The following is a 113,817-nucleotide window of genomic DNA, read 5'->3' as shown; positions in this document are numbered from 1 at the left end:
CAGCAATCTTCCGATCCCGCCGCAGTTGCTGGTGGGCATTGAAACCGCCGACGACGCGGCCGTGTACCTGCTCAACGACGAGCAGGCCCTGATCGCCACGACCGACTTCTTCATGCCCATCGTCGACGATCCCTACGACTTTGGACGCATTGCCGCGACCAACGCCATCAGCGATGTGTATGCCATGGGCGGCACACCCATCATGGCGCTGGGGCTGGTTGGCATGCCGATCAACGTACTGCCGCTGGAAACCATAGGCGCCATCCTGCGCGGCGGCCAGGACGTGTGCCGCGATGCCGGCATTCCGATTGCCGGCGGTCACACCATCGATTCGGTGGAGCCCATTTACGGCCTGGTGGTGCTGGGGCTGGTGCATCCCTCGCGCGTGAAGAAGAATTCTGGCGCGCGGGCGGGCGATGTGCTGGTGCTCGGCAAGCCGCTGGGCGTGGGCATTCTCTCGGCGGCGCTCAAGAAAGAGCAGCTCAGTGCCGAGGGTTACGCACAGATGATTGCCACCACCACCCAGCTCAACAAGCCCGGGATCACGCTTGCACAGATGGACGGCGTGCACGCGCTGACTGACATCACCGGCTTTGGACTGCTCGGTCACGGATTGGAGCTGGCGCGCGGCGCGAAGCTGAAGATGGAGTTGCAGATGGACCGCATTCCGCTGCTGCCCGGCGTGCTGGAGTTGGCCGCGCAGGGCATGGTGACGGGCGCCTCAGGCCGCAATTGGGCCAGCTATGGCGCCGAAGTCAGCCTGTCTGCCCAGATCAGCCCCGCCCAGCAAGCGCTGCTCAGTGATCCACAAACCAGTGGTGGCCTGCTGGTGTCCTGTGATCCAGCCATTGCTGACGATGTGTTGGCCTGCTTTCACACCCAGGGCTTTGCCGACGCGCGGGTGATTGGTCATATGTCATCGGGCAGTGGCGTGGCAATTGTCTAGTTTCATCTAGTTTCGCCTCCGCTCGCCATGCGGAACCCTGGCCTGCTTCGGGATAACACCGTCACAAAGCTGTCAGCTAGCCTTCTATAGTCCTTTATAGAATCCGCTCCACGCACACCCGCATCCGGCACGCCTTCTCACCAAGAAGGCCGTCGGATGCTTTTCATGCGTGGACATTTTTCCTTGGGAGCACCATGCAAAACCTTCTCTCGCTGTCCCGCCTGATTGACACAATCAGCACCTGGATCGGCAAACTCACCATGTGGCTGATTCTGGCGACCACCCTGATCAGCGCTGGCAACGCCATCGTGCGCAAGGCCTTCGACACGAGTTCCAATGGCCTGCTGGAAATCCAGTGGTACCTGTTTGCAGCCGTGTTCATGCTGGGTGCAGGTTACGGGTTTCTTCGCAACTCGCATGTCCGCATTGACTTCATCTCCTCACGGCTGTCCGACCGCATGCGCAACTGGATCGACCTCCTGGGCATTGTGTTTGTGTTGTTCCCGTTCTGTATTCTGATGGTGACCTTGAGCTGGCCTTTCTTCATGGGCGCCTACAGCAACGGCGAAATGTCGCAAAACGCTGGCGGTTTGATCCGCTGGCCGGTCTACCTGCTGGTGCCAGTCGGCTTCACGATCCTGGCGATTCAGGGCATCTCTGAACTGATCAAGCGCATCGCCTTTCTGCGCGGCGTGATCGAGGACCCGATTGGCGGCGAATCTGCCAAATCGGACGAGCAAAAACACATTGAAGAGCTGGAGCGCATTGCCGCTGCCCGCCTGGCCGGAGAAAAATAAGATGGAAACCACCTTTCTGGCACAGAACTTTGTGCCCCTCATGTTCGCCGGCCTGTTTCTATTGCTGCTGACCGGTTTTCCTGTCGCCTTCGGGTTGGCCGCCACCGGTCTGGCTTTCGGTTTTATCGGTATGGAGGCGGGCCTTTTTCCTGCCACCCTCTTCCAGGCGCTGCCCTCGCGCATTTTCGGCATCATGCAGAATGACACGCTGCTGGCCATTCCCTTCTTCACCTTCATGGGCATCATCCTGGAACGTTCGGGCATGGCCGAGGACCTGCTGGAAACGGTGGGCCAAGTGTTCGGCCCGCTGCGCGGCGGCTTGGCAATTGCCGTGATTCTGGTGGGCGCGCTGCTTGCCGCGACCACCGGCGTGGTTGCCGCTGCCGTGATCTCGATGGGCCTGATCTCCCTGCCCATCATGCTGCGTTATGGTTACAGCCGCGTTATCGCGACTGGCGTGATTACGGCCTCGGGCACTTTGGCTCAGGCCATTCCACCCTCGCTGGTGCTGATCGTTCTGGCCGACCAGCTGGGCCGCTCGGTGGGTGACATGTACTCGGGCGCGCTGGTGCCTGGCCTGTTGCTGGTTGGCCTGTACATTGTCTTCATCGTCGTGGTTTCCTTTGTCAAACCGGCCATGGTACCGCCGCTGCCGGTCGAAGCGCGCATCTACAAGGAGCCGGACGGAGCCTCGGGGCACAAGTCGCTGATGTTCCTGGTCATCCTGTGCGCGGTTGCCGGCATGGCTTGGGCCCAAGTACACAACGCCGTGCTTACCCCACTGCTCGAGCGCCCCTTGCCTGCGCCCGGCGATGAAATTGTCATCCTGTCAATGACGCTGGCTTCCCTGCTGGGTCTGGCCCTGGCCATCATCAACCGTGTCACCGGAATGGGTCTGCTGTCCAAACTGGCCGAGCGCGTGACCTTTGTGCTGATGCCGCCGCTGATCCTGATCTTTCTGGTGCTGGGCACCATCTTTCTGGGCGTCGCGACGCCGACCGAGGGTGGCGCCATGGGTGCTTTGGGGGCACTGATCCTGGCCATCGGCAAACGCCGCATGGACAAGTCCTTGCTCAAGCAGGCGCTGGAAAACACCGCCAAGCTCGCTTCCTTTGTGATGTTCATCCTGATCGGCTCCACCGTATTCAGCTTTACCTTCAATGCCGCTGATGGTCACTTCTGGGTGGAACGCCTGTTCGAGGGTGTCCCGGGCGGTGCCTGGGGCTTCCTGATTGTGGTCAATGTGCTGGTGTTCATTCTGGGCATGTTCATCGACTTCTTCGAGATCGCTTTCATCGTGATTCCGCTGCTGGCGCCGGTGGCCGAGAAAATCCTGCCGGGCCTGGTCCCGGGCATGACCGCCGATGACGCGATGATCTGGTTCGGCGTGATCATCGCCATGAACCTGCAGACCTCGTTCCTGACACCGCCCTTCGGCTTTGCCCTGTTTTACCTGCGCAGCGTGGCGGCGAAGTTCGACTACCGCGACCGCGTCACCGGCGCCACCATTCCAGCAGTGACCACGGCCCAGATTTACAAGGGTTCGATTGCCTTCATCATCCTGCAGCTGATCATGGTGGCCGCCATCATGATCTTCCCCAGCCTGGTGACAGGTGGCATTGAAAAGGTAGACAAACTCAATGCCGATCAGGTGCTGGAGCAGCTGCAAATGCCGAAATCGGAAGAAGAGATCAAGCAAGAGGCCGAGGAGGCCGAAGCGGCTCAGACGACCGAAGAGGCTGGCAAGGAAGAAGACCCGATGAAAGCCCTGGAGGAAGCCACGAAGCCGAAGGATGCGACGAAGCCATAAACTCCGGCTCCCCTGGCTTTCTGAAGAGGCTCGCGCATGCGAGCCTTTTTTTTGCTGTCGCTGGCTGCAATTCAGGGGCACGCGCAAAGGTTGATGCCGCGATATCCCTGGGCTGACGATGGACGCTGGCATTGCCAGAGCAGCAGTCCATGCCCCAGAACCCTGGCCCTGACCCTGACCCAGCCGGGGCCCCCTTCTTGGGCCAGCCATAAAAAAACCCCGCCGGAGCGGGGTTTGGACAGACCAGCTGGACTTACAGCTTCTGGCCCTGCATGAACTGGTCGAAGCGCATTTCCGTGAACCGGAACCACAGGTTCTGGTCCTTGCGGAAGGCAGCGTAGTCGGCGTAAATCTTCTTCCAGTCGGGATTGCTGTTACCGATCTCGGCATAGAGGGCCATCGACTCCTTGAAGGCCGCATCCATCACGGTTTTGGGGAAAGGCAGGACCTTGGTTTTGGCCGCCACGAGCTGTTTGAGCGCCTCGGGGTTCCTCGCGTCGTACTTGGCCTGCATGTCGGTGTGCGCGTAAGCGGCAGCAGACTCCAGGATAGCCTTGTTCTCGGCGGACAGCTTGTCATAGGCAGTCTTGTTGACAAAGGCGTCCAGCTGCGGACCACCTTCCCACCAGCCAGGGTAGTAATAGAAAGGCGCGACCTTGTTGAAGCCCAGTTTCTGGTCGTCGTAAGGTCCCACCCACTCGGCGGCGTCAATGGTGCCCTTCTCCAGCGCCTGATAAATCTCGCCGCCGGGGATGTTTTGCGGAACGGCACCCATGCGGGTGAGCACCTTGCCGGCGAAGCCGCCGACCCGGAACTTCAGGCCCTTGATGTCGGCAACGCCCTTGATTTCCTTGCGGTACCAGCCGCCCATCTGTGCGCCGGTGTTGCCCATGGGGAAGTTGACGATGTTGTACTTGCCGTAAAACTCGCGCATCAGTTTCAGGCCGTTGCCCTGGTACATCCACGCCGTCATCTGGCGGCTGTTGAGGCCGAAGGGAATGGCACATCCCAGAGCGAAAACGTCGTTCACGCCGAAGAAATAGTAGGGCGCGGTGTGGACCATTTCGGTCGTGCCCTTCTGGATGTTGTCGATCATGCCGGCAATCGGAGGCATCAGCTCGCCACCAGGGTGCACGGAGATCTGGAACTTGCCGCCAGACATTTCGCCCACTTTTTTCGCAAAGACTTCCGCAGCACCGTAAATGGTGTCGAGGGCTTTCGGAAAGCTCGATGCCAGGCGCCAGCGAATGGCTTCCTGGGCATGCACGGCCGGTGCTACGCCAGCGGCAAGCACACCGGCAATACCGGCATTTTTGATAAGAGAACGACGATCCATGAATAGACTCCAGGTGATTTGAGGGAGCACGGCTTATGACCGGGCCTTCAACTTTTGAAAGTTGCCCTTAATTCTAGAACTCGCTTTTTGCAGCCTAAGGGCGGGTTTTCCCTGCGGAAAACGGCCTTTCAAACACACAGTCAGCCAGTTGTCAGCCCGCCTCATTCAAAGCTTTTGGCTCTGCATGAAGCGGTCGAAAGTCGACTCGGTGAAACGGAACCAGAGGTTCTGATCGCCCCTAAAACGGGCGTAGTCTGCATACAACCGACGCCAGTTGGGATTGCTCACCGACAGCTCCGCGTAAAGCGCCATGGACTCCTTGAAAGCCGCGTTCATCACGTCTGGAGGGAAAGGCCTGAGCTTGGCGCCGGCCCCGACCAATTGCTTGAGCGCCGTCGGATTCCGGGCATCGTATTTGGCCTGCATCTCTACATGGGCTGCCGCACTGGCGATTTTCACGATCGCCTTGTTGACACTGCTCAAGGCCTCATAGGCCTTGCGGTTGATGTAAAGATCGAGCTGCAGGCCACCCTCCCACCAGCCAGGGTAGTAGTAGTTGGGTGCCACCTTGTTGATGCCCAGCTTCTGATCGTCGTAGGGGCCTATCCATTCGGCAGCGTCTATGGTGCGCTGCTCCAGCGCCTGGTAGATGTCGCCGCCAGCAAGGGTCTGCGGAACGGCACCCATGCGCTCGATGACCTTGCTGGTAAAACCACCGACACGGAATTTCAGGCCCTTCATGTCCGAAAGCGAGCGGATCTCCTTGCGGAACCAGCCGCCCATCTGCGCACCAGTGTTGCCGCAGGCAAAGTTGATGATGTTGTACTGCGCGTAAAACTCGCGCATCAGCTTCAGGCCGTTGCCCTCGAAAGTCCAGGCAGTCATCTGCCGGCTGTTCATGCCAAAGGGGATGGCACCGCCGATGGCGAAAGTCTCGTCCTTGTCCGCAAAATAATACGGTGCAGTATGGGCCGCCTCAATAGATCCGCTGCGCACGTTGTCCAGGACATCGAAGGCCGACATCAGCTCGCCAGCCGCATGCACCGATATCTCGAACTTGCCGCCGGACGCCGCTCGCACATGCTGGGCGAAACTTTCTGCCGCGCCATAAATCGTGTCCAGCGACTTGGGGAAACTGGATGCCAGGCGCCAGCGGACCGATGCCTGGGCCAGAACGGCAGGCGCCACGCCGGCCGCAAGCACACCGGAGATGCCGGCATGTCTGATCAGGGCTCGACGATTCATGAAACACTCCGAAGGGGAAAACCGGTCTGTGTGAACAAGCAAGCGTCAGCGCAAGATTGCGACACATCGCCTTGCCGCGATTGTAGAAAGCCACGAGCACACACCCTCACGGGTTTTCCCGCGCGCCCCACATGACAGGCGCATGACAGGCGCATGAGGCCGCGCGAGCAGGATTCGCGGCTAGCCGACCGACTTCAATACCGGTTTTGATGCCTTGCCGGGCAGGGGCACTGCGGCAAAACGCGAACTGATCGCGCGCTCGATACCGGCGGCATCCAGCCCCTGCATGGACAGCAGCTTGGCCGGATCACCGTGCTCGGTGAAGATGTCCTGAAGGCCCAGTTGCAACAGCGGCCGCACCACGCCGGCGGCCTGAAGCGCCTCACTGATGGCACTGCCCGCGCCGCCCATGATGGCGCCCTCTTCCACCGTGACCAGCGCATCGTGACTGGCGGCGATCTTGAGCAGCAACTCGGTGTCCAGCGGCTTGGCCCAGCGCATGTTGACCACGGTGGCGTCCAGCTTCTCCGCCGCGTCCAGCGCCGGATACAACAGGGTACCGAACGCAAGAATGGCCACGCCCCTGCCTTCACGCCGCACTTCACCCTTGCCAAAAGGCAAGGACTTCAAACCAGACTCCGGCTCCACGCCGGCACCAGCGCCGCGCGGGTAGCGCACCGCCACCGGATGGCTCTGCTCGAAGGCCGAGCTCAGCAACTGACGGCACTCCTTCTCATCAGCCGGGCAGGCCACGCTCATGTTGGGAATGCAGCGCAGATAGGGAATGTCGTAGGCACCCGCATGCGTGGGGCCGTCAGCGCCGACGAGGCCCGCACGGTCGAGTGCAAACACCACCGGCAGGTTCTGCAGCGCCACATCGTGGATGAGCTGGTCGTAACCGCGCTGCAAAAAGGTCGAATAAATCGCGACCACCGGCTTGAGGCCTTCGCAGGCCATGCCAGCTGCAAAAGTGACGGCATGCTGCTCGGCAATGCCGACGTCGTGGTAGCGCTCCGGGAAGCGCTGATGAAACTCGACCATGCCCGAGCCTTCGCGCATGGCGGGCGTGATGCCGACCAGTCGCTTGTCCTGCTCGGCCATGTCGCACAGCCAGCGGCCAAAGACCTGGGTGAAGGTCTGTTTGGCCGGCGTCGCTGCCTTCTGCAGGCCGGTGGCCGGGTCGAATTTGCCGGGCCCGTGGTAGGCAATCGGGTCCGCCTCGGCGAGCTTGTAGCCCTGTCCTTTTTTGGTCACCACATGCAGGAACTGCGGCCCCTTGAGATTACGCAGGTTCTCCAGTGTGGGAATGAGGGACTCGAGGTCGTGCCCGTCAATCGGGCCGATGTAGTTGAAGCCGAAGTTCTCGAACAGCGTGGCGGGCACAACCATGCCTTTGGCGTGCGTCTCCAGCCGGCGTGCCAGTTCAAACAGCGGCGGCGCCACGCGCAGCACCTGCTTGCCCACATTCTTGGCCGATGCATAGAAACGTCCGCTCATCAACTGGGCCAAGTAACGGTTGAGCGCACCCACCGGCGGGCTGATGCTCATGTCGTTGTCGTTCAGCACCACCAGCAGCTTGCACTCATCGTGCACGCCGGCATTGTTCAGTGCCTCGAAGGCCATACCTGCGCTCATTGCGCCGTCACCGATGATGGCCACCGCATGCCGGTCTTCGCCTTTTTGCTGCGCCGCCAGCGCCATGCCCAGCGCCGCCGAGATGGAAGTGGAAGAGTGCGCGGTGCCAAAGGTGTCGTAGGGGCTCTCGTCGCGGCGCGGAAAACCCGCGAGGCCACCCAGCTGGCGCAGGCTGCCCATGCGCTCACGCCGGCCGGTCAAAATCTTGTGGGGATAGGTCTGATGGCCCACGTCCCACACCAGCCGATCTTCCGGCGTGTTGAAGACGTAATGCAAGGCCACGGTGAGTTCGACGGTGCCCAGATTGGAGCTTAGATGGCCTCCGGTCTTGGACACGTTGTCCAGCAGGCAGGCACGCACTTCGTCGGCCACGGCCTTGAGCTGGGTACGCGGCATGCGGCGCAGGTCGCCGGGGCTTTGGATGGTTTCGAGCAGCGGATAGGTCATGGAATGAAAATTGACAGGCCTTGATCAGCGAATATTCAGCAAAAAAACAGATGTGACCAGCGCGTTAGCCCTAGTGTGCGTTGAGTTGTGTCCCCGAGGCATCAATGGGCGCGGTTGACCAGCATGTCGGCCAGCGCACGCAGGGCATGGGTGTTCCCGAGTCCGGTGGCATCGAGGCTGGCCAGCGCCTGCGCCAGCAGCTGCTGCGCGTAGGCCCGGGAAGCATCCAGTCCCATCAGCGACACGAAGGTGGGCTTGTCCTGGGCGGCGTCCTTGCCAGCGGTCTTGCCCAGGGTGGCGGAATCGGCGACCACATCCAGAATGTCATCGACCACCTGAAAGCTCAGGCCCACCGCAGCGCCGTACTGGCCCAGAGCCTCCTGTGCGGCGGGACTCACCTGCCCGCAGGCAGCGCCCATCAGCACGCTGGCCTGCAGCAGCGCCCCGGTCTTGAGTCGGTGCATTTCATGGAGCTGCTTTGAGTCCAGCGGTTTGCCGACGCTGGCCAGATCAATCGCCTGCCCGCCGGCCATGCCCTGATAGCCCGCCGCCTTGGCCAGCATGCGGCACAGGCGCGCCTGGGTAGCGGCATCGACTGATCCGTCGTCAGGCGTCAGCAAATCAAACGCCAGGGCCTGCAGGGCGTCACCGGCCAGCAAGGCCTGGGCCTCGCCAAACTGCACATGCACCGTGGGTTTTCCCCGACGCAACACATCGTTGTCCATGCAGGGCATGTCGTCGTGCACCAGCGAATAGGCGTGAATCAGCTCCACGGCACACGCGGCGCGCAGGGCGGCCTGTGTGTTGCCGCCCACCGCGTCGCAGGCGGCCATGACCAGCAAAGGCCGCAGGCGTTTCCCGCCATCGAGCACCGCATAGCGCATCGCGTCACCGAGGCCTGCCGGTGCGTCGCTCGGTGCGACCCAGCGCGACAGGGCCTGCTCGACCGTGGCCAGCTGCTGAGCGCTCCACGCGCCAAGGGCGAATCCGGGGAATGTCTCGGGAGCGTTCAAGCGATGGTCTTTCGGGGTTATTGAATGAATTCGGCGTGCTGTCGGAAGGCGCTATTCCTGGGCCCAGGGCTTGAGTTCCGCGCCCTCCAGCACCTTGACCTGGGTCTCCACCGCTTCCAGCTGGTCGCGGCAGAACTTCAGTAACTGCGCGCCGCGCTGATAGCCGCTGAGCAGCTGGTCTAGCGGCAACTGGCCCGACTCCAGACCACTGACCAGCTGCTCCAGTTCGGCGAGCGCCGCCTCGTAGGTCGCTGGCAGCGGCCGCGCAGCAGCGGCTGGCGCAGAGGTCGGCTGGGATGAGTTGGAAGAGGCGCTTTTGGGCATGGCAATCCGGGGTTGACTTTGATTTTAGGCGCTTGGCGGCGGCCCGGCGGCTTCCCGCCGGCGCCACGGGCAATAGGCTGCTGGCAGCACGGCCTCCAGCCCCCCGCGGGGGTACAATTTTGGGTGCGCACTGACCCGGTGGCGCCCCCTGTGGGGCCCGCCCAATTTGCGTTTTTCTGCTTTGCCTGACCGGCGCCTGCCGGCTGGCGTGTCCATTGAAATTACATGCCAGATCTCAGCCTTCGCCTGCTGCAGGCCACCAGCCAGCTCCCCATCTCCAGTTACTTCGACGCCAGCTTGTTCGATCGGGAGCAGCAAAAGCTCTTCGCCCGCGGGCCGCGCTACCTCGGGCACGAACTGGCTGTACCGCAGATGGGCGACTACTACGCCCTGCCGCACGAGGGTGAAGGTCGCACCCTGGTGCGCAACAGCGGCGGGATCGAGCTGATCTCCAACGTCTGCCGCCACCGCCAGTCCACCATGCTGCAGGGGCGTGGCTCGCTGGGCAGTGGCCCGGCCAGCAACATCGTGTGCCCACTGCACCGGTGGACCTACAACACCTCGGGCGAGCTGATTGGTGCGCCGCACTTCGAGATTGACCCCTGCCTGAACCTGAACCGCTACAAGACCACCACCTGGAACGGGCTGGTGTTCGAGGACAACGGGCGCAACATCAAGGCCGAGCTGGATGGCATGCTCACCCTGCCCGACCTCGACTTCACCGGCTACCAGCTTGACAAGGTGCACCTGCACGAGTGCAACTACAACTGGAAAACCTTCATCGAGGTCTATCTGGAGGACTACCACGTCGGCCCGTTCCACCCGGGTCTGGGCGCCTTTGTGACCACCGATGACCTGCGCTGGCAGCTGGCACCCCACTACTCGGTGCAGACGGTGGGCGTGTCCGACAAGCTGGGCAAGCCCGGCACCGACACCTACAAGAAATGGCACGACGTGGTGCTGCAGTACCGCAAGGGCGAGCCGCCCAAGTACGGCGCCATCTGGCTCACCTACTACCCGCATGTGATGGTCGAGTGGTACCCGCATGTGCTGGTGGTCAGCACGCTGCACCCACAGGGCCCGGACAAGACGCTTAATGTGGTGGAATTTTTCTACCCCGAGGAAATCTGCGCCTTCGAGCGCGAGTTCATCGAAGCGCAGCAGGCCGCCTACATGGAAACCTGTGTGGAGGACGACGAAATCGCCCTGCGCATGGACGCTGGTCGCAAGGCCCTGATGCTGCGCGGCGACAACGAGTTCGGCCCCTACCAGAGCCCGATGGAAGACGGCATGCAGCACTTCCACGAGTGGTACCGCCGCGAGATGGGTGCAAGCAAGACCACGCAGATGATCTGACGTGGTGCGGACCGCCTCGCCCCCAGCAGCGTTGAGCGCCCGGGGGATATTCCCCCTGCTCTCCCTCCGCTGAGACGCTTCCCCATGCAAGCCGTCTGGATGATCCTGTCCGCTTTCCTGTTTGCCACCATGGGGGTGTGCGTGAAGTACGCATCGGAGCACTTCAACAGTGCCGAGCTGGTGTTTTACCGGGGCGTGCTGGGCATCGTGTTCATGGCGGCCTATGCACGGGCCCGCGGCGTGACGCTGGCCACCCGCTACCCGGCCATGCACGCCTGGCGCAGCGTGATCGGGGTGATGTCGCTCGCAGCCTGGTTTTACGCCATCGCTCATTTGCCGCTGGCCACCGCGATGACGCTCAATTACATGAGCAGCGTGTGGATCGCGGCTTTTCTCGTCGGCGGCGCACTGATGCTGGGCAAGGCCGGACAAAAGGGGCCAAGTCAGGGACCGCTTGTCGTAGCGATTCTGGCGAGCTTTGTCGGCGTCATCATGCTGCTGCGACCGGCCATTGACCAAAACCAGACTTTTGCGGGGCTGGTCGGATTGATGTCCGGCTTGGGCTCTGCCTTTGCCTACATGCAGGTCATGGCTATCTCGCGCATGGGCGAGCCTGAAACGCGTACCGTGTTTTATTTTGCCGTTGGCACGGCAGTGGCAGGTGGGCTGGGCATGGGGGTGATGGGCGTCACGCCGTGGAACTGGCAGCACGCGCTGTGGCTGCTGCCCCTGGGGCTGCTGGCCTCGCTGGGCCAGCTTGCCATGACCAAGGCGTATTCGATGTCGGAAAACCATGGCGGCACGCTGATGGTGGCCAACCTGCAATACTCCGGCATCGTGTTCGCGGCGATTTACAGCCTGATTCTTTTTGGCGACGATATTCCCCTGATCGGCTGGGCTGGCATGGCACTGATCATCGTCAGCGCGATTGCAGCCACGGTGCTGCGCGCCCGGGCGGCACCGAACGCACCCGCCGAAGAGCACTGATGTCGCTGCGATACGCAGCCTGACTTGTCAAAGGAGTTCCGAGATGACGTACACCACCCTAATTTCTGCTGAGGCACTGCAAGCCCTGATGGCCAGTGGCCAGCCCCTGCGGGTGTTCGACTGCACCTTTGACCTGATGAAGCCGCAGTTGGGCCAGGCGCAGTACCTGGAGGCCCATATTACCGGCGCGGTGTACGCCAACCTCGACACCGCGCTGAGCGCCCGCCACGGCGTGAACCCCGCCAAGACCGGTGCCGAGGCGCTGATCACCGCGACCGGCGCCGACGCACCTGCGTCGGGTGGCAGGCACCCACTACCCAACCGGGAGAAGTTCGCCATGTGGCTGTCCAGCGTGGGCTTTGGCAATGACATGCAGGCGGTGGTCTATGACCGCAACGGTGCCAACTACTGCGGCCGCCTCTGGTGGATGCTCAAGTGGGCTGGCCACGAGCGCGTGGCGGTACTCGATGGCGGCTTGCAGGCGTGGCAGGCCGCAGGCGGCGCTGTCAGCCATGGCGAGGAGCCGGCGCATTTCCAGGCCAACTTTCTGCTGTCGCCGCCGCTCGCCAAGCTGGTGGATGCGGATGCGGTGTCGCGGGAACTGGGTCGCCCCACCCAGACCGTGATCGACGCTCGGGCCACACCCCGCTTCAAGGGCGAAGTGGAGCCGCTTGACCCGGTGGCCGGCCACATTCCTGGGGCGCTGAACCGCCCGTTCAGCCAGAACATCGGCCCCGACGGCAAATTCAAATCTGCTGGTCAGCTCAAGGAAGAGTTCGACGCACTGCTGGGCGGTCGTGACCCGGCCACTGTGGTTCACCAGTGCGGCAGCGGTGTGAGCGCGGTGCCCAACCTGCTGGCGATGGAAATCGCGGGCCTGGGTACTTCTGCGCTGTACGCCGGCAGCTGGAGCGACTGGTGCAGCGTGCCAGACCGGCCTGTCGCCAAGGGCTGATCTGCCGCGCCAGGCAGAGCCGCCTGGCGATCAGTGCTGGTGCGCGAAGCCGCTTACCAGCATCACCATGCCGATGCCCACCGCCAGCCAAGCGATCTGGGCCGCTGTGGCACGGGCGCTGACGCGTTTTTGCAGCTGCGGGATCAAATCGGCCAGTGCCACGTAAATGAAGCTACTGGACGCCACGATCAGGAAGAACGGCAGGTAGTCGTAGAGCTGCTCCACCAGCGCGTAGCCCACCACACCGCCCAGCGCCGTCACCGCACCTGCCAGCGACACCTTGATCAATGCGGCCCGCCGGTTGTTGTTGGAGCTCTGCCGCAACACCACCAGATCGCCCATGTGATGCGGCACCTCATGCACCAGCACCGCCAGCGCCGCCACAAAGCCCAGCCGCAGATCGGCCATGAAGGCCGAGGCGATCAGGATGCCGTCGCCGAAGGCATGTACGCTGTCGCCCGCCAGGATGGCCCAGCCGCCTGACTTGCTGCCATGGGCGTGATCGTGTCCATGATCGTGTCCATGATCGTGAGCATGAACGTGCGCATGGTCATGCCCGTCCCCGCCACTGCCGTGGTGCTCATGCCCGTGGTGCCAAAGCTCGGCCTTGTCGAGCAGGAAGAAAAACACCAGCCCCGCCAGCAGTACGGTGAACAGCTCGTGCGCGCTGGCCTGGGCCTCAAAAGCCTCGGGCAACAAATGCATGAAGGCGGTGGCCAGCAGGGCACCAGCCGCGAGGCTGAGCATGTGCTGCGTGTAGCGAGCCAGCAGGCCGAAGCTGAGTAAGGCCGCCAGCCACACGCTGCCAATGCCTGCGAGCAGGGTGCCGGCCAAAATTGCAATCAAAGTCATGGCTGTTTGCTGATGTCCATTTGCTGATGTGAGTCATGGGCCCGGCACTTGCTGAGCCCCCTTACGCCGAAACCGAAGTGCCTGAAAGCGCATCAAAAGCGCCAAGGCAACAAAGAAACCCCGCAACCGGTAAAACCGATTTGCGGGGTTCTGGTTATCTTATCAAGCGTGTCAAGGGGGGCTGACGCAAAACCGTCAGCGCCCTGGATGCCTCGGCTTGGAGCGGCTTATTTGAAGCCGACGCGGTCCAGCATCTGCTGCACTTTGGTCTGGTTGGCACCGATCACGCTGACCGGGATGGTTTCGCTCTTGAACGAGCCGCCGCTCATGGCCTGCAGCGCCGGGTTGGCCACCTTCACGCTCGGTACCGTGGGCCACTCGTTGTTGCCGTTGGCGAAATAGTCTTGCGCCTGCGGGCTGGCGAGGTATTCCAGGAATTTGACCGCGTTGGCCGCATTCTTGGCATTCTTGGCCACGCCGCCACCAGCGATGTTCAGGTGCGTGCCCCACGAGGCCTGATTGGGAAACACCACGCCGACCTTGTCTGCAATGGCTTTGTCTTCAGCGCTGGTCGAACGCAGGATGCGCGCCATGTAGTAGGTGTTGGTCACCGCAATCTGGCATTCGCCCGAGGCTACGCCCTTGATCTGGTCGGTGTCGCCGCCCTTGGGTGCGCGGGCCAGGTTGGCTACGAGGCCCTTGAGCCATTCTTCGGCTTTTGCCGCACCCAGATGCTCGGTCACGGCGCCGAACAGGCTCAGGTTGTAAGGATGAGAGCCGGATCGGATGCACAGCTTGCCTTTGTTTTTGGCATCGGCAAGCTCTTCGTAGGTGTCCACGTCTTCGCGTTTGACACGCAGCTTGTCATAAACCACCACACGGCCGCGGGTGGAAAAACCGAACCAGGCTGTGCCAGCGCCGGTTGCCGGGGCACGGTACTGCGCGGGGATGCTGCTTTCGAGCAGGCTGGACTTGACCGGCAGGAACAGCCCGTCCACTTCAGCCTTGTAGAGGCGCGCGGCGTCCACCAGCAGAATGACGTCTGCCGGAGAGGCGGCACCTTCGGCTTTCAACCGGGCCAGGATGCCGGCGTCATCGGCGTCTACGCGGTTGATCTTGATGCCGGTGGCTTTGGTGAAGTTGCTGTACAGCGCTTCATCGGTGGAGTAGTGACGCGCCGAGTACAGGTTGAGCACCTGTTCCTGGGCCATCACACCGCTTGCAGCGATCAGGGCCAGCGAAGCGGAAAGCACGAGTTTTTTCAGCATGATGGTCAGTGGTGAAGTGGATGATGTCCGCATCTTAGCATACAAATGCGAATCATTATCAATTGCACTAACTCTGTGCGACTGAGGGGTGTTCCCGGCCAGGCAAGGTCTGCGTTGCCTGACCTGCTGCATTGCCGTGCACACAGGGCAGCTGGCACAGCTCGCGCTGCGCCGCCACGCATTGGCGGTTGAAGGTGACCACATGATCCACCTGGGCGCGAATGCCGATCCACTCGCCGATCCGGTGGTCGTGGTGGCTGGGCACCAGCGCCAGCACGGTTTCGCCACTGGCCAGGCGCAGGGTGTAGAGAAACTCCGAGCCACGGAAGGCCTTGCGCAGGATTTCGGCTTTCACCGGGGCGTCATCGTCGTGCACGATGTCGTCGGCCCGCAGCAGCACATCGCACGCCTGCCCTGCCCCTGCGTCGTCTCGGTCACCGGCTGGCGAGCAGTTCAGCGGAGCCGCGGCCAGATCCGTCAGATCGCCCAGTGCGGTGTGCACCACCACCTGGTTGTTGACCGAACTGACCGTGGCGGGCGTGAACACACCGTGGCCGATGAAGTCCGCCACAAAGCGCGTCGCAGGGCGGTGGTAGAGGTTGTAGGCGCCATCCCACTGGTGCAGCGTGCCGTCGTTCATCACGCCGATCACGTCGCCCATGGCGAAGGCCTCCAACTGGTCATGCGTGACGAACAGCGCCGTGGCGTGGGCGGCTTTGAGGATGCCGCGCAGCTCATGCGCCAGGCGTTCACGCAGGTCCACATCGAGGCTGGAAAAAGGCTCGTCGAGCAGCAGCAGGCCAGGCCGGGGGGCGAGCGCACGCGCCAGCGCCACACGCTGCTGCTGGCCGCCTGAAAGCTCATGCGGGTGGCGCCTGTGGGCGTTGTCCAGCCCCACCAGCGTCAGCATCTCCTGCACACGCGCCTTGCGTTCGGCGGCTGGCAAATGGTGGATGCCAAACGCCACGTTGTGCGCCACGTCCATGTGGGGAAACAGCGCATAGTCCTGGAACACCATGCCGATGCGGCGCTGCTCGGGTGGCAGGTGCAAGGCGGCACCGCTGACCAGTTCACCACCCAGACGGATTTCGCCACCCGAGACCCGCTCCAGCCCCGCCACCGCGCGCAGCAGTGTGGTCTTGCCACAGCCAGAAGGGCCAATCAACACCCCGAGGTCGCCCTGCGCCAACCCGAGCGACACGCCCGCCACCGCCGCCTGACCACGGCCGGGGTAGGTCACCTGCAGGTTGGAAACCTCCAGAAAATGCTCTCGGCTAGGGGGCTGGCTCTGCGCTTGGCTCATGATGCTATTGTAGATGCGTACAATTCTCATTTGTATCCAGAGTGACATGGGCTTCGGGCAGGTAATGCCTTGCGCCGCCTGACCGTCTGTTTCCCTGAACCGTGCCCGGCACGGCCTTCCGACCCCCAATTCACCCGAGCAAGCCACCGCCCATGCGTTTTGTCTCCCGCGCCTGCCTGCTGCTGCTGGCCTGCCTGATCGCGCTGCCGGTCATGGCGGTGTTGGCATCGTGGTTCCAGTGGAACGCCGAAAGCGGCCAGATCCTTAGCGAAATGGCCCAGACCGTGTTGCCAGAGTACGCATGGACCTCACTGCGCCTGTGCCTGATGGTCGGCGTGGGCGTCGCGGTGGTCGGCAGCGCCACCGCCGTGGCCATCACGCTGTTTGATTTTCCGGGCCGGCGTGTGCTGGAGTGGGCACTGCTGCTGCCGCTGGCCGTACCGGCCTACGTGGTGGCCTATGCCTATACCGACCTCCTGCAGTTCGGTGGCCCGTTGCAAACCGCCGTGCGGGCCGCGACCGGGCTGGAAGGCCGGGTGTTTCCCGAGGTCCGCAGCCTGGGCGGCGCCGTCTGGGTGTTTGTGTTTTCGCTCTATCCCTATGTGTACGTGCTGGCCCGTAGCGCACTCAGCGAGCGCGCCGCCCATCTGATGGAATCCGCGCGGCTGCTGGGCGCCACGCTGCCTCGGCGCATCCGGGCGATCGCCTTGCCGCTGGCCCGCCCTGCGGTCGCGGCCGGCGTGGCGCTGGCACTGATGGAGACGCTGGCCGACTTTGGCGTGGGCAGCTACTTTGGCATCCAGACGCTGACCACGGGCATTTACAAGGCCTGGCTGTCGATGGACAACCGCATCGCCGCCGCCCAGCTGGCCACCCTGCTGCTTCTGGCTGTAGTGATCCTGCTTCAGCTGGAGCAGCGCGCCCAGAAGCGCATGCGCTTCGCCAGCAAGACGGGCCATGCCGCAGCCAACGAAGCGCGACCGGTCGCCCTGCGCGGCCGGGCTGCCGTGCTGGCCTGGCTGCTGTGTGCCGTGCCGGTGCTGGCCGGTTTCGTGCTGCCGGTGGCTTTCATGTTGCGCCCACTGACTGCCGACTGGGCAGTCCTTCCGTGGGACTCTTTTGTCAAGTGGTCGCTCAACAGCATCTTCCTGGGTGCCGGTACCGCCGCGCTGGCCTGCGCCGTGGCGCTGGCACTGGCGTTTGGCCAGCGCACACAACCGAGCCGGCTCACGCGCAGCGTGGTGCAACTCGCCAGCCTCGGCTACGCCGTGCCCGGCGCGGTGATTGTGGTTGGCTTGCTGCTCCCGGTCGGCTGGCTGCAATCGGTAGCGCCGCAAACCGGCATCGGCTTCTGGGTCACCGGCACGGTGCTGGGCATCGTCTGGGCGTACCTGGTGCGCTTTTGCGCGGTGGCGCTGCAGTCAGTGCAGAGTGGCTATGCGCGCATTCCGGCCAGCATGGACGATTCAGCGCGCATGCTTGGTGTGCATGGAGCGGCCCTGATGACCCGGGTGCACTGGCCGCTGCTCAAGCGCAGCACTGCTGCAGCCGGCCTGCTGGTGCTGGTCGATGTGATGAAGGAGCTGCCGGCCACGCTGGTGCTGCGCCCCTTCAACACCGACACGCTGGCGGTGGTGGCCTACCAACTGGCACGCGACGAGCGCCTGGGCGAAGCCGCCTTGCCATCGCTGGCGCTGGTGCTGGTGGGTCTGATCCCGGTGATTCTGCTGAGCAGGATGCTCAACGCGCGCGCATCGAACTGACGGGCACCATAAAAAAAACGGCACACCAGACCACAGAGGTCCGGGGTGCCGTCAGGCTGAGGTGCCGATCAACGGCACCGTCAGGATTTTCAGGCCACGCCGTGGGTCTTGAACCACTCCAGCGCACGCTTGAAGCCATCGTCAGCCGCTTCCTTGCGGTAGCTCGGACGGTAGTCGGCGTGGAAAGCATGAGGCGCTTGCGGGTACACCACGAACTGGCTGGCTTTCGCTGCCTTGTTGCCCTTGTCAGCAGCGGCGGCCAAGGCGTCTTTCATCTCGTTGACGGTGGTCAGTGGAATGCCGGTGTCCTGACCGCCATACAGGCCGAGCACCGGCGCGCTGATGGAGCCTGCCAGTTCCACCGGGTGCCTGGGCGTCACCGCCGTCGAGGCGCCCACCAGACGGCCGTACCAGGCCACGCCCGCCTTCACGTTCTTGCTCTGCTGGGAGTACAGCCAGGTGATGCGGCCGCCCCAGCAGAAACCGGTGATGCCCACCTTCTTGGTGTTGCCACCGTTGGCGCCGGCCCATTTGACGGCGCCGTCAAGGTCAGCCATCACCTGTGCATCGGGCACCTTGGAGACGATCTCGGCGATCAGCTTGGCCACTTCGTTGTAATTGCTGGGGTCGCCCTGGCGCGCAAACAGTTCGGGCGCGATGGCCAGATAGCCCGCTTTGGCAAAGCGGCGAGCGGTGTCGGCGATGTACTCGTGCACGCCGAAGATTTCCTGGATCACCAGGATCACGGGCAGATTGGTCTTGCCGGCCGGCGCTGCAAAAAAGGCCGGCACCTTGAAGCCGTTGACTTCATACGTGGTCTCGCCGGTGCGCAGCCCGTCGGAGGAGGTTTTGATGGCCGTTTGCGCCATGATGGGCATGGCTGTCGCGGCGTAACCCACGCCCAGCGCAGCTTTCAGGGCGGTGCGGCGACTGGCGCCGGCCTCGGTGGACTGGCCGGGCAACAGTGAGTCGAATTCACTGCGTTGATTCTGGTCGAGCATGGAAAATCCTTCGGGATCGGGTGGTTGGAGGAAACGGAAACGACGAAACGGCAGCCGTTGGCCTGCCTCAAACCTTAGTAGTCTATGCGGTCACAAAAGTTTTTGCCAGTACAAGGAAATACCGGTCAGTTTTCAGGTGATGCCCGGGGGGAACTGCCGGGGCCGCGACGGCCGCCCGTCAATTGGCTTAATCCATGGTCTTTATTAATGGGCCTTATCCCAGTTGGGCCCGAACCCGATTTCCGCAAGCAGGGGCACTTTCAGGTCAGCCACGCCCGCCATCAGCCGCGGAATTTCGGTTCGTACCCACTCGACTTCCGCTTCAGGCACCTCGAACACCAGTTCGTCGTGCACCTGCATGATCATTTTGGTGGCGCGCTTTTCGTTGTCGAGCACCTGTTGCACCTTGTTCATGCTGAGCTTGATCAGGTCGGCTGCCGTGCCCTGCATGGGCGCGTTGATGGCAGCCCGCTCGGCGCCGCCGCGACGTGGGCCGTTAGGTGAGTTGATCTCGGGCAAATACAGGCGCCGGCCAACGACGGTCTCGACATAGCCCTTGCTCTTGGCCGACAGCCGGGTTTCATCCATGTAGCGCTTCACCCCCGGGTAGCGCTGGAAGTACTTGTCGATGTAAGCCGCTGCGGCCTTGGTCTCGATACCGAGGTTGCGCGCCAGGCCAAAGCTGCTCATGCCGTAGATCAGCCCGAAGTTGATGACCTTGGCGTAACGGCGCTGCTCGCTGCTGACTTGGTCCACCGGCACACCGAACACCTCCGCAGCGGTGGCGCGGTGCACATCCAGACCGTCGGTGAAGGCGTGCAGCAAGGCCACGTCCTCGCTGATGTGGGCCATGATGCGCAGCTCGATCTGCGAGTAGTCGGCGCTGGCGATCACGCTGCCGGTAGGCGCCACAAAGGCTTCGCGGACACGCCGGCCCTCGGCCGTCTTGACCGGAATGTTCTGCAGGTTCGGGTCGTTGCTGGACAGCCGGCCCGTCACCGCCACCGCCTGCGCATAGTGGGTGTGCACACGGCCGGTGCGCGGATGCGCCAGCTGGGCCAGCTTGTCGGTGTAGGTGCCCTTGAGTTTGGACAGCCCCCGGTGCTCCAGAATTTTCGCGGGCAGCGGGTAGTCTTCTGCCAGCTTTTCGAGCACTTCCTCGTCGGTGCTGGGTGCGCCGCTGGGCGTTTTCTTCACCACCGGCAGGCCAAGCTTGGTGAAGAAGATCTCGCCAATCTGCTTGGGGCTGCCCAAGTTGAACGGCTGGCCGGCCAGCTCATGCGCCTCGGTCTCCAGCTGCAGGATGCGGGCACCCAGTTCGCCGCTCTGTTTGGCCAGCGTCGGGGCGTCAATCAGCACGCCGTTGCGCTCGATGCGGTACAGCGTTTCGCTGCTCTGCATTTCCAGCTCGTAAACGAAACGCAGCTTGTCGTCGGCTTGCAGCTGCGGCCACAGCACGCGGTGCACGTCCAGCGTCTGGTCCGAGTCTTCACACGAATACTCGGCCGCCTTGGCGATATCGACCTGGTTGAACTTGATCTGGTGCACGCCCTTGCCGCACAGGTCTTCGTAATTGATGCCGCTGCGTCCCACATGCCGCTCAGCCAGACTGGCCAGACCATGCGGCTTGTGCACTTCGAGCACATAGCTCTGCAGCATGGTGTCGTGAACATAGCCCTGCACCTCGATGCCATGGTTGGCAAACACGTGGCGGTCGTACTTGACGTGCTGGCCGAGCTTGGCTTTGGCGGGGTTCTCCAGCCAGGGCTTGAGACGCGCCAGCACCTCGTCACGCGGCAGTTGCGCCGGTGCATCGGGGTAGTCGTGCGTCAGCGGAATGTAGGCGGCCTCGCCGGGCGTCACACTGAAGCTGATGCCCACAATCTGCGCCTGCATCTCGTCGAGCGAGGTGGTTTCGGTGTCCAGGGCCACCAGCTCGGCGCTGTCGAGCCTGGCCAGCCACGCGTCAAATGATTCCCAGGTCAGCACCGTGTCGTACTTCAGGCTGGACACACGCGGTGCCACCGGCAGTGTCGATTCGCTGATCTCTGCCGGTTCGTCAAACAGCCCCGGTGAATGGCTGGCCGAGGGTTTTGCAGAGTCTTTGGGAGCGCTCTTTGCAGCAACTTCAGCAGGCTCGGCGCGCGCCGATTCATCCCCGCCCAGCGACCGTACCAGACCCTTGAAGCCGTAGCGCTCACCGAAGGCTTTGAGGGCCTCACCATCCATCGCGCCGATGCGAATCGCATCCAGCGCCGGCAAGCCGTCGATGTAGCCGTCGAGTTCGCAATCGGTCTTGATCGTCAGCAAAGCCCGCCCCTGGGGCAGCCAGTCCAGCGCCTTGCGCAGGTTTTCGCCCGCCACGCCCTTGATCTCGCCAGCCCGTGCCACCAGTGCATCGAGCGAGCCGTATTCCTGTAGCCACTTGGCCGCCGTCTTGGGACCAACCTTCTCGACGCCGGGCACGTTGTCCACCGCGTCGCCGACCAGCGTCTGGTAATCCACCATCAGCGATGGCGGCACGCCGAACTCGGTGGTCACACCGGCGACGTCACGCCGCTTGCCGTTCATGGTGTCGATGATGGTGATGTGCTCGTTGACCAGCTGGCTCAGGTCCTTGTCTCCGCTAGAGACAATCACCTCGATGCCCTGATTGGCGGCCGTGACGGCCAGCGTACCAATCACGTCGTCGGCCTCGACACCAGGGACGTCGAGCACCTTCCAGCCCAGAATGCGCACCACCTCGTGGATCGGCTCGATCTGCGCGCGCAGGTCGTCCGGCATGGGCGAGCGGTTGGCCTTGTATTGCGGGTACAGCGCGTCGCGGAAGGTCGGGCCTTTGGCATCGAAAACGCAGGCCACGTAATCGGCCCGCACCTCCTTGCGCAGGCTCTGCATCATGTTGATCATGCCGCGGATGGCGCCTGTGGCCGGACTGGTCGGGTCGCCTGGCACGGCCCGCAGGTCGGGCATGGCGTGAAAAGCGCGGTACAGGTAGCTGGAGCCATCCACCAACAGCAAGGTTTTCTTGTCGGAACTCATGCTGGCATTGTCAGGGATATCCGGGGCCCTGTTCCGGGGGTGAGCCCACCCAAACCAGAGGGCGGCCGATCCATGGCCACAGGTGGCAGGCCAGCCTACAATGCAGGCATGAAGACCGCTCCACGCACCCTGCTCCGCCTTCCGCTGCTCGCAGCGTTCGCACTCGCGTCCATGGCGTCTGTAGGGGGTGCATGGGCACAGGCACCGGTACCAGCACCAGCACAGGCGCCCGCCAGGGCGGCGGTCACCCCGGCCGCAGACGCACCGGCCCCCAGCAGCGCTGGCAAGGCGAATCAGACCATCAAGCGCATTCGCACCGAAGACGCCGGCTCGCGCATCGATGAACTGCGCGTGGGCGGCGAAACCCAGCAGATCACCGTGCAGCCCAAGACCGATGTGCCTGCCTATGAGGTCAAGCCAGCCGAAGGCGCCCGCGGAACCGCACCGGCAGCTGCTGGCGGCGAAACCAACGGCAAGCGCGTCTGGAATTTCCTGAAGTTCTGAGCGTCGCGCGTTCGACCTTCGTTTCTCCTTCAGCTTCCGGATTTCCCCGCTCCCCCGTTCAGGATTCAGTTTCAGGCATGGCCGTATTCACCGAAGTCTCGTTTGACGAGGCTGCCGCCTTTCTTCACACACTCGATCTGGGGCAATTGCAGGCCATCCAGGGCGCATCGGGCGGCATCGAGAACACCAATTACTTTGTCGACACCGACCAGGGTCGGCATGTGTTGACGCTGTTCGAACGGCTGACTTTTGAGCAACTGCCCTTTTACCTGCACTTGATGAAGCATCTGGCCGGCCGCGGCATTCCGGTGCCCGACCCGGCAGCCAACGCCAGGGGCGAGATTCTTCACCGACTCAAAGACAAGCCCGCCGCCGTGGTGAACCGGCTGCGCGGCCACAGTGAACTGGCACCCACCACCGCCCATTGCGCGGGCGTGGGCGAGATGCTGGCCCGCATGCACCTGGCAGGCCTCGATTACCCGCGCCAGCAACCCAACCTGCGCGGCCTGCCCTGGTGGAACGAGACCGTGCCGGTGGTCCTGCCGCACATCACGCCCGAGCAGCGCAGCCTGATTCTTGGCGAGCTGGCCTACCAGAACCACATTGCCGCCTCATCGGCCTACCGCAGCCTGCCGCGTGGCCCGGTGCATGCCGACCTGTTCCGTGACAACGTGATGTTTGAAGATGGCCAGCTCACCGGCTTTTTTGACTTCTACTTCGCCGGCTGCGACACCTTCCTGTTTGATATCGGCGTGTGCCTGAACGACTGGTGCGTGGATCTGGACACCGGTGCACTTGCAGCCGACCGGGCCCAGACCTTTGTGTCTGCCTACGAAAGCGTGCGACCTCTCACCGCACAGGAGCGCACCTTGCTGCCAGCCCTGCAGCGCGCTGGCGCCCTGCGTTTCTGGATTTCGCGGCTGTGGGACTTTCATCTGCCGCGCGAAGCGGCGGTGCTGAAGGCGCACGACCCCACCCATTTCGAGCGCGTGCTGCGTCAGCGCCAGTTGCAGCCTTTCATGCTGTAACGGTTCGCCGGCCAACCATCAGGCAAACTGGAGGGTTGCGACTTCTGGTCTGCCGTGCCTCGGCCGGAACCAAATCGGCCTCCACCACACCAACCAGTTCCCACCATGAAACTCAACATCGTTCCCGCCCGCACCGGCCTGGTCTGGGTCAAATTGGGCATCAAGACCTTTGCCCAGCAGCCACTGGCCATGACGGGACTGTTCTTCATGTTCATGGCGATGCTCTCGCTGGCCAGCCTGTTGCCGTTTCTGGGGGCAGCGCTCGCGCTGGCGCTGCTGCCTGCAGCCACACTGGGGCTGATGGCCGCCACGCAGGAGGCGACCAAAGGCAAGTTCCCGATGCCGTCCATCCTCATCAGTGCCTTCCGTGCCGGGCAGCAGCGGGTGCGGGCCATGATGGTGCTGGGCGCCCTGTACGCGGTCGGGTTCCTGGCACTGATGGCGATTTCGGCGCTTTTTGACGGTGGCCAGTTTGCCAAGCTCTATCTGGTGGGCGGAAAAATCACAGAAGACATGGTGAGGCAAGGCAATTTTCAGGCGGCCATGTGGGCATCCATGCTGCTTTATCTGCCGCTGTCCCTGCTGTTCTGGCACGCGCCTGCACTGGTTCACTGGCACGGCATTTCGCCGGTCAAGAGCCTGTTCTTCAGCCTGATGGCCTGCTACAAAAATTTTGCCGCGCTCACCGTGTTCGGTCTGGCATGGGTGGGCGTGTTTGTCGGTGCGGCCATCGTCGTCGCGCTGCTGTCGATTGCACTCGGCAACCCGACGTTTGCCACACTGGCCATGTTCCCGATTGCACTGGTGATCGTGGCGATGTTTTTCACCTCGATTTACTTCACGTTTCGTGATAGCTTCGTGGCCACGTCTGACCAGCCCCCTGAAGACGCACCTGCGACAGCGCAATAAACCAGCGCCATCAACCCGGGAGACCCTGCATGACCCAGCACCTGCTGCGAGGCCGCGACGAAAAAGAAGTTCTGTGGTTCCAGCGGCGCGACACCTTGCGCGCCGCTGCGGCCTGGCTGGCGATGGGGGGTCTGCCGGCGGCCATCGCGCAGCAGCGCAGCAACATCGTGGAGCTCAGCGGCGATGCTTTGCTCAACGGCAACCGGCTGGTACCCGGCCAGACGATACAAACCGGCGACCAGATCCAGACCGGGCCGGGTTCTCGCCTGGTGTTTGCGCTGGGCAATGCGTCGTTTCTGGTACGGCAGAACACGCGCATGACGGTCGAGCGGGGCAGCACGCTCCGCGCGGTCAGCATGCTGCGCATCCTGACCGGCGCCGTCGCCAGCGTCTGGAACAAGGGCGGCAGCCGCAGCATCATCACGCCGACGCTCACCGCCGGCATACGCGGCACCGGGGTCTACACCGAGATTCCCCCTGGCGAAGACCGCACCTATTTCTGCAACTGCTACGGCACCGTGGACCTTGACGCCGGCGGCACCAAAGCCGTGTCGCGGTCGGACTACCACCAGTCGTTCTGGGCCGAGGCGCCTGCTGGCGCGACGCCCGTCATCCGTCCCGCAGGCTATCTGAACCACACCGACGAAGAACTGGAATTGCTGGCTGGGCTGATCAACCAGCGCACCTACTGGCAAGTCATGGGCCGCAAAGGCACACCCGACGGCAAAGGCACCATGGGTTACTGAGGTATCGAAACCGCCGGGCTACAGCTGGCGTATCCACCGGGTAAGCTGCGCAGCAAATGGCTGGTCACACGGCCAGCTTCCTAGCCCCGGTTTCTGTTCTTGCCCACAACGCCAACGCCTTTGAAGGAGAGTTTTCATGCCCGCTCCAACGCATCGCACCACTTCCCCGGCGCCGCACCGCGCCTGGATGGCCTGCGCCCTCGCAGCCACCCTGCTGGCCGGCCCGGCCATGGCTGCCGACGGCTGGACTTCCGCACCCGCGGCAGAGCCTGCCCCGGCGGCCAAGCCCGACCGCATGAGCGCAGCGCGAGACGCGGTCCGCGCTGGTGACTGGCGCAAGTCGATTGCCGAACTGACGGTGGAAGTCCGCGAGCGACCGGGCAACGCCGATGCCCACAATCTGCTGGCCTACTCCTATCGCAAGCAGGCCACGCCCGATCTGCCCAAGGCTTTCGAGCACTACAACACCGCGCTGAAGCTGAACCCCAAGCACAAGGGTGCTCACGAGTACATCGGCGAGGCTTACCTGATGTCCAAACAGCCCGCCAAGGCCGAAGAACACCTGGCGCAGCTCAAGCTGATCTGCGGCAACGATACCTGCGAGGAATACGTTGACCTGGCCAAGGCAGTGGCCGACTACAAGGCCAAGAACAAGTAAGTACCCACGGTGACTGCGGCGAGGCCGCGGTCACACCACCGTGAGTTTGGCCACGCTCAGGGCCAGCCACTTCACGCCGTGCCGGGTGAAGTTGATCTGTGCACGCGCGTCGTCGCCACTGCCTTCCAGCATCATCACCTTGCCCTCGCCGAACTTGGCGTGAAACACATTCATGCCGCTCTTGAGGCCGTGCGCTGGCTCGTTTTTCTGCGGTGGAACCGGCGGGTTGGCAAAGCGCTCGCCGCCGCCTGCCCGTGAAGAAAACACGCTGCTGGCCCAGTCCCCACGCCCGCCCGATGCGCCAGTGTGGCCAGCACCGCGCCAGCCGTCTGAGCTGCCGCCCAGGCCGGATGCGAAGCCCTGGTTCTTCGGCGTGATCCATTTGAGCGCCGCTTCGGGCAACTCGTCGAAAAACCGGCTCTTGAGGTTGTAGCGAGTCTGCCCGTGCAGCATGCGCGTCTGGGAATGGCTGAGGTAGAGGCGCTTGCGGGCCCGGGTGATGGCCACGTACATCAGGCGGCGCTCTTCCTCCAGCCCGTCGGGGTCGCTCATAGAGTTCTCGTGCGGGAACAGCCCTTCCTCCAGACCGGTGATGAACACGCAGTCAAACTCCAGGCCTTTCGACGAATGCACCGTCATCAGTTGCACCGCATCCTGCCCGGCCTGGGCCTGGTTATCGCCCGACTCCAGCGCGGCATGCGTGAGGAAAGCCGCCAGCGGCGACAGTGTTTCGCCGGTTTCCATATCGGGTGCCAGCGCTTCGGGCAAGGGTTCGTCGATCACCGGCGACGCGGCATCCAGCCCCTGGCTGGCCGGTGACTGCGTGATCGCTCGCGGGGTCACGCCACGGCCGCCCAACTCATCGACCGGCAGCGCCACCGCGTCCCGGCCAAAACCTTCCTGGCTGACGAAGGACTCGGCAGCGTTCACCAGCTCGGCCAGATTTTCCAGCCGGTCCTGGCCTTCCTTGTCCAGCTTGTAGTGTTCTTCCAGGCCGCTGTGCTGCAGCACGAGCTCAATGATTTCGCGCAGCGTGGCGCCGGTGGTCTGCTCGCGCAGCACATCCAGCTTGGCCACAAAGGCGCCGAGGTTGGCGCCAGCCTTGCCGGGCACGGCGCTCACACCATCGTGCAGCGAGCAGCCCGAACTGCGCGCCAAGTCCTGCAACTGTTCGATGCTGCGCGCGCCAATGCCGCGCGGCGGGAAATTGACCACACGCAGAAAGCTGGTGTCGTCGTGCGGGTTCTCCAGCAAGCGAAGGTAGGCCAGCGCATGCTTGATCTCGGCACGCTCGAAAAAGCGCAGGCCACCGTACACGCGATAAGGCACGCCGGCATTGAAGAGCGCAGTTTCCATCACGCGGCTTTGCGCATTGCTGCGGTAGAGCAGTGCGATCTCTTTGCGTTCGCTGCCATCACGCACCAGTTGCTTGACCTCGTCAACAAACCACTGGGCTTCGGCAAAATCGCTGGTCGACTCATAAACCCGCACCGGCTCGCCGGGCCCGGCCTCGGTGCGCAGGTTCTTGCCCAAGCGCTTGCTGTTGTGGCTGATCAGCTCGTTGGCCGAATCGAGAATGTTGCCGAAGCTGCGGTAATTGCGCTCCAGCTTGATCTGCTGCTGCACGCTGAACTCGCGCACAAAGTCGGCCATGTTGCCAACCCGCGCGCCGCGAAAGGCGTAAATGCTCTGGTCGTCATCGCCCACTGCCACGACTGACCCACCTGGCATGCCCGCGCTCGCCGGCGCGGCATCGGCGCCCTGCCCGGCCAGCATCTTGATCCACGCGTACTGCAGCTTGTTGGTGTCCTGGAACTCGTCGATCAGGATGTGACGAAAGCGCCGCTGGTAGTGCTCGCGCACGGCGGCGTTGTCACGCAGCAGCTCGTAGCTGCGCAGCATCAGCTCGCCGAAATCGACCACACCTTCGCGCTGGCATTGCTCTTCATAGAGCGCGTAAATTTCGACCTTCTTGCGGCTTTCCTCGTCACGCGCCGGAATGTCCTTGGCGCGCAGGCCGTCTTCCTTGCTGCCGGCAATGAACCACATCAGCTGCTTGGGCGGAAAGCGCTCGTCGTCGATGTTGAACTGCTTGCACAGGCGCTTGATGGCCGAGAGCTGGTCCTGCGTGTCCAGTATCTGGAAGGTCGAAGGCAGGTTGGCGAGCTTGTAATGGGCGCGCAAAAACCGGTTGCACAGGCCGTGAAAGGTGCCGATCCACATGCCGCGTACATTGACTGGCAGCATGGCCGACAGGCGGGCCAGCATTTCCTTGGCGGCCTTGTTGGTGAAGGTCACCGCCAGAATGCCGCCGGGCGACACCTGCCCGGTCTGCAGCAGCCAGGCGATGCGGGTGGTCAGCACCCGCGTCTTGCCCGAGCCGGCGCCCGCCAGGATCAGGGCGTGGGTGGCCGGCAGGGTCACCGCCGCAAGCTGCTCCGGGTTAAGATTTTGTAAGAGCGGAGAGTTTGGCGCGACTGCTGAAGACATCCCTCATTGTAGAAAGTGTGGAAAGCCCCGATGAACACCTTGCGCACTTCCGCTTCAACCCTGATCGGTACCCTCGCCCTGGTCGCCCTGACTGCCATCAGCACGGGCGTGAACGCCCAATCCTTCTGCGCCAGCGACGGCCAGGCGCAGCCAGTGCAACTGATGGAGCGCTTCATCAACGCCGATTGCGCCAGTTGCTGGATCGCGCCCGACACGCCGAAAGCCGCCGCGAATCAGGTGGCACTGGACTGGGTGGCACCCGGTAGCAAGGGCGAGGACGCGCCGCTGTCTGCGGTGGCAACACGCGATGCGCTGCTGCGCCTGCAGGCCCTGCGGCAAAAGCTGCCGGCTAAAACCAGTACCGCCGTACGAACCGTAAAGCCTGTGCAAGGCAGCGCGCTGCGTGTTTCGCATGGCACACCGGTCGCCGATTACGTGGGCGCCTCCATCGAGCTGCAACCCATTCCCAAGAGCGCCAAAGGCCAGCAATGGACTGCCTGGCTGGCGCTGGTGGAAACACTGCCCGCAGGCACCGAGGGTTCACCCACAGAGCGCAACCTGGTCCGCAACCTGCTGCAAACGCCGTTTGACGGCCGCAAACCACTGGCTGCCGATGCACCTGACCGATTTTTCGAATCCCGTGCCATGAACATCCCGCCGGGCGCCAAGTCGGAGCGGCTGCGCGTGATTGGCTGGGTGGAAGATGCCCGCGGGCAGGTGGTGGCCGCCGCACAGTCGCGCTGCGAGACTACCAACTAGGGCCCGTTAACGCTATTTTTGCAAGATGCGTTGCGAGTCAAAAAGGCGATGGGCTAGGCGCAAAACGCCGTCGGGGTACGCCCCCGACAAGGCTTTGCAACGCCGCCCAGTGTCTTTTTGATCACAACCCGGAGGGAACGGCATGAAAGCCGCGCCACTCGGCGTTGCACGGCTTGCCCAGACGCCCGGTCTGGGCTGCGCCCTGCGCCTTGATTGGCACCGCTTTCATGCCGTTCGCATTTGCAAAAATAGCGTTAACAGGCCCTAGGCCATCGCGCAACCCATATAAAGGCTATACGACAGGCGCAATCCCACACCGGGCCGCACAGGCCTAGAATCAATCACCGGGCCCAAGCAATTGCGCCCGGTTTTGTTTTTGCGCTTTCCCCGCACACGGGACAGCAGCGCATCACAGCACCGGACCAGTCCAAGCGCCTTCTGTTCATCAACAGTTTTTCAGGAGCTTGGGATCATGGAAATTTTTGACTACGACAACGTCCTGCTGCTGCCGCGCAAATGCCGCGTGGACAGCCGCTCGGAATGCGACGCCGGCGTGACGCTGGGCGGGCGCACCTTCCGCATTCCGGTGGTGCCGGCCAACATGAAAACGGTGGTGGACGAGTCCATCTGTACCTGGATGGCCCAGGCCGGCTACTTCTACGTGATGCATCGCTTCGACCTGGACAACGTGCAGTTCGTCAAGGACATGCACGCCAAGGCTGTGTATGCATCAATCTCGCTGGGCGTGAAGAAACCCGACTACGACACGGTGGACCAGCTGGTCGCCGCCGGCCTGACACCCGAATACATCACCATCGACATCGCCCACGGCCATGCCGACAGCGTGAAGAACATGATCGGCTACCTCAAGCAGCACATGCCGAAAGCCTTCGTGATCGCCGGCAACGTGGCCACACCCGAGGCCGTGATCGATCTGGAGAACTGGGGCGCCGACGCCACCAAGGTCGGCGTGGGCCCGGGCAAGGTGTGCATCACCAAGCTCAAGACCGGCTTTGGCACCGGTGGCTGGCAGCTCAGCGCGCTCAAGTGGTGTGCCCGCGTGGCGACCAAACCCATCATTGCCGACGGCGGCATCCGCAGCCATGGCGACATCGCCAAGAGCGTGCGTTTCGGCGCCACCATGGTGATGATCGGCTCGCTGTTCGCGGGCCACGAGGAATCACCCGGCCGCACGGTCGAGGTGGACGGCGAACTGTTCAAGGAGTACTACGGCAGCGCCAGCGACTTCAACAAGGGCGAGTACAAGCACGTCGAAGGCAAGCGCATCCTGGAGCCGATCAAGGGCAAGCTGGCCGACACGCTGCGCGAGATGGAGGAAGACGTGCAGTCCTCCATCAGCTACGCCGGCGGCACCCGGCTGATGGATATCCGCAAGGTCAACTACGTGATTCTGGGCGGCGACAACGCGGGTGAGCACCTGCTGATGTGAGGCATTGACTGCCGTGGCATCAGGCGCTCACTGGCGCAGGTCTGTCACGCCGTCTTTCCGATCAGATCCATCGCCAGCTGGTGCAAGCGGTGTGGCGACTGCGCCAGCGCATCGACCACGCTGAAGTGGTCCAGCCCCAGCAGGGCTTCGCGCACCGGCACCGTCTTCGGTCCCCAGGCTTTCTCGATCAATACGTTGTGGCGCAGGAACTCGTCGCTCTCGCTGGCGCCTGCCACGGTGTAGAGCAAACCGCGCGGTGGCGCTGGCATCCAGGCCGGGCTGGCCTGCAGCACCTGCTGCGGCGTCAAGCGCAGCGAGTCCTTGAGAAAAGGCGTGTGCATCACCGGCTCAAGATCGTAGAGGCCGGAGATCGACAGCGCGTTCTTCACCAGGTCTTTGGGCAGGTCCTTTGCATGCTGTGGCCACAGGCAGGCCAGCATCATCGCGGCCAGATGCCCGCCTGCTGAATGCCCGACGACGGTGATGCGGTTCGGGTCACCGCCGAATTCGGCCACATGCCGCCATGTCCATGCCAGCGCACGCACCATCTGCAGGGTGATGTCGGGGATCGTCACCGCCGGGCACAGGTCGTAATTGGGCACCACCACGCACACGCCGGCCGAGGTGAAGGCTGGCACGACAAAAGAATGATCCGCCTTGTCGAGTGAGCGCCAGTAGCCGCCGTGAATGAACACCATGACCGGTGCGCCCCGCGCGGCTGCTTTACCGGTGGGGGCGGCGGGAAACACGTCGAGCTTCTGGCCTGCGCTGTCGCCGAAGGCCACGTCCAACGTGCACGGCTGCGAACTGCGCACCGCTGCGGAGCTTTCCTTCCAGCGGGTGAAGTAGGCGGCATGCTCCGGCACAAGGGCGCGGTTGTTGTACATGCGGTCCAGCCAGGCGGGGTCGTAAGCGGTCATCGGGTCTCCTGAATCCTGAAGTTTGATGGGTGGCGGTCGGCGAGCAACCGCAACCGCCTTATCTTGTCACACGACTTGTCACGCGATCCACCAGATCGCATGGCCACGGGTAAACCCGCAAACCCCTGCATTGAGCACACTGTATTCTGTATACAGAGATGACTTCATGACACCGCTCACCCAAATTGAAACCACGCCCGATCTGGTGGACCAGGTCTATCGCAGCCTGCTGGACGCCATCAGCGAAGGCGTGATCACGCCTGGCACCCGCCTGACGCAGGAAGACATTGCCGAGAGTCTAGCCGTGTCCCGCCAGCCGGTGCTGCAGGCCCTGCGGCTGCTCAAAAAAGACGGTTTCGTGCTGGACGCACCCGGCCGTGGCGTGCTGGTGGCGCCACTCAACGTGGGCTGGCTGGCGCAGATTTACCAGGTCCGCAGCGCGCTGGATGCGCTGGCCGCGCGACTGGCCGCCCGCAGCCGGGCCCAGCTGGACCCGGCACTCATCACACGCGGACGGGCCGCCGCACGCGGCGACAACGTCAAGGCCATGATGACCGCCGACGCCGACTTCCACGGCGCGATCTACACCGCCTCGGGCAACCCGCTGATCGCCCAGAGCGCGCAGCTGCACTGGCACCACATCCGCCGGGCCATGGGCGCGGTACTGCAGGTCTCGACCATGCGCGAATCGATCTGGGATGAGCACGAGGCGATTGCCAGGGCAATTGCCGCCGGCGACGAGGACCGCGCCGAATCCATGATCCGCCAGCACGGGGAAGACGCCGGCTACAACCTGGCCCGTCTGCTCACCAGCGCGCTGCAACAGCCAGCACAAGCGGCCCCCTGAACACCAACACACCAATACGCCACCACACCACACACCAGGAGACACCATGCGACTCACCCCCGAACAATTGGCCGAATTCGACCGCGAGGGCTACCTCTTCTTTCCCGGGCTGTTCACGCCAGAAGAGACACAGACACTCAACGAAGCGGTACCGGAGCTTTACAGCCGGCGCGAGGCCTACAACGTGCGCGAAAAAGGCAAGGACGCCGTACGCACTAACTTTGCGGCGCACATGTACAGCGAGCCCTTCGCCAAACTGGGCCGCCACCCGCGCATGATCGAGCCGGTGGAAGACCTGCTTGGCGAACAGCTCTACATGCACCAGTTCAAGATCAACGGCAAGATGGCCTTCGAGGGCGATGTGTGGCAGTGGCACCAGGACTACGGCACCTGGCTGAACGACGACATGATGCCCACCGAGCGCGCGATGAACGTCGCGATCTTTCTCGATGACGTGACCGAGCACAACGGCCCGTTGATGTTCATCCCCGGCAGCCACAAAAAGGGCGTGGTCGATGCGAAACACGACCTCACCACCACCAGCTATCCGCTGTGGACGGTCGACAACGACCTGATCCGCCAGCTGGTGCAGCGCGCTGGCGGCAAGCAAGGCGGCATCGTCAGCCCCAAGGGCCCGGCTGGCTCGATGATTCTTTTCCACTCCTGCCTGGTGCACGCCTCGGGCAGCAACCTCTCGCCTTTCAACCGGGTGAGCGTTTACCTAAGCCTGTGTGCGGTCAGCAACCACATCTGCCGCCACAAGCGGCCGGAATACATCGCGCACCGCGACTTCACCCCGATCACCACGCTGCCGGACGATTGCCTGTTGAAGGACTACCCGGTCGATCTGCCCTGGAAAAACGGCATTCCCGCGAGTGCACTGCAGACCTCGATGGAAGAAATTGCACCGGAGCGCAAGGCAGCTTGACATGGCTCCCCCCGTTGCCGCTCACTTCGTGTAGCAGCCTCCCGCTCAAGGGGCATCACCAGTGGCCTGGCAGAGCCAGTTCCACGGTGATCGCACGGCAGGATTTACACACCACATCAACGTCCAGGTTGCGCAGAGCGCATCAGAGAAAGTGACATGAACCTTTACACCAAACTCCAGCAACGCGCCGCAGGCGGCAAGCCCGTCCGCATCGGCCTGATTGGCGCCGGCAAATTCGGCTCCATGTACCTCGCGCAGGTTCCGCGCACACCGGGTGTGCATCTGGTCGCGATTGCCGACCTGTCACCCGCCGCCGCAAAGGTGAACCTCGCGCGCGTCGGCTGGGACCCGGCCATGACGCAGGCCGAATCGGCGCAAGCCGCCATCAAGACCGGGGCGACCTGGATCACCGACGACTGGCAGGCGGTGGTGACGCACCCGCAAATCGACATCATCGTGGAGTGCACCGGTAACCCGATTGCAGCGGTTGAGCACTGCCTGAAGGCCTTCGCCCATGGCAAGCATGTGGTCAACGTGACGGTGGAGGCCGATGCCTTCTGCGGGCCACTGCTGGCGCGCAAGGCGGCCGAGGCTGGCGTGGTGTATTCGCTCGCATTCGGCGACCAGCCTGCGCTGATCTGCGATCTGGTGGACTGGGCCCGCACCTGCGGCTTCCCGGTGGTAGCCGCTGGCCGTGGCCACAAGTGGCTGCCGCACTTCAGCGAATCCACGCCCGACACCGTGTGGGGCAACTACGGCCTCACGCCCGAACAGGCCACGCGCGGCGGGCTCAACCCAAAGATGTTCAACAGCTTTCTCGATGGCTCCAAGCCGTCGATTGAATCCACCGCCGTGGCCAACGCCACCGGCCTGACGGTACCCAGCAACGGCCTGCTCTACCCACCGGCGAGTGTGGAAGATATTCCGTTTGTGACCCGACCCATCAGTGAAGGCGGCGTGCTGGAGCGCAAGGGCATGGTGGAAGTGATTTCCTCGCTCGAAGCCAACGGCCGCAAGATTCCCTACGACATCCGCATGGGCGTCTGGGTCACCGTGGAAGCGGAGACCGAGTACATCAAGAACTGCTTTGAGGAATACAACGCCCACACCGATCCGAGCGGCCGTTACTTCACTCTGTACAAGCGCTGGCACCTGATCGGGCTGGAAGTCGGTGTGTCAGTGGCCAGCGTGGCGCTGCGCGGCGAGCCTACCGGCGTCGCCACCTGCTGGAACGCTGACGTGGTGGCCACCGCCAAGCGCGACCTGCAGCCGGGCGAAATGCTGGATGGCGAAGGCGGCTACACCGTGTGGGGCAAGCTGCTGCCCGCTGCCACCTCGCTGAAGATGGGCGGGCTGCCGCTGGGTCTGGCGCATCAGGTCAAGGTGGTTCGGCCGGTGAAGAAGGGCCAGAGCTTGTCGTGGGCCGATGTGGCGATGGACACGCAGACCGACGCGTACAAGGTGCGCCACGAAATGGAAAGCATGTTCTCGCCTGCGATGAAGAAAGCGGCCTGAGCCAGACTCCACCACCCGACCTGACCGGCTGCAAACGACAGGACGCCTTTCCAGCCGGTTCAGGTTGGTTCAGGTCAATTCACTTCTTACTTTTCGTCAGGCTGGACAGAAAGCTGCCTGACAGCCTTCGCTGTAGGCGTGCGCCATGATGGCGTGCCATTCGGAATGAAACAACATGACCACTGCACGTGACTCCCAACCACTGACCATTGCTTTTCTCGGAACCGGCGCCATGGGCCTGCCCATGGCGCGTCGCCTGTGCGCAGCCGGCCACGCACTTCAGGTATGGAACCGCTCCATTGACAAGGCGGCGCCATTGGCAACGCTGGGCGCAACGGTTCACTCTGAAGCCCGGCACGCGGTAGCCGATGCCGACATCGTTGTGGCGATTCTCGAAAACGGCGCCGTGGTGGAAAACGTGCTGTTCGCGCAAGGCGTGGCCGCCGCGATGAAACCGGGCTCGCTGTTCATCGACATGGCCTCCATCAAGCCCCGCGAAGCCCGGGACCACGCGGCGCGCCTGGGCGCAAGCCATGTCGCGCATCTGGATGCCCCAGTGTCCGGCGGTACCGGCGGCGCCGAGGCTGGCACGCTGGTCATCATGGTCGGCGGTAAGGCCAGCGAGTTTGAACGCGCCCTGCCCATCTTCCAGGTGTTTGGCCGGGCCACGCACGTCGGGTCGCACGGCGCGGGCCAGCTCACCAAGCTGGCCAACCAGATGATTGTGGGCATCACCATCGGCGCGGTGGCCGAAGCGCTGCTGTTTGCCACCAAGGGTGGCGCCGACATGGCCAAGGTCAAGGAAGCCATCACCGGCGGCTTCGCCGACAGCCGCATCCTGCAGGTGCACGGCCAGCGCATGGTGGAGCGCGACTTCGCGGCGCGTGCCCGCCTGTCCATCCAGCTCAAGGACATGCGCAACGCCCTGGCCACAGCCGAGGAAATCGGCTTTGAAGCACCAATCACGCAACTCTTTGAGCAGCTCTATGCCGACGGCGTGGAGCACGGCCTGACCGACCTGGACCACTCGGGCCTGTTTGTCGAGCTGGCCAGCCGCAACGGCATGAACTAAACACGAATCGGGTCACGCTTTCAGCGTGCCCCGTGCGGCGCTTCAGTACCCCAGCATGTTGCTGCGCACGTGCACCAGATGCGCCATGCACAGCGACTTGGCCTGATCGGCATCGCGCTGCTTGAGCGCCGCTACCAGCGCCCGGTGCTCCTGCTGGTATTCCAGCCGACGCTCGGGCGTGGCGCTGCGGCGCTTGAGCATGCCCCACTCGGCTTCTGAGCGGGCCTGGTTCATCAGCTGAAACACGCTGGCCACAAACGTGTTGTGCGCCGCCTCGGCAATCACCTCGTGCAGCCGGCTGTCCCAGTGCTCGAAATCCTCCAGCGTGGTCGCCGCTTCAGCGCGGGTGCAGCACTCGTCCATTCGCACAAAATCTGCCGAGGTGGCGTTGCCAATCACCATGTCGATGATCGCCGGCTCCAGCACCAGACGCGCACTCATCAGGTCGGCGGGGCTGGTGGCGCTGCCTGCACTTCCAGCGCCGGTGTCTGGCAGCGTGCCGAGCAGTTCCGTGATGCGTTCGCTGACATAGGTACCACTACCCACCGTCTGTGTGATCAGCCCACGCGCCTTGAGCGCGGCCAGCACCCGGCGCACAGCCGAGCGGCTCAGTCCGCTCTCGGCACTGAAGTCACGTTCGGTCGGAATGCGGTGGCCCGCACGCCAGCGGCGTGACTTCAGGTTTTCCAGAATCGATTCCTGCAGGGCCAGGGCGTGGTCGGTGGTTCGCATGGGCTCAGAGGTGAACAGTTCAAGCCGGCCATCCAGAAGGAGGGCTGGGCCCCCAAAAGGCCGGCAGTTCAGACAAATTGGTTGTTATTGGTTCGACATTTTGCGTAGCAATGAGAGCTTTCTCCTCAGTGTTTTCCCGAGAATGCCCTTACTGACGCATTCAATTGGTTGATTATTGGGTGATTTTGGGTGAAATTACCAATTCTGCTTTTATCCCCACAAGGAATCACTTTGCGTCTCGCTACCTTTCAATGGAACGGACAACGCCATGTCGGTGTCGTCGCCGCCGATGGCCAGTCCGTGACACCGGTCCGGATGGACCCCCAACAAGCCCAGCGCGGCGTGCTCGCGCTGATCGGACCTGACGGCGATCTGGTGCTGCCAGATAGTGGTGGAGGCCGTGGCACCCCCCTGGCCATCAGCGATGTGCAACTGGAAGCACCCGTGCCCGTGCCCCGCCGCAATGTGTTCTGCGTGGGCCGCAACTACCACGCCCATGCCAAGGAACTGTCGGGCTCGGTCTTCAAGAACAACAACACCAACCCGGAAGCCTGGCCCATCGTCTTCACCAAGGTGCCTGAGTGTGTGGTCGGTCCCTCGGCCGATGTGACCCTGCCGGTCGGCGTGTCAGAGCAGATTGATTACGAATCGGAGCTGGCCGTGGTGATCGGCCGTGGTGGCCGCAACATCGCCCGCGACAAGGCCATGGGCCATGTGTTCGGCTACACCATCGTCAACGATGTCACGGCACGTGACGTGCAGATGCGCCACTCGCAGTGGGATCTGGGCAAGTCGTTCGACACCTTCTGCCCGATGGGTCCGTGGGTTGTCACCGCCGACGAACTCGATGGCACCAATACCCGCGTGCGCGGCTGGGTCAATGGCGAGCTGCGCCAGGATGCGCTGACCACCGACCTGATCTTTGATATTCCGACGTTGATTGAGACCTGCTCGCGCGGCATCACGCTCTACCCCGGCGACATCATTGCCACCGGCACGCCTGCTGGCGTGGGCATGGGTCTGAATCCGCCGCAGTACCTCAAGGCCGGCGACGTGGTCCGCATTGAAATTGATGGCATCGGCAGTATCGAGAACCGATTCGTTTGAATTCACTGCGTGACCTACAACCGAATACCCAAAATAAACAAAAGGAAAAAACAAGAATGAGCAATGTGACATGGACCGGCGGTGTTGAACACTGGACCCACAAGGACACCCCCGAAGGCAAGGTGAAACTCTTTCTCTGGGAGAAAAAAGCCTCGCCGAAAGTACCCAAACTCGGCACGATTTTCTTTGTGCATGGCTCGTCGATGGCATCGCAGCCGACGTTTGACCTCCATGTGCCGGGCCGCCCCTGGTCATCGGCCATGGACTGGTTCGCCGACAAGGGCTTCGACACCTGGACCATGGACAACGAGGGTTACGGCCGCTCGGACAAGGACCGCAACATCAACTTCGACATCAGCAACGGCGCCGATGACCTCGCCGCCGGCACCGAGTACGCGATGAAGGTCTCCGGCGCCACCTCGCTGCTGATGTACGGCATTTCGTCGGGCGCGCTGAAGGCCGGCCTCTTCACCGAGCGCCATCCGGAACGCATCGCCAAAGTGGCACTTGATGCTTTTGTATGGACTGGCAAAGGCAGCCACACGCTGGAGCAGCGCAAGAAAAAACTGCCGGAGTTTCTGGCCAAGAACCGCCGCCCCATTGACCGCCCCTTCGTGCACAGCATCTTCCAGCGCGACCATCCCGACACGGTGGAAACAGCCGTGGTCGAGGCCTTTGCAGACGCCATCCTGACGCTGGACGACTCCATGCCCACCGGCACCTATGTGGACATGTGCTCCAAGCTTCCTCTGTTGGACCCGAAAAAGCTGACGGTGCCCACCATCATCCTGCGCGGCGAGTACGACGGTATCGCCGGCATGGACGACCTGATTGACTACTTCAAGCTTCTGCCCAACATGAACAAGCAGTTCAGCGTGATGCGCGGCATTTCACATGCCAGCTTCCAGCAGAAGAACTACATGATGGTCTATCAAATCCTGCACAGTTTCTTCACCATGCCCGATCCTGTTTATAAAGGCTGAACCACCATGAAATTCATCTTTCGCTCCGTTCTTGTCGCCGCTGCCCTGTCACTGTCTTCGGCAGGCGCCTTCGCCCAGGCCTATCCCAACAAGCCGATCAAGCTGATCGTGCCCTTCGCACCTGGCGGTTTCACCGACGTCGTGGCCCGTATCCTGGGGCAGAAGCTGTCGGTCTCGCTGGGTCAACAGTTCGTGATCGAGAACAAGGCCGGCGCCGGCTCCACCATCGGCACCGACTTTGTGGCCAAAGCTGCACCTGATGGCTACACGCTGGTGATGGTGTCGACCACCCACGTCATCAGCCCCTGGATTTACAAGAACATCCCGTACGACCCGATCAAGGGCTTCACGGTGGTGACCAAGCTGGTCGACTCCCCTTACGTGCTGCTGGCCAACCCGAAAGTGCCGGCCAAGAACGTGCAGGAACTGATCGCACTGGCCAAGGCTGCACCTGACACGATTCACTACGCATCGTCTGGCAACGGCAGCTCCCAGCACCTGATGGGTGGCATGTTTGCGGCAATGACCGGGGCACCGCTTAAGCACGTGCCGTATCGCGGCAGCAGTGGCGCAGCCAACGACCTGGTTGCAGGCGTGGTGGAAACCAGTTTTGCCGGTGTGCCCAACGCACTCGCACAGGTGCCCCAGGGCCGCCTGAAAGCGCTGGCCGTGACGACTGCCAAGCGCATTCCGCAGCTGCCCGATGTGCCCACGATGCAGGAAGCCGGCGTGGCAGGTTACGAGGCTTCGGTCTGGCTGGCCTTGCTGGCACCGGCCGGCACGCCACGTGACATCGTGAACAAGCTCAACTCGGAAATCGCCAAGGTCATGGCCGAGCCCGATACCAAGAAAGCCCTGTATGACGCCGGTGTGGACCCCACACCTTCCACGCCTGAAGCCATGTCTGCCTACATGGTCAAGGAAATGGACCGCTGGGGCAAAGTGGTCAAGGAGATAGGCATCAAGGTTGAGTGATCTCCCGCCAGGAATAAAAAAAGCCGCTGCAGGTTAGAGCCTGCAGCGGCTTTTTTCTATGCTGTGACCGCCAAGGCAGTCAACTGTTGCTCAGGACAGATCAGTCACGCACAGGTTTGGAAAACTTGCCAGCTTTCTTGGCAGCATCGCGCGGCACAAACACCTTGCCGGCAGGCTTGGCTGGCCTGGCAAAAGCCGGCTTGCGGTCCGCAAAGTCAGGGCGCGGTGCAAAACCGTCGCGGTTGCCGAAGCCGCGGTCATCACGTGGTGCAAAGCCAGCGTTGCCGCCGCCGAAACCACGGTCGTCCTGACGGCGGGGACCGCGGTCATTGAAACCGGAACGGTCTGCGTACTGATGGCCTTGCGGTGCCGGAGGACGGCCCTGAAAAGACGCGCTGCGGTCATCACGGTTGCCGCCGAAGCCGCCACCCGCGCCACCGAATCGGTCGCCACCACCAAAGCCACCGGCCGGCTTGCGGCCTGCATAGCCACCACCGCCGCCGAAGCTGCGACCACCACGGTCATCACGTCCGCCGCCGAAGTTACCGCGAGGGCGATCTGAAGTCGGGGCAAAGCGCTGCTGCGGCTCGAGACCGGCAATCACGCTGGGCTTGAGGTTCTGCTGCATGTAGTGCTCGATGTCCTGGATCTTGCGGCGATCACGGAACTCGGCAATCGTGACGGCCGAGCCTTCACGACCAGCACGACCCGTGCGGCCAATGCGGTGCACATAGTCTTCCGATTTCATCGGCAGGCCGTAGTTGATCACGTGCGTGATGGTGGGTACGTCCAGACCGCGGGCGGCCACATCGGTGGCCACCAGCACCTGCACGCGGCCATCGCGGAACGCCATCAGGCGGCGGTTGCGCAGGCCCTGACCGAGCGCGCCATGCAGTGCCACGGCACTGAAGCCTTCCTGCACCAGATCGTTGGCCAGGCCGTCACATTCCACCTGGGTGCAGGCAAAAACAATCGCCTGGTTCATGGTGGTGTCGCGCAGCAGGTGATCGAGCAGCTTGCGCTTGTGGGTCATGTTGTCGGCCCACAGCAGCGACTGCGTGATCGAGGTGTGCTTTTCGTGCGGCGAGTCGATCTCGACGCGCTGCGGCGTGCGCATGACGCGCGTGGCCAGTTGCATGATGCGCGGCGCAAACGTGGCGCTGAACATCATGGTCTGCTTGCGCTCGATGGTGAGCTGGTTGACTTCGGTCAGGTCATCGGCAAAGCCGAGGTCCAGCATGCGGTCGGCTTCGTCCACCACGAGGAATTGCACCTGGTCCAGCTTGATCTGCATGCTGCGCTGCAGGTCCAGCAGACGGCCGGGCGTGGCCACCACGAGGTCGGCGTTCTGCAGCTTGGCGATCTGCAACTGGTAAGGAATGCCGCCCACCACGTTGGCGATGCGCAGGCCGCGGCAATGACGCACGAGGTCGATTGCGTCGGCGCAGACCTGCTGGGCCAGTTCGCGTGTGGGGCACAAAATCAGGGCACCAGGCGTGGCAGCCTTGAAGTTGCGCGGGCTGGTCGGGTCCTTGCGCTTGGGTTTTTTCAACGGTGGCTCGCCACGTGCAACGGCTTCGGCGCTCAGGCGCTCGAACTCGGCGCGCTCATGGCGCTCGGCTTCTTCCTGTTGCTTCAGCAGGGTGTGCAGCACAGGCAGCAGGAAGGCGGCGGTCTTGCCACTGCCGGTCTGGCTGGACACCAGCAAGTCAGTGAACTTCGCTTTGGGATCGGCCTTGACGTCGTGATCCAGGGCTTGCATGGCCTTGGGGATGGTCGCCATCTGCACGGCGGTCGGCTGGGTGAAACCCATGTCGGCCACGGCCTGCAGCAGTTCCTTGGCCAGGCCCAGCTTCACGAAGCCGTTCGGCTCTGCGATGACGGCATCAAGAGACGTCGGCGCTTCCGTCGAATCGGTCTCACCAGAAAAATCCGGTACGGCATGGAAAGACGCCTCAGCAGCGTCGGATGAAATGGTTTCGGGCAAAAAGTCGCCGCGAGTCTCAAAAGAATCGGTCATGTTTTTCTCACTGATCACCTGCGCGCGTCTCGGCCGGCTTAAAAGCCATCAAGCCAGAAAGACTGCAACAGGACAACTCAACCCTCCGCGTGGCGGAAGGCTTCGTTCGTGGTTAATAAAACATCAACCATCAAACGAATATGCGGTTCAGCTGGTAATTCAGCGTGAAGCGGTGACTCCGAAGGTGGAGTCCAAAAGTGTGAGGTAGATGTACAAATGCTGCGCACCCCTGTGCGTCTGCAAGCCCATGATTATGCCATGCTTTGCGGGTTTTCACCAAGCACTCATTTCACGGGACGGAAAGAAGAGCCCTCGGAGCCTTCCGACCAGCGGTTGGCGATCACTTCAGGAAGTGTTCGCGGTAGTGCTCCAGTTCGTCAATGGACTCGTGCACATCGGCCAGCGCCGTATGACTCTGGCGCTTCTTGAAGGCGCTGTAGACCTCCGGGCGCCAGCGCTTGGCCAGCTCCTTGAAGGTGCTCACATCGATGTTGCGGTAATGCAGGAAGGCTTCGAGGCGGGGCATGTACTTCACGAGAAAGCGGCGGTCCTGGCTGATGGTGTTGCCGCACAGCGGCGAAGCGCCTTTGGGCACGTACTGCGCCAGAAAGGCCAGCAACTGCGCCTCGGCCTCTTCCTCAGTCACGGTGCTCGCCTTGACCTTGTCGATGAGCCCACTGCGGCCGTGCGTGCCCTTGTTCCAGGCGTCCATCTGGTCCAGCAGTTCATCGCTCTGGTGGATGGCGATCACCGGGCCCTCAATGCGCGGCGTGAGTTGCGGCCCCGTCACAATGACGGCGATCTCGATCACACGCTCTTTTTCCGGGTCCAGCCCGGTCATTTCGCAGTCCAGCCACACGAGGTTCTGGTCGGATTTCTTCAGTACGGTTTCAATTTCAGGCATCTTGCGATTCTCGCCGATAGCCTAAACTTCACTTCATGCCCGACATGCCGCCCAACTACTCTCTTGCATTCACGCTGGTGTTTGCGAGCTTGATCGTCCTCGGACTGATCACCCGGTTCTACCTGGCCACCCGACAAATCCGCCACGTCGCACGCCACCGTGACGCGGTACCGGCGGCCTTTGCCGCCAACATCACGCTGCAAGCCCACCAGAAAGCGGCGGACTACACCATCGCCAAGACGCGCTTCGGCCTGCTGGAAACCGCGTTTGCATCGGCCGTATTGCTGGGCTGGACACTGCTGGGCGGCATTGACGCATTGAACGGCGCGATTGCCGAGTCAGGCATCGCCGCCTATGGCCCACTGCTTCCGCAGCTGGCGCTGCTGGCCGCTTTTGGCCTGATCAGCGGCCTGCTTGACCTGCCGACGGCGCTTTACAGCACCTTCCGAATTGAAGAGCGATTTGGTTTCAACAAGATGACGCTGCGGCTGTGGGTCACCGACCTGCTGAAATCCACCGCGGTGGGCGTGGTGATCGGCCTGCCCATCGTGGCGCTGATTCTCTGGCTGATGGGCAGTGCCGGCAGCCTGTGGTGGCTGTGGGCCTGGGGTGCCTGGATGGGTTTCAACCTGCTGGTGCTGGTGCTTTACCCGACGGTGATTGCACCGATGTTCAACCAGTTCAAGCCCCTTGACGACGAGGCGCTGAAGGCCCGTGTGACGGCGCTGATGACGCGCTGCGGCTTTGCCGCCAAGGGACTGTTCGTGATGGACGGCAGCAAGCGCTCTGCACACGCCAATGCCTACTTCACCGGCTTTGGTGCTGCCAAGCGAGTGGTGTTCTACGACACGCTCCTCAAGCAGCTCGACCCCGATGAAGTCGATGCGGTGCTGGCCCATGAACTCGGTCACTTCAAGCACAAGCACATCATCAAGCGCATCGTCGCCATGTTCGCCATGAGCCTGGCCGGCTTTGCCCTGCTGGGATGGCTCTCGTCACAGGTCTGGTTCTATACCGGCCTGGGTGTCACGCCGAGCCTTGCGGCCGCCTCGGGCGGGACCCCGAACGATGCACTGGCGCTGCTGCTGTTCATGCTGGTGGTGCCGCTGTTCAGCTTCTTTATCTCCCCGGTGTTCGCGCAGTTCTCCCGCAAGCACGAGTTTGAAGCCGACGCCTACGCCGTCTCGCAAACCGATGGCTCGGCGCTGCAAAGCGCGCTGCTCAAGCTCTACCAGGACAACGCCAGCACGCTGACGCCTGACCCGGTCTTCGTGAAGTTCTACTACTCCCACCCACCAGCTTCCGAACGGCTCGGCCGCATGCTGTCCTCTTCCCCTTCTTCCTCCTCAGCTTCCCCCGCCACCCCATGAGCAACCCTGTCCACCAGAACCGCCGCGCCCTCAGCGCGACCGAAATCGTCACCCAGCTGAGCAAGCTCAACGGCGAGCAGGCACTGGGCTGGCGCCTGATCGACGGCGCGTTGGAGAAGACCTTCCGCTTCAAGAACTATTACGAGACGATGGCCTTCGTCAACGCCATTGCCTTCATTGCCAATGCGGAAGACCACCACCCCGATCTGGCGGTGAGCTACAGCCAGTGCACCGTGCGGTTCAACACGCACGACGTCAAAGGTGTGTCGGTAAGCGACTTTTTCTGCGCGTCCAAGGTTGACGCGCTGCTGGCTTGAGCAAACCCGCTCGGCCCTCTGCAGCGCCCGTAGCGGGTACCCTGCCCGGTCTGGTGGTTGCCGGTTTCGGCCGGCACGTGCTGGTGGAAACGCCGTCCGGCGAACGCGTCATCTGCCACCCTCGCGGCAAGAAAAGCCAGGCGGTGGTGGGTGACCGGATCCGCTGGCTGCCTTCGGAGGACGAAGGGACGATTGAAAAAGTCGAGATACGCGACAACCTTTTTTATCGGCAAGACGAACTGCGCACCAAGTCGTTTGCAGCCAACCTCGATCAGGTGCTGATCCTGATGGCAGCCGAGCCAGAGTTCTCGGAAAGCCAGCTCACCCGCGCGCTGATTGCCGCCGAGGCGGAGCGCATCGCCCCCATCATCGCCCTGAACAAAAGCGACCTGACTGAGCCCTTTGCCCGCGCATGGGACCGTCTCGCACCCTATCGGCAGATGGGCTACCGCATGCTGAAACTGGCCATCAAGCCGAAAAGCCAGCCATCGACCGACATGGCTCAGCAGGCCCAGCACACCGAGCTGATGCAGTTGCTCCAGGGCAAAAAAACGCTGGTGCTAGGGCCCTCAGGCGCCGGCAAGAGCAGCCTCACCAATCTTCTGGTGCCCGAGGCCAAGGTCCTCACTGCCGAGATTTCGCAGGCACTCAACTCCGGTAAACACACCACCACCAGCACCACGCTGTACTGGCTGGATGCCGGTCGTACCACCGCGCTGATCGACTCACCGGGTTTTCAGGAGTTCGGTCTGCATCACATCGACCCGATGCAACTGGCGGGCTACATGCCGGACCTCAAAGCCCACGCGCAAGCCTGCAAGTTCTACAACTGCACGCATCTGCATGAGCCGGGTTGTGGGGTGATTACCAACGTGAACGCGGCGCCAGGCATCAGCGTCATCAGTGGTCATCGCTATCGCCTGTACGGCGAGTTGTTTGCCGAGCTGTCGCAGTCGCGGTACTGAGCCAGCGGTCCGCTCTGGTGCGCTATCCCAGCAAACGCGCCAAGGTCAGCAGCGCTAGCAGCACCATCCAGAGCACCACCGAACGCCAGACCAGCCCCACGATGCTGCGCAGATGCGCGACCTCGGGCTCACGACCGGGCGTGGTCTCGGTGACCGCCGGGCCATCCAGTGCGTTCAGGCCCTCCGCCTGAAAGGCCTGTGAGGCGTCGGGCGAGAAAGCCGGCTTCAGCACCTCACCACCGAGGCGCACGTTCACCGCGCCCGAAGTGGCCGCAAGGATGATGCCGTCGTTGTGGCTCTCTGCTGCCATTGGCTCAGCTACCTGCAGGCGCTGGGTGTAGTTGCGCCACGCGTCGATGGCATCCTCAAAGCTCCCGACCACGGCAAAACCCAGCGAGGTGACCCGTGCAGGTACAAAATCAATCATGCCCCAGGCCTGGCTGGCCACCTGCTGCAGTGCCGAACTGGCGCCCTCGCCGGCCGCCGCCGCAGACTGCCGCTTGTAGGCCCAGTAGCGCGACACAAACTCGCTCATGCGGTAAAAAACAGCGCCCGCAGGCCCCAGGCCCAGCGCCGCCAGTACCGAAAACCAGCCCAGCACGCCAAACACATGTCTGTGTGCGGCCAGTACCGAATACTCGATCACGTGACGGACGATCTCGCTGCGTGGCAACTCACTGGCATCGACCTGACGCCACTGGGCCAGCAGGTCGCGCGCGGTGGTTTCATCGCCATCGTCGAGGGCGTCACGGATGTCGGTGAAGTGGTGACTGAACTGCCGGAAGCCGAGGGTGACGTACAGGATTACCACGCTCCAGACAAATGCCAGCAAAGGGGTCACGGCCCAGAGCAGCCAGTGGATGGCCAGGGTCATCAGCGCCGGCACCACCACAGCCACCGTCCACGCGATCCAGCCGTGATGCGGCTTGCCAGCATCCAGACTGCGATTAGTCCAGCGCGCCCAGGCCCGAAAACCCGCATGAACCCAGTTGCCCCGGGCCAACGGTCGGGCCTGTTCCACCAGAAGCGCAAACAGCACTGCTAAAAAACTCATGGTTAATGATACTGCCCTGGATCAATAGGCCCCCACGGTCGCTCACTTCGTGTAGCTCCCTGGACGTGCCCACGCCTGAGGCGTGAGCTCTTCCTCCCGTCCAAACCTGCGCAGGCAGGTTTGGAGCCGCAGTCGTCAGCCCCTCGGGGGCCGTCCGCCTGCGGCCCGGCAAAGCCGGTTCCGCGGCTCCGCTGGCTTTTAAGACTCCACAAAGACCGCTGTGGCTGGTCTTCACCAGCAGGCGCCGCGGGACTGGCTCCGCCAGACCGCAGGCGCCGCCCCCTTGAGGGGGGAACAGCCTACACGCAGTGAGGCTGGACGGGGGTGTTTATCTATGCACTGAGGAAGCGATAGAGATTGCGCAGCATACCCGCCGTAGCGCCCCAGATATAGCGCTCGCGAGACTCTGCGTCCTCGCCGCCCGGGGTAGGCTCCAGATAAGGCATCGACAGCCATTGCCTCAGCACGCCATCGAACTCCACCTCGTGGCGGCGATGGTGAGCAGGGTTCATCAGGTACCACAAGGGCACCTCGAACACATCGGCCACCTCACCGGGGTTGGGCTGCAACTTGAACCCCGGCTCCACCAGCGCCACCACCGGCGTGATGATGAACGCTGTGCCCGTGACGTAAGTCGGCAACGTGCCCAGCACTTCTACATGCGCGGCAGGAAGGCCGATCTCTTCGCGCGCCTCACGCAAGGCGGTGTCGATAGCATCACGGTCGGCATCGTCCGTGCGGCCGCCCGGTAGTGCGATCTGGCCCGAATGGGTGGAGAGGTTGGTGGTGCGCTCGGTGAGCAGCAAGGTGAGTTCGTCACGCATGACCAGCGGCAACAGCACGGCCGCCAGTGCAGGCGTGCGGTCGGTGAACTTCTTTTCCACGCTGTGCTCAGGCGTCCAGACCGGGGGGTGGCGAAAGCGGTCACGAAGAGCCTGCGGCTGCAGCCGGTCGGCCGTGACGCCTTCCAAGTGGGCATCGGTGCCCAGCACGGGGATGCTGCGCGGATCGAATTTGGGCAGGGGTTTGGAAACGTTCATCAGTCCTCCAGATTAGCAGGCATCCCGTGACCGGAGTGGATCGGAGCAGACATGAAAAAGCCGCCTCGAGGGCGGCTTTCAGGGAACGCGCAAGTGGGCTCAGGCTGCCTTGGCGCCCAGCTTTTCCTTGATACGTGCCGACTTACCGCTGCGGCTGCGCAGGTAGTACAGCTTGGCGCGGCGCACATCACCACGGCGCTTGACTTCGATGCCGGCAATCAGCGGGCTGTAGACCTGGAACGTACGCTCCACGCCTTCGCCATTCGAAATCTTGCGCACGATGAAGCTGGAATTGAGGCCGCGATTGCGCTTGGCAATCACCACGCCTTCAAATGCCTGCACGCGCTTGCGGTTACCTTCAACCACGTTCACGCTCACGATGACGGTGTCACCAGGTGCGTACACGGGGATGGTCTTGTTGAGACGGGCAATTTCTTCCTGCTCAAGGGTCTGGATCAGATTCATGGTTGTTTCCATTTCACTTTTTCGTTCATTCACGCGCTACGCTAAAGACCGCAATTCCAGGGACTTCCGGGGAAGTCGCTCATGGTCGCAGTGGCCGCCAGAGGATCGAAAAGCCTTTGATTATAGCAATTCGGGCACTTGCCGGGCAAATCAGCCCGGGATTTGGGGCAAGCCCGCCAGAAAAGCCTCGTCCTGTGCGGTCAAAACACCACGGCTGCGCGCTTGTTGCACCAGTTCGGGGCGCCTTGACTGGGTAAAAGCCAGCCGTTGCTCACGCCGCCAGCGTTCAATGTGCGCATGGTTGCCGGACATCAGCACCGGTGGAACCACATGCCCGCGCCAGGCCTCGGGGCGGGTGTAGTGCGGGCAGTCCAGCAGTCCGTCGAGCGCGGGATTGAAGCTGTCCATCTGGTGGCTGCCTTCGTCGTTCAGTACACCGGGCTGCAGTCGGGCCACAGCGTCCAGCAGCGCCATCGCGGCAATTTCGCCACCTGACAACACGAAATCACCCAGACTGATCTGCACGTCGACATGGTTATCAATGAATCGCTGGTCCAGCCCCTCGTAGCGGCCGCAGATCAGCACCGCACCGCCACTTGCCGACCAGCGCTCCACCGCAGCATGGCTCAGCACCTCGCCCACGGGGGAAAAAAGCACGGTTGGCGCCGGCTCGGAGCCCGCCCCGGCACGCTCAGCGCGCGCGGCGTCCAGACACAGGGCCAGCGGCTCGGCCATCATCACCATGCCAGGCCCGCCGCCGAAGGGGCGGTCATCCACGCGGCGGTAGCTGCCATCGGCAAAATCACGCGGGTTCCACAGCTTGACCTCGACCTGACCCGACTCATAGGCGCGGCGCGTCACGCCGCACAGCAAAAACGGCGCAAACAGTTCAGGGAAGAGGGTGATGACGTCAAAGCGCATGGTGGAACCGCAATTTAGCACTGGCTTTGCAAAGCACTGCGTGCCCAGCACGCACGACGCCCGAATGCAGTGTCAGTAATCAGGCTGCCAATCGACGGTGATGCGCCGGGCCGGCAGATCAACGTTGTCGACGTAGACCGAAACAAACGGAATCATGCGCTCGGCAGCTGCGCTGGAGCCGTCTTCGCGGATCACGCTGTACTCCACACACAGCACCGACTGCGGGCCGGTGGTCATCAGATCGCGCACGGTGCCCAGAACCACGCCTTCGCGGTTGACCACATCGAGGCCAATCAGGTCGACCCAGTAGTACTCGTCTTTGGAAGCGGCCGGGAAAGCACTGCGCGGCAGGAAAATGCGCGTCCCGCGAATCGCTTCGGCGACGTTGCGGTCGTCCATGCCAGCAAACTTGGCGACGACGGAATCGGAATGGGTTTTGACCTCCTCCACCTGCACGGACTGTGTGCCGGAGAAAGCCGAAAAGCCGGGCCTGAATTTGGCTTCAGGCGCCTCCAGAAACCAGAAGGGGGCGGTGAACAGGGCAGCCGGGTCGGTGCTGTGGGGCAGGATTTTCACCCACCCTTTCACTCCCCATGCGTCCAGGACGCGTCCGACTTCAATCGCATCGTGCGGCAGGCTTGAGGGGCTCAAACCCGCCGACGACTTGAGGCCGGACGACATCAGGACTTCAGGCTGCCTGGCGCTCAGGCGGCCTTGGCGGCGCCTTGCTTGACGAGGCGCTCGACGGTCGGCGAAGGCTGGGCGCCCACACCGATCCAGTGGGTCAGACGGTCTTGCGCAATGCGCAGGCCTTCTTCGCCACCTTTGGCGATCGGGTTGTAAAAACCGATGCGTTCGATGAAACGGCCATCGCGGCGAACACGTTTGTCAGCCACAACGATATTGAAAAAAGGACGGTGCTTGGAACCGCCGCGGGAGAGTCGAATGACGACCATGATTTATCCTTCGGGTGGGGGGACAGCCTATCAAATAGCCCTGAAGGCCTTGGAGACACGAACCCCGGAATGTTCTGCAGCGCTTGAGACACACGACATGGCCACCCGGCCAGCGAATTGCTGCAAAGCCTGAGATTATAGCCCGGCGGTGCGTTTTTCCACAAAATCGGACTGTCCCCGCCGTACGGACCCCCACAAACAACCCTCGCGAACCTCACCATGCCTCTGATACGCCCCAGCCAGGACCAGGATATCCCGGCCGTCACCGCCATTTACGCCCACCACGTCCTGAATGGCACCGGTACGTTTGAAACCGAGCCCCCCAGCGCAGCCGACATGACCAACCGGCGCGCCGACGTGCTGGCCAAAGGCTTGCCCTACCTGGTGGTGGAGCAAGACGGCGAGGTCATTGGTTTCGCCTATGCGAACTGGTTCAAGCCGCGGCCCGCCTACCGTTTTTCGGTGGAAGACTCGATCTACATGGCGCCCGGCCTGCACCGCAAGGGCCTCGGGCGCGCCCTGCTGGCAGAGCTGTTGGCGCGGCTGGAAGCGGCGGGCATCCGCAAGGCCATGGCGGTCATCGGCGACTCGGCCAATGCCGGCTCGATCGGTGTTCACCGCTCACTGGGCTTTACCGAGGTCGGCACGGTCAAGTCCTGCGGATGGAAGTTCGGCGCCTGGCGCGACATTGTCATCATGGAAAAAACCCTCGGCGCGGGGGATGCCAGCCCCCCTGAACAAGCGGGTTAATGCGCCAAGGTTTGATAATCAGGCGATGACATCCCCATCCACCCTGCCACTTGCCCCGGCGCACGCTGCCATCAAAAACAAGACGGTCACCACATGGCTGGCTTTCATTGGCGGTCAACTCGGCCTTCACCGCTTTTACCTGTTCGGCATGCGCGATGTGTGGGCCTGGTTGCACCCCGTGGCCGCCGCACTGGGCTGGTGGGGCGTGATTCGTGTGCGCACCTACGGCCAGGACGACCAGTTGGCCTGGCTGCTGGTTCCCCTGCTGGGCTTTACGGTCGCAGCAGCAGCACTGACGGCCATTGTTTACGGGCTGACCTCGGCGGAGAAATGGAACGCGCGTTACAACCCCGGCCACCCCGACTCGCGCGCTGGCCATACCAACTGGCTGACCATCGGTGCCGTGGTGTTCGCCCTGCTGTTCGGCACCATTTCAATGATGTCCAGCATTGTGTTCAGCTTCCAGCGCTACTTTGAATACCAGGTGGAAGAAGCACGCAAGATCAGCCAGTGATGGAGTCAACAGGTCGAGCGCCGGCAGGCCGAGGAATTGGTCACGAAATTCGTCAGAAATGCGTCAGTTGCAAGTCTCAACGCGCGCGCTTGCCAAAAAGGCTACGCATAAATACCAAGTGCAAGCGTTGGTTTAATGGGTCGTAATACAGTCAGTCTCGCCTATGTCGGCATGACATGCTGGCGCGGGTTCGTCAACACATGCATCAACACTGTTGAAACCCGTCGCCATATTCAAAGGAACTGACAACATGAAAACCAACCGCAGAACATTCGTCGTGCACACCCTCACCGGCGCTGGCGCCCTTTCCGCCATGAGCCTGGCGGGCGTCGCTCACGCACAACCCATGTTGGCCGAAGCCGATGCACAGGCTGCAGCCCTGGGTTACAAGGCTGACGCCACCAAAGTCGACAAGGCCAAGTTCCCCAAGTACGCCGCTGGCCAGCTGTGCAACAACTGCGCGCTCTATCAGGGCAAGGTCACTGACGCCGCTGCAGGCTGCCCGCTGTTCGCAGGCAAGCAGGTCGCCGGCAAAGGCTGGTGCAGCGCCTACGCCAAGAAGGCCTGAGGCCACGGCTGCGCAGGGGCTGGCGTCACAACGCCGGCGCCTGCATGAAGGCGCTTACAAAAAGGGCTGTGCATCGTGCACAGCCCTTTTTTCTTGTGTTCCGCTGATGTTCCGCTGATCGCTGACTGGTCAGAACAGGTAAAGACTGAACCAGTAGGCGACGGCAGCGACAAACGCGGAGGCGGGGATGGTGAAAATCCAGGCCCAGACAATGTTGCCCGCCACGCCCCAGCGAACCGCAGATGCGCGCTGCGTGGATCCGACCCCCACAATCGCGCCAGTGATGGTGTGCGTGGTAGACACTGGAATGCCCAGTGCGGTGGCGAGGAACAGCGTCAGCGCCCCGCCCGTTTCGGCACAAAAGCCACCCACGGGCTTGAGCTTGGTGATTTTCTGACCCATGGTTTTCACGATTCGCCAGCCTCCAAACAGGGTGCCAGCCGCGATGGCCACATAACAAACCACGATGACCCACGATGGCGGCAAGGGGTCTGAAGCCGCCGTGTAGCCGGTAGCGATCAACAGCATCCAGATGATGCCGATGGTCTTCTGGGCATCGTTGCCGCCATGCCCCAGACTGTAGGCACCGGCAGACACCAGCTGAAGGCGCCGGAACCAGCGATCGACCTTTGAAGGGGTGGCACGCCGGCAGACCCATGACACCCCCACCATCATCAGCGAGCCCAGCAGGAAGCCGAGCGTCGGGGAAACGAAGATAAAGGCCACGGTTTTCATGACACCGCCGGCGAGCAGGGCCTGGGTGCCGGACTTGGCGATCACGGCGCCAACGATGCCACCAATCAGCGCATGCGAAGAGCTGCTCGGAATGCCGTAATACCAGGTGACCAGGTTCCAGGTGATGGCACCGACCAGCGCGCCGAACACCACGTGGATGTCCACCACACCAGGCTGCACGATGCCTTTGCCCACGGTGGCCGCCACACTCAGATGAAAAACGAAGATCGCAATCAGGTTGAAAAAGGCCGCAAACATCACGGCCTGCCCCGGCTTGAGCACCCCGGTGGAGACCACCGTGGCAATGGAGTTGGCCGCATCATGAAAGCCATTCATGAAGTCGAAGGCAATCGCCAGGATCACCAGCAACACCACAATCCACAGCGCTGCCTGCATTGTTTCCATCGCGTTCAGCCCAGGATCAGGAGTTCTCGAGGACGATGCCCTCGATCAGATTGGCCACATCCTCACATTTGTCAGTGATGGTTTCGAGCAGTTCGTAAACAGCCTTGAGCTTGATCACCTCACGCACATCGGGTTCCTCGCGGAACAAGCGGCTCATGGCAGAGCGCATGACCCGGTCGGCGTCCGACTCCAGCTTGTCGATCTCCTCGCAGGTCTTCAGCGCCGCTTCGGCCGTGGCGGGGTCGCTGACCTTGCCAATCAACCCCACAGCATCCTTGAGGCGCTCGCAGCATTTCACGCTCAGATCCGTGAGGCGCGTGATTTCTTCCGTCATGTGGCGCACGTCATAGAGCGCCATCGTTTCCGCCGAGTCCTGAATCAGGTCGGCCACATCGTCCATGGTGTTGATCAGCGAGTGAATGTGCTCGCGATCAATCGGCGTGATGAAGGTCTTGTGCAGCATGCGGTTGACCTCCTGCGTGATGCGGTCCGCCGCGCGCTCGGCGTTGTCAACCTCACGGTTGAACGCCTCGCGTTTTTCCACATCGCTGTAGTTGGCCACCATGTTGGAGAAGGCCCGCGCAGCCTCGACGATCCGGTCAGCATGCTGATTGAACAGCTCGAAAAAATTGCCTTCGCGGGGCAACAACTTGCCAAACAGCATGGAATCTCCTGAAATTTGTCTGAAATATGACAATTTAATGACAGGCGGGAGTTTAACCGTGCCCCAGCACGCGCTGCACCATCACCGCCGCCACTAACCCACCAGTGTCAGCACCAGCGTCAGCGTGCCGAGCGCCAGCACCGTGGAAACCACCACGCTGGCGGTCGTCAGCTCTTCGGCCACCTTGTAGCGCTGGGAAAACAGGAACACGTTGGCACCAATCGGCAATGCGGCCGCCAGCACCATGACGTTCATCGGCAAACCCGTCACGCCGAGCAGCTTGCACAGGCCGAACACCAGCAACGGGTGCAACAGGTTTTTTGCAGCAGCAAGCGCAAGCGCGGGTCGCCAATGCACACCCACTGGTGTGTTGGCCAGCGTCACCCCCACCAGCACCAGAGCCAGCGGACCGAATGCGGTCGCCAGCAGCTCAAGCGGTTTGTCAATCACGGCGGGCATCACCCAGCCTGTCTGCGCAAACAGCAGCCCGGCCATGATGGGCAGCGGCACGGGGTGAAGCAATGAACTGCGAATGGCCATCAGCACCGTCTTGACCGGATGCGGGGGCGCCTCGGCTGAATCAGGCGCTCCTTGGCGGGCCTCCCTGGCCACAGCCAGCTCCAGCACCACGGTGGCACTGGTCAGAAGTACCAGCGAGTGCACCGACACCAATGTGAAGAGCGTCACCAGCCCCTGCGGTCCGTACATCAGGCCAATCAGCGCGATGCCGATCATCACGGTGTTCGAGAACGTACTGGCCAGCGCCAGCACGGCCGCGCGGCGATTGAAGCCCTGCACCAGCAGAGTACCGCCGAACAGGATGGCCACTGCGAGGAAGTAAGCGAGCACTGGCCGAAAATCCAGCTGCTCCACACGCACCTTGCTCATGGTGCGGAACAGCAGCGCGGGTGTCAGCAACAGAAAAATCAGGTTGGAAAGATCCCGGATCGCCACCGGCCTGATCCAGCTGGCGCGGCCAGCGATGAATCCGCAGGCTATCAACAAAACAATCGGGCACAGGGAGACAAACACCAGCGAATTCATCGTGCGATCTTAGAGCCTGTCCGCCACGCGGCCCCTGACCCATGAGCTGCGATGAACTGCTGTGGCTGGCCATGACCTGACGAACGGAACCCGGTATGCATCAGCGGTATAAAGGGCAGATGAACACGACGACTCCTGCCTCCACGCCACCAGTACAACGGCCCACCCATCTGCGCAGTCATTGCTACCACGGGCTGGCACCCGGCCCAAGGCTGCTGGTGACCGGCGCGGTGCACGGCAACGAGACCTGCGGCACCCGCGCCATCCTGCAGCTGCTGCAGGACATCGACGCGGGCGCCGTGGCGATTGAACGCGGCACCGTGACCTTTGTGCCGGTGACCAACCCCCTGGCCTTCCAGCTCGGCCAACGCGTAGGTGACCGCAACCTCAACCGCAACATGGCCCCCAGCGCGATTCCGCAGGATTTCGAGGACCGCATTGCCAACGTCCTGTGCCCGCTGCTCGATGCACACGATGTGCTGCTGGATTTGCATTCTTTCCACACCGGCGGCAGCCCGTTCGTGATGATCGGCCCGCAGAACAACAGGGGCACGCTGGAGCCTTTCTCCCATGCGGCCGAAGAGATGCAGCTGGCACTGCACACCGGCCCGTACCGCATCGTTGAAGGCTGGCTGGACACCTACGCGCGTGGGGTTCAGCGCCGTGCAGCAGCACCGTCGCCGGCCAATGGTGTTCGAGCCCAGACCCTGGTAACCAACCCCAACTACGGCGTCGGCACCACGGAATACATGCGTTCACGCGGTGGCTATGGCGTCACGCTGGAATGCGGTCAGCATGATGACCCGCAGGCGGTGGGGGTTGCACGCCACGCCATCCTGCAGACGCTGGCGCTGCTCGGCATCAGCAACGGGACTCTGTTGCCAGAGCCCGCATCGCGCGAGATTTTGCGGCTGGTGGATGTGACTGACCGCGAGCACACCGGCGACCAGTTCACGCGCGAATGGCGCAGCTTCGATGCGGTGAACGCGGGCGACGTGATCGGCACACGCCACAGCGGTACACCGGTCACAGCACCGGCGGACGGTTTTGTGGTGTTCCCCAACCCGCGCAGCGAGGTCGGACAGGAGTGGTTCTACTTCGCCCAGCGCAGGGCCTGACTGCTCGCCGCAACCGATTCACGCCTTGACGCGTGAGGCGAAGGTCTTGCGGAATTTCTCGACCTTTGGCCCGACCACAAACGCGCAATAGCCCTGATTGGGATTGTTCTCGAAGTAATCCTGGTGATAGGCCTCGGCTGGCCAGTAGTTGGCCAGCGGTTGCACCTCGGTCACGATGGGTTTGCCGAACAGCTTGTTGTCGGTGGCTTCGCGGATGAAATCCTCAATGACCGCCTTTTGCTCCTCGGTGCTGTAGTAGATGCCGCTGCGGTACTGCGTGCCCGCGTCGTTGCCCTGACGGTTCAGGCTGGTCGGGTCATGAATTACGAAGAAGATCGCCAGAATTTCCTTCAGCGTGATCTCGGCCGGGTCGTATTCGAGCTTGACCACCTCGTTGCAGCCGGTGCGGCCGGTGCAAACCTCTTCGTAGCTGGGGCGTGCAGCCTGGCCGTTGCTGTAGCCCGACTCGACGTCGGTCACACCGCGAACCTTGACATACACCGCCTCGGTGCACCAAAAGCACCCACCGCCCAGGGTGATGGTCTGGAGACCGGTTGGAGGGCTGCTTTGAGGGGATGAGGACATGGAGATCTCTGCCTTGAAGGGTGAATGATGAAGTGAGTCGCTGAATTCACAAGAATCTTACGCGTCAGGTCTTGTCCATGACACCAGCGGGGTAGGCTCTTCAGGCCAAGACTCTCTCAGCGGAACCCGCTTGCGGCGCTACTGCCTGCACAGCTTTTACAAAGGCATGGAGCGCAGCACCCGCACGCACCGGCTTCCATAGGCAATGGGTGTCATACGGCGTGGTGATTGAAGCGAGCGGCACAAAGGCTGCGCCTGCCAGTGCCGACTGCCGCAGCGCCGCCGGCACCAGTGCCACGCCCATGCCCTGCGACACCAGCGAGACCACGCTGAGCCAATGCTGCAGTTCATACCGAATCTGTGGATAAAAACCCGCGTCGGCACACATCGAGACAATGCGGTCGTGGTAGTCGGGTGACACATCGCGTGACACCACGGCGAAGGGCTCACCCTGCAACTGGGCGACCGAAACGCTGCGCTTGCGCGCCAGCGCATGGCCTGCCGGAACACAGCAGACAAAGCGCTGGCTGGCCACCAGAATCTGCGACAGCTCCGGTGGCACCCGGGTGGTGTGCACAAAGCCCAGGTCCAGCCGGTCATGGCTGAGCTCGATCAACTGCTCTCTGGAGCTCAGCTCGCGCAGCATCAGACGCAGATGGGGGTGCTGCACCTGAAAGCGCTCCAGAATTTTCGGCAGGCCGCTGTAGAGCATGGTGCCAGCAAAACCAATGGTGAGGCTGCCCGCCAGTCCCTCGCCCACATCCCGAGCATGGCCGGCCGCCTGGGCCGCACGGTCCAGCAGCGCGCGCGCCTCGGGCACGAAGGCGCGCCCGGCGGCCGTGAGCTGCACCGACTTGCTGCTGCGCACGAACAGCTGCGTGCCGACCGAGGCTTCGAGCTGCTGGATGTTGAGCGACAGCGGCGGCTGTGAAATCGACAGGCGCCGTGCTGCCCGGCCGAAGTGCAGCTCCTCGGCCAGAACCAGAAAATAGCGAAGGTGCCTGAACTCCATCAATACAAATTTTATATCGTTGAATCGTTATTTGATATTAGACAAGTATTCATGCATGCCCAACAATCCAGCGGCTGGCACCTGTTGCCGGCCCAAGGCCTACACTCTGGCCACGCGCCCCCGAGACACAAGGAAACACCCCATGAGCACCCGATTCAACTGGCAAGACCCGTTTTTCCTGATGGAGCAACTCAGCGATGACGAACGCGCCATTGCCGAAGCCGCGCACACCTTCTGCCAGGACAAGCTGCAGACCCGCGTGCTGATGGCTGCCCGCCATGAAAAGTTTGACCGCGAGATCATGAACGAGGCCGGTGCCATGGGTTTTCTCGGCTCCACCATCGACGGCTATGGCTGCGCCGGCCTCAGCTACGTGGCCTACGGCCTGATCGCCCGCGAAGTCGAGCGTGTGGACAGCGGCTACCGCAGCGCCATCAGTGTGCAGTCCTCGCTGGTGATGCATCCGATAAACGCCTATGGCAGCGAGGCGCAGAAACAGAAGTACCTGCCCAAGCTGGCCACTGGCGAATGGGTCGGCTGCTTTGGCCTGACCGAACCCAACCACGGCTCCGACCCGGCCAGCATGCTGACGCGTGCCAAGCCAGTCGATGGCGGCTTCGTGCTGAAGGGCGCCAAGATGTGGATCACCAACAGCCCGATTGCCGACGTGTTTGTGGTCTGGGCGAAGCTGGAAGACCCGGATGGCAAAGTCGGTGGCCAGGAAAGCATTCGCGGCTTCATTCTTGAAAAAGGCATGAAGGGACTGACGGCGCCCAAAATCGAAGGCAAGATGAGCCTGCGCGCCTCCATCACCGGCGAGATCGTGATGGACGATGTGTTCGTGCCCGAGGCCAACCTGCTGCCGAATGTGAGCGGCCTGAAGGGCCCCTTCGGCTGCCTGAACAAGGCGCGCTACGGCATCGCTTGGGGCGCCCTGGGTGCCGCAGAAGACTGCTGGTTCCGCGCCCGCCAGTACACCCTGGACCGCGTGCAGTTCGGCCGCCCTCTGGCGCAAAACCAGCTGATCCAGAAGAAGCTGGCCGACATGCAGACCGAGATCACCCTGGGCCTGCAGGCCTGCCTGCGCGTGGGCCGCTTGATGGACGAAGACAAGGCTGCACCCGAGATGATTTCGCTGATCAAGCGCAACAGCTGTGGCAAAGCACTCGACATTGCCCGCATGGCGCGCGACATGCACGGCGGCAACGGCATCCACGACGAATACCATGTGATCCGCCACATGATCAACCTCGAAACCGTGAACACCTACGAGGGCACACATGATGTGCACGCGCTGATCCTCGGCCGGGCCCAGACCGGTCTGCAGGCTTTTTATTGATTCCGGCCCAAGCCAACCGGCGCGACTGACCTGCTGACAAGACACCATTCCGCATGGAATTCGGCGCGCTCAAACCTGTTCTGACAGCGCTGGCCATGCCGCCCACGTCGCTGCTGCTGCTCGCGGCCATGGGGTTGTGGATGGCCCGCCTTAAGTGGCGTGGCGGGTGGGCGTTGACGGCGCTGTCGGGGCTGCTTCTGGCGGTGCTCAGCTGCCATGGCAGCGCCGTCTGGCTGGCCCGGAACGCCTTGCCGCAATTCCCACCACTGACCCTGCAGGCGCTGCAGACCAGCAAGGTGCAGGCCATCGTGGTGCTGGGTGGCGGTGCACTGCCGGAGGCGCCCGAGTATGGCGACAGCCAGCCCAACGCACACACGGCCGCGCGCCTGCGCTACGGCGTGTGGCTGGCGCGCCAGTCTGGCCTGCCGGTGGCCTTCAGCGGCGGCTATGGCTGGGGAGCCAACGGCAAGCAGGGGCAGCCGGAAGCCGATGTGGCGGCCCGGATGGCGCTGCAGGATTACGGCCTGCGCCTGCGATGGAGTGAAAGCCGCTCTCGCGACACCCACGAGAACGCACAGTGGCTGGCGCCGCTGCTCCAGCGCGATGGGGTACAACGCATCGCCTTGGTCACCGACGCTTCGCACATGCCCCGTGCAGTGCGGGCCTTCGAGCGCGCCGGGCTGGTGGTGGTGGCCGCACCAGTGAGCTACACCCTGCCGCAGCGACGCGATCTGCTCGAGTGGATTCCCTCGGCCAGCGGCTTGCTGGCCTCGCGCCAGGTGCTGCACGAGGTGCTGGGCTGGTGGGTAGGGCGACTGATTCTCGTCTGACGCGCCCAGCCCACCCCACCCCAGCCCAGCCAGGCTTCCTGGCTTTACAGGGCTTTTACCCACGTCGGGCCTCGACGTCCCTCAGTCCGTGTAGTCTCGCCGGGTACCTTGTCCGGTCGGGTTGACGGTCCCGAACCTGCAAGATATATTACTAACCAGTCAGTCATTAACTATGCCTCTTTCCAAATTCTTTTGCGACAACACCGGCAGTGCCACCGCCAAGCGCGAACGCCGCAAGGAGGCGCGCCCGGGGGAATTGCTCGACGCGGCGCTGGACCTGTTTGTGGAAAAAGGCTTTGCAGCCACCCGCTCAGAAGAGGTCGCCGCCCGGGCCGGCGTCTCCAAAGGCACCCTGTTTCTTTATTTCCCCAGCAAGGAAGAACTGTTCAAGGCCGTCGTGCGCGAGAACATTTCGGGCCGCTTTACCGAATGGCGGGCCGAATTGGATGTGTTCGAGGGCAACACCGCCGAGCTGTTGACCTACTGCATGACCAGCTGGTGGGAGCGCGTGGGCGCCACCCGCGCCTCAGGCATCACCAAACTGATGATGAGCGAGGCCTGCAACTTCCCCGAACTGGCCGCTTTTTATCAGCAGGAAGTCATCCTGCCGGGGCAGACGCTGATCCGGCACATCCTGCAGCGCGGCATTGACCGGGGCGAGCTGGAACCCATGGACCTCGACTACGCGATCTACGCCGTGATTGCACCGATGATCTTCCTGATTCTGTCGAAGCACTCGGGCGGTGTCTGCGTGCGGGCCGACATGAATCTCGACCCAGCCCAGTACATCCAGTCGCAACTGCGCACCATCCTCTACGGGCTGAGCACACCCCCCGCCCGGGCCCAGCGGGCCCCCTTGCCGGAAGTGTCGACGACCGCGCCACAGCCCAGGAAAGCCAGGCCATGACCAGCCGGACGAAATGGATTGTGGGGGCGCTGGTGCTGCTGTTGATTGCCGGCGGCGTGGTGCGCGCGTTGTCGGGCCGGCAGGCGCAGAAACAGGCGCTGGCCGATGCCAGTGCAACGAAAGACATCGGCTCGGTGGAGCTGGCCGACACCGATCTGGTCAAGGCCAGCACCCGCGAACTGATTCAGGGATTGCCGATTTCGGGCGCTCTCAAGGCGGTGAATTCGGCCGTCATCAAGGCGCGCGTCGCCGGGGAACTGAAAGACCTCAAGGTCCGCGAAGGCGATACCGTCAAGGCCGGCCAGGTGATTGCGCGCATCGACGACGCCGAGTTCCAGTCACGCATGCGCCAGGCGATGCAGCAGGCCGAGTCGGCGCGGGCGCAGGTCGATGTGGCGCAGCGCCAGTACGACAACAACAAGGCCCTGGTGGACCAGGGCTTCATTTCAAAGACCGCGCTGGACACCTCGCTGGCCAATCTGAATGCCGCGCGGTCCAGCTACCAGGCCGCCGTAGCCGGCACCGATGTGACGCGCAAGTCGGTGCAGGACACCGTGCTCCGCTCACCGATTGATGGACAGGTCTCGCAGCGCCTGGCCCAGCCCGGCGAGCGCGTGGGCGTGGATGCCCGCATCGTCGAAATCGTGGACCTGCGACAGCTGGAACTGGAAGCGGCACTGAGTGCAGCCGACGCCATGGACGTGCGGGTTGGCCAGAAGGCCGACCTCCAAATTGAAGGCAGCCGCCAGACCATCGAGGCCACGGTGGTCCGCATCAACCCAGCCGCGCAGGCCGGCAGCCGCAGCGTGTTGGCCTACCTCGGCATCAACAACGCCAACGGCCCGGCAGGCGCGCCCAGCGGCTTAAGACAAGGGCTGTTTGCACAAGGCACGTTGGGCACTGCCCGCAGCCAGCTGCGCGTGGTGCCGGTCACTGCGGTGCGGACTGACAAGCCCTCGCCTTATGTGCAGACGGTGGAAAACGGACAGGTCGTTCACCGCACCGTACAAACCGGCCCCCGCGGCACCGTCGCCGGCAGCGCAACGTCGGCCGCAGAGCCGGTGGTCAGCGTCACCGGACTGGCTGAAGAAGCGCTGGTGATCCGCGGCGCCATCGGCGCACTGCGCGAAGGCACCAAGGTCCGCGTCACGGCGCTCACCGCTGCACCTGCAAAGCTGCCCGCACAACTGCCTGCCAACGGCAAACCCGCCCCCTGAGCCACCACCAGCATGTGGTTCACCCAGGTCAGCCTCAGGAACCCGGTCTTTGCGACCATGGCCATGCTGGCCATTGTGGTGCTGGGTCTGTTCTCCTACCAGCGCATGCAGGTGGACCAGTTTCCCAACATCGACTTTCCTGTCGTAGTCATCACCGCCGAATACCCGGGCGCCTCACCGGAAATTGTCGAAAGCGAAGTCACCAAGAAGATTGAGGAAGGCGTCAACTCGATTGCCGGCATCAACGCGCTGACCTCGCGCAGCTACGAAGGCCAGTCGATTGTCATCATCGAGTTCCAGCTCTACATCGACGGTCGCCGTGCCGCAGAAGACGTGCGCGAGAAAATCTCGGCCATCCGCCCCACCCTGCGCGACGAAGTGAAAGAGCCGCGCGTGCTGCGCTTCGATCCGGCGAGCCGTGCGATCTGGTCGATTGCGGTGTTGCCAGCGACAAACTGGCAAACCGCGGGGCAGGCTGCAGCGCCAGCGATGTCAGCCATAGAACTGACCAACTGGGCTGACCAGGTGCTGAAGAAACGGCTGGAAAACGTCCGCGGTGCGGGCTCGGTCACGCTGGTGGGCGGCACCAAACGCGAGATCAACATTTATCTGAATCCGCAGGCCATGGAGTCGCTGGGCGTCAGCGCCGAGCAGGTGGTGAACGCGGTGCGCAATGAAAACCGGGATCTGCCGGTCGGCGCTGTGCGCTCGCTGGACCAGGAGCGCGTCGTCAAGATCGACGCGCGCATGCAGAGGCCCGAGGATTTCGGAAAGATCATTGTCGCGCGCAGAGGGGCCGCCAGCGGCAATGCCATCACGCTGGATCAGGTCGCACGTGTGGCCGACGGCGCGCAGGAGCTTGAGAGCCTGGCCCTCTACAACGGCCAGCGCACCTTGTTGCTGACGGTACAAAAGGCGCAGGACGAGAACACCATCGCCGTGGTGGATGGCCTGAACCAGGCGATCACGGAGCTCCAGTCGCAATTGCCGCCCGGGATCCGGCTGGAGCTGATTGCCGACGGCTCCCGGCCGATCCGCGTGGCGGTCGAAAACGTGCGCCGCACGCTGATCGAAGGCGCGCTGCTCACAGTGCTGATCGTGTTCCTGTTCCTCAATTCGTGGCGCTCCACCGTCATCACCGGGCTGACGCTGCCGATCTCCATCATCGGCACCTTCCTGTTCATGAACCTGTTCGGCTTCACCATCAACATGATCACGCTGATGGCGCTGTCGCTGTGCGTCGGCCTGCTGATTGACGACGCCATCGTGGTGCGGGAAAACATCGTGCGCCATGTGCAGATGGGCAAGACGCCGTATCAGGCATCGCTCGATGGCACGCAGGAAATTGGCCTGGCCGTGCTGGCCACCACGTTTTCCATCGTCGCGGTGTTCCTGCCGATCGGCTTCATGGGCGGCATCATCGGCAAGTTCTTTCACGAGTTCGGCATCACCATCGTGGCGGCGGTGCTGATCTCGATGTTTGTCAGTTTCACGCTGGACCCGATGCTTTCCAGCGTCTGGCATGACCCGTCGATCAAGGCGCCTGGCGACGAAGGCCAGCCCGCCGGAAAGCCCAACCTCTACGACCGCACCATCGGCCGCGTCACCGGCTGGTTTGACCGCGCCACCGAATCCCTGGGCGACAGCTATCAGGGCATCCTGCGTTGGTCGCTGGCCCACAAGCTGACCACGCTGGCGGCAGCTGTGGTGATTTTTGTGACCAGCATTTTCATGGTGCCACTGCTCGGCACCGAGTTCGTGCCCAAGGCTGACTTCTCGGAAACCACCGTCAACTTCTACACGCCAGTTGGCTCTTCGCTGGAAGCCACCGAAGCCAAGGCGCGCCAGGTCGAGGCCATCATCCGCGAGCTGCCCGAAGTGCGCTACACCCTGGCCACCATCAACACTGGCAATGCACAGGGCAAGATGTATGCGAGCCTGTATGTGCGGCTGGTGGACCGCAAGGCGCGAAGCCGCAGCGTGGACCAGATGTCGGCCGTGCTGCGCGACCGGCTCAAGGAAGTGCCCGGCATCACCGTCACACAGGTGGGCCTGCTGGACGCGGTGGGGGGCAACAAGCAGGTTGAGTTCTCGCTTCAGGGCCCGGACTTGAGGGAGCTGGAACGCCTCGCAAGACAAGTCACCGAGAAGATACGCACCATCCCCGGCCTGGTGGATCTGGACTCCAGCGTCAAGGCCGACAAGCCGGTCGTGCAGATTGATGTGCGCCGTGAGGCAGCGTCTGACCTGGGCCTTTCGGTCTCGCAGGTGGGCGACGCGCTGCGCACGCTGGTGGCCGGTGAAACCGTAGGCAACTGGCGCGCACCGGACGACCAGACCTATAACGTCAACGTGCGTCTGGCCCCGGACGCGCGTACCGCGCCGCAGGACCTCGAACGCCTGCCCCTGATGACTGGCACAGCCACCAATGCCGACGGCAGCCGCAGCATCGTGCGCCTGAACCAGATCGCCAGCGTGAAGGAATCGACCGGTCCCAACCAGATCAACCGGCGAGACCTCGCACGCGAAGTGGCGGTCAACGCCAATGTGTCCAACCGCTCGGCTGGCGAGGTGTCGGCAGACATTCGCAAGGTGCTCGACAGCACCGCCCTGCCCCCCGGTTACCGCTACCAGTTCAGCGGCTCGACCAAGAACATGGCCGAATCCTTCGGCTACGCGGTGTCGGCACTGGTGATGGCAGTCCTGTTCATTTACATGATTCTGGCCAGCCAGTTCAAGAGCTTTCTGCAGCCGATGGCACTGATGACCTCGCTGCCGCTCACACTGATCGGCGTGGTGCTGGCGCTGCTGATGTTCGGCTCGACGCTCTCGATGTTCTCCATCATCGGCGTGGTGATGCTGATGGGTCTGGTGACGAAAAACGCCATCCTGCTGGTGGACTTTGCGATCCGCATGCGGGCCGATCAGGTGGATGTGGATGGGCACCGCCTACCCGGCATGGAGCGCAGCGAAGCCCTGCTGCACGCTGCCAAGGTTCGGCTGCGCCCCATCCTGATGACCACGCTGGCCATGATTTTCGGCATGGTGCCGCTGGCCTTCGCCCTGACGGAAGGCTCCGAGCAGCGCGCGCCCATGGGGCAGGCCGTGATCGGCGGCGTGATCACGTCGTCGCTGCTCACCCTGGTGGTGGTGCCGGTGACGTACTGCTACCTCGATGATCTGGCGCAATGGTTCAAGCGGCGGTTTGGCACGCCGACGGCCGTGGACGCATCCCCCGCCGTGGCCACTGCTGCCGTCACGTCCGACCGCTAAAATTAAGGGTTTATCTCCATGTCACACGCAAGCCGCGAAGCCCCTGTTGCCCATCCGGCAGTGGCATCGCCATCACACAGATCACACAGGTCCACCATGAACTACGAACAAGCCCGTTTCAATATGATCGAACAGCAGATCCGCCCCTGGGAAGTGCTGGACAACCAGGTGCTCTCGCTGCTGGCCGTGGTCAAGCGCGAAGACTTCGTGCCACCTGCCCACAAGGCGCTGGCCTTTGTCGACATGGAAATTCCGTTGCCTCCACAAACCAACCTCAGTCAGTGCATGCTGGCCCCCAAGGTCGAGGCACGCATCCTGCAGGAACTGGCCGTGCAGAAGCACGAGAAGGTGCTGGAAATCGGCACCGGTTCGGGCTATTTCGCCGCCCTGCTGGCGCACCGAGGCCAACAGGTGATCTCGCTGGAGATCGACCCCGCTCTGGCCCAGATGGCGCGGGACAACCTGCAGCGCGCCGGTATTTACAACGCCGAGGTGCGCACGGGTGATGGCGCGGCCAATCTGGCGCAGGCGGTTTCCAGCAACGACCCGCTGCGTGGCCCGTTTGACGTGATCGTGCTCAGCGGCTCGGTGGCCGAAGTACCCGCTTCGCTGCTGTCCATGCTGAAGGTGGGCGGCCGCCTGAGCGCCATCGTCGGCTCCGAGCCGGTGATGCGCGCCACGCTGGTGACCCGTGCCGGCGAAGACGCCTGGCGCACCACACAGGCCTGGGACACCGTGGCCCCACGCATGTTGAACTTTCCTGAGCCTTCACGATTCAGTTTCTGAGCCGCCCTGCAATGCCATCGTCCCCGAGTCGCCACTGAAAGCACCCACCATGATTGACCAACTGAGCCCCTCCGACTTCCCGGCCTGGCGCGACAGCGCTGCGGCAGGCGCACTGCCGGTGGTGCTGGATGTGCGTGAGCCCTGGGAGCTGCAAACCGCTTCGGTGCGTGAAGACGGCTTTCGCCTGGTGCACATCCCGATGCGCGAAGTGCCGGCCCGCTTGGCAGAGCTGCAGGCGGCCGCCGGCGGTGACCAGCCGCCCATCGCCTGCCTCTGCCACCACGGCATGCGCAGCCTGCAGGTGGCCAACTACTTGGTGCAAAACGGCTTCACCGCGGTCGTCAATCTGCAAGGCGGCATTGACGCCTGGTCGCAGCAGCTGGACCGCTCGGTTCCCGTCTACTGACACCACAGACCGACGCCAACGATTTTCTGATTCACTCATCTTCAGGGACCTCCATGACCACGCCAAGCCTCACCCCGGTGCGACATCCCCCGACGATCTGGCCTCTATCCAGCCGGCGTCCCCTGTCGATGGCGCTGGCTGCCGCTTGGCTGACGCTGGCCTCCGGCGCCCAGGCGCAAAGTCTGGTCGAGCTGTACGAGTCGGCCCGTTCCTTCGATGCCACCTACCAGTCGGCCAAGCTGCAGTACGACGCGAACCTCGCCAGGGCCGAACAGGCCAAGGCTGGCATCCTGCCCACGGCAGGCATTTCTGCGAATGCCACGCGCATCGGATTCGAGAACACCAACCCGGTCACCAACCAGAACTTCAACCAGCAAGGCGCCACGCTGACAGCCACCCAGCCGCTGTACCGGCCGGGGAACTGGGCGACCTACGAGCAGGGGCTCAAGCAGGTGACGCAGGCCAAGGCGCAACTCGACGCCGCCGAGCAGGACCTGATCGTGCGGACCAGCCAGGCCTACTTCGATGTGCTGGCTGCGCGGGACACGCTGACTTTCGTGCAGGCCCAGAAGGCCGCCGTGGCCGAGCAGCTGGCCTCGGCCAAGCGCAACTTCGAGGTGGGCACCTCCACCATCACCGACACCCGCGAAGCGCAAGCACGCTACGACCTGGTGATTGCCCAGGAAATTGCAGCCGAAAACGATCTGCGTGTGAAACGCATCGCCCTCGACCAGCTGGTGGGCAGGCAGGAGTCGCAGCCACGGCCGCTGCTCGCACCGGTGGTCCTTCCCACAGTGACGCCTGCCGATGTGAATGCCTGGGTGCAGCAATCCGATGGCGCGCACCCGAGCATCCGGCAGGCGCTCTCCAGCCTCGACATTGCCGAGCTGGAAGTCAAAAAGGCCGAGGCGGGTCACAAGCCGACACTGGACGTGACCGCCAGCTACAACGCCACGCGCAACCCCAGCGGCTCAGCGCAGAACGGCATCACCTCGCGAACCAACACCAGCAGCGTCGGTCTGGTGCTCAACGTGCCGCTGTTTGCGGGCTTTGCGACGCAGAATCGCGTGCGCGAAACGCTGTCCCTGCGCGACAAGGCGCAGAGCGATCTGGAAGGCGCGCGCCGTACCGTCGCACAAGCCACGCGCACCGCCTACTTCGGCGTTCTCTCCGGCCAGGGGCAGGTGAAGGCGCTGGAGGCCGCCGAGCTGTCCAGCCAGAGCGCGCTCGACGCCAACAAGCTCGGCTACCAGGTCGGTGTGCGCATCAACATCGATGTGCTGAACTCGCAAAGCCAGTTGTTCCAGACCAAACGTGACTTGGCTCAGGCCCGCTACAACGTGTTGCTGGGCGACCTGAAACTGCGCCAGGCCAACGGCACGCTGCAGCCGGAAGACCTGCAGAAAATCAACGCTTTGCTGGTCAAATGACACGATCCTGTATTGCCTGATGTTTGCCTGATGTCTTTGTCTGCTGTCCCCCTGCCGATTGAGGCAGAGCGCGTTGTCGAGCCGCCCCGCCACATACCCCTGGGCCCCAGCTTTGAGCTTATTGAAGAGACCACCTGGGAAGCGCTTGCTGCATCAGGGCGCCAGTTGCCCTTCGCGCAGCCCGTGCTGGTCAAGGGCGGCGTGAAGCACTGGCCGGCCTTCCGCCAGTGGTCTTTCGAGCACCTCGCCACGGTCTGTGAAAGCGGTGACTCCAAGGCACCAGTCAAATTCACCGATGGACTGGTTGAGCAGGGTGTCACCAAAGGTCGCCCCTTTCTGCCGGTGGCACCTTACCTGCGCGAGCTTGGCAAGGCCGCGCTGAAGCCAGCCGACCCCGAAGCGGGACTGTTACCCGTGGCGGAGTTGGCCCGTCTTCGCAAGCAACCGGGCGAGCGCTTTCACCTGAACTGGGGCCACATGCAATCGTTCCGGCCGACCACGCTCTATCTGGCGCAGTGGGACATCCTGGAGCACTTTCCGGCGCTGCGCAAAGACCTGCTGATCAAGAGCCTGTGGCCAGGCCGCCGCCTGACCTGGGAGTATGTGTTCCTCGGCCCGTCGAACACGGTGACCGGTCTGCACAACGACTTTCCGCACAACTGGTTCTGCCAGATCACCGGCACCAAGGAGTTCATCCTGTTCCCGCCCGACCAGCGCGCACACATGTGCCCGGCCAAAAAATACGACTGGGGCGCGACGCTGAGCGACATCAATGTGTCGCGACTGCATGAGCAGCCCCGCGAAGAGGCCGCGTTCGAAAAAGCGCATGGCTTCTACGCCCGGGTGGAAGCGGGTGATGCGCTCTTTGTGCCCCGCCGCACCTGGCACTCGGTGGTGTCACGCGAGCCCTCCATCAGCCTGGGCATGTTCGGGCTCACGCCGTCGGAAGTCGCCACCGGCGGCGCCTGGGCCACGCTGCGCGACTGGGCGCACCACTTGCGGCTGTATGCCTGGGGCAATTGCACCTGCCACCAGGTGCTGCCGGGCCGTGGGGGCCAGTAGAGCCAGCGTCAGGCCTGAAGCTGCTTCAGGTCAACCCACAGCCTTGAGAACACATTCGCCCAATGGTCACGCGCGGGCTGCCGGTAGAGCTTGATGCTGGGGTACCAGGGGCTGCCCTCCCGCTCCAGCAGCCAGCGCCAGTCTGGAACAAATGCCACCATGACCCAGGTGGGCCGACCCAATGCGCCGCTGAGATGGGCCACGCTGGTGTCCACCGTGAGCACCAGGTCCATCAGCTCGCACAGCACGGCAGTGTCTGAGAAATCCTTCAACTCATCACCGAGATGCAGGATGTGGCTGTGCCGCTCCAGCGTGAGCCGGTCCGCCGGGCGCACGTCTTTCTGCAGGCTCACATACTGGTGGTTCACCGGCAGATGCGGCACCAGCGCCGACAGCGCCATGCTGCGGTTGCGGTCATTGCCCTGCGTGGGGTTGCCGCTCCAGACCAGCCCGATGCGCAGCCGGGTCTTGTCACCCGTCCGCCGGTCCAGCTCCGCGCGCCAGTGCGCCACCTTGCGCGGGTCTGCCTGCAGGTAGCGTGGCGCCGACGGAATGGTATCCATGTCGGTGCCAAAGGCCTTGGGCAGACTGAGCAGTGGACAGTAAAGGTCAAAGGGCGGCAGCGGTTCGCCTTTCACGACAATGCGCGACACGCCCGCAAGATCCTTCAGCACCGAAGCCAGTGAAGGCGGTGCCTGCAACACCACGGTGGCGCCGCGGGCCGACAGCAGGCTGGCATAGCGCGAAAACTGCACAAAGTCGCCAAAGCCCTGCTCACCCACCAGAAGAATGGTTTTCCCCTCGACCGGCTCCCGCCCGCTCCAACAGGGTTGCGCAAAGGCTGGCCGGTAAGGCGCCGAGGCCGGAAGGCGCCAGCGCCACTCATACAGATCCCAGCCCTGCAGCAGCTTGCCCTGCAGAAGCAGCGTCAGCGACTTGTTGAGCATCGCTTCCGGGTAGTCGGGTTGCAGTGCCAGTGCCTGGTCATAGCTGGCCACGGCTTCGTCCAGCCGCCGCAGTTCGTACAGGCAGATGCCGCGGTTCACAAAGGCATCGGCGTAGCCGGCGTTGTACCGGATCGCCCGGTCGTAGCTGGCCAGGGCGTCTTCGAGGCGATTCAATTCGTACAGCGCCACCCCTCGGTTCAGACAGGCCTTTGCGTAATCGGGCTTCTGGGCGATGGCGAGGTCGTAGCTGGCGACCGCTTGCTCTGGCCGCTTGAGTTCCCGCAGCAGGTTGCCGCGGTTGAAGTGGGCGTCGGGGTAGTCGGGCCGGATGCTGACGGCCGTGTCGTAGGCGGCCACAGCTGATTCGGGTTGCTGCAAGTCCCGCAGCACCGCGGCGCGGCGAAAGTGCGTCTCGGCGTCCTGCGGTCGCAGTGCCAGGGCGCGGTCATAACTGGCCAGCGCCGCCTGGTGTTGGCCCAGTGCGCGTAAGGCCTGTCCGCGATGAACATGCGCGTCGACAAAATCCGGCTTGAGCGCAATCGCCTGCTCGTGGCTCGCCAGCGCCGCGTCGTGCCGGCCCAGTTGTGCCTGTGCCAAGCCGAGGTTGAAGTGAAACGAGGCATCGCCGGGCTGAAGCGCGATGGCGCGGTTGATGGGTGCAATCGCATCGGCAGCCCGCCCAGTCTGAAAAGCCACTACACCCGACAGGTGGAGCGCGTCCACATGCTCGGGGTGAATCTGCAGGATGTCCTGGTAAAGCGTTCTGGCTTCTTCAAATCGGCCCTGCTGCTGAAGCAGCAGGCCCTGGCGAACCCTGGCATTCAGTTGCGCCAGCAGCGGAGCAGGCACGAACACCACCCGGGGCCGGGCCGCCGGAATCACAGGGGTCACAAGGGTCACAGGAGGGGTCGCGCCGGGAGACATATTTGGACTTGCCATCTGATACCAATCCGTGTGCCGATGTGTGTGTCGATCTGTATGCCGATCTGTGTCAAAACCTGCCGCTCATTTTGCCGCTGTAACCGGCGCGGGAAACACCTGTATCAACGAACCACGGCTGGCTGCTGCGCACTGCCCGCTGCCCGGTCCAGATAAACCTTCAGCGCCGCCACGGTTCTCACCGTGGCGCCCCGGTGGTGCGCCGCAAAGGCCAGCCCGGCGCGGGAGGCACGTTTCTGCGCCGCCGGATCAGCCACCAGCTGCAGCGCGCCCTGCAGCGCCGCTTCCATGTCGCCTACCCGGAACGCAGCGCCTGTCGATTCGGCCAGCTCTGCCGCATCAGCGAAATTGAAGGTGTGCGGGCCCATCACCACAGGGCAGCCGCAAGCCGCCGCCTCAATCAGATTCTGCCCACCCACTGGCGCAAAGCTGCCGCCCAACAGCGCCACCTCGCTCAGAGAATAGTAAAGCGCCATCTCCCCGAGCGAGTCGCCCAGCCACACATCGGCCGCCATCGCTTCATGGTCTGGCGCAGGGCCATCGATCCACGCAGAGCGCCGCGACACGGTGAGCCCGCGCGACTGCGCCAACGCCGCCACTTCATCAAAGCGCTGTGGATGGCGTGGCACCACCAGCAATACGGGCCGGTCGGCCGCGTTTGACAGGGTGGTATTTTTCATGGCGTCAAGCAGCAGGGCCTCTTCGCCTTCGCGGGAACTGGCGAACATGAGGACGGGGCGCGTCGGCATCTCGCGCCACGCTGTGCCCCGCGCGCACTGCGCGGCATCGGGCGTGGCATCGAACTTCAGGTTGCCCAGAATGCCGGTGACATGCGCGCCGGCCTGACGGAAGCGCCGGGCGTCGTCATCGGTCTGCGCGTACACCGCCGTCAGCGCGCCATAGGCCGGCATTGACAGTGGCGCCACCCGCAGCGCCTGCAGCAAGGACTTTTCGGACAAACGGCCATTCACCAGCACCAGAGGCACCGAACGCTCCGCCGCCACGGCCACCAAGTTGGGCCAGATTTCGGTTTCCATCAGCAAGCCGACGCGGGGCTGGAAGTGGGCCATGAAACGCCGCACCGCGCCCGCGCTGTCCCAGGGCTGCCAGACCTGCACGTCACCGGGCTGCAGCAGGGCTGCACCTTCGCTGCGCCCCGTGGCGGTTCCGTGGGTGAGCAGGATGCGGATGCCCGGTTGCTGCTCGCGCAAGCCCTGCAGCAGAAGGCTAGCCGTGCGGGTTTCACCCAGCGACACAGCGTGCACCCACACCAGTTCCGAGCGGCTTTCTGCCGGCTGCGTGTAATGCCCGAAGCGCTCTTCCACACCGTGCAGATAGCCCGGCTCGGCCTGGCCGCGACTGGCCAGCTTGCGGCGCAGCAGCGGCTGGCCCAGCCACATCAGCACCGAATAAAGGCGCAAGGCGATGGCACTCATCACGCCGATGCCTTCCCGCCTTGCACAGCGCGGCAAGTCTGCCATGCCTGCCAGGCCGAATCGACCGTCGGCACCGGCTGGGCATACACGCTGAGCTGCCGGCCGCTACCCACCGCCTCGCCGGGGCCGGTGCGCCACGCAGTATCAAAGTTGTAGATCTGCACATGCGGCAAATCCAGCGCGACCGCGATGTGGCTCACGCCACTGTCCACGCCGATCACGCCGCTGCTTCTGGCCAGCTGTGCCGACAAGGCATCGAGCGCCAGCAGGGGCCACACCATCACAGGTACCTGCGCCATCCCCCGATGAACACCCGCATGAATGCCATCACGAATGGCTTCGCTGGTGGCCAGCTCCCGTGGGTTGCCGTGCGCCAAGGCCACAGCAAAGCCGTCAGCAATCAACCGCTCAGCGAGTTGCACCCAATGCGCCAGCGGCCACTCCTTGTCGGCGCGCGAGGTGCCATGCACCAGTACCACGGTGGGCCGGGAAGCGTCGGCAGTAATCAAGGCCGTCCGGATCGGTTTGAGGCCAAAGTGGGCCGCGCCCTGCAGCGTGTAGCCCAGCGCACGTGCAGCCAGCTCGCGTGAGCGCTGCACGGCGTGGATGTGCGGCGTCATGTCAATCGCCACATCGGCCACCCAGCGCGTGGGCGCCTCGTAGCCGGAGCCCTCGGTCTGGTTGGCGAGGGCGTAACGGCGGCCAGCCGGCGCCAGTGCGGCTACGCGAGCCACCAGTGCGGACTTGGTCAGGCCCTGCAGGTCAATGACCGCGTCGTAGCGCGTGCGCTTCAAGTCATGGCGGAAGTGGCGCCACTCGGCGCGCGTGGCCGATGTCCAGAAGGACTGGCGCCAGCGCCGTATCTCACACGGAATCACGCGGTGCACGCCAGGGCACATCGCAAGCAGCGGCGCAAACGATTTTTCCACCACCCAATCGACCTGCGCTCCCTGCAGCGCCACGTGGATGTCCTGCACCACCGGCAGCGCATGCACCACATCGCCGAGCGATGACAGTTTGACCAGAAGAATTTTCACAAGTGCTGTGTCGTGATCGGCGTCAGTGAGCAGGTGCCGCAAAGTTGGCGTCCGGCTTCACCGTGTGCAGCAGTGCCAGCATGTCGGCCTGAATGCGCGCCAGCGCTTCCGGCGTGTGGCCTTCAAAACGCAGTACCAGCACCGGTGTGGTGTTGGAGGCGCGGATCAGCCCAAAGCCGTCTGGCCAATCGACACGTACGCCGTCAATCGTTGACATTTTGGCGGGCGCCGCAAAGCGCGCCGCCTTGGTCAGTGCGTCCACCACCATGTGCGGCTCGCCTTCCTGGCAGGGCACGTTCAATTCCGGCGTGCTGAAACTCGTCGGCAAGGCATTGAGCACTATGCTTGCATCTGGCGAGCGGCTGAGAATCTCCAGCAAACGGGCACCGGCATAGGTGCCGTCGTCAAAACCGTACCAGCGCTCCTTGAAGAAGATGTGGCCGCTCATCTCGCCACCCAGCGGCGAATCAACTTCCTTCATCTTCGCCTTGATGAGCGAGTGGCCGGTCTTGAACATCAGGGGTACGCCGCCGGCCGCCTCGATCTCCGGCGCCAGACGCTGCGAGCATTTCACATCGAACAGGATGGTGCCTCCGGGTACACGCGAAAGCACATCGCGGGCGAACAGCATCATCTGCCGATCCGGGTAGATGTTCTGGCCGTCCCTGGTGACAATTCCCAGCCGGTCACCGTCGCCATCAAAGGCTAGACCCAGTTCCGCGTCACTGGCTTTCAATACGTTGATGAGATCCTGCAGGTTCTCGGGCTTGCTCGGGTCGGGGTGGTGGTTGGGAAAGTTGCCGTCCACATCGCTGAAGAGCTCGGTCACCTCGCAGCCGAGCGCGCGGAAAATCGCCGGCGCCGAGGCACCCGCAATGCCGTTGCCGGAGTCGATCACGACCTTCATCGGCCGTGCCAGTGTGATGCCGCCCACAATGCGCTCGCGGTAGGCCTGCTCCACGTCGAATGCGGTGATCTGCCCGGCCTTGTGAGGCTCTTGAGGCACGGTCCAGTCCTCTGCCTCGATGGTCCGTCGCAGAGCTTGAATTTCCTCACCGTAAATGGCCCGCCCTGCCAGCACCATCTTGAAGCCGTTGTAATCCTTGGGGTTGTGGCTGCCGGTGATCTGGATGCCCGAACGCGCCAGCGTGTTGGCGGCAAAGTAAAGCATGGGCGTGGTGACCATGCCGACGTCCAGCACATCCACACCCACTGCAGCCAGGCCGCGCATCAGCGCGCTGGCCAGACCCGGCCCGCTGAGGCGGCCGTCGCGCCCCACAGCCACCACGCGCTCGCCTTCGGAGCGGGCGGCCATGCCGAACGCCTTGCCGAGCGCAAAGGCCAGGTTCTCGTCAATGCCCGAAGGCACCACCCCGCGGATGTCATAGGCCTTGAAAATGGATGCGCTCACTTGCATGGAGAGGTCTTTGGCGGGTGGGGATGAATGTGCGGATTGTAGGCGGTGGGGTGCGCGGGAACATGTCCGGAAATGGCTGGTTGATATCGGTCCCCGCCGTATGATTCCTCTCATGCCTGCCGACCGCACCGCCCCTCCCATCGCCGCTAACGAAGCGGTGATCGACGATGCCCGGTACCTCGCGCTGAAAGCCCGCGACGCGCGCTTTGACGGCAGCTTTTTCACCGGCGTTACCTCCACCGGCATTTACTGTCGGCCGGTCTGCAGCGTGAAAACGCCGCGGCGCGAGAACTGCCGCTTTTTTGGGCTGGCCGCCCAGGCCGAGAGTGCGGGCTTCAGGCCCTGCCTGCGCTGCCGGCCCGAGCTGGCACCGCAGTCGGTGGTATGGTCGATTCAGGACGCTTCGTACATCCTCGCGCACCAGGCAGCCCGATTGCTTGATGAACCAGAAGCCCTGGGCGATGACGCCCCCACCGTCTCAACACTCGCCGCGCGCCTGGGCGTGAGCGACCGGCATGTGCGGCGTATCTTTGAGGCGCAGTTCGGTGTCTCTCCACTGCAGTACCTGCAGACGCGCCGCCTGTTGACGGCTAAGCAGTTGCTGGCCGATACCGGCCTGCCCATCACGCAGGTCGCTCTGATCAGTGGTTTTGGCAGCGTGCGGCGCTTCAACGCGGCCTTTCTTTCACACTATGGCCTGAACCCAACCGCGCTGCGACGTCAGGGCGCGCCCGTTGGCGGGCAAGGCATTGCGGTGCGGCTGGGTTACCGGCCACCTTATGACGTACCGGCCATGCTGCGCTTTTTCAGCCAGCGGGTCATTCCGGCGATGGAGTGCGTCACGCCAGAGGCGGCCATGCCGGGGATTCAGCGCACCTGCCGCATTGAGTCTGGTGGCCAAGTGCACGCCGGATGGCTGGCAGTGGCCTTTGACACCGCACGGCACCAGTTGCTGCTGCAGGTGAGCGATTCGCTGCGCGAGGTGCTGCCGCTGGTGATCCGCCGGGTGCGCGCCACCTTTGACCTCGACGCCGACCCGCAGGCCATCAATGCGGTACTGCATGACAGCTTCCCCGACGGTGACGGTCTGCGTGTGCCCGGCGCACTCGATGGTTACGAGTTGGCCGTGCGGGCTGTGCTCGGTCAACAGATCACCGTGGCGGCTGCGCGCACGCTGGCGCAGCGCCTGGTGGACCACTTGGGCGAGCCGATTGAAACCCCGTGGCCCACACTCAACCGGCTGTTCCCCTCGCCTGCCGTGCTGGCCGCGGCCAGCGGCGATACGCTCGGGCAACTGGGCATCGTGCGCCAGCGTCAAACGGCCATCACCGGCATTGCGCGTGCCGTCGCCAGCCAGCAACTGCAGCTGCACGGCGGTGCCGATGTGCAGGCCACCATTGCCGCCCTGAAAGCCCTGCCCGGCATTGGTGACTGGACGGCCCAGTACATCGCGATGCGTGCTTTGCGCTGGCCAGACGCCTTTCCGGCAGGCGATGTGGCCTTGCACAAGGCGCTGGGTGTGCAGGACAGGAAGCAACCCGCAAAAGAAGCCGAAGCGGCCTCACAGATGTGGAAGCCCTGGCGCAGCTACGCGGTGATCCGCGCCTGGAGCGGCACCTTGGCCAGTCCCGGGCCAACCGCAGAGGAGCCCCACTGATGCGGCCATGGAATCAATCCCGCCCGTCCATTTCATTGGACAAGCATGCCGGCTCACACGACCATCGGAGTCCAATGGAATGTGGTGTGCCACCAGCCGGCAAAACCCCAGCGAGCACCCCCACCATTCCAAGGTGACCCCGATGAAATTCAACAGCAGCATTGTTCAAACCACCTTCCACAGCCCACTGGGCGCCATGATCCTGGCCGCCACGGACAAAGGTCTCGCGGGCGTGTGGTTCGAAGGCCAGAAGCATCTGCCGCCTGAACTGGTCGCGCCACCCGTCTGGCCAGAGAACGCAGCGCACCCGGTACTGAAACAGACGGCAGCCCAATTGCGCGAATACTTCGCCGGCCAACGCCAGCACTTTGATGTGCCACTGGACCTGTCGGGTGGCACGCCCTTCCAGCAATCGGTTTGGCAAGCGCTGCTGGCCATTCCGCCAGGCACCACCACCAGCTATGGCACGCTCAGTAGCCGCATCGGCAAACCGGCCGCTGTGCGCGCCGTCGGTGCGGCGGTGGGGCGCAACCCGGTCAGCGTGATCGTGCCCTGCCACCGCGTGATGGGCGCCGATGGTTCGCTCACAGGCTATGCCAGCGGGCTGGACCGCAAGACAGCCCTGCTCACGCTCGAAGGTGCACGAAGCAGCACGACACAACGCGCCATCGAGGAGGCTCTGGTTTGACCGCACCCGCCACGCGAATTGCCGGGGCAGCTACAGTCGTGGCGCCGAAGAACTGGATGGTTGATTTCGTCGTGCTGGCGGCCATCTGGGGCTCGTCTTTTCTTTTCATGCGCATCGGTGCGGTGGAGTTCGGGCCACTGCCCACGGCGGCGGTGCGGGTCACGATTGCTGCCCTCTTCCTGCTGCCCATCGTGTGGCTGCGCGGCCTGCTGCCCGAGCTGCGCAGAAACTGGCGCCGCGTCTTCATCATCGGCATGCTCAACTCTGGCATTCCCTTTGTCTGCTTCTCGTTCGCGCTGCTCTCCATCACCACGGGGCTGTCGGCCATCCTGAATGCCACCGTCCCGATGTTTGGCGCGCTGGTGGCCTGGCTGTGGCTGAAAGACAAACCCACCGCCTCGCGCGTGCTGGGTCTGGTCATCGGATTTGCCGGTGTCGCCATGCTGGCATGGGACAAGGCCACCTTCAAACCTGACGCCTCTGTCATCGCGCCGGGCTGGGCGGTGCTGGCCTGCCTGTTTGCCTGTATTTGCTACGGCATTTCGGCGAGTTACACCAAACGCTACCTGGGCGGCCTGCCGCCGCTCGTCACTGCCGCCGGCAGCCAGATCGGCGCAACGCTGGGTTTGGCGCTGCCCGCCGTGTGGCTGTGGCCCCAGCAGATGCCGGGCACCCACGCGTGGCTGGCGCTGCTGGCTGTGGGCGTGCTGTGCACGGGCCTGGCCTACATCCTCTTTTTCCGGCTGATTGAAAGCGCCGGGCCACCGCGCGCGCTGTCAGTCACGTTCCTCGTGCCGGTCTTTGCGGTGCTGTATGGCGTGCTGTTCCTGGGCGAATCCGTCACGCCCTGGATGCTGCTGTGCGCCGCAGTGATCGTCTGCGGTACCGCACTGTCCACCGGTCTGCTGAAGCTCTGGCGCTGAGCGCTGTTCGCCAGGGGCTGGCAGGCGCTGCATGACTCAGTCAAAATCACACCAGCCTCTTCAGACAATGACCAGACAAGGAACCGCCGTGACCAGAGCCCACCCCGCTGCAACGCCGCTTCAAACCCTCCTGAGCCCTGCTCGCTACCTGCTGCTGGCGCTCGGCCTGTCTGTTACAGCAAGCGGCGCGCTTGCCCAGGCGTCGCTGGACCGCTTGCTCCAGACCGAGGCACAGAAGAACAACTTCCCCGCCATGGCCGCCGCCGTGGTCGTGAAAGGCAAACTGCTGGCCGTCGGCACGGCAGGCACCCGCCGCGTCGGCACCAACATCCCCGTGCAACGTAATGACCGCTTTCATCTGGGCTCTGACACCAAGGCGATGACCGCCACGCTGGCAGCCATGCTGGTCGATGAAGGCAAGCTGCAATGGGACAGCACCTTGGCCAGCGTGTTCCCGGAACTGGCGCCGCGCATGGACGCGGGCCTGCAGCGCGTGACGCTGACACAGCTGCTGTCGCACTCCAGCGGTCTGGCCGCAGACAACGAGGCCTTTGGCGAACTGCTGCTCAAGTCGAGCCTGCAGAACGGCAACCTGGACGAGCAACGCTACTGGATGGTGCAGCAGACGGCACCCAAACCGCTGGAAGCCACACCCGGCACACGCTTCGCCTATTCCAACCTCGGCTTCATGATTGCGGGCTCGATGATTGAACGCGTCACCGGCAAGACCTGGGAAGAGCTCATGGTCGAGCGCCTGTTCACGCCGCTGGGGCTCAAGAACGCTGGACTCGGTCCGCAAGCCAGCATGGGCCGCGTGGATGCGCCGCTCGGCCATCGCATGGTGGACGGCAAGCTCCAGGCCATCCTGAGCGGCCCCGAGGGCGACAACCCGGCGCAGATGGGCCCGGCTGGCACGGCACACATGTCGGTCATCGATTTCGCGCGCTGGGGAAGCTGGGTTGCCGGTCAGGGCAAACGCGCCCCCGCTCTGGTCAAACCGGCCAACATGCAAAAATTGGTGACGCCGGTGATTTCGATGCCCATCCAGTCCACCACGTCCACCACAGTCAGCGGCGCGGCGGGCTACGCGCTGGGCTGGGCAAGCGTGAAGATGTCGTGGGCCGATCAGCCCCTGGTGTTCCATGGCGGCTCCAACACCATGAACAAGGCCTACATCTGGGTGGACACCGTGCGCGATGCGACCGTGGTGGTGCTCACCAACGTCGCCACACCGAATACCGAAGACGCCATGATGGCGCTGGCCGGGCGGCTTTACGGTGCTTACGTCACACGGACCGCGCCCAGGCCCTGAGCAGGCTCATCGATCCTGCCCCTGAGGGATTCACTTCAGCACGCCAGCCACCACATTGATGCTGAGCGCAAGCACCAGCATGTTGAACCCAAAAGACAGTACGCTGTGCAGCAAGGTCAGGCGCCGCATCTCGCGTGACGTGACCTGCACATCCGACACTTGCGATGTCATGCCGACGACATGGGCGTAGTACAGAAAGTCAAAGTAATCCGGGTCCAGACCCCCGGGAAACAGCAAACCGGGGCCATCAGGCTCACCGAGTTTTTCTTCCTGGTAGTACCGATGGGCGTAGCGGAAGGCAAATATCGTCTGGATGAAAAGCCATGAAAAAGCCAGCGCCGCCAGTGCCACTGCAATGTGCATGGCCTGCTCGGCGCCCGTCAGCCCGCGCGACTGCTGCATCATCACCGTGATCGCTGCCAGGCACATGCCGGTGGCTAGCAGCATCAAAAGAAACAGCACGATATTGGGCTCGTCCTGCGCCTGCGCCCGGGCGCGTGTGCGCGCTGCATCGAAACGCACGCACAGCCACCAGGCCAGCAGCAGGTACACCCCGACACCGACACACCACCCCAGCAAGCCACGGAACTGCCACACGGTGGGCAAAGGCAAGGCCGCAGTGGCTGCGCCCACCACCAGCCCGATCAGCAGCCGCTGCGGCCCGGTGGTTTCAGACAGGTGTTTGTGCATGGGGGATTGTGGGGCCGAACGAGTCGCAGACTCAACTTTGTCGAATCAACAAGGCGATGCGCTCATCCGTTCCCGGCGTGAAGCAGAAAAGAAAAAAGGGCTTGCTGCGATATTGATAGCAGCAAACCCTTTGATACTGGCGGAGTGGACGGGACTCGAACCCGCGACCCCCGGCGTGACAGGCCGGTATTCTAACCAACTGAACTACCACTCCTGGTAGACGTAACGTTTGCTCTTACGAGCCAAGTCGCCTGCCCTTGCGGGCAGACTGTTACCGACTTGCGCCTGGCGCATCACACGCATGGTGTGATGAATTTTGGCGACCCCACGGGGATTCGAACCCCGGTACTCACCGTGAAAGGGTGATGTCCTAGGCCTCTAGACGATGGGGTCAAAACCTTGGACTTCCGGAAGCAGGTGCCAGATCAAAGACCTGTTACCCGCCCAAAACTCTCTTAAAACTTCCCGACAATTTCCGACAAACCTTGGTGGAGGTAAGCGGGATCGAACCGCTGACCTCTTGCATGCCATGCAAGCGCTCTCCCAGCTGAGCTATACCCCCGGACTGTCAGATGCTGCAAGTTTCCCTGCAAACCGTCGAGCCTTGAATTATAGCCCGAAAATTCAGCCCGTATCAAACTCCGTTTCAGACTTTCAGTCGCGTCAGTACATCGTCGCGGGTCATCAGTTCCAGAATCGCGTCCAGCGAGGGGGTTTGCGGTGTACCCATCACCAGCACACGCACTGGCATGGCGAGTTGCGGCATCTTCATGTTGCTGTCGGCCAGCACCTGCTTGATGGCTGCGGCAATCGCCGGTCGGCTCCACTCACAGGCCGCTAGAGCCGTGCTCAACCGCGCAATCGCAGGCTTCACCGCGTCGGTCACATGGGTTGCCAGATCGTCGCTGGTCGGCACGCCACCAGTCACCAGCAACTGCAGCCAGCTGGCCAGTTCCACCAGCGTGCTGCAGCGGTCCTTGAAAAGGCCACAGGCACGGGCCACCCAGGCCGAGTCCTGCCCGGTCACGCCCAGCGTCAACAGGAAAGGCTGAACCATGCCTGCCAGCACATCGTCGGCCGTGGCCTTGAGGTGCTGGGCATTCACCCAGCGCAATTTGGCTTCATCAAACTGCGCCGCGCTCTTGCCAAGGTGGTCAAGGTTGAACCAGTCGATGAACTGCGCGCGGCTGAAGATTTCGTCGTCGCCGTGGCTCCATCCCAGACGCGCCAGATAGTTCACCATGGCATCGGGCAGATAGCCTTCGGCGGCGTACTGCGTCACGGGCTTGGCACCGTTGCGCTTGCTCATCTTCTCGCCCTGCTCATTGAGTACGGTGGGCAGGTGCGCATAGACGGGGACGTCGTGCCCGAGCGCGCGGAAGATGTTGATCTGCCGCGGCGTGTTATTCACATGGTCATCACCGCGGATGACATGGGTGATGGCCATGTCGATGTCATCGACCACCACGCAGAAGTTGTAGGTGGGCGTTCCATCTGGCCGGGCGATCACCAGGTCGTCGAGCTCGTCGTTGCTGATCTCGATGCGGCCCTTGACCTTGTCTTCCCACACCACCGATCCGCCTTGCGGGTTCTTGAAGCGCAGCACCGGCTGCACGCCAGCGGGAATGGGTGGCAAGGTCTTGCCGGGCTCAGGGCGCCAGGTGCCGTCGTAGCGTGGTTTCTCCTTGGCGGCCATCTGCTTTTCGCGCAGCGCGTCGAGCTCGGCCACGCTCATGTAGCACGGGTACACATGGCCAGCGTCCTGCATTTCAGCCAGCACCGTCTTGTAGCGGTCCATGCGCTGCATCTGGTAGAACGGGCCTTCGTCGTGGTCCAGCCCGAGCCAGCGCATGCCTTCGATGATGACGTCCACCGCCTCTTGGCTCGAACGCTCCAGGTCGGTGTCTTCAATGCGCAGAATGAAGTCGCCGCCCGTCGCGCGCGCAAACGCCCAAGGGTACAAGGCAGAGCGAATGTTGCCGAGGTGAATGAAACCGGTGGGCGAGGGGGCGAAGCGCGTTCGCGTTTTTTTGGTGGGCAGATCGGTCATGAAGTCGGTGAGGAATGTCGTCAGGCGGGCAGGCTCTGCAGCCCGCGCAGCAGGTCGGCCTTGATGTCGTCAATATGGTCCAGGCCCACGGCCACGCGCACCAGACTTTGGCCGATGCCAGCAGCCTGCCGCTGCGCTTCGCTGAGGCGCCCGTGCGAGGTGGTGGCCGAATGACTGATGGTGGTCTTGGTGTCACCGAGGTTGGTGGCCACGCTGAGCACCTGCGTGCTGTTGATCACATGGAAGGCGTTGGCGCGCGCAGCCTCTGGCGTGTCGCCGGGCACATCGAACGACAGCACGGCGCCGCCCTGCCCTGACTGCTGGCGCATCGCCAGCGCATGCTGCGGATGAGAAGCCAGACCGGGGTAGTACACGCGTTTGACCGCGGGCTGCGTTTCCAGCCACTGCGCCAGAGCGAGCGCATTGGCGCTTTGCGCCTGCATGCGGATGCCCAGTGTTTCCAGACCCTTGAGCACCACCCAGGCATTGAAGGGCGCCAGCGTCATGCCGGCGGTGCGCACCATGGGGCTGAACACCTCGGTGATGATTTTCGACGGACCGCAAATCGCGCCGGCCATCACACGGCCCTGACCGTCGAGGTACTTGGTGCCGGAATGGATGATGAGGTCGGCACCGAACTCGACCGGCCGCTGCAGGGCAGGCGAGCAAAAGCAGTTGTCCACGGCCAGCAGAGCGCCCACGCTGTGCGCCAGGTCGGCCAGCGCGGCAATGTCGCACACCTCGGTCAGCGGGTTGGTGGGCGTTTCGGCAAACAGCAGCTTGGTGGTGGGGCGCAGTGCCGCCTTCCACTCGCTCACATCGGTTTGCGAGACAAACGTGGTCTCGACGCCGAACTTGCCGAACTCGCGGCCGATCAATGCGATGGTCGAGCCGAACATCGAGCGCGAGCACACCACATGGTCGCCCGCCTTCAGCAAGCCCATGCACATCATCAGGATTGCGCTCATGCCGGTTGAGGAGCCAATCGCGGCTTCGGTGCCCTCCATCGCCGCGAGTCGCCGCTCGAAGCTGGTCACGGTGGGGTTGGAGGTGCGGGCGTAGGTGTAGCCCTCTTGTGGGTTGGCAAAGCGCCGTGCCGAGGTCTCGGCGTCGGGCTGCACAAAGCCGCTGGTCAGGTACAGCGCTTCGGAGTTTTCACCGTGCTGGCTGCGGTCCACCGCCACGCGCACGGCCAGGGTGTCACGGTGCAAGTTGTCTGGCAATTCTTTCTGTGTCGTGTTTTGTGTCATGTTTTCCGCCATGCTCAAGCCTCCTGCGGGTTGGGCAGCGCCAGGCGCGACACATCGGCGTCGCTGTCTTCACTGGCCTTCGCGGCGGTGTCGGCGCGCTCCGAATTCATGGCGGCGATGGTTTCAGGCGTCACGTCGCCGGTGATGTACACGCCGTCAAAGCACGAGGCATCAAAGCCGTCGAGGTGGGTGCTGAGCGAGCCGATGGCGCGCTTCATGCCTTCGACGTCCTGGTAAATCAGCGCGTCGCAGCCAATGACCTGACGGATTTCTTCTACCGTGCGGTCGTGCGCGACCAGTTCACCTGGGGTGGGCATGTCAATGCCATACACATTGGGGTAACGCACCGGCGGCGCGGCGCTGGCCAGATAGACCTTGCGCGCACCGGCGTCGCGGGCCATCTGCACGATTTCGCGGCTGGTGGTGCCGCGCACGATGGAGTCGTCGACCAGCAGCACGTTGCGGTCCTTGAACTCGCTGGCAATCACGTTGAGCTTCTGGCGCACTGATTTCTTGCGCACGCCTTGCCCCGGCATGATGAAGGTACGGCCCACGTAGCGGTTTTTCACGAAGCCTTCGCGGTACGGGATGCCCAGCAGGTGCGCCAACTGCGTGGCGCTGGGGCGGCTGGACTCAGGGATCGGGATGATCACATCGATCTCGCTCGGCGGTACGGTGGAGACCACACGCTTGGCCAGTGTCTCGCCCAAGTTGAGTCGCGCCTGGTAGACCGAGATGCCGTCCAGCACCGAATCAGGCCGGGCCAGGTACACGAATTCAAAAATACAGGGGTTGAGCTTGGGCGAGGCCGCACACTGCTCGGCGTGGACCTTGCCATCCAGGTCCACAAACACGGCTTCGCCAGGTGCGATATCGCGTTCGAACTGGTGCGAGGTGCCCTCCAGCGCCACCGACTCGCTGGCCACCATGACGGTCTTGCCGCCTTCGTTCTGACCATGGCCGATGCACAGGGGGCGGATGCCGAAAGGGTCACGGAAAGCCAGCAGGCCATGCCCGGCAATCAGCGCCACCACGGCATAGGAACCCTTCACGCGTTTGTGCACGCCGCGCACGGCTGCAAACACATCAACCGGGTTGAGCGGCAGGCCGCGTGTGGTTTTTTCCAGCTCGTGGGCCAGCACGTTCAACAGCACTTCGGAATCGCTGTCGGTATTGATGTGGCGATGGTCGGTGTTGAACAGTTCGGTCTTGAGCTCGGCGGCGTTGGTCAGGTTACCGTTGTGCGAGAGCACCAGGCCAAACGGCGCGTTGACGTAAAAGGGCTGCGCCTCATCTTCGCTGTAGGCGTTGCCGGCCGTGGGGTAGCGCACCTGACCCAGCCCCACCGTGCCGGGCAGCGCGCGCATGTTGCGGGTACGGAACACGTCACGCACCATGCCCTTGGCCTTGTGCATGTAGAACTTGCGGCCCTGCTGGGTGACGATGCCTGCCGCATCCTGACCACGGTGCTGCAGCAGCAGCAGGCCGTCATAGATCAGCTGGTTGACCGGGGCTTTGCTGACGACGCCGACTATGCCGCACATGGTGATCCGATCGGGGTAAGTTGATTCATAAGGACAGATTCAGAAAAACTAATCAAGGTAGCGGCCAAACTTTTCAGGCAACACCGGCTTGAGGCCCTTCAGCGCTGCAGTCAACACCGAAGCACCGTGGGACTGGACCCACCAGTCACTGGTCTTGAGCGCCGTCATGTTGATCACCACCGCCGCTGCCAAAAGCAAAATCACACCGCGTACCAGGCCGAAAGCTGCGCCCAGAGTGCGATCCACCGGCCTGAGGCCAACCGCTTCCACCAGCTTCTTGAGCAAAAACGCCAGCAGGCCCGCCAAAAATACCGCTGCCACAAACACCAGCACAAAGGCCGCCGCGTAACGCACCGGGTCCGACGCCGACTGCAGGGGCAACCGCGCCGCCACATCAGGCGCCAGCCACTGCGCCAGATAAAACGACGCCGCCCAACCGAGCACCGACAACACCTCGTAAACCAGCCCGCGCCAGGCGCCAAGCAACATTGAGAACATCAGCACCGCCAACAAAATCCAGTCCAACCCCGTCATGTCAGCACCTCGGCGCCGCTAATGACTCCCCGCCCCACCATCACAAGGTCAGGATGGCGGCCGGCAAATCAAGGGTCTTGATCTTGCTGGCGGCTTTGTCGGCCTCTGCACGGGTCGCAAACGGCCCGACGCGGACGCGAATGCGCTTGCCGTCTTTGGTCTCCGCCACCTGCGTGTAGGTTTTCAGGCCGGCTCTTTCGAGCTTCAGGCGTACTTCACGGGCTTTTTCAACTTCGGCGAAAGCACCCACCTGAACCACCAGACGGGCGTCGGCAGCGTCGGCCGCTGGAGAGTTGGCCTTGGCCGCTACAGCTGGCGTGCCGCCATTCAAAAGCGCACTCGCCCGCGCCGCGTCGTCACTGGCGGCGGGCTTGGCTGCGGCTTTGGTCTCTGCAGGCTTGGGTTCAGCCGGTTTGCTGTCTGGCTTGGCCGCCACTGCAGCGCTGGCTGCTGGTTTGGCAGGCGCCACGATTTCTTCCTTGGGCGCCAGACTCGACGAGGCGGCAACTTTTTCCTCTGCCTTGGCAGACGGCGCAGCGGAAACTGCGGGCGATGTGGCAGGCGATGCAGCGGGCGACACGGCGGCGGTACCCTGACCCGGCACCGTGAGCGGCTTGACCGCATTTTTCGCCGGAATTTCAATCGGGATGTCGACCGGTATCGGGCGCGGCTGGGTGTCAAACAGCAGCGGGAACCCGACCACGCCGATCAGCACCAGCACCGAAGCACCGATGAGCCGGTGTTTGGCGCGCTTGCGCATGACTTCCACGCTCTCGGTTTGAGCGGCTGACCCGGCAAGAGGAGCGGCGCCAGCGCCACCCCGGCGGAAGTTGAAAAGCGGCATGGTGTGGGTTGAATCCGTTAAGGGTCAGATCGGTTCAGAGGGGCAGTAGAGGGGCAGTGACGGTGCGTCTGGTCACAGCAACTGGCCGTCCGGCAGCTGCCCCGCACAGGCACCGTGCCTGACCATCAGGCGGCCAGATGGGGGGCCGAAAGCCGCGGGGTGCCGTCTTTCAGAATCCCGCCCACCGCGTAGAACGAACCAAACACCACAATTCTATCAGTGGGGTCTGCAGCGGCGACTGCTGCCTGAAGGGCTTGCTGCGGGCTGGCGTGGGTGGTTGCCGACACATCGCTACGGGTCACGCCAGCCTTCCAGCGCGCCTGCAAATCGGCGGCGCTGGCGGCACGCGGCGTGGGCAGATCGGTGAAGTACCACTTGTCAATCAGCGGGCCAATACGGGCCAACATGGGGGCGAGGTCCTTGTCGGCCATGGCACCGAAAACAGCATGGGTGCAGGGGTAAAAACCCATCGCGTCGAGGTTCTCGGTCAGCGCCGCCACGGAATGCGGGTTGTGCGCCACGTCCAGCACCAACGTCGGCTGGCCCGGAATGATCTGGAAGCGCCCCGGCAGCTCGACCATCGACAAGCCATTGCGCACCGCCTGCGCGGTGACTGGCAAGCGGTCGCGCAGGGCGGTCAGCGCCGCCAGCACGCCGCTCGCGTTCACCAGCTGGTTGGCGCCGCGCAGCGCCGGGTAAGCCAGCCCGGCGTAGCGACGACCGCGGCCTGCCCAGCCCCACTGCTGCTTGTCACCGGAGAAATTGAAGTCTGCGCCAAAACGCCAAAGGTCAGCGCCCACGGCTGCGGCATGATCCACCACGCTTTGCGGCGGCATGGGGTCGCTCACCACCACCGGCTTGCCGGCGCGCATGATGCCGGCCTTTTCGCGCCCGATGCTTTCGCGGTCGGGCCCGAGGTATTCCATGTGGTCCAGGTCAATGCTGGTGATGACGGCGCAGTCGGCGTCGAGCATGTTCACCGCATCCAGACGGCCGCCCAGACCCACTTCCAGAATGACGACGTCGAGCTTCGCATCGGCCAGCAACTGCAGGATGGCCAGCGTGGTGAATTCGAAATAGGTGAGCGAAATGGCTTCGCCCTGGCTGGTGCGGGCGGCTTCAACGCGGGCGAACTGCGGCACCAGATCGGCCGCCGACACGATGTCGCCCCGAACCCGGCAACGCTCTTCAAAGTGCACCAGATGCGGCGACGTGAACACGCCGGTGCGGTAACCGGCCTGCAGCAAGATGGCTTCCAGCATCGCGCAGGTGGAACCCTTGCCGTTGGTGCCAGCCACGATGATGATGGGGCAGTCAAAAGCCAGCCCCATGCGGCGGGCCACGGCACTGATGCGGGTCAGCCCCATGTCAATGCCAACCGGATGCAGGCTTTCGCAGTAGGTCAGCCAGTCGTTCAGCGTCTGGGGTGACGGCGTGCCCGGCTCGGGCTTTTGCAAATGCTCTTTCATGGTGGCCCGGATTGTCGCGCAAGCCCAAGCCCCGTGGGATGGCGTGGGAAAATCAGCCCATGATCACTGTTTACGGCATCCCCAATTGCGACACCGTCAAAAAAGCCCGCGCCTGGCTGACTGCGCAGGGGCAAGCGCACGGATTTCATGATTTCAAAAAGGCGGGCGTGCCGCCTGCAGAACTGGCTCAGTGGGCCGATGCCGTGGGCTGGGAAAAGCTGCTCAATCGCCAGGGCACCACCTGGCGCAAGCTGGACGCGGCGACCCAGGCCAGCGTGACCGATAGCGCAAGTGCCCAGGCGCTGATGCTGGCCCAACCCAGCGTGATCAAGCGGCCCGTGGTGGATTGGGGCCCGGGCTTTTCGGTCGGCTTCGACGCCACCGCGTGGGCAGATCGTCTAAAGCGGGCATGAGGGGCCCAAGCTTTACACAGGTTTGACTGAACCAGTGACCCCAAAACTGCTCTGAATTACTAAAATTGGTTCTGCGGGTTTGGCACTGTCGCACCGACATGTCCATTCAGCCCGGCACTGCAAAGGGGGTCTCCTCATGAAAAAAACACATCTGATTTCTGCGCTCGGCACCATGGCTGTGCTGGCGTGTCTGCCCGCCTCGGCCACGGACATTCTGGCGCGGGTGATTTCCAGCACGCCGGTGGTTCAGCAGGTGGCAGTACCGCGGCAGGTCTGCAACAACCAGCCCATGATTGTCCAGTCGCCCAACTCCGGCGCGGGTGCGCTGATGGGCGCTCTGGCCGGTGGTGCGGCGGGCAATGCGATTGGCGATGGCGGTGGGCGTGCACTGGCCACCATGATTGGGCTGTTCGGTGGTGCCATCGTCGGTGACCGCATCGAGGGCACCAACAACCAGGTGCAGAACGTGCAGCAGTGCACCACGCAGACCTTCTACGAAAACCGGCCCAGCCATTTCAATGTGGTCTACGAATACCAGGGCACCCAGTACACCACGCAGCTGGCCACAGACCCGGGCCCCTATGTGCGCCTGCAGGTGACCCCGGTGGGCGCCATCACGCCACAGGCCCAGTCGCCTTTCCAGCCTCAGCAGCAACAGCAGCAGCCACAGCAGATTTACCAGGCACCAGTGGTCCAGCAACCGGTGTATGTGCAGCCTGTACTCGCACCGCCCGTGGTGTATCAGCCTTACCCGGTGTACGCCCCTCGGCCGCGGTATTACGCCCCAGCCTACTACCCGCCCGTCGGTCTGTCGTTCAATTTTGGATACAGCAGAGGTCACGGCCACGGCCACCGGCACTGGCGCTGAGCCTCGGGTCTGACCGGCCATGAAAAAGGGACGCCGCAGCGTCCCTTTTTTGTTGGCACCAACTTACTGCGCGGTCTGAATGAGGGCGCCCTTGAACAGCACCGGCCCGGTCGGTCCGCTGCCCGGCGGAACACCGCCCTTGGGCTCGAGTGAAATGGCCAGAGTTGGCACTTCACGAATGTCGTTGCTGGCTGCCGTCAGGCGCACCACCGGGTCACCCGATAGCACACCCAGCGATTTGGGCGCCGCACCGGGCGGCAAGGCCCACAACTCAAGGGATTTGTCGGGCTGCTCGCGGAAGTCGCCCACCCGCTTGAGCAGCAGCTTGCGGTTGCGCGGATCGAAAGTGACCAGCATTGACGCCGAGGCCTTGTCGTCCGCCAAAACCGCCACGTACTGAATGTCGGGCGCTGCAGAGAGCTTGGCACTGAGTTCCTGCACCTGACCCTGCAACTGGCCGTTGGCATTCAACCCGGTCACCACAGCCACCACGGTGGCCAGCGCTCCCGCAAACGACGCGCCGCGCCATATCCCCAGGCTGGCCCACCAACCGCCAGAAGCAGCCGAGGAGGTCGATGAAGCCGATGCAGCCGAGCTAGCCGACGCACGAGCCGACTGCATGGCGCGCGATTCCTTCTCGGCCTGCAACAGGTTCTCGATCCGCTTCCAGACGGCGGCACTGGGCGCCGTCTGCGGCTGCAGTTCAGCCACCGAGGCCAGACGGCTTTGCCAGATGAGCGCCGCAGCGCGCAGCGTGGCATTGTCGCGGGCCAGTGCCTCGAAGCGGCGACGCGCGCCACCGCGCAGGCTGCCCAGCGCGTAACTGGCCGCCAGTTGCTCCATAAGGGAAGGGTTGTTTTGAATGTTCATGATGCAAATCGGGTCATGCAGCCGCGCAGTTGTTCAAGACCCCGGCGAATCCAGGTCTTGACGGTGCCCAGCGGCAGCTTGAGCTGTTCGGCCAGTTCGCCGTGGCTCAAATCCCGCAGGTAGGCCAGGCTCACCACCTCGCGCTGTTTGTGGTCGAGCTGGCTCAGGCACTGGTGCAGGGCCCACGCCTGTTCGCTGGCCAAGGCGGTATCCATGGGGTTGGGCGAGTCGCCAGCCACGGTGTCGGAGATCACGTCGTCGAGCTCCTGCGCGAGGTCGGCGCGGTCAGAGGCGCGGCGCCGCAGAAAGTCGAGACCGCGGCTGCGCACCACCAGGCCCATCCAGGCCATCGGTGGCGAGAGGCTGGCCTTGTAGTCGCCGGCAATGCGCCAGATGTTGAGGTACGCCTCTTGCAGCACGTCTTCGGCCCATTCGCGGTTGCTGACCACCCGCACCGCCACGCCGTACAGCTTGGACGAAGTGAGGTCGTACAGCTCCCGCAGGGCCGACTCATCGGCCTGGGCAACTCGGTCAATCAAGGCGATCAATGCGGTATCCGGGCTTTCTGGCTTCATGGACGGTATTGTCCGGTATTAACAGATACGCTGTGAACATCCAAACGGATTCACCGCCCCATCCGCTCAGGCGACGCGGGGTGCCCTAAAATTACGGGTTCCGCCGCCTTCCGTGGGCCCCTGCCCGGCGCGGCATCCCGGTTTCCTCATTTCATCCATTCACTCCCCTCCCGCCCCATGCCCACCGAAAAAATCGACCAGGTCAGCGTGACCACCCAAGCCAATGTCTACTTTGACGGCAAGTGCGTCAGCCACGGCATCACGCTGGCTGACGGCACCAAAAAGTCTGTGGGCGTGATCCTGCCCGCCACGCTGACCTTCAACACCGGCGCCCCGGAAATCATGGAATGCGTAGCCGGCGCCTGCGAATACAAGCTGGCGGGCAGCGACGTCTGGGTCAAATCATCTGCCGGCGAAAAGTTCAGCGTGCCGGGCAATGCCCAGTTCGAGATTCGCGTGGCGGCTGGTGAAGCGGCTTACCACTACATATGTCACTTCGGTTGACAAGCGTCTGGAGCCACCCCAATCCGCTCCTTTTTTCATAGCTGCTTGCGCAAATTCTGCCGGGGCTAAAGCGATATTCAGGCCTAAAACATGTCCAACACCATTCTCCAAAACATTCCCGCCGGCCAAAAGGTCGGCATCGCGTTCTCTGGCGGCCTGGACACCAGCGCCGCGCTGTTGTGGATGAAACAAAAGGGCGCCCTGCCCTACGCCTATACCGCCAACCTAGGCCAGCCCGACGAAGCCGACTACGACGAGATCCCGCGCAAGGCCATGGAATACGGCGCGATCAAGGCGCGCCTGGTCGATTGCCGCCCGCAGCTCGCTGCCGAAGGCATTGCCGCGCTGCAAAGCGGCGCGTTCCACATCACCACCGCCGGCGTGACCTACTTCAACACCACGCCGCTGGGCCGCGCCGTGACCGGCACCATGCTGGTCAGCGCGATGAAGCAGGACGACGTGAACATCTGGGGCGACGGCAGCACGTTCAAGGGCAACGACATCGAGCGCTTTTACCGCTACGGCCTGCTGACCAACCCCGCGCTGAAGATCTACAAGCCCTGGCTGGACCAGCAGTTCATCGACGAGCTGGGCGGCCGCGCCGAAATGAGCGCCTTCATGACGGCCAACGGCTTTGGCTACAAGATGAGCGCCGAAAAGGCCTACAGCACCGACAGCAACATGCTGGGCGCCACGCACGAAGCCAAAGACCTGGAAAACCTCAACAGCGGCATCAAGATCGTCAACCCCATCATGGGCGTGCCGTTCTGGAGGGATGACTGCGTCGTCAAGGCAGAAGAAGTGAGCGTGACCTTTGAAGAAGGTCGCCCCGTCGCGCTGAACGGCGTGCAGTACCCCGACCTGGTCAGCCTGATCCTCAAGGCCAACGAAATCGGCGGCCGCCATGGCCTGGGCATGAGCGACCAGATCGAGAACCGCATTATCGAAGCCAAGAGCCGCGGCATCTACGAAGCCCCGGGTCTGGCCCTGCTGTTCATCGCCTACGAGCGCTTGGTCACCGGCATCCACAACGAAGACACCATCGAGCAATACCGGGACAACGGCCGCAAGCTGGGCCGCCTGCTGTACCAGGGCCGCTGGTTCGACAGCCAGGCCATCATGCTTCGTGAGACTGCGCAGCGCTGGGTGGCCAGCGCCATCACCGGCACCGTGACGCTGGAACTGCGCCGCGGCAACGATTACAGCCTGCTGAACACTGAATCACCCAACCTGACCTATGCGCCTGAACGCCTGAGCATGGAAAAGGTGGAGGACGCACCGTTCTCGCCGCTGGACCGCATTGGGCAGCTGACGATGCGTAATCTGGACATCACCGATACGCGGGCCAAGCTTGGGATTTATTCCAATGCTGGGATGCTGGAGCTGGGTAAGGGAGAGGACTTTTTGAAGTTGGGTAAGTAAGTCAGTCCAAGCTGCAAAGACAAAGCCCGCCAAGTAAAAGCTTGACGGGCTTTGTTGTTTACAAAATATGGATCACATCCCCTTGCGTCGAAAGTAGTCGCGCAATCTCTTGCAGCGGGTATCTTGTGCAAGATTTGGCGCGGCCTGAGCAATTTGATCCAGGCATTGCCCCAGTTCCCTCGGCGCCCACTGCTGGTCGGCAATCACCGCACTCAGCAGGCTCAATGCATCCGCTGGGTATCTGCCGCACAAACCTGATTCGTGAAGCAGATGCACGACGTAGTTCGGATGCTCAATCGGTTGCAGCCAGTCCTGCACCGCAGCCAAGGCGGCTGGTAATTCACCTCGGGCGGCAATAACCAGACGAGTCAAAGACTCAGCGATTCGCCGGGTGGCTAGGTCACGGGATTTTGGCCAGATTTTTTGCCAGAACGGCTGCGCACGGTTTTTCCAGTAATCCTCGCGCTGATCGGCTGAGCCTTCAAGCGCCTGGGAAAGCGCCTGCGCAGATTCCTCGAGGCCTTCTTGTGGAAGCGAACCAATCGCAGATCGGAACTCGTCCACGGTGTATCCCTCAGTAGGGCCCAAAGCAGCGTAGGTGAGGAATGTTGCGAATTGCTGGCGGTGCTCGCCAAGATCGGCATAGTGATTTGCGCTATCGAGGAACTGAGACTTGAAAGCTGTCAACAACGGCAGGTAAAGGCGTGGCGACCAGAGGAAGCCCTCCCAAACGGCTTTTGCTTCAACTGGGTTGGCCCAGCCAAACAACGGCAGAAGGTACTGCTCGGCCCAAGGACGATCCACACGGAAAAACGCGATCAGCCGCGACCCCATTAGTACCCGACCGTGGCGGAATCGATCTATCTGCACGTCGCACAACGAGGTAAAGGCGGACTTTAATTCAGCAGGAAGAAGATCGTTGTCATTCGGGTTCTGCTTGAACCATAGATTGATCAGGGCCTGCGTGACATGCCCAATTGGGTGGTTGATTGCAGAGCCAACGGGGTCGTAGGTTTCGACGCCATTGCGAATGATGCGAGACCCTGAGCCTGCTTCTAGCGGCAAGGCCAGCACACGGCAGCAAAGGTCCAGCAGGATGTCCTCATGGCAATTGATCGACTTGGACGCGGCCTCTGCCCACCAAGTGACTGCATGATCAATCTCCTGAAGAACAGCATCGGGCATGGTCTGCACCAGCGGCGCAGCGTATCGCCAAGAGCGCAACACCATGCCTTCTTCAGCCCAAGCCTGAAGAGCTTCGCGCCATCGGCCAGCAGGCCACACGTCATCCTTTGCCAGATCGCACAGCGCAGACCAACTGTGAAAGAAGCGTGTTCGGCAAACCTCCCGCCAAGTGTCTTCATAGAACGGTCGCCGCTCTGGCATTGGCTTGGCGAGCCATTGCACCAGTTCCTGCCGCTTGCGGGGGGCAATGTCGACATCCCGACTGTCCTCGTAGTCCGGATCACTAGTGCCACTCATCCAATGCGAGAACTCGTCGCGCTCGTTCGTCGCCAGTTGCCATTGTGGGTAGGTATTGGAAATTTCCGCCAATCGTGCTGCTGCAGACGCTCCCAGCGCGACGCCCGATTTGTTCAGTTTAGCCAGATGCAGCCAGACCGAGCGGGCCACCAAGTCTTGCCACCGATCCTCCTCGAGATCGTCCCGGTACATCTCACGCGGCGGACCCGCCAAAATGGCTGCCTCCAGGCGTTGCTGCTCGGCTCCTGTCAAATGCCGCCCCTGCAGGACGAGCAACCTGAACACCTCCCGCCCCGTATCTGTGGACCACAACCACCACGCGTCATCGGCCAACAACCAATTCACCCACTGCTCAGGTGAGATGCAACCATCCTGACTGGAAGCAAACAGAGCAAGACGCTTAAAGGTGGGATACGGCAATTCAAACCAGCTCTGCGCGATGCGTGTCGCACGCACACTGCCGTTGGCACGCACCGCAAGCCATGCATCGCGCAGCAATTCGATCAGTCTCACCCAGTCGCGGAACCCGCGGTTCTGCCAGTGGGGCGTGATGGAGGGCAGATCCCAGTGTGATCGGTCGCTGTGGTCGTCAGCCTCTCCCAACTCACACAGCAGGTCGAGTGCATCACGCAACAGCTGTTGAAAATCATCCAGCAGTTCTGGCAAGGCCGACGTCCAGTGCTCATCAGCCAAATCGCGCAGGGCGGAATGCACGTGATCAGCGGCTAGGACGAGCTCCCAATCCACCAATTGCTTGATCCGCGCGGGCTCGTCAGCGCTGCTCGCATCGTCCGCTCCCCAGCGAAACGGCTTTTTCAAGACAATCTTGGGTGCGAGCAACTCACGCAACTCCAGACGCAAAGTGGCGGTCAGTCCCTCCCGCTTAAGACGTCTTTTCCATCGATACAAATCGGGGTCGTGCCACGGCGATTTCACCCGGTTGCTGAGCAGCAGGCGCCACAAGGTGCGCATCAGTGGGCCAGGAATGGCATTGGGTGCGTGCAAGCGGATTTCATTGAGCTCGGACGTTTTTCCCTCACGCTCCATTGAAGCAAAGCGATCCAGCTCATGTTCGATCAGCCACGGCCAACGGTCGTGCAACTGCCCGCCGCGCTCCGCAATCCAGATGACCAACCTTGGGTCATCCAGGTGGCGTACAAGCCATCGGGCCAGATGGAACATCACGTCATCCCACTGACTGCCAATAATCCCACCGGAGGCAAGCAGCATCGGCGGTGCACGGTCATAGGGCGCAGGCCGTCGAATCAGGCTGAAGCGCAGCTTGGTGTCCACTTCGTCACGGGGCTGCACGCCAAAGCGAGACAGATCGCCGTGCCCAAAATGTTCGTGCGCGAAGGGCTCCAGCAGCCAGTCCAGTGAAGGAACGGGATTGAAGTCGGCAAAGCGTTTCGCCGGTAAGCCTGATTTATCCGACAAAGCCCAAAGCATCCGCCCGACGAAATCATCCTGCCGCGTGCTTTCCTGTGGGCGCGTCAGGGCGTTTTTAACAACGATGGCTTCTTTGCCCTGCACGCCGTCACGGTAGGTTTCTGCCCAAGCGTGCAGGGTCTGGTGAAGCGCGGAATGGTCGTTAGTGCCAGCGGGCACAGTGTAGAGAATGGGGGTGACACCCTTGGCTTCCCATTCGATGGTTTTCCGGTGCTCTTGCCCCGGTTCGCAATCACCCAGTGCCCAGGCCTGAGGTGTGACTTCGCCCAGCATCCGGTCAGCGGCAAGCGCATCCATCATGTAGCGCAGCACTGGGTCGTTGATGCTGTAGCCCACAAAGCAGACCACGTAGTTGCGAAACAGCTCGCTCACAAAGCGTGCCGCCCACCGCTCAGTCAGATACGCCAAACCGAAATCACCGCTGGTCACTACTAAACGGTTTAAGGCTGTGTCGTCCAGCTTTTCGGGTAGAAAGCCGTGTAGGTAGGCCAGCCCGTTCCAGCGGCTGTTCTTTGGAATAGGCAGCATCGGGGCTGCGTGGGCTTGAAACGCTTGGCCCGTACGTTTGGCCGCCACGTGAAAGAGGCGGTCGAAATTAGTGGTGACCAGTCGTAGCGCACCCTCGCGGCTGAGAGCCAGACGCAACAGCGCTGTCTGCGTATCGATGGCACCCTTTCTGCGGAGCTTCGGCTTCAGGGCTTGAGCCAGTGCGCGACGGACGGCCAGACGCTGTCCCGGCAGGCGCCGCTCAAGCAGATCAAGCGTGGCATCGAACTGCCCTCGTTCGAAGGCCTCGCGCTCAATGTCAGAAAGAGGCGTCCCGTTCAGCCGATAGATCTGTTCCACCAACCCCTTGAAACCCGGCAAGCCAGCGGGATAGGAGATGCCCGCACCACAGAAAAACACGACGCGGCCTTCTTCGTGCGCCTGCAAAAGCGCATCCGGAATGTCGGGGCCATTGGATATGAACTGCATGTTCAGGTCACTATGTGCATAACGTGTGATCCGATGAGCCTGTCATATTCCACATAGGACTCATCCAAACAGCCCTTGATGCTCCCGGCAATACTGCAACCCACCAAAGCGCTTGGCGTTGTTCCAGCAAAACTTGCCTTCGGGGAAGCTGATCTTCTCACGGCAATGCGCGCAGATCAGCTTTTTGGCCAATGAGGCATCGGCCTGTGTGGGTGCCGGGGTGGCGGGTGCCGCTGCAAACACTGGCACTGGGGGCGTGGGCTCCATCACAGCCTTGGCCGGTTGCCGTTTGGGTTGCATGAAATCGGGCAGGTCCAGCAGGTCTTGCGGGCGGTGCTGGCGCTTGAGCTTTTCGCCCCACTCCTTAATGGTGTCTGGGCTGCGGATGTTGAGCATGGCTTTGAGCACGCCACCCGTACCGGTGCGATCCACCAGCTTTTCATGCCAGGCGCGGAACTGGTCTGCCTTGATAAGGAAGCTGGTGTCAAACGCCTTGACGTCCGGCCGCTGGATGATGGCTTGCGGGTGCATCAGCACCACGTTATGGAACTCGGGCAATTTGTCGGTGCGGGTGCTGATCTCCAGCCGCTCCAGAAGTTTGCCCAGGATGCGGGCGTGACGGCGGCTTTGCTCGTAGGGTGATGGAATGCCGTAGCGCTCTTTGCCGTAGCGCACGGTGAATTCGCCATGGGCGTTGACTTCCAGATCGCCTGAGTAGTTCTTGGTTTCAATCAGCACCATGTAGCCGGTGCGGTTGATGACCAAATGATCAATTTGGGCCACCTCGCCGTCGATCTGGAGCCGCAGGTCGTGCAACAGCACGTTGTTTTGCCCATCCTTGTAGTGGCCGTCGAGGTGGAAGGCGGCTTCTCGTTCGCCTTTGATGCCGGCAGTCAGATTGCGCAGTTCAACGCGGAGCCACTCTTTTTGGCGGACGTCTAGCAGGGGTGACTGCTGTAGGTCCTGCAGCATTGCCAAGCGTTTGCTTTTGTCGTCGGCTGATTTGATGAGCATGACTACCCTACTTGGCGTTGTTGTGCTCTGACTGTAGCGCAGCGTTGGTGGGTTACGGGAGGGCCGGACACTGGTCAAAATAACCGCAGATAAGCCCAAAACCGACCCGGGAGGCTACTGCCACCTTCAAAGTCGCTTAACCGGCCTCTAAAAGGCTGTTTTCAGTTATCAAAACTGCCGGAAACGACCGACTGACCTGCGCAAGCAGCTGTGGGGCGGCTTTTTTTTGGCACTCTTCCGGATGACCGTCTAAACGACGACGGGCTCATGCTCCAGCAGGATGCCAAAGCGCTCGTAAACACTGGTCTGGATGGCCTTGGCCAGCGTCATCACCTCGCCGCCAGTCACCGGGTTGGCGCTGCCACCGCGGTTGACCAGCACCAGCGCCTGCTTGTCGTACACACCGGCGTTGCCGATGGACTTGCCCTTCCAGCCGCAGGCGTCAATCAGCCAGCCTGCCGCCAGCTTGACCGAGCCATCGGCCAGCAGGTAGTGCACGATCTTGGGCTCGCGCTGGATGATGTCGGCGCACTGCTCGGGCGAGACCGTGGGGTTCTTGAAAAAGCTGCCCGCGTTGCCAATCACCTTCGGGTCGGGCAGCTTGGCGCGGCGGATCTCGCAGATCCAGTCGTAAATTTGCTGCGCATCGGGCGTGGTGACGCCTGATTGCTGCATTTTCTTGTCGATGTCGGCGTAGCCCAGCACCGCTTTCCATGGCTTGGGCAAAAAGAAACGCACACGGGTGATCAGCGCCTTGCCCGCCAGACCGAAGCCCTGGGGCCCGCCGCTGCGCGACTCGGCACTGTGCTTGAAGACCGAGTCGCGGTAGCCAAAGGCGCACTGCGCGGCATTCAGCGTGAAGGGCTGGCCGGTGGCCAGATCAACCGCATCAAGCGAATCAAAGCGGTCTTGCAGTTCCACACCGTAGGCACCGATGTTCTGCACCGGTGAGGCGCCGACGGTTCCGGGAATCAATGCCAGATTTTCCAGCCCCGGGTAGCCGTTCTGCAGTGTCCAGGTCACCAGTTCGTGCCAGTTCTCGCCAGCGCCCGCCTCCACCACCCAGCCCCGGGCCGATTCAGACACCAGGCGCTTGCCCATGATCTCGACCTTGAGCACCAGTGGCTTGACGTCGCCGGTGAGCACGATATTGCTGCCGCCACCGAGCACAAACTTCGGTGCTGACTGAAGGTCGGCGTCCTGCAGCGCCTCGGCCACATCCGCCTCGCTGCGCACATGCACCAGGCGGAGCGCCTTGGCCACAATGCCAAAGGTGTTGGAGGGCTGGAGCGGAACGTTTTTCTCGACTAACATCCACGGATTGTCTCACCCCAGCCCTTGAGACTGCCGTTAGGACACCCACTGTTTTACTGGCCTTCCCCGCCCTTTTCAGCCCTTCCCCGCCGTTCAACTTTCTGCAAAGCCATTACCCATGCCCTCCTTTGATACCGTCCTCGAAGCCGATCTCGTCAAGGTCAAAAACGCGGTGGAAAACAGCGCCAAGGAAATTGGCACCCGTTTTGACTTCAAGGGCACGTCTGCCTCCATCGAGCTGAAGGACAAGGACATCACCCTGATCGGCGACAGCGATTTCCAGCTCGACCAGATCAACGACATCCTGCGCAACAAGCTGACCAAGGCCGGCGTGGACATCCGCTTTCTGGACATCGGCAAAGTCGAAAAAATTGGCGGCGACAAGGTCAAGCAGGTCTCCAAGGTGCGCAACGGCATCGAGAGCGAGCAGGCCAAGAAGATCCAGCAGCTCATCAAGGGCAGCAAGGTCAAGGTGCAGGCCTCCATCCAGGGCGATGCGGTGCGCGTGACTGGCGCCAAACGCGACGACCTGCAGGCGGCGATGGCGATGATCCGGGCGGAAATCAGCGAATTTCCGCTCAGTTTCAACAACTTCCGCGACTGAGGATATGGCCCCCACGCTCCCCGCTTCGAGCCTGCGGCGCGCTGCCCCTTTCACTGAAGATGGGGCGCGTTTCGCCTTGGAACGGCCCAGCGTCGAAACATTGGCCCCCACGCTCTGCACTGGCGTGTCCTCGTTTGCTCGGGTTGCCCCGGCGAGGCGCTGGCTCATCGTTCCGATTGTCACTGCGTGGATGCTTCTGGCCGGTACAGCCCACGCCCAGTCGGTGGCCCTGGCCGGCATGATGGGCAGCAAGGCACTGCTGGTGGTCGATGGCGGTGCGCCCAAGTCCGTAGGCCCGGGCGAGACTCACCAGGGCATCAAGGTACTCTCCACGGCAGGCGATCAGGCGGTGATTGAGCAAGCCGGCAAGCGCGTGACGCTGCGTGTGGGCGATGCACCTGTGAGGACCGGCAACGTTGGCGCCAGCGCCGGGCGCGGGACCCGCATCGTGCTGTCAGAAAGCAGCGGTGGCCACTTCGTGACCCCGGGGCAGATCAATGGCCGCGCGGTTCAGTTCATGGTGGACACCGGTGCCACCAGCGTGGCCATGAGCGTGGCCGATGCCGAGCGCGCAGGCATCGACTACAAGGCCGGGCAGCCGGTCGGCATTTCCACGGCCAACGGCAACACCATGGGCTACCGCGTCAAGCTCAACACTGTGCGCGTGGGCGATGTGGAAGTGTTTGACGTCGATGCTGTGGTCACGCCGCAGCCCATGCCGTATTTGCTGCTGGGCAACAGCTTTCTCGGCCGCTTCCAGATGCGCCGCGAAAACAACCAGATGACGCTGGACAAACGCTACTGACGCGTCAGCCCGCGCGGCAACGTGGCAGCTACTTGCCCGCCGCCTTGCCGGCCGGTTTGGCCCCGCCGAGGCGCGACTCGGTTCCCTTGATCAGCTTGTTGATGTTTTCGCGGTGACGCCAGGCCAGCAGCGCGCTGATGGCAAACATCACCACCAGCAAACCCTTGTCGACATACCAGGCGGCACGGTCGCCGAACAGGTAGTAAAGCGGCGCAAACGCGGCAGCCACCAGCGATGCCAGTGACGAGTAGCGCGAAAAGAAGGCCACAATGACCCAGGTGGCGAGCGTGGCCACGCCGAGTATCCAGCTCACGCCCATCAGCACGCCGGCTGCTGTGGCAACGCCCTTGCCGCCTTTGAACTGGAAAAACACCGGGTACAGATGCCCGAGGAACGCAGCCAGGCCGACTGCGGCCACGGTGCCGTCGCCCAGCCCGTAATCGGCGCCGAACCACTTGACCAGCACCACCGGCACCCAGCCCTTGAGGGCGTCCAGCAGCAGTGTGGCGATGGCTGCCTTCTTGCTGCCCGAGCGCAACACATTGGTGGCCCCCGGGTTCTTGCTACCGTAGCTGCGCGGGTCGCTCAGACCCATTACCCTGCTCACGATGACCGCGAAAGACAAGGAGCCAATCAGGTAAGCCGCAACAGTCGCGGCAATCATGTAAACGGTAGGCAAGCCTCAACTCCTGTAAAAATTTTTGACTCTCTGCGATTCTTCATGATCCGATCAACGCTTGGGTTTATCGCTTGGGTTTGCGTACCAACAGGAATCACCGGTCGCTCTCATCTTTCTTCTTCAACAAGCGCGTGGCGAGCCACGGCACCACACCCAGAATCAGCAGGGCCAGCAAGGTGCTGAGCACCGCCGTCGCTTCAAGCCCAGTGCCGACCGCCACACCAATCGCGGCAGTGAGCCACAGACCGGCCGCCGTCGTCAGGCCTTTGACCTGGCTTTCATCACCAGCCCCTTTGAGGATGGTGCCCGCGCCAATGAAGCCAATACCCGCCGCGATGCCCTGAATCACCCGCCCCATCTCTCCGGCACCGCCCGCCACCTGCGAGGGCACCAGCACAAAAAGCGCTGCACCCATGCACACCAGCATGTGGGTGCGAATGCCTGCCGCTTTGCCGCTGTGCTCCCGCTCAAATCCGAGCAAACCGCCCAAAAGTGCGGCCATCAACAGCCGCGTACAGATGATGGTCAGCTCCGACGCGTCGGCAATATCCGAAAACTCGGCCGCCAGCGTTGTGCCGACTTCAGTCCACCATCCACTCATTGAGTTCTCCTGAACAGTCTTCGTTCTCAACCAGTGGCATCAGCGCCAGCTTGGGGGTCTCATTCCGTGAACGGGCATCTTCGATTATTCAGCCAACGCACATTGCACCGGCTTGGCACCCAGCAGCGACACACAGACCTGTGGATCGATTCCCACCAGGTAGCCCCGGCGGCCTCCGTTGATGGCGATTTTAGGCAAGGCCAGAATCGTCTCTTCAATGTAAACCGGCATGGTCTTGCGCGTGCCAAACGGCGAGGTGCCACCCACCAGATAGCCACTGTGGCGATTGGCCACTTCGGGCTTGCAGGGCTCAACGCTCTTGGCACCGATCTGGCGGGCCAGATTCTTGGTGGACACCTTGCGGTTGCCGTGCATCAGCACCAGCAGCGGTTTCGCGTCCTGGTCCTGCATCACCAGCGTCTTCACCACCGTGAACGGATCAAAGCCCAGCACCTCGGCGCTGTGCTGCGCACCGCCATGCTCGAGGTAGTCGTAGGGATGTTCTGTGAAGGGCACTTTATTGGCCTTCAACAACTGCGTGGCTGGTGTCTCGCTGATGTGGTCCCTCCTGCTCACTGCGATGTATCCATGCGCGGGCCAGCGCGGAACCGGCTTCGCCGGGCCGCAGGTGGCGCCCCCCGGGGGGAGGCGCCGAAGGCGCTTCGGGGGGAGTTCATTTTCTACAACGCAGGATCGCGTGCGTCCCAACGAATTTTGTCGATCTCTTCCAAGACCTCGGGTGTGAGCGTGATGCCCCAAGCATCGAGATCTTCGTCGAGCTGCGCCATCGACGTCACGCCGATGATGGTGCTGGCCACCTGCCATTTGGTGTAGCAAAATGCCAGTGCCATCTGCGTCGGCGTGAGGCCGTTGGCGCGGGCCAGCGCGTTGTAGCGGCGCGCGGCGACCAGCGCTTCTGGTCGGCCCCAACGCTGCTTGCGCATCGACTCAAACTTGCCGATGCGCGCCTCTTGCGGCGCTGCCGGGCCTTCAATGCCCGAATCGTCGTACTTGCCGGTCAGCAGACCGAAGCCCAGCGGTGAATACGCCAGCAGGGACACGCCCAATCGGTACATGGTTTCATCCAGTCCGTTTTCTACCGTGCGGTTGATCAGGCAGTACGGGTTCTGCACCGTGGCCACGCGTGGCAGGCCGTGCTGCTCGGCCAGTCGCACAAATTCGTGCACGCCGTAGGGCGACTCGTTCGACAGGCCGATCGCGCGGATCTTGCCCGCCTTCACCAGCCCGGCCAGCGCTTCGAGCTGGGTGTGGATGGACGACACGGGCTTGTCCTTGGCCGGGTCAAAGTACACCATGCCAAAAGCTGGCACATGCCGCACCGGCCAGTGGATCTGGTACAGGTCGATCACGTCGGTCTTCATGCGCTTGAGGCTGTCGTTGCAGGCGCCCACGATGTCTTCGGCGGTCAGGTCGGTGCTGCCGTTGCGAATCCAGGGCATACCGCGCGACGGGCCGGCGACCTTGGTGGCCAGTACCACGCGGCTGCGGGCTGAGGGATTCTTCGCGAACCAGTTGCCGAGGATGGTTTCGGTAGCGCCAAACGTTTCGGCGCGCGCCGGCACCGAGTACATCTCGGCGGTGTCGAGAAAATTGATGCCGCGCTCCAGTGCGCGGTCAAGGATGCTGTGGGCCGACGCTTCGTTGACCTGTTCGCCAAAGGTCATGGTGCCCAGGCAGATGGGGGTGACATGCAGGTCGCTGCTGCCGAGTTGAACGTGTTTCATGTGAATCCGTGAAATGAGGGAAATACCGGGCGCGAAATGCCAAATAACAGAACGAACAGATGCAGGACAGCAAGGCACCGCTCAGCGATTCGGCGGAGGGTGTCGCAGCCCGGGCCGTGCCCGCGTCACTTCTGGCACTCTCTGGCACTCTTAGGTTCCTTAGTTTAATGGGTCACGCCTGTGCGATGGGTGCCGGGTCGTTTGCAGGCAAGTACCTCATCCCGATCGCGCTTTTGTCTTACAACTGCTCACCATTTGCAGGCCTAGCATTCACACACCAGCGCCAACATCTCGTTGCCGACTGAATTCATACCCTGATTCGAGGAGCCATTTCATGACCCATACATCCACCAAATTCATGCCCATCAAATCCCTGACCTGCGTCGCCCTGGCGCTGGCCGTCCTGTCTGGTTGCGCCAACATGAGCGAAACCCAGAAGGGCACCGCGCAAGGCGCTGGCATTGGCGCAGTGGCAGGTGCCCTGCTGGGTGCGGCCACCGGCGGCTCCAAAGGTGCGGCCACCGGCGCCGTCCTCGGCGGTGCAGTCGGTGCAGGTGGCGGCTACATCTGGTCCAAGAAAATGCAGGACCAGAAAGTTGCCATGGAGCAAGCCACTGCAGGAACCGGCGTGGCCGTGAGCCAGACCGCCGACAACCGCCTGAAGCTCGATATCCCGAGCGATGTGTCGTTTGACGTGGGCCGTTCAGCCATCAAACCCAACTTTGCACCGGTGCTGAACCAGTTCGCCACCAGCCTGAACCAGAACAACGTGACGACGGTGACCATCATCGGCCACACCGACAACACCGGCTCTGACGCGATCAACAACCCGCTGTCGGTGGACCGCGCCGATGCCGCCCGTGACTACCTGGTCAGCCGCGGCGTGGCCCGCACCCGCATCATGACCGACGGCCGCGGCTCACGCGAACCGATTGCCGACAACAGCACCCAGCAGGGCCGTGACAAGAACCGCCGTGTTGAAATCTATGTTGCTGAGCAAGTCGCTACCCGCTGATTGAACACCCCTGTCGGGGCTCACTGCGTGTAGCCCCTTCTCCCCTTGCAGGGGACGGCGCCTGCGGCCTGGCATAGCCAGTTCCGCGGCGCCTGCTGGGGAATACAAAAAGCACCTCTTGAGGTGCTTTTTTCGTTTCTCACGCGGCTCAGGTGGTGGCTTTGAAGCGCTCTTCCTCTTGCAGTCGCAACACCCGCCTTTGCACCTTGCCGGTGGTGGTCATCGGCAGTGCGTCGATGAACTCGATTTCCTTGGGGTATTCGTAGGGCGCCAGCATGGTCTTCACGTGGGCCTGGAGTTGGGCCACCAGCTTCTGGTCAAAGCTGGCCTTCTTGCCGGCGTCACGCGCACGCGCTGCGGCGAAGTCGGGCGACAGCACCACATAGGCCTTGACCACTGCGCCGCGTTCCTTGTCAGGCTTGGGCACCACGGCGGCGTTGGCCACTGCCGGGTGTTTGACCAGGCAATTCTCGATCTCCCCCGGTCCGATGCGGTAGCCGGCGGCCTTGAACACGTCGTCGGCGCGGCCTTCGTACCAGAGATAGCCATCGGCATCGCGCCGGGCCAGGTCGCCGGTGCGGCACCAGTCGCCGGTGTACTTGGCCTGTGTGGCAGCCGGGTTCTTCCAGTAACCCAGAAAGAAAATCGGGTCCGGGTCGCCATGCACATCGAAGCGGTTGACGGCCACATCGCCTGGCACACCGACGGGGCATTCATGGCCCTCGTCGTCAATCACCGCCACACGATGGCCGGGGTAGCCCTTGCCCATGCTGCCCGGCTTGGCAGGCCAAAACCGGTGGCAATTTCCGACGACGTAGTTGATCTCCGTCTGGCCGAACATTTCATTGACGACTACGCCCAGTTCGTCGCGGCAGTAGGCGAACACGGCGTCGCCCACCGCTTCGCCAGCGCTCATGATCGCCTGCAACTGCAGCTTGAACTGCCGGCGTGGCTTGGGGTAGGCCTTCATCATGGCTTTGAGCGCAGTGGGGAACAAAAAGCTGTGCGTCACCCCGTACTGCTGCATCAGCGAGAACGCCAGCTCGGGGCTGAAGCGCCCCCTCCAGCCCACGATGGGCCGGCCAAAATACAGCGTGGGCAGCAGCGCGTCCATCAGGCCGCCGGTCCAGGCCCAGTCCGCCGGGCTCCAGAACACCGCATCGGACGACTCGTTGCGCACACCGTCAAAGCCGAACCAGTTCTGGCTGCAGACAAAGCCGCTCAGGTTGCCAATCAGCGCGCGGTGCGGAATCAGTGCGCCCTTGGGCTGGCCCGTGGTGCCGCTGGTGTAGATCAGTATGGCGGCGTCATCGGCCCGCGTCGGCACCGGCTCAAACTGGCCGGACTCGTGGGCCAGTGCAAAGTCGAAGTCCATGTCGGCCAGGCGGCGTGCGTCACCCGCGCCGATCACCACCTCCAGATGAGGGCACTGGTGGCGCACCTGGTTGATGGCGTCGATGCTGATGTCATCGCACAGGGCCACCCGGGCCTCGCTGTCCTGCAGCCGGTACGAGAGCGCCTCGGGCCCGAACAGCGTGGACAGCGGCATCGCCACCGCCCCCATTTGCAGCACCGCGATATAGGCCACGGCGGTTTCAAAGCACTGCGGCAGCACGACGGCTACGCGATCGCCGCGCCGCACGCCCAGCCGCGTGAGCAGCGCCGACAGGCGGTTGGCCGCATCCTGCAGCTGGGCATAGCTGATGCGCGGGCCGTAGCCCTCCGGGTGGTGCCCGATCAGCGCGATGCGCTCGTCGCCATCCGGGCGGGCGGCCCAGCGCCTGCAGCAGACCTCGGCCATGTTGAAGTACTCGTCCACCTGCCAGCGGAAACTGCTGTGCATGGCGGCATAGGCATCTGGGGCGGGACTGAGCTTGTCCCTGTTTTGACTGCGCATCCGAATCGGTCTCCTTATGATTCCGACCAATGTACAAAGAAAAGCGCCCTTCCCGAAGCGAGTTTGTCCCTATCCGTGGCTTGCAGTACCACGTGCGCGTCTGGGGGCCGGCCAACCCTGACAAGCCGCCGCTGGTGCTGGTGCATGGCTGGATGGACGTGGGTGCGTCTTACCAGTTCATGGTGGATGCGCTGTCAGATGCATTCATGGCAGGCCGCCAGGTCATCGCACCCGACTGGCGCGGCTTCGGCCTGACCCGCCGGGGCGATCAGATCGAACCACACACCGTGGGCAATGACCACTACGTGTTTGCCGACTACCTGGCCGACCTGGACTTCCTGCTCGATCACTATGCGGTTGATCAGCCCGTGGACCTGGTCGGCCACAGCATGGGCGGCAATGTGGCCATGCTGTACGCGGGCATCCGGCCGGCACGCATTCGCCGTCTGGTCAATCTGGAAGGCTTTGGCCTGCCCGCCAGTCGCCCCAGCCAGGCCCCGGGGCGCTACGCCAAATGGATCGACGAGCTCAAAAGCCTGCATCGCGGGAAAATGGCCCTCAAGGCCTATGCCGACGTCGGCGGCGTGGCCCAGCGGCTGATGAAAACCAACCCCCGCCTCTCGCTTGAAAAAGCCGCCTGGCTGGCCGCCCACTGGGCCGCACCAGACGCTGAGGGCCAGTGGCGCATTCTGGGCGAGGCCTCGCACAAGGTCACCAGCGCGCAGCTGTATCGGCTCGACGAGGTGCTGGAGATTTACCAGCGCATCACCGCGCCCACGCTGGCGGTGGAGGCATCAGACGACTCCCTCACCACCTGGTACAAGGGCACCTACACCCTGGCCGAGTACCACGAGCGCCTCAAAAAACTGCCGGACGCCCGGGTGGCGGTGGTGGAAGACGCCGGGCACATGCTGCACCACGACCAGCCAGAGCGGCTGGCGGCGCTGATCGAGTCGTTTCTGTAAATCCCGCCCCGGCGCCCTGGCGCGCCAGAGCATGAGAAAATCATGGGTTGCGGCTTTGGGCGCCAGCCCTTGGCCAGACCACTCACCGGATTCCGGTCGCCGTATGGAAGCCACCTCAAGGCCCGGCGCCCCACACACACTTTTCAGGATTGAACACCATGGACGCAGAACGCATCAACATCATCGGCAACCAGCTCGCTGACCTGAGCAACCGGGTCAACGAGCTTCGGGGGTATCTTTGACTACCCTGCCAAAGAACGAAAACTGAACGAAGTCAACGCCGCGCTGGAAGACCCGAAGGTCTGGGACAACCCCAAGCGCGCACAGGAACTCGGTAAGGAAAAGAAATCGCTCGAAGACGTGGTGCACGTCATCGACCGGCTCTCGTCCGAACTGGCTGATAACAGCGAGCTGTTCGAGATGTCCAAGCTCGAAGGCGACGAGGCCGGCATGCAGGCCATCGAGGGCGAAGCCGTCAAGGTGGCCACCGAAGTCGAGAAGATGGAATTTCGCCGGATGTTCAACAACCCGGCCGACCCCCTGCCCTGCTTTCTCGACATACAGGCTGGCGCCGGCGGCACCGAAGCCTGCGACTGGGCCAGCATGCTGCTGCGCCAGTACCTCAAGTACGCAGAGCGCAAGGGCTTCAAGACCACCATCGAAGACGAAACCGCGGGCGACACCGCCGGCATCAAGGGCGCCACCATCAAGATCGAGGGCGAGTACGCCTTCGGACTGCTGCGCACCGAAACCGGCGTGCACCGCCTGGTGCGCAAGTCGCCGTTTGATTCATCTGGCGGGCGCCACACCTCGTTTGCTTCGGTGTTTGTGTACCCCGAGATCGACGACTCGATCGAGATCGACATCAACCCGTCGGACGTGCGCACCGACACCTTCCGCGCCAGCGGCGCTGGCGGCCAGCACATCAACAAGACCGACTCGGCCGTGCGCCTGACGCACATCCCGACCGGCATCGTTGTGCAATGTCAGGACGGCCGCAGCCAGCACAGCAACCGCGACGTGGCGTGGAAGCGCCTGCGCTCGCGCCTGTATGACCACGAAATGCGCAAGCGCCAGGCCGAGCAGCAGAAACTGGAAGACAGCAAGACCGACGTGGGCTGGGGCCACCAGATTCGCAGCTACGTGCTGGACCAGAGCCGGATCAAGGACCTGCGCACCAACTACGAAACCTCGGCCACGCAGAAAGTGCTCGACGGCGATCTCGATCCGTTCATTGAAGCCTCACTGAAGCAGGGCGTCTGAAGCCCCGCCCGGCCCACAGACCAGGAATCCGTTTTTATCTCCACACCTTTAGGACATCTCCATGTTGCAAATGCTTGACGACCGGGGAACAGGGCCAGCCGCGCCTGCAGTCATTCACCGTGCGGACTACCTCGCCCCCGCCTTCTGGATTGATACGGTCGACCTGTGCTTTGACCTCGACCCGGCCAAAACGCGCGTGCTCAACAAGATGACGCTGCGCCGCAACCCTGACGTTCCAGCGCAGGCCTTGCGCCTCGATGGCGAAGAGCTGAATCTGGCGCGCGTGCTGGTCAACGGCCAGGGCACCAGCTTCAAGATGGACGGCAACCAGCTGGTGCTGGAGAATCTGCCCGAAGGCCCTGAGCCCATCGAGCTGGAAATCTTCACCACCACCTGCCCGGCGAAGAACACCAAGCTGATGGGCCTGTACGTGAGCAACGACTCCTTCTTCACCCAGTGTGAAGCCGAGGGTTTCCGCCGCATCACCTACTTCCTTGACCGGCCCGACGTGATGGCTAGCTACACCGTGACGCTGCGCGCCGACAAGGCCAAGTACCCGGTGCTGCTCTCCAACGGCAATCTGGTGGACCAGGGCACGCTCGACGATGGTCGTCACTTTGCCAAGTGGGTTGATCCACATAAGAAGCCCAGCTACCTGTTCGCACTGGTAGCGGGCAAGCTAGTGGCGCGTGAGCAACGCATCACCTCGCGCGGTGGCAAGGACCACCTGTTGCAGGTCTATGTGCGCCCCGGCGACCTCGACAAGACCGAACACGCGATGAACTCGCTCATGGCCAGCGTGGCCTGGGACGAAGCGCGCTTCGGCCTGCCGCTGGATCTGGAGCGTTTCATGATCGTCGCCACCAGCGACTTCAACATGGGCGCGATGGAGAACAAGGGCCTGAACATCTTCAACACCAAGTACGTGCTGGCCAATCAGGCCACCGCGACCGACACGGATTTCTCGAACATCGAAAGCGTGGTCGGGCATGAGTACTTCCACAACTGGACGGGCAACCGCATCACCTGCCGCGACTGGTTCCAGCTGAGCCTGAAGGAAGGCCTGACCGTTTTCCGCGACCAGGAATTCAGTCAGGACCTGTGCGCCGAGGCCTCGGCCCGCGCCGTGAAACGCATTGAAGACGTTCGCGTGCTGCGCACCGCCCAGTTCCCCGAAGACGCTGGCCCGATGGCGCACCCGGTGCGGCCAGACAGCTACATCGAGATCAGCAACTTCTACACCGTCACCATTTACGAAAAAGGTGCCGAAGTGGTCCGCATGATGCAGACTTTGGTCGGCAGAGCGGGCTTCGAGAAGGGCATGACGCTCTACTTCGAGCGCCACGACGGCCAGGCCGTGACCTGCGACGATTTCGCACAAGCGATTGCCGACGCCAACCCCGGCTCACCGCTCGCCAGCCTGCTGCCGCAGTTCAAGCGCTGGTACAGCCAGGCCGGCACACCGCGCGTGCAGGCGCAGGGCGTGTACGACGTGGCTGCGCGCAGCTACACGCTCACGCTCAGCCAGAGCTGCGCCCCCACGCCGGGCCAGGCCGACAAACAGCCGTTTGTGATTCCGGTGGGCTTGGGCCTGCTGGGCGCCGATGGCCGCGACCTGCCCCTGCAGCAGCAAGGCCACAGTGAGGTCATTACCGGCACGCAAACGCTGGTGCTCACCGAAGCCAGCCAGAGCTTCACCTTTGTCGGCATCGACAGCGAGCCTGTGCCGTCCATCCTGCGCGGCTTCAGCGCACCGGTGGTGTTGTCGTTTGACTATTCCGATGCACAGCTGCTGCACCTGCTGGCCCACGACAGCGACCCCTTCAACCGCTGGGAAGCTGGCCAGCGCCTCGCGGTCAACCGCGCGATTGCAGCCATCCAGTCGCTTGCTGTCAATCCATCAGCCCCCACCACCCACCTGCTGGACGAGGCCTACATCGGCGCGATGCGTCAGGTGCTCAACCACCCCACGCTCGACGCCGCCTTCAAGGAGCTGGTGCTCACGCTGCCGTCGGAAACCTATCTGGCCGAGCAGCTGGATGTGGTGGACCCACAGCAAATCCATGCGGTACGCGAAGCCATGCGCCAGCAACTGGCCACCGCACTGCAACCCGACTGGGAAGCCGCCTACGCCGCCTGTGAGAACACCGGCGCCTACACGCCAGACCCGACCTCTTCAGGCCGCCGCGCACTGGCCGGCATGGCGCTCACGCACCTGTGTCTGGCCGCCAATGCAAGTGGCGACGCGGTGTGGCCTGGCAAGACCCTGCAGCGCTTCAAGGACGCCGCCAATATGACGGACCGCTTCAATGCGCTGGCCGCGCTGGTGTCCAGTGGCCATCCGCTGGCGGCTGAGGCGCTGACGCGCTTCCACACCATGTTCAGGGACGAGGCTCTCGTCATCGACAAGTGGTTTGCGTTGCAGGCCGGCTCGCCAGACCGCGGCGGCAACATCCTGCCTGCCGTGAAGCAGCTGATGAAGCACGGCGACTTCAGCCTGCGCAACCCCAACCGCGCCCGCAGTGTGATCAGCACCTACTGCCATGCCAACCCGGCCGGCTTTCACCGTGCCGACGCAGCAGGCTATGTGTTCTGGAGCGAGCGGGTGATCGAGCTCGACGCCATCAATCCGCAAGTGGCCGCACGCCTGGCCCGCGCGCTGGACCGCTGGAGCAAGCTGGCAGAGCCGTACCGCAGCGCCGCCCGCGAAGCCATTGCCCGCGTTGCTGCCCGACCTGACCTGAGCAAGGACACGCAGGAAGTCGTGAGCCGTGCCCTCGGCAACTGACACCTGATTCGGATTGATGCATAGTGCGCAGATCAAACCGCCTTACCGTTCAGGCTGAGCCTGTCGAAGCCCTTCATCACGCGTTCATGACCGTTTCGACACGACAGCCCCGCTAGACCCCAAAGGATTCCGCCATGTCCCAGAAAATCTCCCTCACCCGCTACCTGGTCGAGCAGCAGCGATCTGAAGGCCATATCCCCTCGCATCTGCGCCTGCTGCTGGAAGTGGTGGCCCGCGCCTGCAAAAGCATCAGCCAGGCCGTGAACAAGGGTGCCCTCGGTGGGGTGCTGGGCACAGCCGGTAGCGAGAACGTGCAGGGCGAGGTGCAGAAAAAGCTCGACATCATCGCCAATGAGGTGCTGATCGAGGCCAACGAATGGGGCGGCCACCTGGCGGCCATGGCCTCGGAAGAGATGGACAGCATCTATCTGGTGCCCAACCGCTACCCGCAGGGCGAGTACCTGCTGCTGTTTGACCCACTCGACGGCTCCAGCAACATCGATGTGAACGTGAGCATCGGCACCATCTTCAGCGTGCTCAAAAAGCCGGACGGCAGCAGTGGCGTATCAGAAAGCGACTTCCTGCAGCCCGGTTGCAAGCAGGTCGCCGCTGGCTACTGCGTGTACGGCCCCCAAACCACGCTGGTACTGACGGTGGGCGACGGCGTGGCCATGTTCACGCTCGACCGCGAGCAGGGCTCATTCGTGCTGATCGAAGAGAACGTACGCGTGCCCGAAGACACCAAAGAGTTCGCCATCAACATGAGCAACATGCGCCACTGGGACGAGCCCGTCAAGCGCTACATCGACGAATGCCTGCAAGGCAAAGACGGCCCGCGCGGCAAGGACTTCAACATGCGCTGGATCGCCTCCATGGTGGCCGACGTGCACCGCATCCTGACCCGCGGCGGCATCTTCATGTACCCCTGGGACAAGCGCGAACCCGAAAAGGCCGGCAAGCTGCGGCTGATGTACGAAGCCAATCCCATGAGCTGGCTCATCGAGCAGGCTGGCGGCGCCGCCACCAACGGCAAGCAGCGCATTCTCGATCTTCAACCCACCAAGCTGCACGAGCGCGTCAGCGTCATCCTGGGCAGCAAGAACGAGGTCGAGCGCGTCACGGCCTACCACGCCGCGAAGAATTAGCCGGATATAATCTCAGGCTGTACTGAAAAATAACGCCGGTGTAGCTCAGTCGGTAGAGCAGCTCATTCGTAATGAGAAGGTCGGGTGTTCGATTCATCTCTCCGGCACCAGTAAATAAAGAAAAGCCAGCTATCATTTTGATAGCTGGCTTTTTTCTTTTGTGCCGATGTAACTATGGATGTAAGCAAATTTTGTAGGCCGAGTTTGTATCAGTGGCACAGTTAGCGAGTCGGCACCTCCGTGAATTGATCGCTCAACAGCAGGGGACTCAAAATCCCCCGACGAAAGTCGTGCCGGTTCGATTCCGGCCGCGGGCACCATAGCTTTTCTGCTATGTTTTTGCGAGTAATTGCCGCATCGTTGCCGCATCAGTTCTATCGCAGGCCCATTGCCACTCGCGCGGTGACGCATTTGCTCTATGAGTACGGCAATCGGCGCATAGTTAGCCACGTTGAATTTGTTTATCTCGGCTTGAAGTTCACTGGCAGAACGACGCCCTCTTCTGTCGCCTCGTAATTTCCAGCAAAACCTACGCCAAAACCTACGCCTCAACAGAACGAGGATTTGTTAATCGCTGTGTGCTTAAGTAAGTACAGAGGAGCTGCGAATCTTTAGTCTCGCCCACGCGAATCGATCACCTGATGGCTTCATGGCGTCTTCGGAAATACCAGCCAAGGGTTTAGATGTAGCGTCATCGATCTCATGTTGTCGGCCTGCATCTGATTCGATTGCTTCCCGCCAGAAAATACGCTCACGATCCGTAGACAATTTTTCTGATGGGGCTACCATTCAAGCCATGTTCTCCCGATCGACTTAGCTCATTGCGCTGGTCTATTTGCGTCAATCAGCGCACCGCTGCAAAATCTAACGATGAACGATCAGATCCGGCATTGGGCCGAAAATCCGCTCTGGACCAGCGCGCTAGAGCGCTACTACGAACGAAGGGATTCTGGCGCAAGGTCCCTTGAACTAGATATTGCCGCGCTCGAAGAACTTCTCTTCTCAGCAAAGACGCCGGCGTATGAGTGAATCGCCCTGAGTTTGATGGAGACCCGGTGGCTTAAGTCAGACCAGTATGACGGCCTGACTGGGTAAGCGCCGATAGTAATCTTCTTCAGTTTCGATAAGCGGAATGTATCTGATGGGCTCTCGCAGAGAGTGGTGATTAAATCGGGACTGCCATCCCGGCGTGGCTGTCCACAGCGTGATCGGCCGTGACGCAGCTGCCCTAATTAATTTCAGCCCGACTTCAGAATCGCATCGATGCCGCACAACGCTTCAAGCGAGCCGGAAGGTAGGCTGATGTCTCTCGAGCTCGGTACTTGAGGTTCCCGTGGGTTGATACGGATGATGCAGCCATCGAATTCGTGGCTAATTCGGTGGCTGAAACGCCTTACAGACGGGATCGCTGTTCCAGCCCCTATCTCCACCACCACCACGCGTGCCTGATTCTCTGCAATCTTTGCAAGCCACGTCGATTCGAGTCGTGCCTGTGACTGGGTTCGATCCTCAACCCAACTCGAGTCGTTAAACATGAGGACGTTCGGTCGCGCCAGTGCCCCGCAATGAGGACAAAGTGGCGGTGCATTCAGGAGGCAACAGCTTTCATCGTCCACTTCAGGATCGAACCCGTCAGCGCTCCAGACTGTAGATGTACATTGGTTAATGCACTGTAGATGATGAATAGACCCGTGGCATTCGTGAATCTGGTCTTCTGAAAAGCCAGCCTTCTGAAACTGCCCGTCGACGTTGCTTGTGAAGACCCGAGCGCCGAGCGGCATACGTTCAGCCCACCGCCTCAGAATGTCAAAACCAGCGTGCGGAATAGTCTTGCGGTACAGCGAAAGACGGTGCCCATAGAAGCCCCAGGCAAGGCGTGGATTCTCCTCAAAAGTCCGTGGACTGGCGACCTCTGCGAAATTGAGATTGGCCCTGGCCAAGGCTGGGTAGGTGCGCCAAAATCCCTCGTTACCCCGAAAATCAGGAAGGCCCGAGTCTACTCCCATGCCGGCGCCGGCCGCAATCACCAGCGAATCTGCATCGGCAATCAGATCGGCAGCTTTCTGGAGCCTGAAATCAATGCTTTCGGTATCCATATCAACCCCACGCGGCGAAGCCAGTTTCCAGCATTGCCCGCCTTGTCTCTGCTGACAACCTGACACCATGCACGTCATAGAGTGTTGATTTCCAGATGAAATTGACCCCTTTGAGCTGAGTTTTTTCATCGAAATTTGACCCCTTGAGTAAAGTTTCCTGCTTACTTTTTAAGCAGGAGGGACCAAGGAGTGATCAAAGTGGGAACACTGGCAAAGATCCGGCGGCTGCAC

Annotated in this window: 101 protein-coding genes and 4 tRNA genes (1 of these 105 only partly in view); 54 read left to right on the top strand and 51 right to left on the bottom strand. The window is 62.8% G+C overall.

Annotated features, from left to right (window positions below; translation table 11 throughout):
* From selD to AAG793_RS00515, 3 genes are all read left to right on the top strand, one after another.
* Positions 1–946: the 3' portion of a selenide, water dikinase SelD gene (selD, locus tag AAG793_RS00525; protein ID WP_341902601.1), read on the top strand. Its footprint begins 116 nt before the window's first position; only the last 946 of its 1,062 coding nucleotides appear in the window; its start codon lies off the left edge, out of view; it ends in the stop codon at positions 944–946.
* A 194-nt stretch (positions 947–1,140) separates the two neighbouring features.
* The gene (locus tag AAG793_RS00520; RefSeq protein WP_341902598.1) at positions 1,141–1,743 is read left to right on the top strand and encodes a TRAP transporter small permease subunit; all 603 of its coding nucleotides are present in this window, start codon (positions 1,141–1,143) and stop codon (positions 1,741–1,743) included.
* A gap of 1 nt (position 1,744) precedes the next feature.
* Positions 1,745–3,553 (top strand): TRAP transporter large permease subunit, encoded by a 1,809-nt coding sequence (locus AAG793_RS00515; protein WP_341902595.1) that lies wholly within the window; start codon positions 1,745–1,747, stop codon positions 3,551–3,553.
* A 253-nt stretch (positions 3,554–3,806) separates the two neighbouring features.
* On the opposite strand, the gene dctP (AAG793_RS00510) is transcribed toward AAG793_RS00515, so the two are convergent.
* The 5 genes from dctP (AAG793_RS00510) to AAG793_RS00490 all read right to left on the bottom strand — a co-directional run bounded on the left by dctP (AAG793_RS00510) (position 3,807) and on the right by AAG793_RS00490 (position 9,553).
* Positions 3,807–4,889, bottom strand: coding sequence for a TRAP transporter substrate-binding protein DctP (dctP, locus tag AAG793_RS00510; RefSeq protein WP_341902593.1), 1,083 nt, complete (start codon positions 4,887–4,889; stop codon positions 3,807–3,809).
* A 165-nt stretch (positions 4,890–5,054) separates the two neighbouring features.
* A complete protein-coding gene (gene dctP / locus AAG793_RS00505; protein WP_341902590.1) occupies positions 5,055–6,134 on the bottom strand; it encodes a TRAP transporter substrate-binding protein DctP in 1,080 nt (359 codons plus the stop codon).
* Between the two features lie 180 nt (positions 6,135–6,314).
* Positions 6,315–8,216 (bottom strand): 1-deoxy-D-xylulose-5-phosphate synthase, encoded by a 1,902-nt coding sequence (gene dxs / locus AAG793_RS00500; protein ID WP_341902587.1) that lies wholly within the window; start codon positions 8,214–8,216, stop codon positions 6,315–6,317.
* Between the two features lie 101 nt (positions 8,217–8,317).
* Positions 8,318–9,229: a polyprenyl synthetase family protein gene (locus AAG793_RS00495; protein WP_341902585.1), complete on the bottom strand. Its 912-nt coding sequence runs from the start codon at positions 9,227–9,229 to the stop codon at positions 8,318–8,320.
* Positions 9,230–9,280: 51 nt separating this feature from the next.
* Positions 9,281–9,553, bottom strand: a complete 273-nt coding sequence (locus AAG793_RS00490; protein WP_341902582.1) for an exodeoxyribonuclease VII small subunit — start codon at positions 9,551–9,553, stop codon at positions 9,281–9,283.
* A gap of 225 nt (positions 9,554–9,778) precedes the next feature.
* Here AAG793_RS00490 and AAG793_RS00485 point away from each other — a divergent pair, with 225 nt between their 5' ends.
* The 3 genes from AAG793_RS00485 (at position 9,779) to AAG793_RS00475 (ending at position 12,851) form a co-directional block, all read left to right on the top strand.
* The gene (locus AAG793_RS00485) at positions 9,779–10,909 is read left to right on the top strand and encodes an aromatic ring-hydroxylating dioxygenase subunit alpha (protein WP_341902579.1); all 1,131 of its coding nucleotides are present in this window, start codon (positions 9,779–9,781) and stop codon (positions 10,907–10,909) included.
* An 84-nt stretch (positions 10,910–10,993) separates the two neighbouring features.
* Positions 10,994–11,896 carry a DMT family transporter gene (locus AAG793_RS00480; RefSeq protein ID WP_341902577.1) on the top strand — a complete coding sequence of 301 codons (903 nt, stop codon included), beginning with the start codon at positions 10,994–10,996 and terminating at the stop codon, positions 11,894–11,896.
* A gap of 43 nt (positions 11,897–11,939) precedes the next feature.
* Positions 11,940–12,851, top strand: coding sequence for a sulfurtransferase (locus tag AAG793_RS00475; protein ID WP_341902574.1), 912 nt, complete (start codon positions 11,940–11,942; stop codon positions 12,849–12,851).
* 30 nt (positions 12,852–12,881) lie between these two features.
* On the opposite strand, the gene AAG793_RS00470 is transcribed toward AAG793_RS00475, so the two are convergent.
* The 3 genes from AAG793_RS00470 to AAG793_RS00460 form a co-directional block, all read right to left on the bottom strand.
* Positions 12,882–13,703: a ZIP family metal transporter gene (locus tag AAG793_RS00470; RefSeq protein ID WP_341902573.1), complete on the bottom strand. Its 822-nt coding sequence runs from the start codon at positions 13,701–13,703 to the stop codon at positions 12,882–12,884.
* 227 nt (positions 13,704–13,930) lie between these two features.
* Entirely contained in the window at positions 13,931–14,971 is a 1,041-nt protein-coding gene (locus tag AAG793_RS00465) for an extracellular solute-binding protein (RefSeq protein ID WP_341902569.1), read from the bottom strand.
* A gap of 67 nt (positions 14,972–15,038) precedes the next feature.
* Positions 15,039–16,274, bottom strand: a complete 1,236-nt coding sequence (locus AAG793_RS00460) for an ABC transporter ATP-binding protein (RefSeq protein ID WP_341902565.1) — start codon at positions 16,272–16,274, stop codon at positions 15,039–15,041.
* Positions 16,275–16,426: 152 nt separating this feature from the next.
* Between AAG793_RS00460 and AAG793_RS00455 the strand changes: the two genes are divergently transcribed.
* Complete coding sequence (locus tag AAG793_RS00455) at positions 16,427–18,037, top strand: iron ABC transporter permease (RefSeq protein ID WP_341902563.1); 1,611 nt, start codon at positions 16,427–16,429, stop codon at positions 18,035–18,037.
* A gap of 89 nt (positions 18,038–18,126) precedes the next feature.
* Here AAG793_RS00455 and AAG793_RS00450 read toward each other — a convergent pair whose 3' ends face one another.
* Both AAG793_RS00450 and polA read right to left on the bottom strand, forming a co-directional pair.
* Positions 18,127–19,038: a dienelactone hydrolase family protein gene (locus AAG793_RS00450; RefSeq protein ID WP_341902560.1), complete on the bottom strand. Its 912-nt coding sequence runs from the start codon at positions 19,036–19,038 to the stop codon at positions 18,127–18,129.
* 204 nt (positions 19,039–19,242) lie between these two features.
* A complete protein-coding gene (polA, locus tag AAG793_RS00445) occupies positions 19,243–22,080 on the bottom strand; it encodes a DNA polymerase I (RefSeq protein ID WP_341902557.1) in 2,838 nt (945 codons plus the stop codon).
* A 108-nt stretch (positions 22,081–22,188) separates the two neighbouring features.
* Here polA and AAG793_RS00440 point away from each other — a divergent pair, with 108 nt between their 5' ends.
* From AAG793_RS00440 to AAG793_RS00420, 5 genes are all read left to right on the top strand, one after another.
* The gene (locus tag AAG793_RS00440) at positions 22,189–22,584 is read left to right on the top strand and encodes a hypothetical protein (RefSeq protein WP_341902554.1); all 396 of its coding nucleotides are present in this window, start codon (positions 22,189–22,191) and stop codon (positions 22,582–22,584) included.
* A 77-nt stretch (positions 22,585–22,661) separates the two neighbouring features.
* Positions 22,662–23,612: a homoserine kinase gene (locus tag AAG793_RS00435; RefSeq protein WP_341902551.1), complete on the top strand. Its 951-nt coding sequence runs from the start codon at positions 22,662–22,664 to the stop codon at positions 23,610–23,612.
* Positions 23,613–23,717: 105 nt separating this feature from the next.
* Positions 23,718–24,521 carry a BPSS1780 family membrane protein gene (locus tag AAG793_RS00430; RefSeq protein WP_341902549.1) on the top strand — a complete coding sequence of 268 codons (804 nt, stop codon included), beginning with the start codon at positions 23,718–23,720 and terminating at the stop codon, positions 24,519–24,521.
* 29 nt (positions 24,522–24,550) lie between these two features.
* Positions 24,551–25,267 (top strand): iron dicitrate transport regulator FecR, encoded by a 717-nt coding sequence (locus AAG793_RS00425; protein ID WP_341902546.1) that lies wholly within the window; start codon positions 24,551–24,553, stop codon positions 25,265–25,267.
* 136 nt (positions 25,268–25,403) lie between these two features.
* Positions 25,404–25,925 carry a tetratricopeptide repeat protein gene (locus tag AAG793_RS00420; protein ID WP_341902543.1) on the top strand — a complete coding sequence of 174 codons (522 nt, stop codon included), beginning with the start codon at positions 25,404–25,406 and terminating at the stop codon, positions 25,923–25,925.
* 30 nt (positions 25,926–25,955) lie between these two features.
* Here the strand turns inward: AAG793_RS00420 and AAG793_RS00415 are convergent, their stop codons facing one another.
* On the bottom strand, positions 25,956–28,415 hold the full coding sequence (locus tag AAG793_RS00415; protein ID WP_341902541.1) for a UvrD-helicase domain-containing protein: 2,460 nt from the start codon (positions 28,413–28,415) through the stop codon (positions 25,956–25,958).
* Positions 28,416–28,445: 30 nt separating this feature from the next.
* Here AAG793_RS00415 and AAG793_RS00410 point away from each other — a divergent pair, with 30 nt between their 5' ends.
* Both AAG793_RS00410 and AAG793_RS00405 read left to right on the top strand, forming a co-directional pair.
* On the top strand, positions 28,446–29,174 hold the full coding sequence (locus AAG793_RS00410; protein WP_341902539.1) for a hypothetical protein: 729 nt from the start codon (positions 28,446–28,448) through the stop codon (positions 29,172–29,174).
* A gap of 472 nt (positions 29,175–29,646) precedes the next feature.
* Complete coding sequence (locus AAG793_RS00405) at positions 29,647–30,624, top strand: GMP reductase (protein WP_341902536.1); 978 nt, start codon at positions 29,647–29,649, stop codon at positions 30,622–30,624.
* Between the two features lie 44 nt (positions 30,625–30,668).
* On the opposite strand, the gene AAG793_RS00400 is transcribed toward AAG793_RS00405, so the two are convergent.
* On the bottom strand, positions 30,669–31,544 hold the full coding sequence (locus tag AAG793_RS00400) for an alpha/beta hydrolase (RefSeq protein WP_341902533.1): 876 nt from the start codon (positions 31,542–31,544) through the stop codon (positions 30,669–30,671).
* Positions 31,545–31,710: 166 nt separating this feature from the next.
* Between AAG793_RS00400 and AAG793_RS00395 the strand changes: the two genes are divergently transcribed.
* The 4 genes from AAG793_RS00395 to AAG793_RS00380 all read left to right on the top strand — a co-directional run bounded on the left by AAG793_RS00395 (position 31,711) and on the right by AAG793_RS00380 (position 35,906).
* Positions 31,711–32,391: a GntR family transcriptional regulator gene (locus AAG793_RS00395; RefSeq protein WP_341902531.1), complete on the top strand. Its 681-nt coding sequence runs from the start codon at positions 31,711–31,713 to the stop codon at positions 32,389–32,391.
* Positions 32,392–32,437: 46 nt separating this feature from the next.
* Entirely contained in the window at positions 32,438–33,319 is an 882-nt protein-coding gene (locus AAG793_RS00390; RefSeq protein WP_341902529.1) for a phytanoyl-CoA dioxygenase family protein, read from the top strand.
* Between the two features lie 156 nt (positions 33,320–33,475).
* A complete protein-coding gene (locus tag AAG793_RS00385; protein ID WP_341902526.1) occupies positions 33,476–34,834 on the top strand; it encodes a Gfo/Idh/MocA family oxidoreductase in 1,359 nt (452 codons plus the stop codon).
* Between the two features lie 175 nt (positions 34,835–35,009).
* Positions 35,010–35,906 (top strand): NAD(P)-dependent oxidoreductase, encoded by an 897-nt coding sequence (locus AAG793_RS00380; RefSeq protein WP_341902523.1) that lies wholly within the window; start codon positions 35,010–35,012, stop codon positions 35,904–35,906.
* Positions 35,907–35,948: 42 nt separating this feature from the next.
* Here AAG793_RS00380 and AAG793_RS00375 read toward each other — a convergent pair whose 3' ends face one another.
* Positions 35,949–36,638: an FCD domain-containing protein gene (locus tag AAG793_RS00375; RefSeq protein ID WP_341902521.1), complete on the bottom strand. Its 690-nt coding sequence runs from the start codon at positions 36,636–36,638 to the stop codon at positions 35,949–35,951.
* A 231-nt stretch (positions 36,639–36,869) separates the two neighbouring features.
* On the opposite strand from AAG793_RS00375, the gene AAG793_RS00370 reads away from it, so the two are divergent.
* From AAG793_RS00370 to AAG793_RS00360, 3 genes are read left to right on the top strand one after another with little or no spacing between them, the layout of a single operon-like run.
* Positions 36,870–37,745 (top strand): fumarylacetoacetate hydrolase family protein, encoded by an 876-nt coding sequence (locus tag AAG793_RS00370; protein WP_341902518.1) that lies wholly within the window; start codon positions 36,870–36,872, stop codon positions 37,743–37,745.
* A gap of 56 nt (positions 37,746–37,801) precedes the next feature.
* Positions 37,802–38,728: an alpha/beta hydrolase gene (locus AAG793_RS00365; RefSeq protein WP_341902515.1), complete on the top strand. Its 927-nt coding sequence runs from the start codon at positions 37,802–37,804 to the stop codon at positions 38,726–38,728.
* 6 nt (positions 38,729–38,734) lie between these two features.
* Entirely contained in the window at positions 38,735–39,703 is a 969-nt protein-coding gene (locus AAG793_RS00360) for a tripartite tricarboxylate transporter substrate binding protein (RefSeq protein ID WP_341902513.1), read from the top strand.
* 100 nt (positions 39,704–39,803) lie between these two features.
* Here the strand turns inward: AAG793_RS00360 and AAG793_RS00355 are convergent, their stop codons facing one another.
* Positions 39,804–41,723 carry a DEAD/DEAH box helicase gene (locus tag AAG793_RS00355; protein ID WP_341902510.1) on the bottom strand — a complete coding sequence of 640 codons (1,920 nt, stop codon included), beginning with the start codon at positions 41,721–41,723 and terminating at the stop codon, positions 39,804–39,806.
* A gap of 340 nt (positions 41,724–42,063) precedes the next feature.
* Entirely contained in the window at positions 42,064–42,627 is a 564-nt protein-coding gene (gene orn, locus AAG793_RS00350) for an oligoribonuclease (protein WP_341902507.1), read from the bottom strand.
* Between the two features lie 35 nt (positions 42,628–42,662).
* Between orn and AAG793_RS00345 the strand changes: the two genes are divergently transcribed.
* The 3 genes from AAG793_RS00345 to rsgA are packed head-to-tail and all read left to right on the top strand — an operon-like array spanning position 42,663 to position 45,279.
* The gene (locus AAG793_RS00345) at positions 42,663–43,997 is read left to right on the top strand and encodes a M48 family metallopeptidase (RefSeq protein WP_341902505.1); all 1,335 of its coding nucleotides are present in this window, start codon (positions 42,663–42,665) and stop codon (positions 43,995–43,997) included.
* On the top strand, positions 43,994–44,314 hold the full coding sequence (locus AAG793_RS00340; protein ID WP_341902502.1) for a 4a-hydroxytetrahydrobiopterin dehydratase: 321 nt from the start codon (positions 43,994–43,996) through the stop codon (positions 44,312–44,314). Before AAG793_RS00345 ends, AAG793_RS00340 begins: the two co-directional genes overlap by 4 nt.
* Entirely contained in the window at positions 44,311–45,279 is a 969-nt protein-coding gene (gene rsgA / locus AAG793_RS00335; RefSeq protein WP_341902499.1) for a ribosome small subunit-dependent GTPase A, read from the top strand. Before AAG793_RS00340 ends, rsgA begins: the two co-directional genes overlap by 4 nt.
* 22 nt (positions 45,280–45,301) lie before the next feature.
* On the opposite strand, the gene AAG793_RS00330 is transcribed toward rsgA, so the two are convergent.
* From AAG793_RS00330 to rpsP, 6 genes are all read right to left on the bottom strand, one after another.
* Positions 45,302–46,333: a CobD/CbiB family protein gene (locus AAG793_RS00330; RefSeq protein WP_341902494.1), complete on the bottom strand. Its 1,032-nt coding sequence runs from the start codon at positions 46,331–46,333 to the stop codon at positions 45,302–45,304.
* 332 nt (positions 46,334–46,665) lie between these two features.
* Positions 46,666–47,373: a CoA pyrophosphatase gene (locus AAG793_RS00325; RefSeq protein ID WP_341902490.1), complete on the bottom strand. Its 708-nt coding sequence runs from the start codon at positions 47,371–47,373 to the stop codon at positions 46,666–46,668.
* Positions 47,374–47,472: 99 nt separating this feature from the next.
* Complete coding sequence (gene rplS / locus AAG793_RS00320; protein ID WP_341902487.1) at positions 47,473–47,838, bottom strand: 50S ribosomal protein L19; 366 nt, start codon at positions 47,836–47,838, stop codon at positions 47,473–47,475.
* Between the two features lie 150 nt (positions 47,839–47,988).
* Positions 47,989–48,759, bottom strand: a complete 771-nt coding sequence (gene trmD / locus AAG793_RS00315; RefSeq protein WP_341902483.1) for a tRNA (guanosine(37)-N1)-methyltransferase TrmD — start codon at positions 48,757–48,759, stop codon at positions 47,989–47,991.
* A 72-nt stretch (positions 48,760–48,831) separates the two neighbouring features.
* Entirely contained in the window at positions 48,832–49,440 is a 609-nt protein-coding gene (rimM, locus tag AAG793_RS00310) for a ribosome maturation factor RimM (protein ID WP_341902480.1), read from the bottom strand.
* 23 nt (positions 49,441–49,463) lie between these two features.
* Positions 49,464–49,715, bottom strand: a complete 252-nt coding sequence (gene rpsP / locus AAG793_RS00305; protein WP_341902478.1) for a 30S ribosomal protein S16 — start codon at positions 49,713–49,715, stop codon at positions 49,464–49,466.
* Positions 49,716–49,934: 219 nt separating this feature from the next.
* On the opposite strand from rpsP, the gene AAG793_RS00300 reads away from it, so the two are divergent.
* The 3 genes from AAG793_RS00300 to AAG793_RS00290 all read left to right on the top strand — a co-directional run bounded on the left by AAG793_RS00300 (position 49,935) and on the right by AAG793_RS00290 (position 51,547).
* Positions 49,935–50,465 carry an N-acetyltransferase family protein gene (locus AAG793_RS00300; RefSeq protein WP_341902473.1) on the top strand — a complete coding sequence of 177 codons (531 nt, stop codon included), beginning with the start codon at positions 49,935–49,937 and terminating at the stop codon, positions 50,463–50,465.
* Between the two features lie 70 nt (positions 50,466–50,535).
* A complete protein-coding gene (locus AAG793_RS00295) occupies positions 50,536–50,979 on the top strand; it encodes a hypothetical protein (protein ID WP_341905306.1) in 444 nt (147 codons plus the stop codon).
* A 250-nt stretch (positions 50,980–51,229) separates the two neighbouring features.
* Positions 51,230–51,547: a high-potential iron-sulfur protein gene (locus AAG793_RS00290; protein WP_341902470.1), complete on the top strand. Its 318-nt coding sequence runs from the start codon at positions 51,230–51,232 to the stop codon at positions 51,545–51,547.
* A 129-nt stretch (positions 51,548–51,676) separates the two neighbouring features.
* Here the strand turns inward: AAG793_RS00290 and AAG793_RS00285 are convergent, their stop codons facing one another.
* The 3 genes from AAG793_RS00285 to AAG793_RS00275 form a co-directional block, all read right to left on the bottom strand.
* A complete protein-coding gene (locus AAG793_RS00285) occupies positions 51,677–52,687 on the bottom strand; it encodes an inorganic phosphate transporter (RefSeq protein ID WP_341902467.1) in 1,011 nt (336 codons plus the stop codon).
* A 16-nt stretch (positions 52,688–52,703) separates the two neighbouring features.
* A complete protein-coding gene (locus AAG793_RS00280) occupies positions 52,704–53,351 on the bottom strand; it encodes a DUF47 domain-containing protein (protein WP_341902463.1) in 648 nt (215 codons plus the stop codon).
* 93 nt (positions 53,352–53,444) lie between these two features.
* Positions 53,445–54,395, bottom strand: a complete 951-nt coding sequence (locus tag AAG793_RS00275) for an AEC family transporter (protein WP_341902460.1) — start codon at positions 54,393–54,395, stop codon at positions 53,445–53,447.
* Positions 54,396–54,514: 119 nt separating this feature from the next.
* Here AAG793_RS00275 and AAG793_RS00270 point away from each other — a divergent pair, with 119 nt between their 5' ends.
* Positions 54,515–55,513: a succinylglutamate desuccinylase/aspartoacylase family protein gene (locus AAG793_RS00270; RefSeq protein ID WP_341902457.1), complete on the top strand. Its 999-nt coding sequence runs from the start codon at positions 54,515–54,517 to the stop codon at positions 55,511–55,513.
* An 18-nt stretch (positions 55,514–55,531) separates the two neighbouring features.
* Here AAG793_RS00270 and msrA read toward each other — a convergent pair whose 3' ends face one another.
* Positions 55,532–56,098, bottom strand: coding sequence for a peptide-methionine (S)-S-oxide reductase MsrA (gene msrA / locus AAG793_RS00265; RefSeq protein WP_341902454.1), 567 nt, complete (start codon positions 56,096–56,098; stop codon positions 55,532–55,534).
* A gap of 100 nt (positions 56,099–56,198) precedes the next feature.
* Complete coding sequence (locus tag AAG793_RS00260; RefSeq protein WP_341902452.1) at positions 56,199–57,110, bottom strand: LysR family transcriptional regulator; 912 nt, start codon at positions 57,108–57,110, stop codon at positions 56,199–56,201.
* 142 nt (positions 57,111–57,252) lie between these two features.
* On the opposite strand from AAG793_RS00260, the gene AAG793_RS00255 reads away from it, so the two are divergent.
* The 9 genes from AAG793_RS00255 to AAG793_RS00215 all read left to right on the top strand — a co-directional run bounded on the left by AAG793_RS00255 (position 57,253) and on the right by AAG793_RS00215 (position 68,360).
* Positions 57,253–58,449: an acyl-CoA dehydrogenase gene (locus tag AAG793_RS00255; protein ID WP_341902449.1), complete on the top strand. Its 1,197-nt coding sequence runs from the start codon at positions 57,253–57,255 to the stop codon at positions 58,447–58,449.
* A 53-nt stretch (positions 58,450–58,502) separates the two neighbouring features.
* Positions 58,503–59,279: a YdcF family protein gene (locus AAG793_RS00250; protein ID WP_341902447.1), complete on the top strand. Its 777-nt coding sequence runs from the start codon at positions 58,503–58,505 to the stop codon at positions 59,277–59,279.
* 172 nt (positions 59,280–59,451) lie between these two features.
* A complete protein-coding gene (locus AAG793_RS00245) occupies positions 59,452–60,186 on the top strand; it encodes a TetR/AcrR family transcriptional regulator (protein WP_341902443.1) in 735 nt (244 codons plus the stop codon).
* Positions 60,183–61,403 (top strand): efflux RND transporter periplasmic adaptor subunit, encoded by a 1,221-nt coding sequence (locus AAG793_RS00240; protein WP_341902440.1) that lies wholly within the window; start codon positions 60,183–60,185, stop codon positions 61,401–61,403. The genes AAG793_RS00245 and AAG793_RS00240 overlap by 4 nt, the downstream gene beginning before the upstream one ends.
* 12 nt (positions 61,404–61,415) lie before the next feature.
* Positions 61,416–64,676, top strand: coding sequence for an efflux RND transporter permease subunit (locus AAG793_RS00235; RefSeq protein ID WP_341902438.1), 3,261 nt, complete (start codon positions 61,416–61,418; stop codon positions 64,674–64,676).
* A 96-nt stretch (positions 64,677–64,772) separates the two neighbouring features.
* Complete coding sequence (locus tag AAG793_RS00230) at positions 64,773–65,462, top strand: protein-L-isoaspartate O-methyltransferase (protein WP_341902436.1); 690 nt, start codon at positions 64,773–64,775, stop codon at positions 65,460–65,462.
* 49 nt (positions 65,463–65,511) lie between these two features.
* Positions 65,512–65,868 carry a rhodanese-like domain-containing protein gene (locus AAG793_RS00225; RefSeq protein ID WP_341902433.1) on the top strand — a complete coding sequence of 119 codons (357 nt, stop codon included), beginning with the start codon at positions 65,512–65,514 and terminating at the stop codon, positions 65,866–65,868.
* A 128-nt stretch (positions 65,869–65,996) separates the two neighbouring features.
* On the top strand, positions 65,997–67,298 hold the full coding sequence (locus AAG793_RS00220) for a TolC family outer membrane protein (protein ID WP_341905303.1): 1,302 nt from the start codon (positions 65,997–65,999) through the stop codon (positions 67,296–67,298).
* A 30-nt stretch (positions 67,299–67,328) separates the two neighbouring features.
* Complete coding sequence (locus AAG793_RS00215) at positions 67,329–68,360, top strand: cupin-like domain-containing protein (protein ID WP_341902429.1); 1,032 nt, start codon at positions 67,329–67,331, stop codon at positions 68,358–68,360.
* Positions 68,361–68,368: 8 nt separating this feature from the next.
* On the opposite strand, the gene AAG793_RS00210 is transcribed toward AAG793_RS00215, so the two are convergent.
* The 4 genes from AAG793_RS00210 to AAG793_RS00195 all read right to left on the bottom strand — a co-directional run bounded on the left by AAG793_RS00210 (position 68,369) and on the right by AAG793_RS00195 (position 74,136).
* Positions 68,369–70,198, bottom strand: coding sequence for a tetratricopeptide repeat protein (locus AAG793_RS00210; RefSeq protein ID WP_341902427.1), 1,830 nt, complete (start codon positions 70,196–70,198; stop codon positions 68,369–68,371).
* 152 nt (positions 70,199–70,350) lie between these two features.
* Positions 70,351–71,682: a 3-deoxy-D-manno-octulosonic acid transferase gene (locus tag AAG793_RS00205; protein WP_341902424.1), complete on the bottom strand. Its 1,332-nt coding sequence runs from the start codon at positions 71,680–71,682 to the stop codon at positions 70,351–70,353.
* Positions 71,682–72,719, bottom strand: coding sequence for a lipopolysaccharide heptosyltransferase I (gene waaC / locus AAG793_RS00200; protein ID WP_341902421.1), 1,038 nt, complete (start codon positions 72,717–72,719; stop codon positions 71,682–71,684). The genes AAG793_RS00205 and waaC overlap by 1 nt, the downstream gene beginning before the upstream one ends.
* Before the next feature lie 22 nt (positions 72,720–72,741).
* The gene (locus AAG793_RS00195) at positions 72,742–74,136 is read right to left on the bottom strand and encodes a phosphomannomutase/phosphoglucomutase (protein WP_341902418.1); all 1,395 of its coding nucleotides are present in this window, start codon (positions 74,134–74,136) and stop codon (positions 72,742–72,744) included.
* A 112-nt stretch (positions 74,137–74,248) separates the two neighbouring features.
* Between AAG793_RS00195 and AAG793_RS00190 the strand changes: the two genes are divergently transcribed.
* The 4 genes from AAG793_RS00190 (at position 74,249) to AAG793_RS00175 (ending at position 78,716) form a co-directional block, all read left to right on the top strand.
* Positions 74,249–75,793: an AlkA N-terminal domain-containing protein gene (locus AAG793_RS00190; RefSeq protein WP_341902417.1), complete on the top strand. Its 1,545-nt coding sequence runs from the start codon at positions 74,249–74,251 to the stop codon at positions 75,791–75,793.
* Positions 75,794–75,935: 142 nt separating this feature from the next.
* On the top strand, positions 75,936–76,481 hold the full coding sequence (locus AAG793_RS00185) for a methylated-DNA--[protein]-cysteine S-methyltransferase (RefSeq protein WP_341902414.1): 546 nt from the start codon (positions 75,936–75,938) through the stop codon (positions 76,479–76,481).
* 56 nt (positions 76,482–76,537) lie between these two features.
* Positions 76,538–77,404 (top strand): DMT family transporter, encoded by an 867-nt coding sequence (locus AAG793_RS00180; RefSeq protein ID WP_341902411.1) that lies wholly within the window; start codon positions 76,538–76,540, stop codon positions 77,402–77,404.
* A gap of 88 nt (positions 77,405–77,492) precedes the next feature.
* A complete protein-coding gene (locus AAG793_RS00175; protein WP_341902409.1) occupies positions 77,493–78,716 on the top strand; it encodes a serine hydrolase domain-containing protein in 1,224 nt (407 codons plus the stop codon).
* A gap of 30 nt (positions 78,717–78,746) precedes the next feature.
* On the opposite strand, the gene AAG793_RS00170 is transcribed toward AAG793_RS00175, so the two are convergent.
* The 10 genes from AAG793_RS00170 to folC all read right to left on the bottom strand — a co-directional run bounded on the left by AAG793_RS00170 (position 78,747) and on the right by folC (position 87,097).
* Positions 78,747–79,406 carry a DUF1345 domain-containing protein gene (locus tag AAG793_RS00170; RefSeq protein ID WP_341902406.1) on the bottom strand — a complete coding sequence of 220 codons (660 nt, stop codon included), beginning with the start codon at positions 79,404–79,406 and terminating at the stop codon, positions 78,747–78,749.
* A gap of 137 nt (positions 79,407–79,543) precedes the next feature.
* Positions 79,544–79,620, bottom strand: a tRNA-Asp gene (locus AAG793_RS00165).
* A 103-nt stretch (positions 79,621–79,723) separates the two neighbouring features.
* Positions 79,724–79,799: transfer RNA gene (locus tag AAG793_RS00160), tRNA-Glu, on the bottom strand.
* Between the two features lie 93 nt (positions 79,800–79,892).
* A tRNA-Ala gene (locus tag AAG793_RS00155) sits at positions 79,893–79,968 on the bottom strand.
* Positions 79,969–80,052: 84 nt separating this feature from the next.
* Positions 80,053–81,456 (bottom strand): glutamate--tRNA ligase, encoded by a 1,404-nt coding sequence (gene gltX / locus AAG793_RS00150; RefSeq protein ID WP_341902405.1) that lies wholly within the window; start codon positions 81,454–81,456, stop codon positions 80,053–80,055.
* 20 nt (positions 81,457–81,476) lie between these two features.
* Positions 81,477–82,706 (bottom strand): O-succinylhomoserine sulfhydrylase, encoded by a 1,230-nt coding sequence (locus AAG793_RS00145; RefSeq protein WP_341902401.1) that lies wholly within the window; start codon positions 82,704–82,706, stop codon positions 81,477–81,479.
* Positions 82,707–82,720: 14 nt separating this feature from the next.
* Positions 82,721–84,250 (bottom strand): amidophosphoribosyltransferase, encoded by a 1,530-nt coding sequence (gene purF, locus AAG793_RS00140; RefSeq protein ID WP_341902398.1) that lies wholly within the window; start codon positions 84,248–84,250, stop codon positions 82,721–82,723.
* Between the two features lie 48 nt (positions 84,251–84,298).
* Positions 84,299–84,784, bottom strand: coding sequence for a CvpA family protein (locus AAG793_RS00135; RefSeq protein WP_341902396.1), 486 nt, complete (start codon positions 84,782–84,784; stop codon positions 84,299–84,301).
* Between the two features lie 40 nt (positions 84,785–84,824).
* A complete protein-coding gene (locus AAG793_RS00130; RefSeq protein WP_341902394.1) occupies positions 84,825–85,628 on the bottom strand; it encodes an SPOR domain-containing protein in 804 nt (267 codons plus the stop codon).
* A 125-nt stretch (positions 85,629–85,753) separates the two neighbouring features.
* A complete protein-coding gene (gene folC, locus AAG793_RS00125) occupies positions 85,754–87,097 on the bottom strand; it encodes a bifunctional tetrahydrofolate synthase/dihydrofolate synthase (protein WP_341902391.1) in 1,344 nt (447 codons plus the stop codon).
* A 59-nt stretch (positions 87,098–87,156) separates the two neighbouring features.
* Between folC and AAG793_RS00120 the strand changes: the two genes are divergently transcribed.
* Together AAG793_RS00120 and AAG793_RS00115 are read left to right on the top strand one after the other, a co-directional pair.
* Positions 87,157–87,510, top strand: coding sequence for an arsenate reductase (locus tag AAG793_RS00120; protein WP_341902388.1), 354 nt, complete (start codon positions 87,157–87,159; stop codon positions 87,508–87,510).
* Between the two features lie 136 nt (positions 87,511–87,646).
* Complete coding sequence (locus AAG793_RS00115) at positions 87,647–88,378, top strand: hypothetical protein (protein ID WP_341902385.1); 732 nt, start codon at positions 87,647–87,649, stop codon at positions 88,376–88,378.
* 63 nt (positions 88,379–88,441) lie between these two features.
* Here AAG793_RS00115 and AAG793_RS00110 read toward each other — a convergent pair whose 3' ends face one another.
* Positions 88,442–89,248, bottom strand: coding sequence for an anti-sigma factor (locus AAG793_RS00110; protein WP_341902383.1), 807 nt, complete (start codon positions 89,246–89,248; stop codon positions 88,442–88,444).
* Positions 89,245–89,823 (bottom strand): sigma-70 family RNA polymerase sigma factor, encoded by a 579-nt coding sequence (locus tag AAG793_RS00105; RefSeq protein WP_341902380.1) that lies wholly within the window; start codon positions 89,821–89,823, stop codon positions 89,245–89,247. Before AAG793_RS00105 ends, AAG793_RS00110 begins: the two co-directional genes overlap by 4 nt.
* 177 nt (positions 89,824–90,000) lie before the next feature.
* Between AAG793_RS00105 and AAG793_RS00100 the strand changes: the two genes are divergently transcribed.
* A complete protein-coding gene (locus AAG793_RS00100) occupies positions 90,001–90,327 on the top strand; it encodes a pyrimidine/purine nucleoside phosphorylase (protein ID WP_341902377.1) in 327 nt (108 codons plus the stop codon).
* A gap of 90 nt (positions 90,328–90,417) precedes the next feature.
* Positions 90,418–91,749, top strand: a complete 1,332-nt coding sequence (gene argG, locus AAG793_RS00095; RefSeq protein ID WP_341902374.1) for an argininosuccinate synthase — start codon at positions 90,418–90,420, stop codon at positions 91,747–91,749.
* A 72-nt stretch (positions 91,750–91,821) separates the two neighbouring features.
* On the opposite strand, the gene dsr1 is transcribed toward argG, so the two are convergent.
* From dsr1 to murB, 3 genes are all read right to left on the bottom strand, one after another.
* Complete coding sequence (dsr1, locus tag AAG793_RS00090) at positions 91,822–95,655, bottom strand: anti-phage defense-associated sirtuin Dsr1 (protein WP_341902371.1); 3,834 nt, start codon at positions 95,653–95,655, stop codon at positions 91,822–91,824.
* Positions 95,656–95,715: 60 nt separating this feature from the next.
* Positions 95,716–96,669 carry a nuclease-related domain-containing protein gene (locus tag AAG793_RS00085; protein ID WP_341902368.1) on the bottom strand — a complete coding sequence of 318 codons (954 nt, stop codon included), beginning with the start codon at positions 96,667–96,669 and terminating at the stop codon, positions 95,716–95,718.
* A gap of 249 nt (positions 96,670–96,918) precedes the next feature.
* Positions 96,919–97,983, bottom strand: coding sequence for a UDP-N-acetylmuramate dehydrogenase (murB, locus tag AAG793_RS00080; protein ID WP_341902365.1), 1,065 nt, complete (start codon positions 97,981–97,983; stop codon positions 96,919–96,921).
* Positions 97,984–98,101: 118 nt separating this feature from the next.
* Here murB and AAG793_RS00075 point away from each other — a divergent pair, with 118 nt between their 5' ends.
* Complete coding sequence (locus AAG793_RS00075; RefSeq protein WP_341902362.1) at positions 98,102–98,587, top strand: YajQ family cyclic di-GMP-binding protein; 486 nt, start codon at positions 98,102–98,104, stop codon at positions 98,585–98,587.
* A gap of 124 nt (positions 98,588–98,711) precedes the next feature.
* Entirely contained in the window at positions 98,712–99,392 is a 681-nt protein-coding gene (locus AAG793_RS00070) for a retropepsin-like aspartic protease (protein ID WP_341902359.1), read from the top strand.
* Positions 99,393–99,420: 28 nt separating this feature from the next.
* Here AAG793_RS00070 and plsY read toward each other — a convergent pair whose 3' ends face one another.
* The 4 genes from plsY to AAG793_RS00050 all read right to left on the bottom strand — a co-directional run bounded on the left by plsY (position 99,421) and on the right by AAG793_RS00050 (position 102,417).
* Complete coding sequence (gene plsY / locus AAG793_RS00065) at positions 99,421–100,071, bottom strand: glycerol-3-phosphate 1-O-acyltransferase PlsY (protein WP_341902356.1); 651 nt, start codon at positions 100,069–100,071, stop codon at positions 99,421–99,423.
* A gap of 94 nt (positions 100,072–100,165) precedes the next feature.
* Positions 100,166–100,672 (bottom strand): MgtC/SapB family protein, encoded by a 507-nt coding sequence (locus tag AAG793_RS00060; RefSeq protein ID WP_341902354.1) that lies wholly within the window; start codon positions 100,670–100,672, stop codon positions 100,166–100,168.
* Between the two features lie 84 nt (positions 100,673–100,756).
* A complete protein-coding gene (locus tag AAG793_RS00055) occupies positions 100,757–101,248 on the bottom strand; it encodes an aminoacyl-tRNA deacylase (protein WP_341902351.1) in 492 nt (163 codons plus the stop codon).
* A 104-nt stretch (positions 101,249–101,352) separates the two neighbouring features.
* The gene (locus tag AAG793_RS00050; protein WP_341902349.1) at positions 101,353–102,417 is read right to left on the bottom strand and encodes an aldo/keto reductase; all 1,065 of its coding nucleotides are present in this window, start codon (positions 102,415–102,417) and stop codon (positions 101,353–101,355) included.
* A 334-nt stretch (positions 102,418–102,751) separates the two neighbouring features.
* Between AAG793_RS00050 and AAG793_RS00045 the strand changes: the two genes are divergently transcribed.
* The gene (locus tag AAG793_RS00045) at positions 102,752–103,432 is read left to right on the top strand and encodes an OmpA family protein (protein WP_341902346.1); all 681 of its coding nucleotides are present in this window, start codon (positions 102,752–102,754) and stop codon (positions 103,430–103,432) included.
* A gap of 148 nt (positions 103,433–103,580) precedes the next feature.
* Here the strand turns inward: AAG793_RS00045 and AAG793_RS00040 are convergent, their stop codons facing one another.
* Positions 103,581–105,329 carry an AMP-binding protein gene (locus AAG793_RS00040; protein WP_341902344.1) on the bottom strand — a complete coding sequence of 583 codons (1,749 nt, stop codon included), beginning with the start codon at positions 105,327–105,329 and terminating at the stop codon, positions 103,581–103,583.
* A 29-nt stretch (positions 105,330–105,358) separates the two neighbouring features.
* Here AAG793_RS00040 and AAG793_RS00035 point away from each other — a divergent pair, with 29 nt between their 5' ends.
* From AAG793_RS00035 to AAG793_RS00010, 6 genes are all read left to right on the top strand, one after another.
* On the top strand, positions 105,359–106,294 hold the full coding sequence (locus AAG793_RS00035; RefSeq protein ID WP_341902341.1) for an alpha/beta hydrolase: 936 nt from the start codon (positions 105,359–105,361) through the stop codon (positions 106,292–106,294).
* 158 nt (positions 106,295–106,452) lie between these two features.
* A protein-coding gene (gene prfB, locus AAG793_RS00030) for a peptide chain release factor 2 (protein WP_341902338.1) occupies positions 106,453–107,557 on the top strand; the annotation gives its coding sequence in 2 pieces (ribosomal slippage) (positions 106,453–106,533 and positions 106,535–107,557; 1,104 coding nt in all).
* Between the two features lie 61 nt (positions 107,558–107,618).
* Positions 107,619–110,345 (top strand): aminopeptidase N, encoded by a 2,727-nt coding sequence (gene pepN, locus AAG793_RS00025; protein WP_341902335.1) that lies wholly within the window; start codon positions 107,619–107,621, stop codon positions 110,343–110,345.
* A 134-nt stretch (positions 110,346–110,479) separates the two neighbouring features.
* Positions 110,480–111,490 carry a class 1 fructose-bisphosphatase gene (locus AAG793_RS00020; protein ID WP_341902332.1) on the top strand — a complete coding sequence of 337 codons (1,011 nt, stop codon included), beginning with the start codon at positions 110,480–110,482 and terminating at the stop codon, positions 111,488–111,490.
* Between the two features lie 34 nt (positions 111,491–111,524).
* A tRNA-Thr gene (locus AAG793_RS00015) sits at positions 111,525–111,600 on the top strand.
* Between the two features lie 760 nt (positions 111,601–112,360).
* Entirely contained in the window at positions 112,361–112,519 is a 159-nt protein-coding gene (locus tag AAG793_RS00010) for a hypothetical protein (RefSeq protein WP_341902329.1), read from the top strand.
* A 209-nt stretch (positions 112,520–112,728) separates the two neighbouring features.
* Here the strand turns inward: AAG793_RS00010 and AAG793_RS00005 are convergent, their stop codons facing one another.
* Positions 112,729–113,586: a Sir2 family NAD-dependent protein deacetylase gene (locus tag AAG793_RS00005; protein ID WP_341905301.1), complete on the bottom strand. Its 858-nt coding sequence runs from the start codon at positions 113,584–113,586 to the stop codon at positions 112,729–112,731.
* Positions 113,587–113,817 lie beyond the last annotated feature (231 nt).

It is taken from the genome of Polaromonas sp. YR568, from assembly GCF_943372955.1.
In the GTDB taxonomy this organism is placed as follows: Bacteria; Pseudomonadota; Gammaproteobacteria; order Burkholderiales; family Burkholderiaceae_C; genus Polaromonas.
Note: the sequence above shows the minus strand (reverse complement) of the source record. Positions and strands in the feature narration are given on the sequence as shown.

What these genes read in the sequence shown, in the direction of transcription:
- AAG793_RS00520 (WP_341902598.1), top strand. Translation starts at nt 1,141, where the DNA reads ATGCAAAACCTTCTCTCGCTGTCCCGCCTGATTGACACAATCAGCACC.
- AAG793_RS00515 (WP_341902595.1), top strand. Translation starts at nt 1,745, where the DNA reads ATGGAAACCACCTTTCTGGCACAGAACTTTGTGCCCCTCATGTTCGCC.
- dctP (WP_341902593.1), bottom strand. Translation starts at nt 4,889, where the DNA reads ATGGATCGTCGTTCTCTTATCAAAAATGCCGGTATTGCCGGTGTGCTT.
- dctP (WP_341902590.1), bottom strand. Translation starts at nt 6,134, where the DNA reads ATGAATCGTCGAGCCCTGATCAGACATGCCGGCATCTCCGGTGTGCTT.
- dxs (WP_341902587.1), bottom strand. Translation starts at nt 8,216, where the DNA reads ATGACCTATCCGCTGCTCGAAACCATCCAAAGCCCCGGCGACCTGCGC.
- AAG793_RS00490 (WP_341902582.1), bottom strand. Translation starts at nt 9,553, where the DNA reads ATGCCCAAAAGCGCCTCTTCCAACTCATCCCAGCCGACCTCTGCGCCA.
- AAG793_RS00485 (WP_341902579.1), top strand. Translation starts at nt 9,779, where the DNA reads ATGCCAGATCTCAGCCTTCGCCTGCTGCAGGCCACCAGCCAGCTCCCC.
- AAG793_RS00480 (WP_341902577.1), top strand. Translation starts at nt 10,994, where the DNA reads ATGCAAGCCGTCTGGATGATCCTGTCCGCTTTCCTGTTTGCCACCATG.
- AAG793_RS00475 (WP_341902574.1), top strand. Translation starts at nt 11,940, where the DNA reads ATGACGTACACCACCCTAATTTCTGCTGAGGCACTGCAAGCCCTGATG.
- AAG793_RS00470 (WP_341902573.1), bottom strand. Translation starts at nt 13,703, where the DNA reads ATGACTTTGATTGCAATTTTGGCCGGCACCCTGCTCGCAGGCATTGGC.
- AAG793_RS00465 (WP_341902569.1), bottom strand. Translation starts at nt 14,971, where the DNA reads ATGCTGAAAAAACTCGTGCTTTCCGCTTCGCTGGCCCTGATCGCTGCA.
- AAG793_RS00460 (WP_341902565.1), bottom strand. Translation starts at nt 16,274, where the DNA reads ATGAGCCAAGCGCAGAGCCAGCCCCCTAGCCGAGAGCATTTTCTGGAG.
- AAG793_RS00455 (WP_341902563.1), top strand. Translation starts at nt 16,427, where the DNA reads ATGCGTTTTGTCTCCCGCGCCTGCCTGCTGCTGCTGGCCTGCCTGATC.
- AAG793_RS00450 (WP_341902560.1), bottom strand. Translation starts at nt 19,038, where the DNA reads ATGCTCGACCAGAATCAACGCAGTGAATTCGACTCACTGTTGCCCGGC.
- polA (WP_341902557.1), bottom strand. Translation starts at nt 22,080, where the DNA reads ATGAGTTCCGACAAGAAAACCTTGCTGTTGGTGGATGGCTCCAGCTAC.
- AAG793_RS00440 (WP_341902554.1), top strand. Translation starts at nt 22,189, where the DNA reads ATGAAGACCGCTCCACGCACCCTGCTCCGCCTTCCGCTGCTCGCAGCG.
- AAG793_RS00435 (WP_341902551.1), top strand. Translation starts at nt 22,662, where the DNA reads ATGGCCGTATTCACCGAAGTCTCGTTTGACGAGGCTGCCGCCTTTCTT.
- AAG793_RS00430 (WP_341902549.1), top strand. Translation starts at nt 23,718, where the DNA reads ATGAAACTCAACATCGTTCCCGCCCGCACCGGCCTGGTCTGGGTCAAA.
- AAG793_RS00425 (WP_341902546.1), top strand. Translation starts at nt 24,551, where the DNA reads ATGACCCAGCACCTGCTGCGAGGCCGCGACGAAAAAGAAGTTCTGTGG.
- AAG793_RS00420 (WP_341902543.1), top strand. Translation starts at nt 25,404, where the DNA reads ATGCCCGCTCCAACGCATCGCACCACTTCCCCGGCGCCGCACCGCGCC.
- AAG793_RS00415 (WP_341902541.1), bottom strand. Translation starts at nt 28,415, where the DNA reads ATGTCTTCAGCAGTCGCGCCAAACTCTCCGCTCTTACAAAATCTTAAC.
- AAG793_RS00410 (WP_341902539.1), top strand. Translation starts at nt 28,446, where the DNA reads ATGAACACCTTGCGCACTTCCGCTTCAACCCTGATCGGTACCCTCGCC.
- AAG793_RS00405 (WP_341902536.1), top strand. Translation starts at nt 29,647, where the DNA reads ATGGAAATTTTTGACTACGACAACGTCCTGCTGCTGCCGCGCAAATGC.
- AAG793_RS00400 (WP_341902533.1), bottom strand. Translation starts at nt 31,544, where the DNA reads ATGACCGCTTACGACCCCGCCTGGCTGGACCGCATGTACAACAACCGC.
- AAG793_RS00395 (WP_341902531.1), top strand. Translation starts at nt 31,711, where the DNA reads ATGACACCGCTCACCCAAATTGAAACCACGCCCGATCTGGTGGACCAG.
- AAG793_RS00390 (WP_341902529.1), top strand. Translation starts at nt 32,438, where the DNA reads ATGCGACTCACCCCCGAACAATTGGCCGAATTCGACCGCGAGGGCTAC.
- AAG793_RS00385 (WP_341902526.1), top strand. Translation starts at nt 33,476, where the DNA reads ATGAACCTTTACACCAAACTCCAGCAACGCGCCGCAGGCGGCAAGCCC.
- AAG793_RS00380 (WP_341902523.1), top strand. Translation starts at nt 35,010, where the DNA reads ATGACCACTGCACGTGACTCCCAACCACTGACCATTGCTTTTCTCGGA.
- AAG793_RS00375 (WP_341902521.1), bottom strand. Translation starts at nt 36,638, where the DNA reads ATGCGAACCACCGACCACGCCCTGGCCCTGCAGGAATCGATTCTGGAA.
- AAG793_RS00365 (WP_341902515.1), top strand. Translation starts at nt 37,802, where the DNA reads ATGAGCAATGTGACATGGACCGGCGGTGTTGAACACTGGACCCACAAG.
- AAG793_RS00360 (WP_341902513.1), top strand. Translation starts at nt 38,735, where the DNA reads ATGAAATTCATCTTTCGCTCCGTTCTTGTCGCCGCTGCCCTGTCACTG.
- AAG793_RS00355 (WP_341902510.1), bottom strand. Translation starts at nt 41,723, where the DNA reads ATGACCGATTCTTTTGAGACTCGCGGCGACTTTTTGCCCGAAACCATT.
- orn (WP_341902507.1), bottom strand. Translation starts at nt 42,627, where the DNA reads ATGCCTGAAATTGAAACCGTACTGAAGAAATCCGACCAGAACCTCGTG.
- AAG793_RS00345 (WP_341902505.1), top strand. Translation starts at nt 42,663, where the DNA reads ATGCCCGACATGCCGCCCAACTACTCTCTTGCATTCACGCTGGTGTTT.
- AAG793_RS00340 (WP_341902502.1), top strand. Translation starts at nt 43,994, where the DNA reads ATGAGCAACCCTGTCCACCAGAACCGCCGCGCCCTCAGCGCGACCGAA.
- AAG793_RS00330 (WP_341902494.1), bottom strand. Translation starts at nt 46,333, where the DNA reads ATGAGTTTTTTAGCAGTGCTGTTTGCGCTTCTGGTGGAACAGGCCCGA.
- AAG793_RS00325 (WP_341902490.1), bottom strand. Translation starts at nt 47,373, where the DNA reads ATGAACGTTTCCAAACCCCTGCCCAAATTCGATCCGCGCAGCATCCCC.
- rplS (WP_341902487.1), bottom strand. Translation starts at nt 47,838, where the DNA reads ATGAATCTGATCCAGACCCTTGAGCAGGAAGAAATTGCCCGTCTCAAC.
- trmD (WP_341902483.1), bottom strand. Translation starts at nt 48,759, where the DNA reads ATGCGCTTTGACGTCATCACCCTCTTCCCTGAACTGTTTGCGCCGTTT.
- rimM (WP_341902480.1), bottom strand. Translation starts at nt 49,440, where the DNA reads ATGTCGTCCGGCCTCAAGTCGTCGGCGGGTTTGAGCCCCTCAAGCCTG.
- rpsP (WP_341902478.1), bottom strand. Translation starts at nt 49,715, where the DNA reads ATGGTCGTCATTCGACTCTCCCGCGGCGGTTCCAAGCACCGTCCTTTT.
- AAG793_RS00300 (WP_341902473.1), top strand. Translation starts at nt 49,935, where the DNA reads ATGCCTCTGATACGCCCCAGCCAGGACCAGGATATCCCGGCCGTCACC.
- AAG793_RS00290 (WP_341902470.1), top strand. Translation starts at nt 51,230, where the DNA reads ATGAAAACCAACCGCAGAACATTCGTCGTGCACACCCTCACCGGCGCT.
- AAG793_RS00285 (WP_341902467.1), bottom strand. Translation starts at nt 52,687, where the DNA reads ATGGAAACAATGCAGGCAGCGCTGTGGATTGTGGTGTTGCTGGTGATC.
- AAG793_RS00280 (WP_341902463.1), bottom strand. Translation starts at nt 53,351, where the DNA reads ATGCTGTTTGGCAAGTTGTTGCCCCGCGAAGGCAATTTTTTCGAGCTG.
- AAG793_RS00275 (WP_341902460.1), bottom strand. Translation starts at nt 54,395, where the DNA reads ATGAATTCGCTGGTGTTTGTCTCCCTGTGCCCGATTGTTTTGTTGATA.
- AAG793_RS00270 (WP_341902457.1), top strand. Translation starts at nt 54,515, where the DNA reads ATGAACACGACGACTCCTGCCTCCACGCCACCAGTACAACGGCCCACC.
- msrA (WP_341902454.1), bottom strand. Translation starts at nt 56,098, where the DNA reads ATGTCCTCATCCCCTCAAAGCAGCCCTCCAACCGGTCTCCAGACCATC.
- AAG793_RS00260 (WP_341902452.1), bottom strand. Translation starts at nt 57,110, where the DNA reads ATGGAGTTCAGGCACCTTCGCTATTTTCTGGTTCTGGCCGAGGAGCTG.
- AAG793_RS00255 (WP_341902449.1), top strand. Translation starts at nt 57,253, where the DNA reads ATGAGCACCCGATTCAACTGGCAAGACCCGTTTTTCCTGATGGAGCAA.
- AAG793_RS00250 (WP_341902447.1), top strand. Translation starts at nt 58,503, where the DNA reads ATGGAATTCGGCGCGCTCAAACCTGTTCTGACAGCGCTGGCCATGCCG.
- AAG793_RS00245 (WP_341902443.1), top strand. Translation starts at nt 59,452, where the DNA reads ATGCCTCTTTCCAAATTCTTTTGCGACAACACCGGCAGTGCCACCGCC.
- AAG793_RS00240 (WP_341902440.1), top strand. Translation starts at nt 60,183, where the DNA reads ATGACCAGCCGGACGAAATGGATTGTGGGGGCGCTGGTGCTGCTGTTG.
- AAG793_RS00235 (WP_341902438.1), top strand. Translation starts at nt 61,416, where the DNA reads ATGTGGTTCACCCAGGTCAGCCTCAGGAACCCGGTCTTTGCGACCATG.
- AAG793_RS00230 (WP_341902436.1), top strand. Translation starts at nt 64,773, where the DNA reads ATGAACTACGAACAAGCCCGTTTCAATATGATCGAACAGCAGATCCGC.
- AAG793_RS00225 (WP_341902433.1), top strand. Translation starts at nt 65,512, where the DNA reads ATGATTGACCAACTGAGCCCCTCCGACTTCCCGGCCTGGCGCGACAGC.
- AAG793_RS00220 (WP_341905303.1), top strand. Translation starts at nt 65,997, where the DNA reads ATGGCGCTGGCTGCCGCTTGGCTGACGCTGGCCTCCGGCGCCCAGGCG.
- AAG793_RS00215 (WP_341902429.1), top strand. Translation starts at nt 67,329, where the DNA reads ATGTCTTTGTCTGCTGTCCCCCTGCCGATTGAGGCAGAGCGCGTTGTC.
- AAG793_RS00205 (WP_341902424.1), bottom strand. Translation starts at nt 71,682, where the DNA reads ATGAGTGCCATCGCCTTGCGCCTTTATTCGGTGCTGATGTGGCTGGGC.
- AAG793_RS00195 (WP_341902418.1), bottom strand. Translation starts at nt 74,136, where the DNA reads ATGCAAGTGAGCGCATCCATTTTCAAGGCCTATGACATCCGCGGGGTG.
- AAG793_RS00190 (WP_341902417.1), top strand. Translation starts at nt 74,249, where the DNA reads ATGCCTGCCGACCGCACCGCCCCTCCCATCGCCGCTAACGAAGCGGTG.
- AAG793_RS00185 (WP_341902414.1), top strand. Translation starts at nt 75,936, where the DNA reads ATGAAATTCAACAGCAGCATTGTTCAAACCACCTTCCACAGCCCACTG.
- AAG793_RS00180 (WP_341902411.1), top strand. Translation starts at nt 76,538, where the DNA reads ATGGTTGATTTCGTCGTGCTGGCGGCCATCTGGGGCTCGTCTTTTCTT.
- AAG793_RS00170 (WP_341902406.1), bottom strand. Translation starts at nt 79,406, where the DNA reads ATGCACAAACACCTGTCTGAAACCACCGGGCCGCAGCGGCTGCTGATC.
- gltX (WP_341902405.1), bottom strand. Translation starts at nt 81,456, where the DNA reads ATGACCGATCTGCCCACCAAAAAAACGCGAACGCGCTTCGCCCCCTCG.
- AAG793_RS00145 (WP_341902401.1), bottom strand. Translation starts at nt 82,706, where the DNA reads ATGACACAAAACACGACACAGAAAGAATTGCCAGACAACTTGCACCGT.
- purF (WP_341902398.1), bottom strand. Translation starts at nt 84,250, where the DNA reads ATGTGCGGCATAGTCGGCGTCGTCAGCAAAGCCCCGGTCAACCAGCTG.
- AAG793_RS00135 (WP_341902396.1), bottom strand. Translation starts at nt 84,784, where the DNA reads ATGACGGGGTTGGACTGGATTTTGTTGGCGGTGCTGATGTTCTCAATG.
- AAG793_RS00130 (WP_341902394.1), bottom strand. Translation starts at nt 85,628, where the DNA reads ATGCCGCTTTTCAACTTCCGCCGGGGTGGCGCTGGCGCCGCTCCTCTT.
- folC (WP_341902391.1), bottom strand. Translation starts at nt 87,097, where the DNA reads ATGAAAGAGCATTTGCAAAAGCCCGAGCCGGGCACGCCGTCACCCCAG.
- AAG793_RS00120 (WP_341902388.1), top strand. Translation starts at nt 87,157, where the DNA reads ATGATCACTGTTTACGGCATCCCCAATTGCGACACCGTCAAAAAAGCC.
- AAG793_RS00115 (WP_341902385.1), top strand. Translation starts at nt 87,647, where the DNA reads ATGAAAAAAACACATCTGATTTCTGCGCTCGGCACCATGGCTGTGCTG.
- AAG793_RS00110 (WP_341902383.1), bottom strand. Translation starts at nt 89,248, where the DNA reads ATGAACATTCAAAACAACCCTTCCCTTATGGAGCAACTGGCGGCCAGT.
- AAG793_RS00105 (WP_341902380.1), bottom strand. Translation starts at nt 89,823, where the DNA reads ATGAAGCCAGAAAGCCCGGATACCGCATTGATCGCCTTGATTGACCGA.
- AAG793_RS00100 (WP_341902377.1), top strand. Translation starts at nt 90,001, where the DNA reads ATGCCCACCGAAAAAATCGACCAGGTCAGCGTGACCACCCAAGCCAAT.
- argG (WP_341902374.1), top strand. Translation starts at nt 90,418, where the DNA reads ATGTCCAACACCATTCTCCAAAACATTCCCGCCGGCCAAAAGGTCGGC.
- dsr1 (WP_341902371.1), bottom strand. Translation starts at nt 95,655, where the DNA reads ATGCAGTTCATATCCAATGGCCCCGACATTCCGGATGCGCTTTTGCAG.
- AAG793_RS00085 (WP_341902368.1), bottom strand. Translation starts at nt 96,669, where the DNA reads ATGCTCATCAAATCAGCCGACGACAAAAGCAAACGCTTGGCAATGCTG.
- murB (WP_341902365.1), bottom strand. Translation starts at nt 97,983, where the DNA reads ATGTTAGTCGAGAAAAACGTTCCGCTCCAGCCCTCCAACACCTTTGGC.
- AAG793_RS00075 (WP_341902362.1), top strand. Translation starts at nt 98,102, where the DNA reads ATGCCCTCCTTTGATACCGTCCTCGAAGCCGATCTCGTCAAGGTCAAA.
- AAG793_RS00060 (WP_341902354.1), bottom strand. Translation starts at nt 100,672, where the DNA reads ATGAGTGGATGGTGGACTGAAGTCGGCACAACGCTGGCGGCCGAGTTT.
- AAG793_RS00050 (WP_341902349.1), bottom strand. Translation starts at nt 102,417, where the DNA reads ATGAAACACGTTCAACTCGGCAGCAGCGACCTGCATGTCACCCCCATC.
- AAG793_RS00045 (WP_341902346.1), top strand. Translation starts at nt 102,752, where the DNA reads ATGACCCATACATCCACCAAATTCATGCCCATCAAATCCCTGACCTGC.
- AAG793_RS00040 (WP_341902344.1), bottom strand. Translation starts at nt 105,329, where the DNA reads ATGCGCAGTCAAAACAGGGACAAGCTCAGTCCCGCCCCAGATGCCTAT.
- AAG793_RS00035 (WP_341902341.1), top strand. Translation starts at nt 105,359, where the DNA reads ATGTACAAAGAAAAGCGCCCTTCCCGAAGCGAGTTTGTCCCTATCCGT.
- pepN (WP_341902335.1), top strand. Translation starts at nt 107,619, where the DNA reads ATGTTGCAAATGCTTGACGACCGGGGAACAGGGCCAGCCGCGCCTGCA.
- AAG793_RS00020 (WP_341902332.1), top strand. Translation starts at nt 110,480, where the DNA reads ATGTCCCAGAAAATCTCCCTCACCCGCTACCTGGTCGAGCAGCAGCGA.
- AAG793_RS00010 (WP_341902329.1), top strand. Translation starts at nt 112,361, where the DNA reads ATGAACGATCAGATCCGGCATTGGGCCGAAAATCCGCTCTGGACCAGC.
- AAG793_RS00005 (WP_341905301.1), bottom strand. Translation starts at nt 113,586, where the DNA reads ATGGATACCGAAAGCATTGATTTCAGGCTCCAGAAAGCTGCCGATCTG.